This window comes from Pantoea sp. X-Soil-ISGK-259, from assembly GCF_059730705.1.
Window position 1 is genome coordinate 3,900,281 of sequence record NZ_AP035986.1, and the last position, 115,343, is coordinate 4,015,623.

Annotated in this window: 108 protein-coding genes, 1 tRNA gene and 3 rRNA genes (2 of these 112 running past the window's edge); 60 read left to right on the plus strand and 52 right to left on the minus strand. The window is 54.3% G+C overall.

All coding sequences use genetic code 11. From position 1 onward, the window contains the following. A protein-coding gene (gene ppc / locus AC6I77_RS18565; RefSeq protein ID WP_008926935.1) for a phosphoenolpyruvate carboxylase crosses the window boundary here: on the plus strand, positions 1-349 show its final stretch. Its footprint begins 2,303 nt before the window's first position; the window shows 349 of its 2,652 coding nt (coding positions 2,304-2,652); the start codon falls outside the window, past its left edge; the stop codon is at positions 347-349. A 94-nt stretch (positions 350-443) separates the two neighbouring features. Here the strand turns inward: ppc and metF are convergent, their stop codons facing one another. From metF to metB, 3 genes are all read right to left on the minus strand, one after another. Beyond that, on the minus strand, positions 444-1,340 hold the full coding sequence (metF, locus tag AC6I77_RS18570; protein WP_140916493.1) for a methylenetetrahydrofolate reductase: 897 nt from the start codon (positions 1,338-1,340) through the stop codon (positions 444-446). A gap of 202 nt (positions 1,341-1,542) precedes the next feature. Next, positions 1,543-3,978: a bifunctional aspartate kinase/homoserine dehydrogenase II gene (locus AC6I77_RS18575; protein ID WP_497817204.1), complete on the minus strand. Its 2,436-nt coding sequence runs from the start codon at positions 3,976-3,978 to the stop codon at positions 1,543-1,545. Between the two features lie 2 nt (positions 3,979-3,980). Further along, positions 3,981-5,141: a cystathionine gamma-synthase gene (metB, locus tag AC6I77_RS18580; RefSeq protein ID WP_003851223.1), complete on the minus strand. Its 1,161-nt coding sequence runs from the start codon at positions 5,139-5,141 to the stop codon at positions 3,981-3,983. A gap of 273 nt (positions 5,142-5,414) precedes the next feature. On the opposite strand from metB, the gene metJ reads away from it, so the two are divergent. Further along, positions 5,415-5,732, plus strand: a complete 318-nt coding sequence (gene metJ, locus AC6I77_RS18585; protein ID WP_003851225.1) for a met regulon transcriptional regulator MetJ — start codon at positions 5,415-5,417, stop codon at positions 5,730-5,732. Between the two features lie 80 nt (positions 5,733-5,812). On the opposite strand, the gene rpmE is transcribed toward metJ, so the two are convergent. Continuing rightward, a complete protein-coding gene (gene rpmE, locus AC6I77_RS18590; protein ID WP_003851227.1) occupies positions 5,813-6,028 on the minus strand; it encodes a 50S ribosomal protein L31 in 216 nt (71 codons plus the stop codon). Between the two features lie 225 nt (positions 6,029-6,253). On the opposite strand from rpmE, the gene priA reads away from it, so the two are divergent. From priA to rraA, 6 genes are all read left to right on the plus strand, one after another. Next, a complete protein-coding gene (priA, locus tag AC6I77_RS18595) occupies positions 6,254-8,449 on the plus strand; it encodes a primosomal protein N' (RefSeq protein WP_497817205.1) in 2,196 nt (731 codons plus the stop codon). A gap of 164 nt (positions 8,450-8,613) precedes the next feature. Further along, positions 8,614-9,651 (plus strand): DNA-binding transcriptional regulator CytR, encoded by a 1,038-nt coding sequence (gene cytR / locus AC6I77_RS18600; RefSeq protein WP_008926938.1) that lies wholly within the window; start codon positions 8,614-8,616, stop codon positions 9,649-9,651. A gap of 152 nt (positions 9,652-9,803) precedes the next feature. After that, the gene (ftsN, locus tag AC6I77_RS18605; RefSeq protein WP_110410916.1) at positions 9,804-10,817 is read left to right on the plus strand and encodes a cell division protein FtsN; all 1,014 of its coding nucleotides are present in this window, start codon (positions 9,804-9,806) and stop codon (positions 10,815-10,817) included. Between the two features lie 88 nt (positions 10,818-10,905). Continuing rightward, positions 10,906-11,436, plus strand: a complete 531-nt coding sequence (gene hslV, locus AC6I77_RS18610) for an ATP-dependent protease subunit HslV (protein ID WP_003851234.1) — start codon at positions 10,906-10,908, stop codon at positions 11,434-11,436. 10 nt (positions 11,437-11,446) lie between these two features. Continuing rightward, on the plus strand, positions 11,447-12,784 hold the full coding sequence (gene hslU / locus AC6I77_RS18615; RefSeq protein WP_003851236.1) for an ATP-dependent protease ATPase subunit HslU: 1,338 nt from the start codon (positions 11,447-11,449) through the stop codon (positions 12,782-12,784). Between the two features lie 158 nt (positions 12,785-12,942). After that, complete coding sequence (gene rraA, locus AC6I77_RS18620) at positions 12,943-13,428, plus strand: ribonuclease E activity regulator RraA (protein WP_003851240.1); 486 nt, start codon at positions 12,943-12,945, stop codon at positions 13,426-13,428. A 53-nt stretch (positions 13,429-13,481) separates the two neighbouring features. Here rraA and zapB read toward each other — a convergent pair whose 3' ends face one another. Next, the gene (zapB, locus tag AC6I77_RS18625) at positions 13,482-13,721 is read right to left on the minus strand and encodes a cell division protein ZapB (protein ID WP_003851242.1); all 240 of its coding nucleotides are present in this window, start codon (positions 13,719-13,721) and stop codon (positions 13,482-13,484) included. A 405-nt stretch (positions 13,722-14,126) separates the two neighbouring features. Between zapB and AC6I77_RS18630 the strand changes: the two genes are divergently transcribed. The 3 genes from AC6I77_RS18630 to glpX all read left to right on the plus strand — a co-directional run bounded on the left by AC6I77_RS18630 (position 14,127) and on the right by glpX (position 17,626). Then, the gene (locus AC6I77_RS18630; protein ID WP_003851244.1) at positions 14,127-14,978 is read left to right on the plus strand and encodes an MIP/aquaporin family protein; all 852 of its coding nucleotides are present in this window, start codon (positions 14,127-14,129) and stop codon (positions 14,976-14,978) included. 30 nt (positions 14,979-15,008) lie between these two features. Next, a complete protein-coding gene (gene glpK, locus AC6I77_RS18635) occupies positions 15,009-16,520 on the plus strand; it encodes a glycerol kinase GlpK (RefSeq protein ID WP_003851245.1) in 1,512 nt (503 codons plus the stop codon). A gap of 95 nt (positions 16,521-16,615) precedes the next feature. Next, complete coding sequence (gene glpX / locus AC6I77_RS18640; RefSeq protein ID WP_003851247.1) at positions 16,616-17,626, plus strand: class II fructose-bisphosphatase; 1,011 nt, start codon at positions 16,616-16,618, stop codon at positions 17,624-17,626. On the opposite strand, the gene emrD is transcribed toward glpX, so the two are convergent. After that, positions 17,616-18,809: a multidrug efflux MFS transporter EmrD gene (emrD, locus tag AC6I77_RS18645; RefSeq protein WP_003851249.1), complete on the minus strand. Its 1,194-nt coding sequence runs from the start codon at positions 18,807-18,809 to the stop codon at positions 17,616-17,618. The two genes, glpX and emrD, sit on opposite strands and share 11 nt — an antisense overlap. 273 nt (positions 18,810-19,082) lie before the next feature. Between emrD and fpr the strand changes: the two genes are divergently transcribed. Beyond that, positions 19,083-19,829 (plus strand): ferredoxin--NADP(+) reductase, encoded by a 747-nt coding sequence (fpr, locus tag AC6I77_RS18650; RefSeq protein ID WP_003851251.1) that lies wholly within the window; start codon positions 19,083-19,085, stop codon positions 19,827-19,829. On the opposite strand, the gene AC6I77_RS18655 is transcribed toward fpr, so the two are convergent. Further along, the gene (locus AC6I77_RS18655; protein WP_003851252.1) at positions 19,820-20,254 is read right to left on the minus strand and encodes a DUF805 domain-containing protein; all 435 of its coding nucleotides are present in this window, start codon (positions 20,252-20,254) and stop codon (positions 19,820-19,822) included. The genes fpr and AC6I77_RS18655 overlap by 10 nt on opposite strands. A 98-nt stretch (positions 20,255-20,352) precedes the next feature. On the opposite strand from AC6I77_RS18655, the gene AC6I77_RS18660 reads away from it, so the two are divergent. Continuing rightward, a complete protein-coding gene (locus tag AC6I77_RS18660; protein WP_003851254.1) occupies positions 20,353-20,943 on the plus strand; it encodes a DUF1454 family protein in 591 nt (196 codons plus the stop codon). 120 nt (positions 20,944-21,063) lie between these two features. Beyond that, the gene (gene tpiA, locus AC6I77_RS18665; protein WP_003851259.1) at positions 21,064-21,831 is read left to right on the plus strand and encodes a triose-phosphate isomerase; all 768 of its coding nucleotides are present in this window, start codon (positions 21,064-21,066) and stop codon (positions 21,829-21,831) included. A 28-nt stretch (positions 21,832-21,859) separates the two neighbouring features. Here the strand turns inward: tpiA and AC6I77_RS18670 are convergent, their stop codons facing one another. The 6 genes from AC6I77_RS18670 to cpxP all read right to left on the minus strand — a co-directional run bounded on the left by AC6I77_RS18670 (position 21,860) and on the right by cpxP (position 27,364). Then, positions 21,860-22,633, minus strand: a complete 774-nt coding sequence (locus tag AC6I77_RS18670) for a CDP-diacylglycerol diphosphatase (RefSeq protein ID WP_140916496.1) — start codon at positions 22,631-22,633, stop codon at positions 21,860-21,862. A 161-nt stretch (positions 22,634-22,794) separates the two neighbouring features. Beyond that, on the minus strand, positions 22,795-23,784 hold the full coding sequence (locus AC6I77_RS18675) for a sulfate ABC transporter substrate-binding protein (RefSeq protein WP_003851261.1): 990 nt from the start codon (positions 23,782-23,784) through the stop codon (positions 22,795-22,797). 144 nt (positions 23,785-23,928) lie between these two features. Next, a complete protein-coding gene (gene pfkA / locus AC6I77_RS18680) occupies positions 23,929-24,891 on the minus strand; it encodes a 6-phosphofructokinase (protein WP_003851263.1) in 963 nt (320 codons plus the stop codon). A 207-nt stretch (positions 24,892-25,098) separates the two neighbouring features. Next, on the minus strand, positions 25,099-26,001 hold the full coding sequence (gene fieF, locus AC6I77_RS18685; RefSeq protein WP_003851265.1) for a CDF family cation-efflux transporter FieF: 903 nt from the start codon (positions 25,999-26,001) through the stop codon (positions 25,099-25,101). Positions 26,002-26,244: 243 nt separating this feature from the next. After that, on the minus strand, positions 26,245-26,400 hold the full coding sequence (locus AC6I77_RS18690) for a con-10 family general stress protein (RefSeq protein ID WP_003851267.1): 156 nt from the start codon (positions 26,398-26,400) through the stop codon (positions 26,245-26,247). 454 nt (positions 26,401-26,854) lie between these two features. Then, positions 26,855-27,364 (minus strand): cell-envelope stress modulator CpxP, encoded by a 510-nt coding sequence (gene cpxP, locus AC6I77_RS18695; RefSeq protein ID WP_003851271.1) that lies wholly within the window; start codon positions 27,362-27,364, stop codon positions 26,855-26,857. 148 nt (positions 27,365-27,512) lie between these two features. On the opposite strand from cpxP, the gene cpxR reads away from it, so the two are divergent. From cpxR to trmL, 3 genes are read left to right on the plus strand one after another with little or no spacing between them, the layout of a single operon-like run. After that, positions 27,513-28,208, plus strand: a complete 696-nt coding sequence (gene cpxR / locus AC6I77_RS18700; RefSeq protein WP_003851274.1) for an envelope stress response regulator transcription factor CpxR — start codon at positions 27,513-27,515, stop codon at positions 28,206-28,208. Beyond that, a complete protein-coding gene (gene cpxA / locus AC6I77_RS18705; RefSeq protein WP_003851276.1) occupies positions 28,205-29,584 on the plus strand; it encodes an envelope stress sensor histidine kinase CpxA in 1,380 nt (459 codons plus the stop codon). Before cpxR ends, cpxA begins: the two co-directional genes overlap by 4 nt. Before the next feature lie 35 nt (positions 29,585-29,619). Next, positions 29,620-30,093: a tRNA (uridine(34)/cytosine(34)/5-carboxymethylaminomethyluridine(34)-2'-O)-methyltransferase TrmL gene (gene trmL / locus AC6I77_RS18710; protein WP_003851277.1), complete on the plus strand. Its 474-nt coding sequence runs from the start codon at positions 29,620-29,622 to the stop codon at positions 30,091-30,093. Here the strand turns inward: trmL and cysE are convergent. From cysE to AC6I77_RS18735, 5 genes are all read right to left on the minus strand, one after another. Beyond that, positions 30,090-30,911 carry a serine O-acetyltransferase gene (gene cysE / locus AC6I77_RS18715; protein ID WP_003851279.1) on the minus strand — a complete coding sequence of 274 codons (822 nt, stop codon included), beginning with the start codon at positions 30,909-30,911 and terminating at the stop codon, positions 30,090-30,092. The two genes, trmL and cysE, sit on opposite strands and share 4 nt — an antisense overlap. A 68-nt stretch (positions 30,912-30,979) precedes the next feature. Beyond that, positions 30,980-31,996, minus strand: a complete 1,017-nt coding sequence (gene gpsA / locus AC6I77_RS18720) for an NAD(P)H-dependent glycerol-3-phosphate dehydrogenase (RefSeq protein WP_003851280.1) — start codon at positions 31,994-31,996, stop codon at positions 30,980-30,982. Further along, positions 31,996-32,466 (minus strand): protein-export chaperone SecB, encoded by a 471-nt coding sequence (gene secB, locus AC6I77_RS18725; protein ID WP_003851281.1) that lies wholly within the window; start codon positions 32,464-32,466, stop codon positions 31,996-31,998. Before secB ends, gpsA begins: the two co-directional genes overlap by 1 nt. 38 nt (positions 32,467-32,504) lie before the next feature. Next, on the minus strand, positions 32,505-32,759 hold the full coding sequence (gene grxC / locus AC6I77_RS18730) for a glutaredoxin 3 (protein ID WP_008926942.1): 255 nt from the start codon (positions 32,757-32,759) through the stop codon (positions 32,505-32,507). 19 nt (positions 32,760-32,778) lie between these two features. Then, positions 32,779-33,210, minus strand: a complete 432-nt coding sequence (locus AC6I77_RS18735) for a rhodanese-like domain-containing protein (protein WP_003851285.1) — start codon at positions 33,208-33,210, stop codon at positions 32,779-32,781. A 252-nt stretch (positions 33,211-33,462) separates the two neighbouring features. Between AC6I77_RS18735 and envC the strand changes: the two genes are divergently transcribed. From envC to AC6I77_RS18755, 4 genes are all read left to right on the plus strand, one after another. After that, positions 33,463-34,764 carry a murein hydrolase activator EnvC gene (gene envC / locus AC6I77_RS18740; protein ID WP_003851287.1) on the plus strand — a complete coding sequence of 434 codons (1,302 nt, stop codon included), beginning with the start codon at positions 33,463-33,465 and terminating at the stop codon, positions 34,762-34,764. A 3-nt stretch (positions 34,765-34,767) separates the two neighbouring features. Next, a complete protein-coding gene (locus AC6I77_RS18745) occupies positions 34,768-35,670 on the plus strand; it encodes a divergent polysaccharide deacetylase family protein (protein WP_182630287.1) in 903 nt (300 codons plus the stop codon). A gap of 103 nt (positions 35,671-35,773) precedes the next feature. Then, complete coding sequence (locus AC6I77_RS18750) at positions 35,774-37,003, plus strand: glycosyltransferase (RefSeq protein WP_039660583.1); 1,230 nt, start codon at positions 35,774-35,776, stop codon at positions 37,001-37,003. Continuing rightward, the gene (locus AC6I77_RS18755; RefSeq protein ID WP_105100105.1) at positions 36,996-37,907 is read left to right on the plus strand and encodes a hypothetical protein; all 912 of its coding nucleotides are present in this window, start codon (positions 36,996-36,998) and stop codon (positions 37,905-37,907) included. The genes AC6I77_RS18750 and AC6I77_RS18755 overlap by 8 nt, the downstream gene beginning before the upstream one ends. Positions 37,908-37,935: 28 nt before the next feature. On the opposite strand, the gene tdh is transcribed toward AC6I77_RS18755, so the two are convergent. Both tdh and AC6I77_RS18765 read right to left on the minus strand, forming a co-directional pair. After that, a complete protein-coding gene (tdh, locus tag AC6I77_RS18760; protein ID WP_008926947.1) occupies positions 37,936-38,964 on the minus strand; it encodes an L-threonine 3-dehydrogenase in 1,029 nt (342 codons plus the stop codon). 10 nt (positions 38,965-38,974) lie between these two features. Further along, a complete protein-coding gene (locus AC6I77_RS18765) occupies positions 38,975-40,171 on the minus strand; it encodes a glycine C-acetyltransferase (protein WP_497817231.1) in 1,197 nt (398 codons plus the stop codon). Positions 40,172-40,401: 230 nt separating this feature from the next. Between AC6I77_RS18765 and rfaD the strand changes: the two genes are divergently transcribed. From rfaD to coaD, 11 genes are all read left to right on the plus strand, one after another. After that, the gene (gene rfaD / locus AC6I77_RS18770) at positions 40,402-41,334 is read left to right on the plus strand and encodes an ADP-glyceromanno-heptose 6-epimerase (RefSeq protein ID WP_010258257.1); all 933 of its coding nucleotides are present in this window, start codon (positions 40,402-40,404) and stop codon (positions 41,332-41,334) included. A gap of 17 nt (positions 41,335-41,351) precedes the next feature. Continuing rightward, a complete protein-coding gene (gene rfaF / locus AC6I77_RS18775; protein WP_003851300.1) occupies positions 41,352-42,407 on the plus strand; it encodes an ADP-heptose--LPS heptosyltransferase RfaF in 1,056 nt (351 codons plus the stop codon). After that, entirely contained in the window at positions 42,395-43,372 is a 978-nt protein-coding gene (rfaC, locus tag AC6I77_RS18780; protein WP_003851302.1) for a lipopolysaccharide heptosyltransferase RfaC, read from the plus strand. The genes rfaF and rfaC overlap by 13 nt, the downstream gene beginning before the upstream one ends. Next, positions 43,369-44,445 (plus strand): glycosyltransferase family 9 protein, encoded by a 1,077-nt coding sequence (locus tag AC6I77_RS18785; protein ID WP_497817206.1) that lies wholly within the window; start codon positions 43,369-43,371, stop codon positions 44,443-44,445. Before rfaC ends, AC6I77_RS18785 begins: the two co-directional genes overlap by 4 nt. A 9-nt stretch (positions 44,446-44,454) precedes the next feature. Continuing rightward, the gene (locus AC6I77_RS18790) at positions 44,455-45,459 is read left to right on the plus strand and encodes a glycosyltransferase family 8 protein (RefSeq protein ID WP_008926950.1); all 1,005 of its coding nucleotides are present in this window, start codon (positions 44,455-44,457) and stop codon (positions 45,457-45,459) included. A gap of 264 nt (positions 45,460-45,723) precedes the next feature. Continuing rightward, positions 45,724-46,770 carry a glycosyltransferase gene (locus tag AC6I77_RS18795; RefSeq protein ID WP_497817207.1) on the plus strand — a complete coding sequence of 349 codons (1,047 nt, stop codon included), beginning with the start codon at positions 45,724-45,726 and terminating at the stop codon, positions 46,768-46,770. 73 nt (positions 46,771-46,843) lie between these two features. Then, positions 46,844-47,920, plus strand: coding sequence for a putative lipopolysaccharide heptosyltransferase III (rfaQ, locus tag AC6I77_RS18800; RefSeq protein WP_497817208.1), 1,077 nt, complete (start codon positions 46,844-46,846; stop codon positions 47,918-47,920). Beyond that, entirely contained in the window at positions 47,913-49,046 is a 1,134-nt protein-coding gene (locus AC6I77_RS18805) for a glycosyltransferase family 4 protein (RefSeq protein ID WP_003851312.1), read from the plus strand. The genes rfaQ and AC6I77_RS18805 overlap by 8 nt, the downstream gene beginning before the upstream one ends. Positions 49,047-49,138: 92 nt before the next feature. Next, on the plus strand, positions 49,139-50,413 hold the full coding sequence (gene waaA / locus AC6I77_RS18810; RefSeq protein ID WP_003851314.1) for a lipid IV(A) 3-deoxy-D-manno-octulosonic acid transferase: 1,275 nt from the start codon (positions 49,139-49,141) through the stop codon (positions 50,411-50,413). Further along, positions 50,413-51,189 carry a glycosyltransferase family 2 protein gene (locus AC6I77_RS18815; RefSeq protein WP_008926954.1) on the plus strand — a complete coding sequence of 259 codons (777 nt, stop codon included), beginning with the start codon at positions 50,413-50,415 and terminating at the stop codon, positions 51,187-51,189. Before waaA ends, AC6I77_RS18815 begins: the two co-directional genes overlap by 1 nt. Continuing rightward, positions 51,186-51,665 (plus strand): pantetheine-phosphate adenylyltransferase, encoded by a 480-nt coding sequence (gene coaD / locus AC6I77_RS18820; protein WP_003851317.1) that lies wholly within the window; start codon positions 51,186-51,188, stop codon positions 51,663-51,665. The genes AC6I77_RS18815 and coaD overlap by 4 nt, the downstream gene beginning before the upstream one ends. Here the strand turns inward: coaD and mutM are convergent. The 4 genes from mutM to radC all read right to left on the minus strand — a co-directional run bounded on the left by mutM (position 51,662) and on the right by radC (position 53,862). Then, on the minus strand, positions 51,662-52,471 hold the full coding sequence (gene mutM / locus AC6I77_RS18825) for a bifunctional DNA-formamidopyrimidine glycosylase/DNA-(apurinic or apyrimidinic site) lyase (protein ID WP_003851319.1): 810 nt from the start codon (positions 52,469-52,471) through the stop codon (positions 51,662-51,664). The genes coaD and mutM overlap by 4 nt on opposite strands. A gap of 69 nt (positions 52,472-52,540) precedes the next feature. Continuing rightward, positions 52,541-52,708: a 50S ribosomal protein L33 gene (rpmG, locus tag AC6I77_RS18830; RefSeq protein WP_003024094.1), complete on the minus strand. Its 168-nt coding sequence runs from the start codon at positions 52,706-52,708 to the stop codon at positions 52,541-52,543. Positions 52,709-52,727: 19 nt separating this feature from the next. Continuing rightward, complete coding sequence (rpmB, locus tag AC6I77_RS18835; RefSeq protein WP_006121249.1) at positions 52,728-52,964, minus strand: 50S ribosomal protein L28; 237 nt, start codon at positions 52,962-52,964, stop codon at positions 52,728-52,730. Positions 52,965-53,205: 241 nt separating this feature from the next. Then, the gene (radC, locus tag AC6I77_RS18840) at positions 53,206-53,862 is read right to left on the minus strand and encodes a RadC family protein (protein WP_003851323.1); all 657 of its coding nucleotides are present in this window, start codon (positions 53,860-53,862) and stop codon (positions 53,206-53,208) included. A gap of 180 nt (positions 53,863-54,042) precedes the next feature. On the opposite strand from radC, the gene coaBC reads away from it, so the two are divergent. From coaBC to slmA, 3 genes are all read left to right on the plus strand, one after another. After that, positions 54,043-55,263 carry a bifunctional phosphopantothenoylcysteine decarboxylase/phosphopantothenate--cysteine ligase CoaBC gene (coaBC, locus tag AC6I77_RS18845; RefSeq protein WP_078805323.1) on the plus strand — a complete coding sequence of 407 codons (1,221 nt, stop codon included), beginning with the start codon at positions 54,043-54,045 and terminating at the stop codon, positions 55,261-55,263. Continuing rightward, the gene (dut, locus tag AC6I77_RS18850; RefSeq protein ID WP_442844240.1) at positions 55,241-55,699 is read left to right on the plus strand and encodes a dUTP diphosphatase; all 459 of its coding nucleotides are present in this window, start codon (positions 55,241-55,243) and stop codon (positions 55,697-55,699) included. The genes coaBC and dut overlap by 23 nt, the downstream gene beginning before the upstream one ends. 119 nt (positions 55,700-55,818) lie before the next feature. Next, positions 55,819-56,415 (plus strand): nucleoid occlusion factor SlmA, encoded by a 597-nt coding sequence (slmA, locus tag AC6I77_RS18855; RefSeq protein ID WP_039660564.1) that lies wholly within the window; start codon positions 55,819-55,821, stop codon positions 56,413-56,415. A 35-nt stretch (positions 56,416-56,450) separates the two neighbouring features. Here slmA and pyrE read toward each other — a convergent pair whose 3' ends face one another. Together pyrE and rph are read right to left on the minus strand one after the other, a co-directional pair. Further along, on the minus strand, positions 56,451-57,092 hold the full coding sequence (gene pyrE, locus AC6I77_RS18860) for an orotate phosphoribosyltransferase (RefSeq protein ID WP_003851333.1): 642 nt from the start codon (positions 57,090-57,092) through the stop codon (positions 56,451-56,453). 49 nt (positions 57,093-57,141) lie between these two features. Beyond that, positions 57,142-57,858, minus strand: a complete 717-nt coding sequence (rph, locus tag AC6I77_RS18865) for a ribonuclease PH (protein WP_003851334.1) — start codon at positions 57,856-57,858, stop codon at positions 57,142-57,144. Positions 57,859-58,008: 150 nt separating this feature from the next. Here rph and AC6I77_RS18870 point away from each other — a divergent pair, with 150 nt between their 5' ends. Next, the gene (locus AC6I77_RS18870; protein ID WP_003851335.1) at positions 58,009-59,193 is read left to right on the plus strand and encodes a NupC/NupG family nucleoside CNT transporter; all 1,185 of its coding nucleotides are present in this window, start codon (positions 58,009-58,011) and stop codon (positions 59,191-59,193) included. Positions 59,194-59,231: 38 nt separating this feature from the next. On the opposite strand, the gene AC6I77_RS18875 is transcribed toward AC6I77_RS18870, so the two are convergent. Then, complete coding sequence (locus tag AC6I77_RS18875; protein ID WP_078805324.1) at positions 59,232-59,657, minus strand: DUF3574 domain-containing protein; 426 nt, start codon at positions 59,655-59,657, stop codon at positions 59,232-59,234. A 156-nt stretch (positions 59,658-59,813) separates the two neighbouring features. On the opposite strand from AC6I77_RS18875, the gene AC6I77_RS18880 reads away from it, so the two are divergent. From AC6I77_RS18880 to AC6I77_RS18910, 7 genes are all read left to right on the plus strand, one after another. Further along, complete coding sequence (locus AC6I77_RS18880) at positions 59,814-60,677, plus strand: YicC/YloC family endoribonuclease (RefSeq protein ID WP_003851337.1); 864 nt, start codon at positions 59,814-59,816, stop codon at positions 60,675-60,677. Positions 60,678-61,103: 426 nt separating this feature from the next. Then, a complete protein-coding gene (lpxP, locus tag AC6I77_RS18885; RefSeq protein ID WP_003851339.1) occupies positions 61,104-62,027 on the plus strand; it encodes a kdo(2)-lipid IV(A) palmitoleoyltransferase in 924 nt (307 codons plus the stop codon). 234 nt (positions 62,028-62,261) lie between these two features. Further along, complete coding sequence (locus AC6I77_RS18890) at positions 62,262-63,404, plus strand: alanine racemase (RefSeq protein WP_039660562.1); 1,143 nt, start codon at positions 62,262-62,264, stop codon at positions 63,402-63,404. A 136-nt stretch (positions 63,405-63,540) separates the two neighbouring features. Continuing rightward, positions 63,541-63,936: a hypothetical protein gene (locus AC6I77_RS18895; RefSeq protein ID WP_039660561.1), complete on the plus strand. Its 396-nt coding sequence runs from the start codon at positions 63,541-63,543 to the stop codon at positions 63,934-63,936. Between the two features lie 433 nt (positions 63,937-64,369). Beyond that, positions 64,370-64,636, plus strand: a complete 267-nt coding sequence (locus tag AC6I77_RS18900) for a hypothetical protein (RefSeq protein WP_039660605.1) — start codon at positions 64,370-64,372, stop codon at positions 64,634-64,636. An 82-nt stretch (positions 64,637-64,718) separates the two neighbouring features. After that, positions 64,719-65,363 (plus strand): oligosaccharide flippase family protein, encoded by a 645-nt coding sequence (locus AC6I77_RS18905; protein WP_110411758.1) that lies wholly within the window; start codon positions 64,719-64,721, stop codon positions 65,361-65,363. Between the two features lie 432 nt (positions 65,364-65,795). After that, the gene (locus tag AC6I77_RS18910) at positions 65,796-66,413 is read left to right on the plus strand and encodes a trimeric intracellular cation channel family protein (RefSeq protein ID WP_008926964.1); all 618 of its coding nucleotides are present in this window, start codon (positions 65,796-65,798) and stop codon (positions 66,411-66,413) included. Here the strand turns inward: AC6I77_RS18910 and ligB are convergent. Next, complete coding sequence (ligB, locus tag AC6I77_RS18915; protein WP_078805328.1) at positions 66,351-68,102, minus strand: NAD-dependent DNA ligase LigB; 1,752 nt, start codon at positions 68,100-68,102, stop codon at positions 66,351-66,353. The two genes, AC6I77_RS18910 and ligB, sit on opposite strands and share 63 nt — an antisense overlap. Positions 68,103-68,342: 240 nt before the next feature. Between ligB and gmk the strand changes: the two genes are divergently transcribed. The 7 genes from gmk to AC6I77_RS18950 all read left to right on the plus strand — a co-directional run bounded on the left by gmk (position 68,343) and on the right by AC6I77_RS18950 (position 77,477). Next, entirely contained in the window at positions 68,343-68,966 is a 624-nt protein-coding gene (gene gmk / locus AC6I77_RS18920) for a guanylate kinase (RefSeq protein WP_033743562.1), read from the plus strand. 54 nt (positions 68,967-69,020) lie between these two features. Then, entirely contained in the window at positions 69,021-69,296 is a 276-nt protein-coding gene (gene rpoZ / locus AC6I77_RS18925; RefSeq protein ID WP_003851346.1) for a DNA-directed RNA polymerase subunit omega, read from the plus strand. Between the two features lie 20 nt (positions 69,297-69,316). Beyond that, entirely contained in the window at positions 69,317-71,425 is a 2,109-nt protein-coding gene (spoT, locus tag AC6I77_RS18930) for a bifunctional GTP diphosphokinase/guanosine-3',5'-bis pyrophosphate 3'-pyrophosphohydrolase (protein WP_003851347.1), read from the plus strand. Between the two features lie 2 nt (positions 71,426-71,427). Next, on the plus strand, positions 71,428-72,126 hold the full coding sequence (trmH, locus tag AC6I77_RS18935; protein WP_140916510.1) for a tRNA (guanosine(18)-2'-O)-methyltransferase TrmH: 699 nt from the start codon (positions 71,428-71,430) through the stop codon (positions 72,124-72,126). Next, entirely contained in the window at positions 72,123-74,201 is a 2,079-nt protein-coding gene (gene recG, locus AC6I77_RS18940; RefSeq protein WP_003851349.1) for an ATP-dependent DNA helicase RecG, read from the plus strand. The genes trmH and recG overlap by 4 nt, the downstream gene beginning before the upstream one ends. 104 nt (positions 74,202-74,305) lie before the next feature. Further along, the gene (locus AC6I77_RS18945; protein WP_003851350.1) at positions 74,306-75,679 is read left to right on the plus strand and encodes a nucleobase:cation symporter-2 family protein; all 1,374 of its coding nucleotides are present in this window, start codon (positions 74,306-74,308) and stop codon (positions 75,677-75,679) included. A gap of 118 nt (positions 75,680-75,797) precedes the next feature. Further along, the gene (locus AC6I77_RS18950) at positions 75,798-77,477 is read left to right on the plus strand and encodes an AsmA family protein (protein WP_003851351.1); all 1,680 of its coding nucleotides are present in this window, start codon (positions 75,798-75,800) and stop codon (positions 77,475-77,477) included. Between the two features lie 36 nt (positions 77,478-77,513). Here AC6I77_RS18950 and fabY read toward each other — a convergent pair whose 3' ends face one another. From fabY to typA, 5 genes are all read right to left on the minus strand, one after another. After that, on the minus strand, positions 77,514-78,461 hold the full coding sequence (fabY, locus tag AC6I77_RS18955; protein WP_003851352.1) for a fatty acid biosynthesis protein FabY: 948 nt from the start codon (positions 78,459-78,461) through the stop codon (positions 77,514-77,516). A 56-nt stretch (positions 78,462-78,517) separates the two neighbouring features. After that, positions 78,518-78,955 (minus strand): D-aminoacyl-tRNA deacylase, encoded by a 438-nt coding sequence (gene dtd / locus AC6I77_RS18960; protein WP_003851353.1) that lies wholly within the window; start codon positions 78,953-78,955, stop codon positions 78,518-78,520. Continuing rightward, on the minus strand, positions 78,952-79,824 hold the full coding sequence (locus AC6I77_RS18965; protein ID WP_003851355.1) for a virulence factor BrkB family protein: 873 nt from the start codon (positions 79,822-79,824) through the stop codon (positions 78,952-78,954). Before AC6I77_RS18965 ends, dtd begins: the two co-directional genes overlap by 4 nt. A 3-nt stretch (positions 79,825-79,827) precedes the next feature. Further along, on the minus strand, positions 79,828-80,424 hold the full coding sequence (gene yihX / locus AC6I77_RS18970; protein ID WP_003851357.1) for a glucose-1-phosphatase: 597 nt from the start codon (positions 80,422-80,424) through the stop codon (positions 79,828-79,830). A gap of 209 nt (positions 80,425-80,633) precedes the next feature. Next, positions 80,634-82,457 carry a ribosome-dependent GTPase TypA gene (gene typA / locus AC6I77_RS18975; protein WP_003850742.1) on the minus strand — a complete coding sequence of 608 codons (1,824 nt, stop codon included), beginning with the start codon at positions 82,455-82,457 and terminating at the stop codon, positions 80,634-80,636. 438 nt (positions 82,458-82,895) lie between these two features. Between typA and glnA the strand changes: the two genes are divergently transcribed. From glnA to glnG, 3 genes are all read left to right on the plus strand, one after another. Continuing rightward, entirely contained in the window at positions 82,896-84,305 is a 1,410-nt protein-coding gene (glnA, locus tag AC6I77_RS18980) for a glutamate--ammonia ligase (protein WP_003850740.1), read from the plus strand. Between the two features lie 138 nt (positions 84,306-84,443). Beyond that, complete coding sequence (gene glnL, locus AC6I77_RS18985) at positions 84,444-85,493, plus strand: nitrogen regulation protein NR(II) (protein WP_008926971.1); 1,050 nt, start codon at positions 84,444-84,446, stop codon at positions 85,491-85,493. Positions 85,494-85,500: 7 nt separating this feature from the next. Beyond that, complete coding sequence (gene glnG / locus AC6I77_RS18990) at positions 85,501-86,910, plus strand: nitrogen regulation protein NR(I) (protein WP_008926972.1); 1,410 nt, start codon at positions 85,501-85,503, stop codon at positions 86,908-86,910. A gap of 41 nt (positions 86,911-86,951) precedes the next feature. Here the strand turns inward: glnG and hemN are convergent, their stop codons facing one another. Both hemN and yihI read right to left on the minus strand, forming a co-directional pair. Then, positions 86,952-88,325, minus strand: coding sequence for an oxygen-independent coproporphyrinogen III oxidase (gene hemN / locus AC6I77_RS18995; RefSeq protein WP_154926960.1), 1,374 nt, complete (start codon positions 88,323-88,325; stop codon positions 86,952-86,954). Positions 88,326-88,558: 233 nt separating this feature from the next. Then, positions 88,559-89,083: a Der GTPase-activating protein YihI gene (gene yihI / locus AC6I77_RS19000; RefSeq protein WP_039660549.1), complete on the minus strand. Its 525-nt coding sequence runs from the start codon at positions 89,081-89,083 to the stop codon at positions 88,559-88,561. Between the two features lie 551 nt (positions 89,084-89,634). On the opposite strand from yihI, the gene yihA reads away from it, so the two are divergent. Further along, the gene (gene yihA, locus AC6I77_RS19005) at positions 89,635-90,270 is read left to right on the plus strand and encodes a ribosome biogenesis GTP-binding protein YihA/YsxC (protein WP_039660548.1); all 636 of its coding nucleotides are present in this window, start codon (positions 89,635-89,637) and stop codon (positions 90,268-90,270) included. Positions 90,271-90,355: 85 nt separating this feature from the next. On the opposite strand, the gene spfP is transcribed toward yihA, so the two are convergent. The 5 genes from spfP to AC6I77_RS19030 form a co-directional block, all read right to left on the minus strand. Further along, positions 90,356-90,403: a small protein SpfP gene (spfP, locus tag AC6I77_RS19010; RefSeq protein WP_071892919.1), complete on the minus strand. Its 48-nt coding sequence runs from the start codon at positions 90,401-90,403 to the stop codon at positions 90,356-90,358. Between the two features lie 284 nt (positions 90,404-90,687). After that, positions 90,688-93,474 (minus strand): DNA polymerase I, encoded by a 2,787-nt coding sequence (gene polA / locus AC6I77_RS19015; protein WP_105100096.1) that lies wholly within the window; start codon positions 93,472-93,474, stop codon positions 90,688-90,690. 377 nt (positions 93,475-93,851) lie between these two features. Then, positions 93,852-94,481, minus strand: a complete 630-nt coding sequence (dsbA, locus tag AC6I77_RS19020) for a thiol:disulfide interchange protein DsbA (protein WP_003850731.1) — start codon at positions 94,479-94,481, stop codon at positions 93,852-93,854. 26 nt (positions 94,482-94,507) lie between these two features. After that, positions 94,508-95,494 (minus strand): serine/threonine protein kinase, encoded by a 987-nt coding sequence (locus AC6I77_RS19025; RefSeq protein ID WP_003850729.1) that lies wholly within the window; start codon positions 95,492-95,494, stop codon positions 94,508-94,510. 45 nt (positions 95,495-95,539) lie between these two features. After that, positions 95,540-95,815, minus strand: a complete 276-nt coding sequence (locus AC6I77_RS19030; RefSeq protein WP_003850728.1) for a YihD family protein — start codon at positions 95,813-95,815, stop codon at positions 95,540-95,542. A gap of 47 nt (positions 95,816-95,862) precedes the next feature. On the opposite strand from AC6I77_RS19030, the gene mobA reads away from it, so the two are divergent. Continuing rightward, positions 95,863-96,429 (plus strand): molybdenum cofactor guanylyltransferase MobA, encoded by a 567-nt coding sequence (mobA, locus tag AC6I77_RS19035; protein ID WP_003850725.1) that lies wholly within the window; start codon positions 95,863-95,865, stop codon positions 96,427-96,429. A gap of 1 nt (position 96,430) precedes the next feature. Next, positions 96,431-96,937, plus strand: a complete 507-nt coding sequence (mobB, locus tag AC6I77_RS19040; protein ID WP_008926976.1) for a molybdopterin-guanine dinucleotide biosynthesis protein MobB — start codon at positions 96,431-96,433, stop codon at positions 96,935-96,937. A gap of 85 nt (positions 96,938-97,022) precedes the next feature. On the opposite strand, the gene rrf is transcribed toward mobB, so the two are convergent. The 4 genes from rrf to AC6I77_RS19060 form a co-directional block, all read right to left on the minus strand. After that, positions 97,023-97,138, minus strand: a 5S ribosomal RNA gene (rrf, locus tag AC6I77_RS19045). Between the two features lie 93 nt (positions 97,139-97,231). After that, positions 97,232-100,139 (minus strand): 23S ribosomal RNA (locus AC6I77_RS19050). A gap of 230 nt (positions 100,140-100,369) precedes the next feature. Then, positions 100,370-100,444 (minus strand) — tRNA-Glu (locus AC6I77_RS19055). A gap of 89 nt (positions 100,445-100,533) precedes the next feature. Further along, positions 100,534-102,074: ribosomal RNA gene (locus AC6I77_RS19060) — 16S ribosomal RNA — on the minus strand. Together the 16S, 23S and 5S rRNA genes with 1 tRNA gene alongside form the textbook arrangement of a ribosomal RNA operon. A 533-nt stretch (positions 102,075-102,607) precedes the next feature. Between AC6I77_RS19060 and mdtD the strand changes: the two genes are divergently transcribed. Continuing rightward, positions 102,608-104,008: a multidrug transporter subunit MdtD gene (mdtD, locus tag AC6I77_RS19065; protein ID WP_003849472.1), complete on the plus strand. Its 1,401-nt coding sequence runs from the start codon at positions 102,608-102,610 to the stop codon at positions 104,006-104,008. Here mdtD and rbsR read toward each other — a convergent pair. The 7 genes from rbsR to AC6I77_RS19100 all read right to left on the minus strand — a co-directional run bounded on the left by rbsR (position 104,005) and on the right by AC6I77_RS19100 (position 110,388). Next, a complete protein-coding gene (gene rbsR / locus AC6I77_RS19070; protein WP_003849474.1) occupies positions 104,005-104,988 on the minus strand; it encodes a ribose operon transcriptional repressor RbsR in 984 nt (327 codons plus the stop codon). The two genes, mdtD and rbsR, sit on opposite strands and share 4 nt — an antisense overlap. 13 nt (positions 104,989-105,001) lie before the next feature. Beyond that, complete coding sequence (gene rbsK / locus AC6I77_RS19075; protein WP_497817209.1) at positions 105,002-105,931, minus strand: ribokinase; 930 nt, start codon at positions 105,929-105,931, stop codon at positions 105,002-105,004. 62 nt (positions 105,932-105,993) lie between these two features. Next, on the minus strand, positions 105,994-106,869 hold the full coding sequence (gene rbsB, locus AC6I77_RS19080) for a ribose ABC transporter substrate-binding protein RbsB (protein ID WP_003849477.1): 876 nt from the start codon (positions 106,867-106,869) through the stop codon (positions 105,994-105,996). Positions 106,870-106,894: 25 nt separating this feature from the next. Then, positions 106,895-107,866, minus strand: coding sequence for a ribose ABC transporter permease (gene rbsC, locus AC6I77_RS19085; RefSeq protein ID WP_003849479.1), 972 nt, complete (start codon positions 107,864-107,866; stop codon positions 106,895-106,897). After that, a complete protein-coding gene (gene rbsA, locus AC6I77_RS19090; RefSeq protein ID WP_003849481.1) occupies positions 107,863-109,371 on the minus strand; it encodes a ribose ABC transporter ATP-binding protein RbsA in 1,509 nt (502 codons plus the stop codon). Before rbsA ends, rbsC begins: the two co-directional genes overlap by 4 nt. Positions 109,372-109,378: 7 nt before the next feature. Next, entirely contained in the window at positions 109,379-109,798 is a 420-nt protein-coding gene (gene rbsD, locus AC6I77_RS19095; protein ID WP_003849483.1) for a D-ribose pyranase, read from the minus strand. Between the two features lie 182 nt (positions 109,799-109,980). After that, positions 109,981-110,388 carry a YgiW/YdeI family stress tolerance OB fold protein gene (locus AC6I77_RS19100; RefSeq protein ID WP_003849484.1) on the minus strand — a complete coding sequence of 136 codons (408 nt, stop codon included), beginning with the start codon at positions 110,386-110,388 and terminating at the stop codon, positions 109,981-109,983. Positions 110,389-110,549: 161 nt separating this feature from the next. Between AC6I77_RS19100 and qseB the strand changes: the two genes are divergently transcribed. Beyond that, a complete protein-coding gene (gene qseB / locus AC6I77_RS19105) occupies positions 110,550-111,221 on the plus strand; it encodes a quorum sensing response regulator transcription factor QseB (RefSeq protein WP_003849485.1) in 672 nt (223 codons plus the stop codon). Beyond that, complete coding sequence (qseC, locus tag AC6I77_RS19110; protein ID WP_078805084.1) at positions 111,209-112,564, plus strand: quorum sensing histidine kinase QseC; 1,356 nt, start codon at positions 111,209-111,211, stop codon at positions 112,562-112,564. Before qseB ends, qseC begins: the two co-directional genes overlap by 13 nt. Before the next feature lie 15 nt (positions 112,565-112,579). On the opposite strand, the gene kup is transcribed toward qseC, so the two are convergent. After that, the gene (gene kup / locus AC6I77_RS19115; protein ID WP_003849489.1) at positions 112,580-114,448 is read right to left on the minus strand and encodes a low affinity potassium transporter Kup; all 1,869 of its coding nucleotides are present in this window, start codon (positions 114,446-114,448) and stop codon (positions 112,580-112,582) included. 291 nt (positions 114,449-114,739) lie between these two features. On the opposite strand from kup, the gene ravA reads away from it, so the two are divergent. Next, positions 114,740-115,343, plus strand: partial view of an ATPase RavA gene (gene ravA / locus AC6I77_RS19120; RefSeq protein WP_033743354.1) — the beginning only. Its footprint extends 893 nt past the window's final position; the window shows 604 of its 1,497 coding nt (coding positions 1-604); it begins with the start codon at positions 114,740-114,742; its stop codon lies beyond the right edge, outside the window.

A 115,343-nucleotide genomic window follows, 5' to 3' on the forward strand; every position in this document is an offset into this window, starting at 1 on the left:
GATGGTCTTCTCGAAAGCCGACCTGTGGCTGGCGGAATATTACGATCAGCGTCTGGTCGATAAATCACTCTGGCCGCTGGGTAAACAACTGCGCGAACAGCTTGCTGCGGATATCAAAGCGGTACTGACCATCGCCAATGACTCACACCTGATGGCTGACCAGCCGTGGATTGCCGAGTCGATTGCGCTGCGTAACGTCTATACCGATCCGCTCAACGTACTCCAGGCAGAACTGCTACATCGTTCACGTGCGCAGGAAGCCCGTGGTGAGGAGCCGGATGCCCGCGTAGAGCAGGCGCTGATGGTGACGATTGCAGGTGTGGCGGCAGGTATGCGCAATACCGGTTAATCGTGGTCAGGCGCTGACAACGGTCAGCGCTGCCCGCCAGAAAAACAAAAAAGTCGGGACGTTCCCGACTTTTTTATTGGCTGTAACAAGAGGCTTAAGCCGCAGCGGCAGGACGCACGCCTAACGTGTGACAGATGGCGTAACTCATTTCGGCACGGTTCAGCGTGTAAAAATGGAAATCTTTCACCCCTTCGCGTGACAGAATTTTTACCATGTCCATCGCGATATTGGCGCCCACCATTTTGCGCGTTTCCGGATCATCATCCAGACCGGCAAACATCGCATTCATCCAGCCCGGCACACGCACATTGGTCAGCGTGGCAAAGCGCTGGAGCTGTTTAAAGTTAGAGACCGGCAGAATGCCCGGCACAATTTCTACATCAATGCCGGTCGAAACACAGCGATCGCGAAAACGTAAATAGCTTTCAACGTCAAAGAAGAACTGGGTAATCGCGCGATTTGCGCCGGCATCAATTTTTCGCTTCAGGTTAATCAGATCGGCCTGGGCGCTTTTCGCTTCGGGATGGACTTCAGGATAGGCGGCGACGGAAATATCAAAATCGCCGACCTCTTTCAGCAGCGACACCAGATCGCTGCCGTACATCTCAGGCTTGCCGCTGCCGGGAGGCAGGTCACCGCGCAGCGCCACAATATGGCGAATGCCATTGTTCCAGTAATCCTGAGCAATGGTGCGCAGTTCATCCCGCGTGGCATCAACACAGGTCAGATGGGGTGCAGCCTCCAGCCCGGTTCTATCTTTAATGCCTTTGATAATGCTGTGGGTGCGGTCGCGTTCCCCTGAGTTCGCGCCGTAGGTAACGGAAACGAATTTTGGTTTCAGGCTGCTCAGACGATCGATGGAGCTCCACAGGGTCTCTTCCATTTGGCTGGTACGCGGCGGGAAGAACTCAAATGAAACATTAATTTGCCCGTTCAGCTCAGCCAGGCTCTGGTTTAGCGCTTCGCGCTGATTGGCATGAAAGAAACTCATCCTGCACCCTCATCGATTAACAATCGGCCTGCGAACATCTACACGTTTAGACGTCCAGATGTTCAAAATGACGTAATCTGCGGATGCCGTCAACTTAAAAATGATCAACAGCCGTGATCAATTTTCAATCAACTTGAAGAAGTTTCAACAGAGGAGAGATAACGCATTGAAAACAGGCGCCGAAGCGCCTGTTAAAGAGAAATTACAGCAACTGTGCGAGGCGATTAATATCTGACTGTATTGCACCTGCGGTAACATCACGGCCTGCACCGGGTCCGCGGATGACCAGCGGATTGTCGCGATACCAGCGACTTTCAATCGCAAAGACGTTGTCGCACGGCAGCAGCGAAGCCAGCGGATGTTCCGGACGCACCGCTTCGACCCCGACACGTGCTTTACCGTTGGCATCAAACCGGGCAACGTAACGCAGCACCAAGTCCATCTCCTGCGCGGCTTCCAGACGCTGCAACATCTGCTCATTCAGCTCTTCACCATTTTCAAAGAAGTGGTCTACTGAGCCCTGCTGACAGTTGTCTGGCACCAGCGATTCCACCCGTACCTGATCCGGCTCGATGTTGTAGCCTGCTTCACGCGCCAGGATCACCAGCTTACGCATCACATCCTGACCCGAGAGATCGGCGCGCGGATCCGGCTCGGTTAAGCCCTGCTGCCAGGCCTGATCCACCAGCTCGGTAAACGGCACCGTGCCATCAAACTGCAGGAACAGCCAGGACAACGTACCGGAGAAGATCCCGCTGATTGCCAGGATGGTATCGCCGCTGTCGCGCAGGTCGCGTACCGTGTAGTTGATCGGCAGGCCTGCGCCTACGGTGGCGTTATAGAGCCAGTGACGCCCGGTTTTGGTAAAGGCATCACGAATCTGCCGCCAGGTCTGACTGTCTGACGCACCCGCGACCTTATTGGCGCTGATCACGTGAAAGCCGTGGCTGGCAAAGTCGAGATACTGCTGTGCCAGCGGTGTGCTGGCTGTGACATCCAGCACTACCAGGTCATCAAACGGATGCGCGCACATCCACAGGAACAGCGACTCTTCATCGCGTTCCACCGCTTCATCATCAAAGAAGGCGAGTGCCCGACTGGCATCCAGCCCTTCATAGCTCAGCAGACTGCGACGGCTATCCGCGACACCCGCCAGCACAAATTCAAAGCCGGTCCGCGCTGACAGCGTTTCCTGATCGCGGGCAAACAGCTCCAGCCAGCGTGAACCGATATTGCCTTTGCCAAACAGCATCAGGCCGATGCGCTTTTCTGCACGGAACAGCGACTGATGGAGTCCCTGAATCAGATGCTGCGTCGGGCCGACGCGCAGCACCGCGACCACGCTGATGTGCTCTTCTGACTGCCAGATGAACTCAACCGGCTGATCTTTTAACTGCTGCCAGAAGCGATGGGTATGCAGCGGATTGCGGGTAACGCCTGCGCCAACCAGCGCCACCAGCGCAAGGCCATCGCGCAGCTGCAGATGGCCCGGTAAACCGGCATCCTGTAGCAGCGTAAAGGCACTGTTAACCACTTCGGAGGTATAACAGAGCTGCAGCAGTTGACGGTCAGGATGAACGCCAAACGCCAGCGGTCGCAGCTGCGCGCGCTTCAGCAACAGGTCGATCTCTTTGTGAAGGATGGCAAAGTCATGCTGCTCTGGCAGCTGAATCTCAATCAGGCAAACATCGTCATGGCTGGTGACAATGCGCGCGCCTGTTCCGGAGGCCAGCACGCGTTCAATTCGGGTTGAGCCCTGCTCCGGCTGATAACTGCAGCGCAATTGCAAATCGATATCACTGCCGGAAACCGGCTGCAGCGTACGGGTATGCAGCACCGGTGCCGCCAGACGCGCCAGCTCACTGGCCTCATCCAGCCTTAACAGCGGCAGCAGACAGGCATCAGAGACTTTGCGGGGATCGGCGCTATAAACGCCCGCCACATCGCTCCAGATAGTCACACGTCCGACACCTGCCAGCGCACCGATCTGCGTAGCGGAATAGTCGGAGCCGTTACGGCCAAGCAGGACGGTTTCACCGGCATCGTTACGGCTGATAAAGCCGGTGACCACGATGCGCTTATGGGGATGCTGCGCCAGCAAAGTCTGCAGCAGTGGCCAGGATTTACCCTCATCCACCTGTGGCTGAGCGGCACGTTCAGCACGCAAAAACTCACGCGCATCCAGCCAGCAGGCCTGCAGATCACGCTGGCTCAGGACCGCTGACATCAGGCGTGCTGACCAGACTTCACCGTGCCCGACCACTTCGGCATAGACCGCATCGGTAATCGGCGCATCCAGCAGGGCCGCCAGCTTTTCCAGATCGCGAATAAACGCAATAATTAAAGGTTCGGCGATCTCAGCAGGCAGCAGCGCACCGATCAGTTCGCTCTGGTAGCGACGCAAGGCCTGTTGCACCTGGTGCGCAGAGAGGCGATCGCTCTGGCTCAGCTTCAGCCAGCTAATCAGCTGGTTGGTGGTTGAACCTGCCGCAGAGACCACCATCAGGTCGCCCGGCTGGCTGTAATCCGCCATAATGCTGGCAACGCGCTGATAGCAACGCGCATCGGCCAGACTGCTGCCACCAAACTTATGCAACTGCCTGATAGTCGGCGTTCCCGCGCCTGCTGAAATCGTCATACTTAACCCTCGGCTGCGATCCGGAATGCATTATCCAGATCGGCAATTAAATCTTCGTGATCTTCAATACCAACAGAAACCCGTAGCAGCGTATCGGAAATGCCCGCTGCCGCGCGTGCTTCTGCTGACATACCCGCGTGCGTCATGGTGGCGGTATGGGAGATCAGACTTTCCACGCCACCCAGCGATTCCGCCAGCGTAAAGAGCCGCAACGCTTTCAGGAAGCGGCGCAGCAGTGCCTCATCACCGTCGATTTCAAAACTCAGCATGGCACCAAAGCCGCGCTGCTGACGTACGGCATGTTCGTGTCCGGCGTTTTCCGGCAGCGAAGGATGATACAACTTTTTCACCCGCTTCTGCTGCTTCAGATACTCAACAATCGCGAGTGCGTTGCGTTGTGCGGCCGCAATGCGCGGCGACAGGGTACGAATTCCGCGCAGCAGCAGATAGCTGTCAAATGCCGCGCCGGTTACACCAATATTATTCGCCCACCAGGCCAGGTCGGTTGCCAGTTGCGGATCTTTGGCAATCACTGCGCCCGCTACCACATCGGAGTGGCCATTGAGGTATTTGGTACAGGAATGGATCACCAGATCGGCACCCAACGCCAGAGGGTTCTGCAGCGCCGGACTCATAAAGGTGTTGTCCACCACGCTGATAGCACCTGCTGCGCGGGCAGCGGCGCAAATCGCGCTGATATCCACTACGCGCAGCAGCGGATTGCTGGGGCTTTCAATCAGCACCAGTTTAGGGTTTTCATCCAGTGCCGCCTGCAGCGCCACCGGGTCGCCCTGATCGACAAATTTAACCCGATACGCGCCGCGCTTGCTCAGGCTGTCAAACAGCCGATAGCTGCCGCCATAACAGTCGTGTGGCGCAACCAGCAGATCGCCAGGCTTCAGGAACACCGTCGTCACCAGGTGAATCGCCGACATCCCGGTATTAGTTAAAACCGCGCCCGCTCCTCCCTCCAGTTCGGCCAGGGTACGCTGTACGACATCACGCGTGGGGTTGCCACGACGGGAGTAGTCATGCGCACGAGGCTCATTAAAATCCAGGAAGTTGTAGGTCGTAGAGAGGTGGATTGGCGGGACAACGCAGCCATATTGCTCGTCATCATTCAAACCGCTGCGCACTGCGATGGTTGCCGGTTTACGCGTCATGAGCGAATTGTTCCTGAAGAGTGAATAAAATGTAGGCCACAGGATATCACCCTCTAATTAGACGTCAATACATCTGGACATCTAAATGTCTTTGCGTATAGATTGAGCAAAAACGCAATAACCGCTAAAATTATGCGTCATCGCCTGGCGTTCCCCTCTGTGATGCAGAGGCAGTGAGCGAAGAAAACCCGCCATATCAGGGGTCAGGCAGGAAAAAATCAGGCATAATTCGCTGATTTCCTCACATTTAACGTTTATTAATTAAGGTAACCCATGGCTGAATGGAACGGCGAATATATCAGCCCGTACGCTGAGCACGGTAAGAAGAGCGAGCAGGTCAAGAAGATTACAGTATCTATCCCATTGAGCGTGCTGAAGATTTTAACGGATGAGCGTACCCGTCGTCAGGTGAACAACCTGCGTCACGCCACCAACAGTGAGCTGCTTTGCGAAGCCTTTTTGCATGCCTTTACCGGGCAACCGTTGCCAGACGACGTGGACCTGCGTAAAGAACGCAGCGATGAAATTCCTGAAGAAGCGAAAAAGATCATGCGCGATATGGGCATCGATCCCGACACCTGGGAATATTAATTCGTCAGCGCATAAAAAAACCCAGCCGAAGCTGGGTTTTTTCTTGCCGCCGAACCCGCAGGTTCAGGTGCCTTTTAATCTTATTTTTTAGCGCCTGGCACGCTGAAACGCTTGTTAAAGCGGTCAACACGGCCACCAGTTGCCACTTCACGCTGCTTACCGGTATAGAACGGGTGGCATTTGCCACAAACGTCCAGGTTCAGTTCGTGAGTCAGTGTTGAACGGGTGTGGATCTCGTTGCCGCAGGTACATTTGATAGTAACTGCTTCGTATTTCGGGTGAATACCTTGTTTCATGGGAAACCTCATAGAAGGCCGTGTCGCTCTCCGTGCCAGGCTTTGACCTGCACAGCACCACACGCGGTTGAACATTATAGGGTGTACTCCGGCCAGATATTTCTCACCGAAGGCGGCATATTATACAGGTAAGTTTCGATTGCTGCAAATATCTGCTGAGATACCCGCCATCAGGGTCAGCGTGTACACTAGCTTCCCCGATGATGATGCCGGAAAGAGAGAGTTATGCCCGTAGTCCAGGTCGCCCTGCCCGTCCCCTTGCCCCGCCTGTTTGACTATCTGCCGCCACAGGGTGCGCAGCCGGTCATCGGCGGTCGCGTAAGTGTGCCCTTTGGCAATCGCAGGATGATCGGGATTGTGGTCGCCTTTCGTGACAGCAGCGATCTGCCGGAAGCACAACTCAGGCAAGTGATCGAGGTGCTGGATAGTGAGTCACTCTATCCGTCGTCGCTGTGGCGCATCCTTAACTGGGCCGCCAGCTACTATCATTCGCCGCAGGGAGAAGTGCTGAGCCATGCCATTCCAGTGCTGCTGCGCCAGGGCAAAGCGGCGCAGGATAATCCCTTATGGCGCTGGGAAATTACCGAGAAGGGCCGGGCAACGGCACCCGAAAGTTTAAAGCGGGCCCCGAAACAGCAGCAGGCACTGGCAGCACTGCGTCAGCAACCCCTCTATCGTCATCAGGTCAGTGAACATGACCTTACGGAAGCCACGCTGCAGGCTCTGCGGGCCAAAGGGTTGTGCGAACTGCATGAGCATCAGCCGCAGATGCACGACTGGCGTACTACCTATGCTGTGAAAGGCGAGCGTCTGCGACTGAATACGGATCAGGCGATGGCAGTAGGTGCGATTCGGGCAGATGATGAGCATTATGCTGCGTGGCTGCTGGCGGGCATTACCGGTTCCGGCAAAACCGAGGTTTACCTCAGCGTGCTGGAAAATGTGCTGGCACGCGGTAAACAGGCGCTGGTGCTGGTGCCGGAGATTGGCTTAACTCCGCAGACTATCGCCCGCTTTCGCGAACGTTTCGATGCGCCCATCGATGTGCTGCACTCCGCCTTAAATGACAGTGAGCGGCTGGCGGTGTGGTTACGTGCACGGCGCGGTGAAACGGCGATTGTGATTGGCACGCGATCGGCGCTGTTTACGCCGCTGGCCCGTCCTGGCGTCATCATCATTGATGAAGAGCATGACAGCTCTTATAAACAGCAGGAAGGTTGGCGTTATCAGGCGCGCGATCTGGCCGTTTTCCGCGCGCATGAAGAGGATATCCCGATTGTTATGGGATCGGCGACCCCCGCTCTGGAGACGCTGCACAATGTCCGCAGCGGCAAGTATCGCCAGCTCGACCTGACAAAGCGCGCCGGCAATGCCAGACCGGCGCTGCAACAGCTTATCGACTTAAAAGGTGTGCAGCTGATCGGCGGCCTGGCACCGGGCCTGATTGGTAAAATGCGCCAGCATCTGCAGGCCGATAATCAGGTGCTGCTGTTTCTTAACCGCCGCGGCTTTTCGCCCGCCCTGCTCTGTCACGACTGCGGCTGGATTGCCGAATGTACCCGCTGCGATCGCTATTACACGCTGCACCAGCATCATCGCCAGTTACGCTGCCACCATTGCGACAGCCAGCGTCCGCTGCCTAATCAATGCCCGCAGTGTGGTTCAACGCATCTGCTGCCGGTAGGTGTCGGAACCGAACAGCTGGAGCAGCAGCTCGGTACACTCTTCCCCGGCGTGCCGGTGTCGCGAATTGACCGTGATACCACCAGCCGCAAAGGGGCGCTGGAGCAGCATCTGGCTGACGTTCATCGCGGCGGCGCACGCATTCTGGTCGGCACCCAGATGCTGGCCAAGGGGCATCATTTCCCGGATGTCACCCTGGTGTCGCTGCTGGATGTTGATGGCGCACTTTTCTCAGCCGATTTTCGCGCGGCAGAACGCTTTGCGCAGCTCTATACTCAGGTCGCCGGTCGTGCTGGCCGCGCTGGCAAGCAGGGCGAGGTGTTATTACAGACGCATCATCCGGAACATCCTCTGCTTCAGACACTGCTGCACCAGGGATATTCGGCATTTGCGCAGCAGGCGCTGCTGGAGCGACAGGCAGTTCACCTGCCGCCCTGGAGCCGCCATGCGCTGTTCCGCGCGGAAGATATGGACAATCAGCAGGCGGCGGAATTTCTGCAACAACTCCGTAACTTGCTGGAGGCGAGCCCGCTCAATGACAAGGCGATGTGGTTTATGGGTCCATTGCCGGCTCTGCAGCCAAAACGCAGCGGACGCTGGCGCTGGCAACTGCTGCTGCAGCATCCTTCCCGACAGCGTTTGCAACAGCTGCTGAGCAGTTCATTGCCGCTGGTTTCCACGCTACCCGCCGCGCGCAAAGTGAAATGGACGCTGGATATTGACCCGACAGAGAGCTGATTTTTTCTGACACTGCGAGCCAGATCGAAAAATGTCGCATAAGTCACAATTTTTATGCAAATTAAGTAACAACCAGCCGGGCAATCGTTAACAATGTTGCCCGGTTTGCTTTCAGGTCAGGCAAAAACAAAATCGAACGCGCCATAACGCGTCAGGAGCATGTGTTGGAGCAGAATCAACAACCGCCCGCCGCCACGATGAAGGATGTCGCGGAACACGCGGGCGTCTCAACCGCCACCGTATCGCGTGCGCTGATGAATCCAGAGAAGGTTTCTGCGGCTACCCGCCATAAAGTCGAGAAGGCGGTTGCCGCCGTCGGCTATGCGGCCCATGGCCCCACACGCAACGCGCGTCGTAATGAGACGCGTACCATTCTGGTCATTGTCCCTGACATCTGCGATCCCTTCTTTAGTGAAATCATTCGCGGCGTCGAAGTCACAGCCGCCGAAGAGGGCTATCTGGTGCTGATCGGCGATTGCGCCCATCAGAATCAGCAGGAGAGAACCTTTCTTAACCTGATGGTCACACGACAGATCGATGGCATGGTGCTGCTTGGCTCACAACTGCCTTTTGATGCCAGCATTGATGAGCAACGCAACTTGCCACCCATGGTGATGGCGAATGAGTTTGCACCGGAAATGTCGCTGCCCACGGTTCACATTGATAACCTGACTGCCGCGTTTGAAGCGGTAAATCATCTGCTGCAGTTAGGTCATACGCAGATCGCCTGTATCGCCGGGCCGGAAGAGATGCCACTCTGTCAGTATCGTTTACAGGGTTATGTCCAGGCGATGCGTCGCAGCGGGCTGACGGTCGATCCCACCTATATTGTGCGCGGTGACTTCACCTTTGAAGCAGGCGTTGCCGCCATGAATCAGCTGATGACTCTGCCGCAACCGCCGCGCGCGTTGTTCTGTCACAGCGACATTATGGCGCTGGGCGCGATGAATCAGGCCAGACGCTGCGGGCTGCGGATACCGGAAGATCTCTCTGTGGTGGGATTTGATGACATTGAGTTATCACGTTACTGCGAGCCACCGCTGACGACGGTCACACAACCACGCTATCAGATAGGCCGGGAAGCGATGCTTCTGCTGCTGGATGAGTTAAATGGCAAACGGGTGATCAGCGGCTCGCGGCTGCTGGATGCCGGTTTAACGATTCGGGGCAGTACGGCACGCGCAAAAAAGCGTGAAAAATAAGCGTATTCGTCTGGTTTTTTCAGTAGATTCTTAAGGCGAACACAGCTGGTCAAAGTTCCGGCCCTTAAGTAACATGGCGGACTCCTTGCCGGGCGCGTAAAAATCATCATTTCGCCCAACTGGCACTATTTTTGAAGGGTATAAGAACGAGAGTGGCACAAAAAGATTATGTAGGCCGCGGGCGTTCAACAGGGACGCGTCGCAAAAAAAGCCCCAGCCGTGGCAAGAAGAGCAAAGGCGGTTCGGGAACTTCTAAATTGATGATTGTACTGGCGGTCGCTGTGTTGGTGACCTTTGCCGGTGGTTTATGGTTCCTGGCGCATCATAAGAAAGAAGACGTGCCGGTCATTACGGATCATAAAGCCAACGGCAATGGCTTACCGCCGAAGCCTGAAGAACGCTGGAAATACATTAAAGAGCTGGAAAACCGTCAGGTTACTGTGCCGACACCGATCGAACCCTCTTCGGGTGGCGAAGTGAAGTCACAGACCCAATTGACCGATGAACAGCGCCAGTTGCTGGAGCAGATGCAGGCTGATATGCGTCAGCAGCCAACACAGCTCAATGAAGTGCCGTGGAATGAACAGACGCCGGCGCAACGTCAGCAGACGCTGCAGCATCAGCAGCAATTGCAACAGCTGCAACGTCAACAGCAGCAGGTTCAGCAACAGCAGCAGGTTCAGCAGCAGCAACAGGTTCAGCAACAACGTCAGCAGTTGCAGGCTCAGCAACAACAGCAACGCCAGCTGCAGTTGCAGCAACAGCAACAGCGTCAACAACAGCAGCAGTTGCAACGTCAGCAGCAGCAGCAGCAGCAGCAGCAGCAGCAGCAGCAAAACGTACAGCGCCAGTCGCAACCTGCGCCAGTAACGCGGGAACCAGACGTGCAGACAAAGCCACAGGAGACCGCGAAGGCGAAACCGGCGGAGAAAGCCTCTTCGCAGCGCTGGATGGTGCAGTGTGGTTCGTTCAAAGGCACTGACCAGGCTGAGTCGGTACGTGCGGGCTTAGCCTTTGAAGGCTTTGAAAGCCGCATTACCACCGGTGGCGGCTGGAATCGTGTGGTGATTGGTCCGTATAAAGATCGCGCATCCGCTGACAGCACCCTGAAACGTCTTCGCAGTTCCGGACACTCCAGCTGTATTCCGCTCTCCGTTGGGGGTTGAAACCCGTCAAACCCGCCCCATATCTGTTGCATGATACTCCGCGCCCCGTGCGCGGAGTCCTTTTCCGACAGCAACAAGGGGTCTGCCCGTGACAACAATAGTAAGTGTACGACGCAACGGCCAGGTAGTGATTGGCGGTGATGGCCAGGCTACGCTCGGCAATACCGTGATGAAAGGCAACGTTAAAAAAGTGCGTCGTTTATACAACGATAAGGTGATTGCCGGATTTGCTGGCGGCACCGCAGACGCCTTCACCCTGTTTGAACTTTTCGAACGTAAACTGGAAATGCATCAGGGCCACCTGGTGAAAGCAGCGGTGGAGCTGGCCAAAGACTGGCGTACCGACCGTATGCTGCGCCGCCTTGAAGCTTTACTGGCCGTCGCGGATGAGTCAGCCTCACTGATCATCAGCGGTAACGGTGATGTCATCCAGCCTGAAAACGATCTGATCGCCATCGGCTCCGGTGGGCCTTTCGCCCAGGCAGCGGCACGTGCGCTGCTGGAGAATACCGAAATGGGCGCACGCGACATCGTCGAGAAGTCGCTGAATATCGCGGGTGATATCTGCATCTACACTAACCACAACGTTAATTTCGAAGAATTAACGTCTAAGGCGTAAGGGTATAAATATGTCTGAGATGACTCCACGCGAAATCGTTAGCGAACTGAACCGCTTTATCATCGGCCAGGACAGCGCCAAGCGCGCCGTGGCTATTGCACTGCGCAACCGCTGGCGCCGCATGCAGCTCGACGAAGAGCTGCGCCATGAAGTGACCCCAAAAAATATCCTGATGATCGGTCCGACCGGTGTCGGTAAAACCGAGATCGCACGTCGTCTGGCAAAGCTGGCGAATGCACCGTTCATCAAAGTCGAGGCGACCAAGTTTACCGAAGTCGGTTATGTCGGTAAGGAAGTGGACTCTATCATTCGTGATCTGACTGATTCCGCCATCAAGATGGTGCGCAGTCAGGCGATTGAAAAGAATAAATACCGTGCCGAAGAGATGGCAGAAGAGCGCATTCTTGATGTGCTGATTCCACCCGCGAAAAACAACTGGGGTCAGGCTGAGCAGAGTGCTGAACCCTCTGCAGCGCGTCAGTCATTCCGCAAGAAGCTGCGCGAAGGCCAGCTGGATGATAAAGAGATTGAAATCGATCTGGCGGCCAGCAGCCCAGGCGTCGAAATCATGGCGCCTCCGGGCATGGAAGAGATGACCAGCCAGCTGCAGTCGATGTTCCAGAACCTCGGCGGCCAGAAGCAGAAAGCCCGCAAGCTGAAGATCAAAGAAGCGATGAAGCTCCTGATCGAAGAAGAAGCGGCAAAACTGGTTAACCCGGAAGAGCTTAAGCAGGATGCGATTGAAGCGGTCGAGCAGCACGGTATCGTGTTCATCGATGAGATCGATAAAATCTGTAAGCGCGGCGGCCAGAATGCGGGCGGACCCGATGTCTCTCGCGAAGGCGTTCAGCGCGACCTGCTGCCGCTGGTTGAAGGCTGCACCGTCTCCACCAAGCACGGCATGGTCAAAACCGACCATATCCTGTTTATCGCCTCAGGCGCGTTTCAGGTTGCCAGCCCTTCCGATCTGATTCCGGAACTTCAGGGTCGTCTGCCGATTCGTGTTGAGCTACAGGCGCTGACAGTCAATGATTTCCAGCGCATCCTGACCGAACCGAATGCCTCGATTACCGTGCAGTACAAAGCACTGATGAATACCGAAGGCGTGAACATTGAGTTCACCGAAGAGGGTATTCGCCGGATCGCTGAAGCCGCATGGCAGGTTAACGAAACCACCGAGAACATCGGTGCGCGCCGCCTGCATACCGTGCTGGAGCGTCTGATGGAAGATATCTCGTATGACGCCAGCGATCGTCACGGTGAATCCTTTACCATTGATGCTGACTATGTGGCTAAACACCTGGATGAACTGGTGGCTGACGAAGACCTTAGCCGCTTCATTCTCTGATTCACTGATTCAGCGCTTTTCCGAAGCCCAGCCCACCCGGCTGGGCTTTTTTATGCATGTTCTTGATCGAACGATGCTTTTTTCATACTGATGATTTTGCCAACAATCTGCATATAGCGATATACTTACCCTTCCTGTGGCAAACAGACGAAACCCTTATGAAATACGATACATCTGAACTCTGCGATATCTACCATGAAGAAGTGAATGTTGTTGAACCGCTTTTTTCAAACTTTGGTGGGCGCACTTCATTCGGTGGTCAGATTACCACAGTGAAATGCTTTGAAGACAACGGCTTACTCTACGATCTGCTGGAAGAGAATGGCCGTGGTCGCGTACTGGTGATTGATGGCGGCGGCTCAGTGCGCCGTGCGCTGGTCGATGCCCAACTGGCACGCCTGGCGGCAACTAACGAATGGGAAGGCCTGGTGGTTTACGGTTCGGTACGTCAGGTTGATGAGCTGGAAGAGCTGGAGATTGGCATTCAGGCCATTGCCGCGATTCCGGCCGGCGCTGCGGGTGAAGGGATTGGCGAAAGCGATGTGCGCGTCAACTTCGGCGGCGTCACCTTCTTCTCTGGTGACCATCTCTATGCCGACAACACCGGTATCATTCTGTCAGAGGATGCGCTGGACCTCGAATAGGCCAGACATGAAAACGGGTGCCAGAGCACCCGTTTTTCACATCAGCTGAGGCTTCAAACCTCTTCCATTTTTCCCAGCAATGCACGCAGACGTTCCTGCCACACGTGTTGCTCTTCTTTCAGATGCTGATTTTCGCGCATCAGCGCATCGTGGTTACCCGCGACTTGTTGCGCATCGTTACGCAGTGAGTTGTTCTGCTCTTTCAGCTCTTCGATTTCCATCTGCAACAGCGTGATGGTATCAATCGCCTGCTGTACTTTCGCTTCAAGTTTCTCAAATACTTCAAATGACATCTTTCTGACCTCTCCTAAATTCCTGCAAGGCGTTGATGATGCCAGCTTAAGCCAGCAACGTTGTCCCGATTGTATGTAGCCTCACCCCTCAAGTCCAGCAACGCGGCCGCTGCGAGCGCAGTCTGTAACACTTTTCAGCCAATCCCTGAATTTACGCTGCGCTTACTGCGTCTGCTTTCCAGCACGTGTCCACCCTCTCTGTCATCAGGCGCGAATATGGGCTAAGGAAAGCCGGAATACGCGAAAACGCGCATTTTTATGACGCAGTACACAAAAAACGATTTCGCTATTTCTCGTTTATGTTCGTTAACGATAAATTCACATCTGCCCTACATTAAAGCTGGGTGCCTCATGGACTGAGAACAAAAACTGATAAAATTTAACCTCGCTTCAGGAACCACTATTATGAGTCAGACAACTAACACGCTCAAAGGTCAGTGTATTGCCGAATTTCTGGGGACAGGCTTGATTATTTTCTTTGGCGCAGGCTGTGTAGCTGCGCTGAAACTTGCCGGTGCCGCCTTCGGTCAGTGGGAAATCTGCATCATCTGGGGCTTAGCCGTCTCAATGGCTGTCTATCTTACCGCTGGGGTATCTGGCGCGCATCTGAACCCTGCCGTTACCGTTGCACTCTGCCTGTTCGCCAACTTTGAAGGCCGTAAAGTGGTGCCGTATATTCTGGCGCAAATCGCCGGGGCATTCTGCGCGGCCGCGCTGGTTTATGGTCTCTACTACAGCCTGTTTTTCGATTACGAACAGAGTCATCAGATGGTACGCGGTACGGTTCAGAGTCTGGACCTGGCGGGTATCTTCTCAACCTATCCTAATCCGCACATCAGCGTAGGCCAGGCGTTCCTGGTTGAAATGGTTATTACCGCAGTGCTTATGGCGGTGATTATGGCGCTGACCGACGATGGCAACGGTGTCCCACGTGGACCGATGGCGCCGCTGTTGATCGGTCTGCTGGTCGCAGTCATTGGTGGCTCAATGGGTCCGCTGACCGGCTTTGCGCTTAACCCGGCACGTGATTTCGGACCTAAGCTGTTCGCCTTCTTCGCTGGCTGGGGTAACGTTGCCTTCACGGGTGGTAAAGATATCCCTTACTTCCTGGTACCAATTTTTGGCCCGCTGGTGGGTGCCTGCCTGGGTGCAGTAGGTTACCGCACACTGATTGGCCGCTACCTGCCAGGTGCCGCACAGGAACCGAGTGTTCCAGCAGACAAACCGGTTGCACGCGCTCAGCAGCGTAAAGCGTAAGTTTCACTTTTTATCATCAGGAATGAATTTATGACTACCACAGATAAAAAATACATTGTCGCACTCGATCAGGGTACAACCAGTTCACGCGCCGTCATTCTCGACCACGACTCCAACATCGTCGCGGTATCGCAGCGCGAATTCACCCAGATCTACCCGAAAGCGGGCTGGGTTGAACATGACCCGATGGATATCTGGGCTTCACAAAGCTCTACGCTGGTTGAAGTGCTGGCACATGCCGATATCCGCTCTGATGAGATTGCGGCAATCGGTATCACCAACCAGCGCGAAACCGCTATCGTCTGGGAAAAAGAGACCGGTAAGCCGATCTACAACGCCATCGTCTGGCAGGATCCCCGCACCGCTGACTATTGTCACAAACTGAAGAAAGAGGGTCTGGAAGAGTACATCCAGCACACCACGGGTCTGGTGATTAACCCTTACTTCTCCGGTACGAAAGTGAAGTGGATTCTGGATCACGTTGAAGGTGCGCGTGAGCGTGCAAAACGTGGCGAGCTGCTGTTCGGTACCGTCGATACCTGGCTGGTCTGGAAAATGACTCAGGGACGCGTGCACATCACCGACTACACCAACGCCTCCCGTACTATGATGTTCAACATTCACAAGCTGGAGTGGGATCAGCGCATGCTGGATATCCTGGATATCCCGCGTGAAATGCTGCCAGAAGTGAAGTCCTCTTCTGAAGTTTACGGTCAGACCAACATTGGTGGTAAAGGCGGTACACGTATTCCTATCGCCGGTATCGCCGGTGACCAGCAGGCCGCGCTGTATGGCCAGTTGTGTGTACAGCCTGGCATGGCGAAAAATACCTACGGCACCGGCTGCTTCATGCTGATGAACACCGGTACTGAAGCGGTGACCTCAACCCACGGCCTGCTGACCACCATCGCCTGTGGCCCGCGCGGTGAAGTGAACTATGCGCTGGAAGGTGCCGTGTTTATCGGTGGTGCCTCTATTCAGTGGCTGCGTGATGAGATGAAGCTGATCAGTGAAGCGGCTGACTCTGAATACTTCGCGATGAAAGTGAAAGATACCAACGGCGTTTACATGGTGCCTGCTTTCACCGGCCTGGGCGCACCTTACTGGGACCCGTATGCCCGTGGCGCGATCTTCGGTCTGACCCGTGGCGCAAACTCTAACCACATCATCCGCGCGACGCTGGAGTCGATCGCTTATCAGACACGTGACGTTCTGGAAGCGATGCAGAATGATGCCAATACCCGCCTGCAGGCGCTGCGTGTAGACGGCGGTGCGGTGTCCAACAACTTCCTGATGCAGTTCCAGGCTGACATCCTCGGCACCCGTGTTGAGCGTCCGGAAGTGCGTGAAGTGACCGCGCTGGGTTCTGCGTATCTGGCGGGTCTGGCTGTTGGCTTCTGGCAGGATCTGGATGAAGTGCGCTCTAAAGCCGTTATTGAGCGTGAGTTCCGTCCAAGCCTGGAAACCACCGAGCGTAACTTCCGTTATGCTGGCTGGAAAAAAGCGGTTGCCCGCGCACAGGCGTGGGAAGAACAGGAGTAATATCAACGCCCGCGACATTGCCGTCGCGGGCCTTTTCCCCGCCCCACTCCCCCGCTGTGTTACACTGCCTGCCGGTTTTTTGTCAGGTAGATGCCATGAAACGAGAACTTGCCATTGAATTTTCCCGCGTAACCGAAGCTGCCGCCCTGGCAGGCTATCACTGGTTAGGACGCGGTGACAAAAATGCGGCTGACGGTGCGGCTGTCCATGCCATGCGTCATGTCCTGAACTCCATTGAAATTGACGGTCAGATTGTGATCGGTGAGGGTGAAATCGACGAAGCCCCGATGCTCTATATCGGTGAAAAAGTCGGTACCGGTCACGGCGATGCCGTTGATATTGCCGTCGATCCGATTGAGGGTACCCGCATGACGGCACTGGGCCAGGCGAATGCGCTGGCTGTGATGGCCGTGGGCGATAAAGGCAGCTTTCTGCACGCTCCAGACATGTATATGGAAAAACTGATTGTGGGTCCTGCAGCACAGGGCGCGATCGACCTCGACCTGCCGCTTGAAACTAACCTGCGTAATATCGCAATAGCGATGAACAAGCCGTTGTCACAGCTGACCGTATCCATCCTGGCTAAGCCACGTCATGATGTGGTGATTAGCGAGTTACAGCAGCTGGGCGTGCGGGTATTTACCTTCCCGGATGGTGACGTTGCCGCCTCAATTCTGACCTGCATGCCAGACAGCGAAGTCGATGTGATGTATGGCATCGGCGGCGCACCGGAAGGCGTCGTTTCAGCAGCGGTGATCCGTGCGCTGGACGGTGATATGCAGGGTCGGCTGCTGGCGCGTCATCACGTCAAAGGCGATAGTGCTGAAAACCGTCGCCTCGGCGAGCAGGAGCTGCAGCGCTGTGCGGAGATGGGGATTGAAGCGGGTAAGAAGCTGACGCTAGGTGAGATGGCGCGCAATGACAACGTAGTGTTTGCCGCCACCGGCATTACCAGTGGCGAACTACTGAAAGGCATTACGCGTCAGGGTAATGTCGCCACCAGCGAAACCCTGCTGATTCGCGGTAAATCTCGCACTATTCGCCGCATCCAGTCGATTCATTATCTTGACCGTAAGGATCCGGCGCTCCATCCGTTTATCCTGTAACCGGCTGGTTGCCGCGCTCCGGCTGACGTGAGAGTGGCAACCAGCAGAGCAGCATCACCAGTGCCGTAAAGAACATCAGCATGCCAAGGCTGAACTGATCGCGCTGCGGCATCATGGCTGAAAGCCACGCGACAAGACCCGATCCCAGGTTCTGCATTCCGCCAATCAGTGCACCCGCGCTGCCAGCCAGCCAGGCATACGGCTCCATTGCCCCTGAAGTCGCCAGCGGGAACAGCATGCCAGCCCCAAAGAAGAACAGCGCGGCCGGAACCAGCAGCGTCCAGATATTCATTACGCCAAACCATGCCGGGATCCACATCAGGATGCCCGCCAGCAGACAGCTATTCACGCCCCACCACATCAGACTGTGCCATGAACCCTGCTCGCGTCCCGCGAACCAGGCACCGAAGAACGCCGCCGGAATGGGCAGAATGAACAGGATACTGACGGTCAGGCTGTGCAGGCCGAGCACGCCGCCCAGCAGCACGCCACAGCTCGACTCAAATACCGCAATACCCGCCAGCGCACCAATCAGCAGGACAATGTAGCGAACGAAATTTGCGTCGCTGAGCAGCCGGGCATAGCGTTTGAAGAACGGGGTCACTTCAGCACTCTGTGGCCGGGTTTCCGGCAGCCAGCGCGCCATAGACAAAGTAACCGCCAGACAGAGCAGCAGCAGAAAGGCGAAACAGGCGTGCCAGCCAAAGAGCTGGGTCAATAGTGCACCAATCACCGGTGCCAGCAACGGGCTGACCAGAATGCCCATATTAAGCAGGCTGTTGGCACGGCGCAGTGCGTGCCCCTCATAGAGATCACGCGGCATGGTGCGGGCCATTACGCCAGCTACGCCGGTTCCCAGTCCCTGAATCGCGCTGCCGAGCACCAGCATATCGAGTGAGGTCGCCATCAATGCCGTGATTGCGCCGATCATAAAGATCATCATGCCTGCAAGGATCACCGGACGCCGACCGACACTGTCTGACAGCGGGCCGTAGATCAGCTGGGATCCGCCATAGGTCATCAGATAGGCCGCCATCACACGCTGCAGCGCGCCATCCCGCACATTCAGCGCGTCCGCCATCACCGACATCGCCGGGACGTAGATGGTCTGCGCCATCTGCCCGACAGCTACCAGCACAATGAGCATCACCAGCAGCGGGCGATTTTCCAGTTTACTAATCATGATTATGCAAAATTTCTTTCTGTGAAAGGAGGTTAAAACAGCGGTTCACCCGCCAGTCATCTTGTTATGGCGGGCAAAATATCAGGATTAGATGACAAAGCGAGAGGCAGGCCGAAAGGTCCCGGCTTGCGCCTGTCAAGTTTATGCACCAGCCTGTAAAGACAAAGCAACAGTTTGTCGATTAGAGCCTTTGCCCGGCCACAAGCTGGCAATCTCATCGGGCAGCCGCGAAAATAGAAACCTGCCGGAATAATCAACAACCAGGGAGTGATTATGGCTGAGTGGGTCAATGCTGAAGTAAAGGAAGTGAAAAACTGGACGGATGCGCTGTTCAGTCTGCGGGTAACAGCGCCCATCGATCCCTTTATCGCGGGGCAATTTGCCAAACTGGCTCTGGAAATTGACGGCGAGCGGGTGCAGCGCGCTTACTCTTTCGTCAATGCGCCAAAGGATGACCTGCTGGAGTTTTACCTGGTTACCGTGCCCGATGGCAAGCTGAGTCCGCATCTGCAGGCCCTTCAGCCTGGCGATCAGGTGATGGTCACGAAAGAAGCCGCAGGATTCTTTGTGCTTGATGAAGTTCCGGCGTGCAGAACATTATGGATGCTGGCAACCGGCACCGCTATTGGCCCTTACCTTTCTATGCTTCAGCAGGGCGAAGGACTGGATCGCTTTGAAAACATCGTGCTGGTCCATGCCGCACGCTATGCGGACGACCTGAGCTTTCTGCCACTGATGCAGCAGCTGCAACAGCGTTATCAGGGCAAGCTGCACATCCAGACGGTGGTGAGCCGCGAAACGATCCCCGGTTCGCTGACGGGCCGGGTTCCGGCGCTGATCGAAAATGGCGAGCTGGAGCGTGCCACCGGATTAACGCTGGATGCCGACAGCAGCCATGTGATGCTGTGCGGCAACCCGCAGATGGTGCGCGACACCCAGCAATTACTGAAAGAGACGCGCGAAATGCGTAAACACCTGAAGCGCAAGCCGGGCCATATCACCAGCGAACATTACTGGTGAGCCAGTTGCCGGTATCGCACCGGCTGCGTCGCGGTACCAAACCGGTTAGCGCCGGGGGTGCCGCGAAAAACGCCGAGTTCGAGCAGCAGGCCAGCGAATAACACAAAGGGAATGGCGCGACCCAGCAGCCAGGGCAGAATGCCGCCCAGCATGCTCCAGTTTCCCGCCACCAGCAGCCAGGCCACTATCACCAGAAATCCCCAGTAGCCGGGACGATTACGATCGTGCAGACGTTTTACAATGACCGCGCTGGCGGGCCACAGCAGGCAGACCACGCCGAAAGCCGCCATCTGGGTATCAACCCAGTCGTTTGCTGCCAGGGTAAATAACAGTGTCGTTGTCAGCAACCAGACTGCCTGCCAGATCCAGAAATCACGTCGTCCCAGCCTGCCACGCCAGGAAAAACACCATTGTTGTAACGTCATGCATTATCATCCAGAGAGAAAAGAACCGCCGCGCTTTTGACCTCGCGGATAAAAACCGTTTTAATTTGCGCCTGAGTTTACGGGTTAGGATCGACAAAATGAAGAATTTGCCTGGCGCACTGCTGTTATCGTTTGCGCTGACGGTTCCGGTCTTTGCCGCCGATCCGCCACCGCAGGAACGGCCCGATGCATTACCCACCGCGCCCTACCTGCTGGCGGGTGCTCCCACCTTTGATATGACTATCGGCCAGTTTCGCGAAAAGTATAATCTGGCTAATGCGACGCTGATGCTGCCGGAATATCGCGCCATTGATAATCGGGGCGACAAAAGTAACCTGACGCGTGCTGCCAGCAAAATTAACGAGACGCTCTATGCGTCTACCGCGCTGGAGCCCGGTACCGGCAAAATCAAGACGCTGCAGATCACCTGGCTGCCACTGCCTGGCCCGGATCAGAACGCCTCTGAGCAAAAAGCCATGGCCTACATGACCGCTATGCTGCGCTTCTTTGTACCGGGATTAGGTGCAGACGAGGGACGCAAAAAGCTGGAGAGCTTACTGAAGGAGGGCAAGGATTTGCCTTACTTTGCGCAGGTCGATGGCGCGCTTCGCTTTGTGGTCGCTGATAACGGCGACAAGGGGCTAACCTTCGCTGTCGAGCCGGTAAAACTTGCGCTCGCTCCCCCCTGAAGATGTCGCTGAAAATGACGAAAAGCAAAGCCATCGCTACATTTGATCTCTATACTGTTTCGCAGACAACGCTGCCAGCTGGCAGCGATTTTTCATGTATCGCGTTATGCGGAGGATAGAATGCGACATCCACTGGTTATGGGTAACTGGAAGTTGAATGGCAGCAAGCAACTCACTGCTGAACTGATCGCGGGTCTGCGCAAGGAACTCTCTGGCGTTGACGGTTGTGGCGTGGCCATTGCACCGCCAGCGCTCTATCTCGAGCAGGCAAAACATGCCATCTCCGGTAGCCACATCGCACTGGGTGCGCAGAACGTGGACGTTAACCTGTCTGGCGCGTTTACCGGTGAAGTTTCCGCAGAGATGCTGAAAGATATCGGCGCGAAATATATCATCATCGGTCACTCAGAACGCCGCACTTATCACAAAGAGAGCGACGAGTTCATCGCGAAGAAATATGCGGTGCTGAAGTCAGTGGGCCTGGTTCCTGTGCTGTGCATTGGTGAAACCGAAGCGGAAAACGAAGCGGGTAAAACTGAAGAAGTCTGCGCTCGTCAGCTGGATGCCGTTCTGGAAACGCAGGGCGCCGAAGCGTTTAAAGATGCGGTTATCGCGTATGAGCCCGTCTGGGCCATCGGTACCGGCAAATCTGCGACCCCTGCTCAGGCACAGGCCGTGCACAAATTCATTCGTGATCATATTGCGAAGAAAGATGCGGCTATCGCAGAACAGGTCATCATTCAGTATGGCGGCTCAGTGAACGACAAGAATGCTGCTGAGCTGTTCACCCAGCCTGATATCGATGGCGCGCTGGTTGGCGGTGCGTCACTGAAAGCAGATGCTTTCGCGGTAATCGTTAAAGCAGCGGCGGCGGCAAAAAGCGCCTAAGCATTAGCATTCCGGTCAAGGGCGGCGCTTAAGCCGCCTTTTTTATGGGCGCAATCAGCTCACAGGCGTGATCCTGCACTTCCTCCGCCGAACCCCTGTTCAGCAGCAGCCAGTTCCGCTCTATCGCCATCAGCACCAGTCGCCCATCGCTTAATTCCGCCAGTGCCAGACCATATTTCCCCATCTCTGTGCGCGCCTCTGGCCGCTCATCGGCCAGCCGGATAAAGGCACTCTGCTGAGTCAGTTCATCTGGCGTCAGAGCTCGCAGCCAGTAGCGGTGCTTACGCAGCGTAATGTCCTGCCACTGACCGCTAAGCTGCGGCGTCAGCCGATCCAGCTGCTGACGCACATCGGGTCGCAGACAGGAGAGATGAATATGGAGTTGATTCTGCGTACGGCCATACTGTGAATTGATCGCCAGTGAAAGAACCCGATCATCAATGGGAGAGCCGCGTCGCTCTGCAAGCAGAGAGCGTTCATGCCAGGCAAGGGCAAAGTAGTTGGGCGTAGCGGGTTGCAGTAACCGTGGGCTTTCGATGCCGGTGATTTTGTCGAGCGGGATCAGCAGATACTGCAATGGACCATGCATATCTTTCAGCATGGCATAGCGATGCTGCTGATCGACACGCTGACAGGGCGCCGGGTCTCCGCTGCTCTGCTGATGAGGCACACATTTCTCGCTGACAATCTGCCACAGCGCATCACTGTTCTTTTTGAAATGCATTGCGGCAACCAGTATCCCCGCAATGACCAGCACCAGCAGAACCGCAACCAGACTGGTTGCACGACGATGTGTCGGCATAACAACGCTTCCTGAATGGTTTAGCAGCCTGCATCCTCGCCTGGCGGGAAAAAAATGTCACGGGGAATTCGGGCAGATCAGTCAGCAGCCGGGCAGAGAAAAGAGAAAGGTGGGATTGTTGCGGGTGAGCGGTCAGCGCAGGGAGCGCTGACCGCAACGTATTACGGTTTCATGACCTGGTCATAGCTGCCGCCATCGGCGAAGTGCGCTTTCTGAGCCTCTGCCCAGCCACCAAATTTGTCCTTGATGGTAAACAGCTTCACCGGCGCAAACTGGCTGGCAAATTTCTTCGCGATTTCAGCATCACGCGGACGATAGTAGTTCTGCGCAGCGATAGTCTGACCTTCTGGCGAGTAGAGGTATTTCAGATAGGCGTCTGCGACTTTGCGCGTTCCCTTTTCATCTACCACTTTATCGACCACGGACACGGTGGGTTCAGCCAGAATCGATTCGCTCGGGGTGACAATCTCGAACTTGTCTTTACCCAATTTGTTAACCGCCAGATAAGCTTCGTTTTCCCAGGCAATCAGCACATCACCAATCCCGCGTTCAACGAAGGTGTTAGTTGCGCCGCGTGCACCGGAATCCTGCACCTCAACGTTTTTAAACAGCGCTCTGACGTACGCCAGCGCTTTGGCCTGATCGCCGTTGTTATGATCCAGCGCCCAGCCCCAGGCCGCCAGATAGTTCCAGCGTGCGCCGCCAGAGGTTTTCGGGTTAGGGGTAATCACAGACACACCGGGTTTAGTCAGGTCGCTCCAGTCGTGAATGCCCTTGGGATTATCTTTGCGGACCAGGAAGACAATGGTGGAGGTGTAAGGCGCGGAGTTGTCTGGCAGACGCTGAATCCAGTTCTTATCAATACGACCGCGTTCTGCAATAGCATCGACATCCGATTGCAACGCCAGCGTAACCACATCCGCACGGATGCCGTTAATCACTGAAGTTGCCTGCTTGCCGGAGCCACCGTGCGACTGACGGACCACGACATTATCGCCGGTTTCCTGTTTGTAGTGCGCACTAAACGCTTTGTTGTACTGTTCGTACAGCTCACGGGTTGGATCGTAGGAAACGTTTAACAGCTGAATGTCTTTCGCCAGAACGCTGGTTGAGGCCAGCAACAGGGTAACGCCGATACTCCACTTGTTCATTACGCACTCTCCCAATGTCGTTATGGGCTAAGCGTGACATAAACCATTACAGAGCTAAAAGAATTAAAAATAAGCTGTTATAACCGGGGGGAATATAGCGGGTATATGCCGGGGCATGCTGTGCAGCACACCCCCGCAGAAGAATCAGTAGAGTTTTTTCGCCGTGTCGAGCCAGTCGCGCTTGAACGGACGTTTCATGTTTTCAATCGCGTCGACGATGTCGTGATGCACCATCTTCTCATTCTGAATACCCACGCAACGGCCACCGTAACCCTGCATCAGCAGTTCAATGGAGTAAGCGCCCATGCGTGACGCCAGGATACGGTCATACGCACAAGGTGCACCGCCACGCTGAATATGGCCCAGAACGGTCGAACGGGTTTCACGTTTGGTTTCTGTTTCAATGAAACGCGCCAGGTCGTCGATATCGCAGATGTGCTCAGTAATCGCCACGATAGCGTGCTTTTTACCTTTGGCGATGCCTGCTTTGATTTCCGCTACCAGCTCTTCGCGGGTGTACGGGAATTCTGGCAGGACGATGAACTCGCAGCCACCGGCAATCGCCGCCGCCAGGGTCAGATCGCCACAGTAGCGGCCCATCACTTCAACAATCGAGATACGCTGATGCGAGGAAGAGGTGTCGCGAAGACGGTCAATCGCTTCAACCACGGTTTCCAGTGCAGTGAAATAACCGATGGTGTAATCCGTTCCGGCCACATCGTTATCGATGGTGCCTGGCAAACCAATGCAGGGGAAGCCCATTTCAGTCAGGCGCTTAGCACCCATGTAAGATCCGTCACCACCAATCACCACCAGTGCATCAATGCCGCGCTTTTTCATGTTCTCAATGGCAACCTGGCGCACATCTTCATTACGGAACTCGGGGAAACGCGCTGAGCCCAGGAAAGTGCCGCCGCGGTTAATCATGTCGGAGACGCTGTAGCGATCAAGATTGATCATGCGATCTTCGTACAATCCCAGATAGCCATCATAGATCCCAAAAACTTCCAGTCCTTCACTCAGCGCGGAACGTACCACTCCACGAATAGCTGCGTTCATGCCTGGGGCGTCACCGCCGCTGGTTAATACACCAATTTTTTTGATCATGACAACCTCTGGATTGTTCAAAACTAAGGGTTAATCCTGCCTGTCGATCGCTGCAGAAGATCATTTCACGATTAGCGCGACATGTGATGGCAGATAGTATATCAAAGGCTTGCTGCTGAATTGATTCAGGTCAGACAACTTTTCACTATTTTTTGCAGCAAAGTTAGCGCTACGTCATCCCTTCCGTATCGATTTGATTCATTTACGTTAAAAACCTAAAGAGTCCCTGGTCTCAGACGGTACCACAGAACAGGGATCCTGATGGATAATTACGTCAGACCCGGGAAATTCTTTGCGTAATGCTTTCTCAACCTGGTCGGCAACCCGATGCGCCTGAACCAGTGGCAGCTGATCTTCCAGTTCCAGATGAAGCTGAATAAATTTGGTCGGGCCGGACTGCCGGGTTCGCAGATCATGTACGCCCTGCACCTGCGGCCAGTTTGTCGCAAGCGTCAGGATTTGCTGCCGTTCATTTTCCGGCAATGCGCGATCCAGCAATGACTGTACGGCTTCGTAGCCCATCCGCAATGCGCTATAAAGAATGAAAACACCAATCCCCAGCGCAAACAGGGCATCCGCCCGTACAACGCCATAGCTGCTCAGCACCAGCGCAATCAGTATGGCGCCATTCATGATGACGTCGGATTGATAGTGCAGCATGTCAGCCCGAATGGCCTGACTGCGGGTTTTACGCACTACCCAGCGCTGAAAGGCAACCAGTACCAGCGTTGAGCTCAGTGCCACAATGGTTACTACAATACCAACACCCGGCGCCCGCATCTCGCTGGGGGAGGCAAGATGCTGCAGGCCGGTCAGAAACAGAAACAGTGCCGAGCCGGAGATAAACATACTTTGTGCCAGCGCCGCCAGCGACTCCGCTTTGCCGTGCCCGAACGTGTGATTTTCATCAGCAGGCTGCAGCGCATAGCGCACCACTAGCAGGTTGGTTAGCGATGCAGCGATATCCACCAGCGAGTCCACCAGTGAAGCCAGCAAACTCACTGAACCGGTGTACCACCAGGCAAAAATTTTCACGAGTAACAGCACAGACGCAAGAATGGTGGCAGCGAGCGCAGCACGCTTTACCAGTCGGCCATAAGAGTGTTGCATGCCAGATTCCCTATGCAGCATCAGTGAAGATGCACACTTAAATAGATGAATGGCTGAAGTTTAACACCGGGAGGCGGGCTGTGCTTAGGAGGTCATTCGATGAAGAAGGCTGTTTTGAAATCGCGACAGGAATAAGCAGGTACAAAAAACAAGCCCCGGCCTGGGAAGGTCGGGGCGAAGTGTTATACACATCATTGCCTGGCTACTTTCAGCCGCGGGCTAATTCCAGGAACGTGTCGGCGACTACTTTTTGCCGCCTTTTTTCCCGGCTTCAGATGCTTTTTCACGATCGTTTTTGAAATTTCCGCCGCCGCTGTTCTGTCCGCCTTTTTTGCCAGCTTCAGACGCTTTTTGCGGATTATCTGCGAAATTACCTGAACCACCACGATGCTCTGCCATAACTTACTCCGTTAATAGATTTATCAGGACTACATAATGTGGTTGTTGCTCCCTGAGACTTCGCAAAGACACTTAACTTCCCTGCAGTGACAGGATTTAGTGTAGAAGGTGTGACTGAACCAGCAAGCGTAACGCGGGGAATGTATCTCACTGAAAAGTATGATTAAAATGTTAATGACTTGTCTGCAATTCATTTAGTTTCAGTAAGTTATGATATTTTCGTGATGAAAAAATGCTCACCGGCTCGCTTAAATTTACAGCGTGTTCCAGATATTAAGAAATCAGCGATTCTTCCCAACAAATTCCCGACAAGCGCTAATAAAACGGGGGTTTTGTTGTGCGGTGATGATTCCTGTCAAAATAAAAAAAGTGAAAAAAAGATAAAAAAAACCCCCACCATCATGGTGGGGGAAGACAGGGATGTGTCTATGGCAAGGAAAACAGGGATACTATATTACTGGTTACTGCTGGTACTACTCACTGCCTGCAGCGATGAAGCTGACTGCAAATTCGAAAACTGTCGCAGCTCGTTAAGTCGCCGCTGGTAATTTTTCTGTAACGCGGACTGCTGGGCCGGCGTTAGCAGTTGAAACATTTGATTCTGTACGCGCGCCATCTCGACCTGTTGTTCAACCTGAACTCTGGCGATGACTTCCGCCTTTTGGCGAATGGCCGCTTCGTTAAACTGGTCTGCAGTCACTAATTCGTGTAATGCAGCGATATCGTCAATATGAACGACCGGGCGATCATGTCTTGCCTGTTGCATAAGGTCTCGCATCTGCTGACGCTGTTCTTCAGTCAGCTCGATGCCGTCGAACATGTGGCTTTGCGGATTTTGCGTCATACTGCCTGTCGGCAATCCGCCATGATGCATCTCGTCAATCGTCGTCGCATCTTTAGCATCTGCGCTGGCGACACTCAGAGCCATCGCTGAGGCAAGGACGACGGCGGTTAATTTGCGCATCGTATACTCCAGTTCGTTCCGTTTTGCGATTCAACGAGAGCCAGTGTACGGCGACAGCTGCAAACATCCGTCAGGGGGTGTAAAACTACGTAAAGCGATGGATAGGTGCGCCAGGAACACGGTATTTTGCCTGCGGAGGGCTACAAAAATGAATAAAATCCTGTTGGTAGATGACGACCGCGAATTAACTTCGCTTTTGAAAGAACTGTTAGAAATGGAAGGGTTTGAAGTGGTCGTCGCCAGTGATGGTGAACAAGCGCTGAACCTGATCGATAACTCGATTGATTTGCTTTTACTGGATGTCATGATGCCGAAGAAAAACGGTATCGACACTCTGAAAGAACTGCGTCAGCAACATCAAACCCCCGTCATCATGCTAACGGCGCGCGGCAGCGAGCTGGATCGTGTTCTGGGCCTCGAACTGGGCGCAGATGACTATCTGCCTAAGCCGTTTAACGATCGCGAGCTGGTGGCGCGTATCCGCGCTATTTTGCGGCGTTCTAACTGGAGTGAACAGCAGCAACACGACAACAGCTCGCCCACACTGGAAGTGGACTGTCTGAGACTCAATCCCGGCCGTCAGGAGGCCAGTTTTGATGACGTTACGCTGGATTTGACCGGCACAGAATTCACCCTGCTCTATCTGCTGGCGCAGCACCTGGGCCAGGTCGTGTCGCGTGAACATCTGAGCCAGGAAGTGCTGGGCAAACGCCTGACGCCTTTTGACCGTGCCATTGATATGCATATCTCGAATCTGCGTCGCAAGCTGCCTGAGCGCCGTGATGGTCATCCCTGGTTTAAAACCTTACGTGGCCGTGGCTACCTGATGGTTTCCGCATCATGATTGGAAGTCTGACCACCCGTATCTTCGCCATCTTCTGGTTGACGCTGGCGCTGGTGTTGATGCTGGTGTTGATGGTTCCCAAGCTCGATTCACGACAGATGACCTCGCTGCTGGAAAGTGAACAGCGGCAGGGCATCATGATTGAGCAACACGTTGAAGCAGAGCTGTCACAGGATCCCCCTAACGATCTGATGTGGTGGCGTCGTCTGTTTCGTGCCGTGGAAAAATGGGCACCGCCGGGTCAGCGGCTGCTGTTAGTAACCAGTGAAGGTCGGGTGATTGGCGCGCAACATAATGAAATGCAGGTTATCCGCAATTTTATCGGCCAGTCTGACAATGCCGATCATCCTCAGAAGAAGAAATATGGTCGCGTTGAGCTGGTAGGGCCTTTTGCCGTTCGCGATGGCGAAGATAACTACCAGCTTTACATGATCCGTCCCGCCAATAGCTCTCAGCTCGACTTCGTCAATCTGCTGTTTGACCGTCCGTTGCTGCTGCTTATCGTCACCATGCTCATCAGCTCACCGCTGCTGCTGTGGCTGGCCTGGAGCCTGGCACGTCCGGCACGTAAGCTGAAATATGCTGCTGACGAAGTCGCAAGCGGGAATCTACGTCAGCATCCGGAACTGGAGTCGGGTCCGCAGGAGTTTCTGGCTGCGGGTTCCAGCTTTAACCAGATGGTCAGTGCGCTGGAACGGATGATGACCGGTCAGCAACGTCTGTTATCGGATATCAGTCATGAACTTCGCACCCCACTGACCCGCCTGCAACTGGCTACCGCCCTGCTGCGTCGGCGTCAGGGTGAAGGTAAAGAGCTGGGCCGCATTGAGATGGAAGCACAGCGTCTCGATGGCATGATTAACGATCTGTTGGTGCTCTCCCGCACCCAGCATAAAAATGCGCTGGTCAGCGAAGCAATGAAGGCAAATCAATTGTGGAATGGGGTGCTGGAAGATGCCCGTTTCGAAGCTGAGCAGATGGGCAAGAAGATGGATATCCCCTATCCGCCAGGCCCGTGGCCGCTTTATGGGAACCCTCATGCGCTGGAGAGTGCGCTGGAAAATATTGTGCGCAATGCGCTGCGCTATTCACACACGCACATCAGCGTCAGCTTCTCCGTTGATATTTCCGGTATCACGGTCCACGTCGATGATGATGGTCCTGGCGTGAGTCCGGAAGATCGTGAACAGATTTTCCGTCCTTTCTATCGAACCGATGAAGCGCGCGATCGCGAATCAGGCGGCACCGGTCTTGGCCTGGCAATTGTCGAAACGGCCGTGCAGCAACATCGCGGCTGGGTTAAAGCCGATGACAGTCCATTAGGCGGTTTGCGTCTGACCCTCTGGTTGCCGCTCTACTCCTCCGGCCGTCAATAATTTGCTATGCTTCGGCCCCTGTCATCGGGGGCCTTATGCTTAACATTGTCTTGTTTGAACCAGAAATTCCGCCGAATACCGGCAATATCATCCGCCTTTGCGCCAATACGGGCTTCCAGCTTCATTTGATTCAGCCGCTCGGCTTTGCCTGGGATGACAAGCGCTTACGTCGCGCCGGGCTGGATTATCACGAATTCACCGCCATCAAATTCCATGCTGACTATCAGGCGTTTATCGCCACTGAGTCGCCTGAGCGTCTGTTTGCACTGACGACCAAAGGGACGCCTGCACACAGCGCCGTCGCCTATCAGGCGGGCGATTATCTGCTGTTTGGGCCGGAGAGCCGCGGATTGCCTGCCGAGATCCTGGCCGCGTTACCGGCGCAGCAAAAAATCCGCATCCCGATGAGAGCAGAAAGCCGGAGTATGAATTTGTCGAATGCTGTATCGGTTGTGGTTTATGAAGCGTGGCGCCAGCTTGATTACGCGGGCGCGCTGATCAAAGACTAGATGCCGTCGCCAAACTGAAAACCGGCCAGGCTGCCATTGAAGTGCTGATCCATATCCATCGACGGCTTCTCACTGCCTGGCTTACCGACGATACGCGCGGGAACGCCTGCGGCAGTGGTGTGCGGCGGCACGGGCTGTAACACCACGGAACCGGCACCGATTTTTGCTCCCTTGCCGACTTCAATATTGCCAAGGACTTTCGCGCCGGCACCAATCATCACCCCTTCCCGGATTTTCGGATGACGGTCGCCACTGGTTTTGCCGGTACCGCCCAGCGTCACCGATTGCAGAATCGAAACATCATTTTCCACCACGGCGGTTTCACCAATCACTATGCCTGTGGCATGGTCGAGCATAATGCCGTGGCCAATATGGGCGGCGGGGTGAATATCGACGGCAAAGGAGACAGAGATTTCGTTCTGCAGGTAAACCGCCAGTGCGCGTCGGCCTTCATTCCACAACCAGTGGCCAATGCGGTAGGCCTGTAAGGCGTGAAAACCTTTAAGGTAGAGCAGCGGCGTAGAGTATTTATCCACTGCCGGGTCGCGCTGACGCACAGCCTGAATATCGTAAGCCGCTGACATAATCATCGACGGATCTTCACGATAGGCTTCTTCAACGATTTCACGAATGGCGATGGCGGGCATAATCGGGTTAGCCAGCTTGTTGGCCAGCATATAACTCAGTGCGCTACCGAGATTTTCATGTTTTAGCAATGTCGCGTGGAAGAAGCTGGCAAGCATCGGCTCACAATCAGCCAGGGCACGCGCTTCTGCTTTGATATTGTTCCAGACCAGTTCTAACTCATCAGACGACATTGCTGCTTTCTCCCGATAAAAAAAGCGCCTGAATGGGCGCTGCAGGTAATGATGCTACGCGTCCTGCGTTAGCCAGTGCTGTTTTCGTCCTTCCTTGTGCGTCCCAGCAAGCTCAATGCTGCATCTCTCGCCGGTTTTTCGCAATACAGCACCTGATAAATCTGCTCGGTAATCGGCATTTCCACACCCAGCCGCGCAGCCAATGCCTTGACTTCTTTGGTGTTTCTATAGCCTTCTACAACTTGTCCGATAATGCGTTGTGCGCTATCTACATCCTCGCCCTGGCCCAGCATCATGCCAAAACGGCGGTTACGCGACTGATTATCAGTACAGGTCAGTACCAGATCGCCCAGACCGGCCATGCCCATAAACGTCGTGGGATCGGCACCCAGCGCTGCACCTAACCGGCTCATTTCAGTCAGACCGCGGGTGATGAGTGCGGTACGCGCATTCGCGCCAAAACCTATTCCGTCGGAGATTCCGGCTCCGATAGCAATCACGTTTTTTACTGCGCCGCCGAGCTGGACGCCAATAAAGTCAGGGTTGTTATAAACACGGAAGCTCTTACCGCAGTGCAGTTTCTGCTGCAGGTCGTCAGCAAACTGCGCATCCGTTGCGGCCAGCGCGATGGCGGTCGGTAATCCGGCTGCCAGTTCTTTCGCAAAAGTGGGTCCGGAGATGACGGCCAGCGGAATAGTATCGCCGACAATTTCACGCGCCACATCCTGCAGCAGACGACCCGTCTCTTTTTCCAGCCCTTTAGTCGCCCAGACAATGCGTGAGTCTGGTCGCAGATGAGGCTTGATCTGCTGCAGCACATCGCCAAAGACATGACTCGGCACCACGATCAATAAGTCGCGGCTGGCAGCAATAGCTTTGGTCAGATCAGATTCAAGGGAAAGATTGTCGGGAAACGGCACATCGGGCAGGAAAGCGGTGTTACAGCGGTCATTCTGAAGTTGAGCCAGATGCGTCGGGTTATGTCCCCACAACAGCACCGGATGGCCGTTACGGGCCAGCGTAATCGCCAAAGCGGTGCCGTAAGAACCGGCACCGATGACGCTAATCGAAGCGTGAGTTTCCATCAGGCATCCTGATGTGGTTCAGCACCTTCTTCACCTTGCTGCTGCTGCAGATAGTTCATGAACAGCGCATCAAAGTTAACCGGTGCCAGGTTCAGCTGCGGGAAGGTACCACGGGATACCAGGCTGGTAATGCATTCGCGAGCGTACGGGAACAGAATGTTCGGGCAGTATGCACCCAGGCAATGTGCCATCTGCGTTCCTTCGATACCGCTGATGGTGAAGATACCGGCCTGCTGAACTTCACACAGGAAAGCCGTCTCTTCGCCCACAGTCGCGGTTACAGTCACACGAAGTACCACTTCGTAAACTTCGTCAGCCAGCTGAGAAGATGCAGTGTCCAGATCCAGTTTAACGTCCGGTTCCCACTCTTTCTGGAAAACCTGCGGGGCATTAGGCGCTTCAAAAGAGATGTCTTTGGTGAAGACGCGCTGAATCTGGAATTGCATTTCGTTCGAGTTATGTTCTGACATGTGACCAAATCCTATGTATGAGATTGTCCGGCGTAAAATTACGCCTGCAGTAAGGGATCTAAACCTTCGCGATTATCGAGTGCGAATAAGTCATCGCAGCCGCCAATGTGCTGCGCATCAATAAAAATCTGAGGCACGGTGGTACGGCCGCTACGCTTGATCATCTCTTCGCGTTTCGCCATGTCCCCATCAATAGGGATCTCCTGAAACGATACGCCTTTTTGCGTTAACAGCGCCTTCGCCCGATGGCAGTAAGGACAGGTGGCCTTGGTATACATTTCAACATTTGCCATGATCAACACCTCTGTATGATTATTTACCGCGGACTAATGGCAGATTTTCACCACTCCAGCCACTGATACCATCTTTCAGCACTGAAACCTGCTCAAAGCCTGCAGCGCTAAGGTGCGCAGCAGAATCACCCGCGCTTTGTCCGGTTGCACATACCACAATTATGGGCTGTGCTTTGTGCTTTGCCAGTTCGTCGATGTTGCCTTTTTTAATCTCAGCGGCTGCCACATTTACAGCGCCTGAAATATGCCCTCTGCGGAAATCGTCGCGCGAACGCACGTCTACCACTACCGCGTCCTCTTTGTTAATCAGGCGGGTTGCTTCACCGCGGCTGATCGTTTTTACCTTAGAGAACATTCCTTTAACGGTAGTCACAATCACCAGAACGAGTAAAACGACCCATGCCAGACTCAGGATGGGGTGATTGCTTGCAAACTGCATAATTTCTTGCATGAGGGGTAACGACTCCAGACCGGGCTAATAAGCTAAAACAAGGGTTCTGAGTATACCTGCGCCACTTCGCATGTACAGATGCTATGCGGCCAGAGTATCGATTTGTGCGCCATTTTCCAAAAAAAGTGGCTGAATAGCAAAAATGGCGTAAGGCTTAATGTATGTCATTGCGAAAGTAGACATAACTGGAAAAGCAAATGCCAGTGGGGAGCACTGGTAAGCGGCGGTTCATCGTGGAATAATCATTGGCCTATGAAGGGAAAAACAACCGTTTCGCACACAAGGACCCGTCGCAACGGCGATAACCTGCCGTTGTTCATACACCTGTCCAGCCTCTCCCTTAGCCTGCTTTGTGCGGGGGCACTGTTATTGCCTGCCGCAGCCCAAAGTGCAGAAGACAGCAAATCTCAGCTGCAGTCCATTCAGCAAAACATTGCTGAGAAAGAGAAAAGCGTCAAAGCGCAGAAGGTGCAACGCAGCAAATTACTGGATCAGCTGCAAAGCCAGGAAAAAATCATCGCGCAGGCAAGCCGTCAGCTGCGTGACACCCGCAATAGCCTCAGCGCCCTGAATAGTGAGATCAAACAGCTCACCACCTCCATCGCCCGTCTTGAAAAACAGCAAACCCAACAGGAAAGCCTGTTATCCGAGCAGCTTGATGCGGCGTTTCGTCAGGGTAAGCACAACGGAGTACAGCTTTTGATGGGCGGTGAAGAGAGCCAGCGCAGTGAGCGTATTCTGGCCTATTTTGGTTATATGAATGCTGCCCGCCAGAAAAGCATTGAATCGCTGCAAAAGACGCGTCAGGACTTAAATCAGCAACGCGTCACACTTGAGCAAAAGCAACAGCAGCAGAAAGACTTACTGGCACAGCAGCAGGGCCAGCAGCAGAAGCTGCAACAGGCGAGCGAAGCACGTAAAAAAACCCTGACGTCGCTGGAAAGCGCGCTGGAAAAAGATCAGGCCGATCTGGTCGAGATGCGCCAGAATGAAAGCCGTCTGCAGGATAAAATCGCCCGGGCGGAACGTGAGGCGCGCGAGCGTGCAGCCCGCGAAGCGCGTGAGGCTGAAAAAGTGCGTCAGCGTCAGGCGCAGGCGAAAGCCAAAGGCTCCAGCTATCAGCCGACCCAGAGCGAACGCGAACTGGTGGCGCGTACTGGTGGGCTCGGTCGTGCGGGCGGTCAGGCGTTGTGGCCGGTTCGCGGACGCATTGAACATCGCTTTGGTGAACAACTACAGGGTGAACTTCGCTGGAAAGGCCTGGTAATTGATGCGCGGGAAGGTACCGAGGTGAAAGCTATCGCCGATGGCCGTGTGCTGATGGCCGACTGGTTACAGGGCTACGGTCTGGTGGTGGTGCTGGAACACGGTAAAGGTGATATGAGTCTGTATGGCTACAACCAAAGTGCGCTGGTGAGCGTGGGTACGCAGGTGAAGGCAGGACAGCCTATTGCACTGGTGGGCACCAGTGGTGGCCGCGGTACCCCATCGCTCTATTTTGAAATCCGACGTCAGGGACAGGCCGTCAATCCACTCCCGTGGTTAGGAAAATAAGTTTTGCTGCAACGTCGAAAACTCCCCGTTCTGATGAGCGCCCTGCTGTTCTGCTCCGCTGCGCAGGCGGGCAAACTGTCCATTGTCATTGATGATGTTGGCTATCGCCCTGCAGAAGAGAACAAGGTCCTGCAGATGCCCCAGGCTATTTCAGTAGCGGTATTACCCAACGCACCCCATGCCCGTGAAATGGCAATTAAAGCGCATCAGGGGGGTCACGAAGTGTTGATCCATCTGCCCATGGCGCCGCTGAGTAAACAGCCGCTGGAAAAAGATACCTTAACGCCGGAGATGAGCAGCGAAGAGGTCGCCCGCATCATGCGCAATGCGGTTAACAACGTGCCTTATGCCGTGGGTCTGAACAATCATATGGGCAGCAGGATGACCTCAAGCCTGCCCGGTATGCAGAAGGTGATGCAGGCGCTGAACCACTATAATCTCTACTTTCTTGATAGCATGACCATCGCCAATAGTCAGGCTATTCCTGCCGCTCAGGGTACCCAGGTCAAAGTGTTAAAACGCCGGGTCTTCCTTGATGACAGCCAGGATATCAACGCCATCCGCCAGCAGTTCAGTCGGGCGGTAAAGCTGGCGCAGCGCGATGGGTACGCCATTGCCATTGGGCATCCTCACCCTAACACCGTACGGGTGCTGCAGCAGATGTTACCCACGCTGCCAGCCGACATTACGCTGGTTCGCCCCAGCGAGCTATTGAACGAATCTCTTCACAACAACGCACGGATGCCTGTGGCACCGACAAAACCGGTGACGCCACGCTTCCGGCCTGCCGACATATGTAAACCGAAGCAGCCGCTGACGCCGGTTCCGGCGACCAGAGCCTTGACGGTCATTGCCGAAAGTGTGAATAACAGTCCGCTGTTTAAGACGCTGAAAAATCTGTTCTGAATTTGCCATGAATGCTAAGTGCTGAGCTTAGCGTTCATTTATGCACAGAAATTACTATAATCCTGGGTCGGGCAATAACGGGCTTTGCGGGAACAGTGTAGGGATGACGATTAATAAACAAAAAATCCTGCTGCTGGACAACGGCAGAGAGTGGGGCGGCGGCACCAACAGCATGCTGGAGCTGTTGAAACGTATCGATCGTCAAAAGTTCGATATTACCTGCTGCTTCTATCACAACTACAGCCGTGGCAACGACGAAACCATCGAAGCCACGCTGAATGCGCTGGCTATTCCGGTCTTTTTTATTCCGCAAATCAGGCAACCACGCTGGGCCAAATTTATAAAAGAAGCCGCACGGGCGCTGCTGTTTTTCAATAAAAAACTCAGGAAACGCACCATTGATAAAGTTGATACACACTGGCGCATTATGCCTAATGCCATCAAAATCAATTCATTGCTGCAACTGGGGAAATTTGACACGCTCTACATGAATAACCAGCCCAGCACCAATGTGGAAGGTTATCTGGCGGCGCGCAGCCTGCCGGTAGCGGTGGTTCAGCACTGCCGTATCGATCCGGTTCTGGAACCGCGGCTGGTTAACATGGTTAATCAGGATTGTCAGGCGGTCATTGCCGTGTCACAGGGTGTTAGTGACACCTTACGCCGCCATGGCGTGGAAGCGGAGCGCTGTTTTACCGTCAGTAATGCTATCGATATCCACCAGCCTCTGCCCAGCCGTCTTGACGTACGCCAGCGTTTTAAACTCTCTCCGTCGACCTTTGTGTTTGGCACGATCGGCTCCCTGATATTACGTAAATCTAATCACCACATTCTGCAGGCTCTGGGCCGTTTTAAACGCGCCAATCCCGATGCAGACTGGCGAATGATGATTGTCGGAGCGGGCCCGGAGCTTCAGCATCTGTTGCAACTGGCTACCGCAGAGAACATCCAGCATCACGTGGTCTTTACGGGCTTCCAGAACAATGCGATGGATTACCTTACAGCCTTTGATACCTTTATTCTTGCCTCACGCAGTGAAGGCTTGCCACGGGTTGTGCTGGAGGCGATGCTGGTAAATACCACCGTCGTGGGCTCCCGCGTAGTCGGCACTGCCGAATTGATCAGTCATGATGAAACCGGGTTGCTGTTTGATTATGGCAACGTGGTGCAACTGACACAGCATCTGACTGCGCTGTGGCAGGATGCGGAGTTACGTCAGCGCCTGACCAATGCGGCAGCGAAACGCGTACGTGAACAGTACGCTATAGAAACCTATATCAGCGGCGTCGAGAATATTTTGCAAAGCGTCGCCAAAAAGAAACCTCATGCTTAATTTTTTGAATCCCCGTTACCGTCATATCAGAGCGCGCCATAACCTGCCTTATTCGAATAGAGCGGTTCAGGGCACTGTGCCGGTCACGTCTGTCGTGATTCCCTGCACTGGCGCGGACTATATTGAAGAAGCCCTGCTCAGTGCTGATTTTGCGGCGCGCTTTGCGACAGAAGCAGAAGAGATTGTGATAGTCAGCGATCAGCCCACTCACGCCTTTGGCAGCCTGCCCGTAAAAACCCGCGTGGCAACGCTGGATGTCCCACACCGGGAAGAGAGCTACCGTTACAAACAGATCTATCGCAGCCGTTTAATCAAATTGCAGGCGCCCCTGCAGGCAAAAGGCGACGGCATTCTGATGATCGATTCCGACCTCAATCTGCTTAAGATGCCTGAAATCATGATGGGTCCAGGCCATCTTTACTCCAGTTTTCGTCAGGGGAAAATGATTGCCAAGCTGGAGGGAGCGCCGGATGAAGCGATTCCCGCCTATTATCCGCACAGTATCAGGCCCTATCTGACAGACCACGTTAACGGCGCTTATCTGGCTGCTACGCGAGAAGTCTGGCAGCGTATTTCACCGCTGTGGCTGACGCTGTTTAATGATACCTGGAATTTAATGAACGACAGCCAGCCGCCTACCGATCAGCTCCCGCTGGCGGTGTTACTGGACATGCTGGATATTAAAACCGTCAATCTGGGGGAATGGGCTAACTGGCCAGTCTCGAAGAAAATTGGCGGACAGTCGGCGGTAATCCCACCTGAAGTGGTTGGCGCTCACGGCGGATTCCCGTTGTCGGAATGGCAAAAATACCTGACCGATCCGCAACAGCCGCTGAACTTTAAAGGCCAGGACTATACGCGTAAAGTCCGCTACCTGACCGATGAAGAGAAAAAGCAAGGCTAATCAGGCGGCCGCCCCGGCGGCCGTTGTTTTAATTCCAGTTCAGTATCACCTTTCCCGAACGTCCTGAACGCATCTCATCAAAGCCCTGCTGGAAATCGTCAATGCCAAAACGATGGGTAATCACTGGCGTTAAATCAAGACCGGACTGGATCAGTGCTGCCATCTTGTACCAGGTTTCAAACATTTCGCGGCCATAAATTCCCTTGATAAAAAGCCCTTTGAAGATCACCTGATTCCAGTCGATCGCCATTTCACCCGGCGGAATGCCCAACAGTGCGATGCGCCCGCCGTGGTTCATCACCTCCAGCAGGCTACGAAACGCAGGCGGTGCACCGGACATTTCGAGACCGACATCAAACCCTTCCGTCATACCCAGTGAATGCATCACATCCCGCAAGTTCTCATTCGCCACATTGACCGCACGCGTGACACCCATTTTCCGCGCCAGCTCCAGGCGGTACTCATTGATGTCCGTGATCACAACGTTACGTGCGCCGACATGGCGACAGACCGCTGCAGCCATAATGCCAATTGGGCCTGCGCCGGAGATCAGCACATCCTCGCCGACCAGATCAAACGACAGTGCGGTATGTACGGCGTTGCCGAAGGGGTCGAAGATTGCCGCCAGCTCATCAGAAATATTGTCGGGTATTTTGAACGCATTGAAGGCCGGAATGACCAGATATTCCGCGAAGCACCCCTGGCGGTTAACGCCCACGCCCATCGTATTCCGGCATAGATGCGTGCGTCCAGCGCGGCAGTTGCGGCAGTGCCCACAGGTGATATGCCCCTCACCTGAGACCCGATCGCCAATCGTAAAGCCTTTCACTTCCTGTCCTATCGCAACCACCTCACCCACATATTCATGACCGACAATCATCGGTACCGGGATGGTTTTGCGTGACCAGTCATCCCAGTTATAGATATGGACATCGGTGCCGCAGATGGCGGTTTTACGAATTTTAATCAGCAGATCATTATGACCGGGCTCAGGAACCGGCGCATCGGTCACCATCCAGATGCCCTCTTCCTTCTTCAGTTTGGCGAGTGCTTTCATGACGGACTCCTCAGGCGATGACGCCCAGTTGTTTGCCGATGCGGGTAAAGGCCGCCACCGCACGCTCCAGTTGTTGCTGGGTGTGCGCCGCAGAGATTTGGGTGCGAATGCGTGCCTGACCGTTTGGCACCACCGGATAGAAGAAACCGGTCACGTAGATACCTTCCTGCTGCAGCAGGTGGGCAAACTGCTGGGCGACGCTGGCTTCTCCCAGCATCACCGGAATAATGGCGTGGTCGGCACCGGCCAGCGTAAAGCCCGCGGCCGTCATCTGCTCCCGGAAGTAACGGGCGTTATCCCACAGACGCTGACGCAGCCCATCGCCTTCGCTGAGCAGATCCAGCACCCGCAGCGAGGCAGCTACAATAGCCGGGGCAAGTGAGTTGGAGAACAGATAAGGACGGGAGCGCTGACGCAGCCACTCCACTACTTCAGCTTTTGCTGCAGTGTTGCCTCCGGACGCGCCGCCCAGCGCTTTACCCAGCGTGCCGGTAATGATGTCGACCCGACCCATGACGTCGCAATATTCATGGGTTCCGCGTCCGGCATTCCCGACAAAGCCCACCGCATGGGAGTCATCCACCATCACCAGCGCGGAGAACTCATCTGCCAGATCGCAGATGGCGGGCAAATTCGCAATCACCCCATCCATAGAGAAGACGCCATCAGTTGCGATCAAAATATGACGGGCACCTTTATCGCGCGCTTCCTGCAGACAGGCGCGCAACTGCACCATGTCATTATTGGCATAGCGATATCGCTGCGCTTTGCACAGCCGGACGCCATCAATAATGGAGGCGTGATTCAACGCGTCGGAAATTATTGCATCCTGGGCATCAAGCAGGGTTTCAAACAGGCCACCGTTGGCATCGAAACAGGAGGAGTAAAGAATGGCATCCTCCATGCCCAGAAAATCTGCCAGCCGCTTTTCCAGCTGCTTATGACTATCCTGGGTGCCGCAGATAAAGCGCACCGACGCCATGCCAAAACCATGCGAATCCATCCCCGCTTTCGCCGCCTGAATCAGCGCCGGATGGTTCGCCAGACCTAAATAGTTATTGGCGCAGAAGTTAATCACTGCCGGATCGCTGCCCACTGCGATCTCCGTCTGCTGGGCAGAGGTGATGATCCGCTCCTGTTTAAACAGTCCTTCCTGACGTGCATCATCAAGTTGCTGACGAAGTTGTTGATAAAATTGCGCAGGCATCATTGCTCTCCTCAGATGGCAAAAATCTGGCATATCTTACTGAACAGGCCGCTTCTTCACGATAAATCGCCCAACAGAATGTCATTTTTGCAGCATAGTTCACGCCGCGCGGATGTACACACAAAGCGTTACAGAGTCATCTGGCTGTCTGCACCCTGATGAAATGTTATGATGTGAGGTATTCGTGTGTGAAACCTCCTGTTTCACCCCACAACGTTGAAGGTAACAACATGATTATCGTAACTGGCGGCGCAGGAATGATTGGCAGCAACATCGTCAAAGCGCTGAACGATCGCGGTCACACCGACATTCTGGTGGTGGATAATCTGAAGGATGGCACCAAGTTTGCCAATTTAGTCGACCTGGATATCGTCGATTACATGGACAAAGAAGAGTTCCTGATGAGCGTAATGGCGGGCGATGATTTAGGCCCGATCGAAGCGGTATTCCATCAGGGTGCCTGCTCCTCCACCACTGAGTGGGATGGCAAGTACATGATGGAAAACAACTATCAGTACTCCAAAGAGTTGCTTCACTTCTGTCTTGAGCGCGAGATCCCGTTCCTCTACGCCTCTTCTGCTGCGACCTACGGCGGACGCAACGAGAATTTCATTGAAGAGCGCCAGTATGAGCAGCCACTGAATGTCTATGGCTACTCCAAAATGCTGTTCGACCACTATGTCCGCCAGATGCTGCCGGAAGCGAATTCGCCGGTGTGCGGCTTCCGCTATTTCAACGTCTACGGACCGCGTGAAGGCCATAAAGGCAGCATGGCAAGTGTGGCTTTCCATCTGAACACGCAGATCAGCAACGATGAAAATCCAAAACTGTTTGAAGGCAGTGACGGCTTTAAACGTGACTTCATTCACGTTGATGATGTGGCGGAAGTGAACCTGTGGTGCTGGGAAAATGGCGTCTCCGGAATTTACAACTGTGGCACAGGCCGCGCCGAATCCTTCCAGGAAGTGGCTGATGCGGTCCTGAAATTCCATCAGAAAGGCCAGATCGAGTACATTCCGTTCCCGGAAAAACTCAAAGGACGTTATCAGGCTTATACCCAGGCCGATCTCACTAAGCTACGCGCCGCGGGTTACGACAAGCCATTTAAAACAGTGGCCCAGGGCGTTGCTGACTATATGGTCTGGCTGAACCGCAACGCATAAAGGAAGCTGCTCCGGCGATGAAAATTCTGGTAATCGGCCCGTCATGGGTCGGCGATATGATGATGTCGCAAAGTCTCTATCGCACACTCAAGGCCGAACATCCGGATGCAGTGATCGACGTGATGGCACCTGCGTGGTGCCGTCCGTTGCTTTCACGCATGCCGGAGGTGAATCAGGCGCTGGCGATGCCGCTAGGGCATGGCGCACTGGAAATTGGTGAGCGTCGCCGTCTGGGAAAAGTGCTGCGCGCCAGTCACTACGACCGTGCTTATGTGCTGCCTAACTCCTTTAAGTCGGCGCTGGTCCCCTTCTTCGCCGGAATAAAACGCCGCGTCGGCTGGCGCGGTGAAATGCGTTATGGCCTGCTGAACGATTTGCGGGTGCTGGATAAAGCCGCCTTTCCGCTGATGGTTGAGCGCTACGTTGCGCTGGGCTACGACACGCCTGTTGCCTCGGCGGCGCAACTGCCACAGCCGCTGTTATGGCCGAAATTGCAGGTTGAAGAGCAGGAAAAGATTGAAACGGCTGCACAGTTTCAGCTTGCGGCGACCCGTCCGATTATCGGTTTTTGTCCGGGCGCTGAATTTGGTCCGGCCAAACGCTGGCCACACTATCATTACGCCACGCTGGCGAGCCAGTTGATTGCTGACGGCTTCCAGATCGTGCTGTTCGGCTCTGCTAAAGATCGCCCGACAGGTGAAGAGATTATCGCTGCGCTGCCTGAAGCGGCGCGCGGCCATTGCCGTAATCTGGCAGGCGAAACCCAGCTGGAACAGGCGGTCATTCTGCTGGCGCAATGCCGTGCTGTGGTCAGCAACGACTCCGGACTGATGCATATTGCCGCGGCGCTGGATCGTCCACTCGTCGCGCTCTATGGCCCCAGCAGCCCTGACTTCACGCCGCCGCTGGCACGTCAGGCGCGCATTATTCGCCTGATTACTGGCTATCACAAAGTGCGCAAAGGCGATGCCGAACAGGGTTATCACCAGAGCCTGATCGATATCCAGCCTGAGCGCGTACATCAGACGCTGAGCGAACTGCTCGTGCCACAGGAGGTGCCATGCACGTCCTGATTGTTAAAACCTCTTCCATGGGCGATGTTCTGCATTCGCTCCCTGCTCTGACCGATGCAATGCATGCTATTCCCGGCATCCGTTTCGACTGGGTGGTGGAAGAGAATTTTGCGCAGATCCCTGGCTGGCATCCCGCCGTCGATAAGGTGTTACCGGTCGCGATTCGCCGCTGGCGCAAACACTGGTTTGGCAGTCAGCAGCGTGAAGAGCGCGTGCAGTTTAAGCGCGAGTTACAGTCACGTGAGTATGATGTCGTGATTGATGCGCAGGGGCTGATCAAGAGTGCCGCACTGGTCACCCGTTTATCGAAAGGGGTGAAGCATGGACAGGACAGCCGCAGCGCGCGTGAGCCGTTTGCCAGCTGGTGGTATGACGTCCGCCATGAGGTGAGTAAACGGCAGCACGCGGTTGAGCGAACGCGCGAACTCTTCGCCAAAAGCCTGGGCTATGAAAAGCCGCAACACCAGGGTGACTACGCAATTGCCGGGCACTTCCTGCATCATCTGCCCGCTGACGCACAGCATTACCTGGTCTTTCTGCATGCTACAACCCGTGACAACAAGCACTGGCCGGAATCACACTGGCGACAGCTGATTGAACTGATGCAGCCGAGCGGTCTGCGGGTGAAACTGCCCTGGGGTGCTGAGCATGAGCATCAACGTGCACTGCGACTTGCAGAAGGATTCGGACATGTCGATGTGCTGCCTAAGCTGACGCTGGACGCGATAGCCCAGCAGCTGGCAGGCGCGCGGGCGGTGGTCTCGGTAGATACCGGATTGAGCCATCTGACGGCGGCACTGGATCGTCCCAATCTGACGCTGTATGGCCCGACCGATCCCGGCCTGATTGGCGGTTACGGGCAGAACCAACAGGCTCTGAGCGCCCCGAATCATCGTCTGGCGGAGCTGACCGCTGACTCGGTGGCAGAAAAACTGCAGGCCGTTATTACGGAAAACACGCCATGAACTATGTGTTGATCTACCTGCTGCTGCTGCCTTTCCGGGCGATTATGCGGCTGTTCTACCGGCCAACGGGTCGCAGCTTAATCATCCAGACGGCGAAGATCGGTGATTTTATCAATATCACCCCGATGCTGCGCGCGCTGGGTCAGTCTGAGCTGTTGATCAGCAAAGCGGTGGAGCCGCTGGCGCGTCACGATGACACAGTCAGCCGCTATTTTCTGATTGAAGACGCAAAACGCAGCTTTTTTGCCAAACTGAAGCTCGCGTTCACCCTGATGAACCGCTATGACAGCGTTTATCTGGTGCAGCCAAATAGCGTAAACCTGTTCTTTGCCGCGTTATGCAACGCACCGAACAAGCAGTTTCTGCGCACCTATGTGCGTAAGTCCTACCATAAAACCTTCTATCGCAGCGCCAGCGGCATTGTCGACCACGCGAAGACAGATTTAACGCTCGACAGTTACCTGAAGCTGATTAACCGCGACTTTCGCTATACCGATTTTCCCAAACATGCGACCTCGCCACTCTGGCAGCCGCCTGCGCCGCCCGCTGCGCTGCTGAATCCACGCAGCGGCATTAAAATAGGCATCAGTATTTCTGCCGGTAACAAGGCCAAGACGATTCCTGCCAGCATCTGGCAGCAGCTGATGACGTCGCTGTCTGACCTGCCCTGCACCTTTTATGTGTTTGGCCCGCCAGCCGAGCAGCCATGGCTGGATGAGTTACTGAGCCTGACCGGCCCAAAAGAGAATATTGTCAGTCTGATTGGTGAGCTAAAGCTGGAAGAGGTTCCCTGGGCCATTTCTCAAATGGATTTCTACATCTGCTCTGACTCTGGCAATGCCTATATTGCGGATGCGCAGCAGATCCCGGTGATCATGCTTTACGGACCGTGTGAAGTCAGGGAACAGCGTCCGGTCAATAACGTGTTGTTCATCGGACCGGATAATATTGCTGCATCAACGTTCGTTTTTTCCACACGTTTTAAGTTTGATCAGCCGGCTGAAAAATTATTCGGGCTGGATGATGATAAACTGACTAGAATACAAACGTTTATTACTCATAATCTGGAATAGTGAAGCGTAATGGCAATTACCCCTCTTGCTGATGCCGTTCAGCAAAGTCAGCTGCTGGTTAACACGCTTGCTGACACGGATGACAATCCGGTTCACGTTGCGTTTGGCATTAACCATGCCTACGCGCGCGGCCTGGGCATTACGTTGTTTTCACTTCTCAGCCATCATCCCGATACGGCTTTCCACGCCCATATTTTTTCAGACTCACTACGCGACGAGGATGTGGAAAAACTGCGTTCGCTGGCCTCAGGCCATCGTCTGTCCATCACGCTACATATCTTTAATAGTGACTGGGTTGATCAGTTGCCCGCAGTCGGACGCTACCCTAAAAGCATCCACTACCGTTTCCTGATCCCTGAAACCGTGGCGAGCTACAGCGATCGGGTGATCTATATTGATGCAGATACCCTGGTGGTGGGCGATTACTCTCCCCTGTTCACCCTGGATCTCACGGATTACACGCTGGCGGCCTGTAACGACACGCCGCGAGCGCGACAGAATCAGTGCGCAAAGCTCGGCCTGAAGCATCATCACTATTTCAACTCCGGCTTCATGCTGATCAATATTCCGCGCTGGCTCGAAAGGCAGACCACCGCGCGTATTACCGACGTGCTGGTAAAACGGGGCGCAGAGTTTGGTTTTCCCGATCAGGATGCACTGAATATCGTGCTGGAGGATGAAATTCTGATCCTGCCGGACCGCTATAATCAGATTTACGACATCATCGCCAATAAAGTCTGGGACCACTCTACTGTGCCCACTGACACGGTAATGATTCACTACACCGGTAAATGCAAACCCTGGCATGCCTGGGCAGGCAGCGACCTTGCCCGGCGCTACCACGGCTATTACCAGCGCTCACCCTGGGCTGTACAACCGCTTGATACGCCAAAACATTACAAAGAGATGAAGCGATTCGCCCGCATTAAGTGGCATCAGAAACAGTATGCTGAAAGCATCAGCTGGATGATGAAGTATGTCAGTCTCAAGTTCTTTAAGCAGAGCGAACAGTAGCGCACTCAGGTTTATCAGATTGATTCGGGCGCTGTTATTTCAGCGCCTGACTTTCCCGTCATTTATCCCACCTGCTGTTTGCCACGACCATTTATAAAAAGCCAAATGAACACCGGCATAATAATCTGTTTACCTTTAAGGCCTCATTGCGTAAAAAAAGCGCATATAGCGCATTATTGTTGTCGGGCGTGGTTTTTCGTAAAGCAGGGAAGCCACACCGTTTTATAATCATGCATTCCCTGATTTCATTCTGCTGATTTGGAAATGATTTATGACGAGGCAACGCCCTTTCGCAGTGAATACAACGCCGGTGCAGATATTGTCATGAGTACGTCTCCTCTGCTGAGTATCATTACCCCGATGTATAACGCGGGCAGCATGTTTGATGAGTTCATGCAGGCGCTACTGGCGCAGACGCTGACTGCGCTGGAAATCATAATTGTCGATGACGGTTCCACCGATGGCTCTGGCGAGCGTGCCGACCAGTATGCACAGCAGCATGCTCATATTCGTGTGATTCATCAGGAAAATGGCGGTGTATCGCGTGCCCGCAACGCCGGGCTGGCGATAGCCCGCGGGAAATATGTCACTTTTCCTGATGCGGATGACACCATGAAGCCCGATATGTATCAGACGCTGGTGACGCTGGCGGAAGCGGATGATCTGGATGCGGCACAGTGCAACGCCGAGTGGTTTTTCAAACATAGCCAGCGAGTAAAACCGCTGATTCCGCTGGATCGTTTGCGCAGCACACCGGTGCTGAGTGGGGCCGACTGGCTCAATACCGCGCTGAAAACCCATCGGTATATGCATGTGGTCTGGCTGGGGATCTATCGCCGGGAACTGATTGAGCAGCATCAGTTGCAGTTCGAACCGGGTTTGCATCATCAGGATATTCCCTGGACCACCGAGTTTATGTTGCTGGCAAAACGCGTGCGGTATACCGAAGCCGTACTCTATCGCTACTATATGCATGACGCCTCCATCAGCAATCGCAAACGCACTGGCGAGCGCAACGTTGAATATCAGCGTCACTACCTGAAGATTGCGCGCCTGCTGGAAGAGCTTAACCATCGTTATCGTGACCGCGTGAAAATCTACCCGTCATTTCACTATCAGGTGACCCATGAAGCGCTCAGCGTTTGTCACAGTGTAAGACGCGAGCCTGACCCCCGCGCACGCCAGGCGATCATTGCCGACCTGTTCACAACCCGGACACACCTGCGCATGTTACGAAATGCCAGAGGCATTAAGCAGTGGTATCAGTTGCTGTTATGGCTGGCACGACTCTATCGCTGGCGTAATAAATAACCTTTGAGGCTGGCTTTATCCTAAAAAGGGTTTGCCCTACAATCGGCTCACTGAATTCTGAGAACTCTTGTTTATGGCCAGCCTGATTCCAGCAAACTTCTCTCCAAAAAATATATTACTGATTAAGCTGCGCCATCATGGTGACATGCTGCTCACAACGCCCGTCATCAATGCGCTTCATGAGCGTTATCCGCAGGCCAGCATTGACGTGTTGCTCTATAAAGAGACGCGTCCGATGCTGGAAGCGCATCCGGCTATCCGCCATTTGCACGTCATCGATCGCAAATGGAAGCAGGAGGGCACCTGGCGTAAGCTGGGCCATGAGCGTGCATTAATTCGCGCCGTGCGTGCCGCTCATTATGATCTGGTGATAAATCTGGCCGATCAGTGGCGCACTGCTCAGATGACGCGGCTCTCTGCGGCACCCGTTCGCATCGGTTTCGCCTATAAAAAACGTGATAACGTGCTGTGGCGATGGTGTCATAACCGGCTGGTCCCGACACATAATCACAGCAAACTGCATACGGTTGAGCAGAATATGTCTGCACTGGCACCTCTCGGCATTAGCAGTGATAACGCACGCGTCTCAATGCACTACAGCGACGCTGACCAGCAAATTGTGCAGGCCAGACTGGCGGAACATCATGTCACCGCACCCTATATTGTGGTGCAGCCGACCTCACGCTGGGGCTTCAAATGCTGGGAAGAGGAGAGCGTTGCCGCCACGCTTGATCAACTGGCGCAGCCGGGCCGCAAAGTGGTGCTTACTGCCGGGCCGGATAAGCAGGAGCTGGCGATGATTAACCGTATCAGGGCGCTCTGTGTATCGCAGGATGTGGTTTCGCTGGCGGGTCAGTTCACGCTGCCGCAACTGGCGGCGCTAATCGATCACGCCCGGCTGTTTATTGGTGTCGACTCCGCACCGATGCACATGGCTGCCGCACTTGAAACCCCCTGTATTGCGCTGTTTGGTCCGACCAAGCTGCAGCACTGGCGGCCATGGGGCGACAACAATCATGTTATCTGGGCGGGCGATTATGGCCCGCTGCCCTCGCCCGATTCTATCGACACCAAAACTGACAAGCGTTATCTCTCGGCCATTCCGGTAAAGGATGTGGTCGCGGCAGCGAGGAGCTACCTGAATGAGTAAGTTACGGCTGGCGATTGTCCGGCAGAAATATCGCCCGGATGGCGGTGCTGAGCGCTTTATCTCACGCGCGCTGGAAGCGCTGGGCAGCGAACAGCTCGATCTCAATATCATTACCCGCAGCTGGCAAGGCACGCCCAATCCTGACTGGCATCTGCATATCTGTAATCCTTCAAAGTTGGGACGGGTATCCCGTGAGCGCGGTTTTGCCCGTGCAGCCCGCGCCTGCTGGGAGCGGGAAAAGTTCGATATTGTGCAAAGCCATGAGCGTATCGCAGGCTGTGACATTTTCCGCGCGGGTGATGGTGTGCATCGCGTCTGGCTGGAACAGCGCGCCCGCATCGTCTCATCATGGCAACGGCTGAGCGCAACGCTTAGTCCCTATCATCGCTATGTGCTGCAGGCGGAAGCCGAAATGTTTACCTCTCCGACGCTAAAAGCGGTGATCTGTAATTCAGAAATGGTAAAGCGCGATATTCTGCGCTGTTTCCCGCTCGACGCCGGAAAAATCCACGTTATTCATAACGCTATCGACGCCAGCCGTTTCCAGCCCGCCACGGAAACAGCTCGTCGCGCGATCCGTCAGCAACTGGGGCTGCCCGATGCCGCTACCGTACTGATTTATGTCGGCTCCGGCTTTGAGCGTAAAGGGCTGAAAGCGGCCATACAGGCGCTGGCCGCCAGCGATCGCTATCTGATTGTGGTGGGTCAGGATAAGCAGCTGCAACGTTATCAGCAGTTGGCAAATCAGCTTAACTGTCTGGACCGACTGCGCTTTGTCGGCGTACAGCAGGATGTACAACCCTATTATCACGCGGCGGATGGCCTTCTGCTGCCTACGCTCTACGACCCGTTCCCGAATGTGGTGCTCGAGGCGATGGCCTGCGGCTTGCCCGTGATTACCAGCACCGGCTGTGGTGGCGCAGAATTTATTACCGCTGGTCAGGAAGGCTTCGTCTGCGATGCATTGGATATCAGGGGGTTAAATCAGGCTGTTAATACAATACCGCCACTTTCCCTGGATTCACGAATGGGTGAGGCAGCACGGCGTAAAATTGAACCTTATGGCCCACAACGACTGGCGCAGTCACTGACTTCGCTTTATCAGCAGGTACTGGGTAGCAACTGACAATGTGGGATGAGTGCATGCGGGGTTTCTGATAACATGCCGTCATCTGATTTTAATCTGTTTTTAGACGCGAACCTGCTGTAACGGTAACTATGACGACCATTTACACCGCCTTGCTCTACTTAATTCAGCCACTCATTTGGCTGCGCCTGTGGCTGCGCGGTCGTAAAGCGCCTGCCTATCGCAAACGTTGGGCAGAACGCTATGGCTATTGTGTCGGCAAAGTGAAGCCTGACGGCATTGTGCTGCACTCGGTCTCTGTGGGGGAAACCCTTGCCGCGATCCCGCTGGTGCGCGCACTTCGTCATCGTTACCCGACTCTGCCGATTACCGTTACCACGATGACGCCGACCGGCTCTGAACGTGCGCAATCTGCTTTCGGTAAAGATGTACATCACGTCTATCTGCCTTATGATCTGCCGGGTTCAATTAATCGTTTTCTTGATACGGTCAATCCACGGCTGGTGATCATCATGGAAACCGAGCTATGGCCGAACATTATCCGCATTCTGCACCAGCGTAATATTCCGCTGGTGATTGCCAATGCCCGCCTCTCGGCCCGATCCGCCAAAGGCTACCGCAAGCTGGGTAAGTTTATGCGACGCCTGTTGCAGAGCATTACGCTAATCGCCGCGCAGAACACTGAAGATGGTGACCGCTTCTTGAGCCTGGGCCTGAAACGTTCACAACTGGCCATTACCGGCAGTCTGAAGTTTGATATTTCCGTCACGCCAGAACTGGCCGCCAGAGCGGTGACGCTTCGTCGTCAGTGGGCGCCGCGCAGACCGGTGTGGATAGCCACCAGCACACACGAAGGCGAAGAGGCCATTGTGCTGGATGCTCATCGCCGCCTGCTGCAGACCTTTCCGGATCTGCTACTGATTCTGGTTCCCCGCCATCCCGAGCGCTTCAACGATGCCCGCGAACTGACGCAGGAACGCGGCTTTAGTTTTATCCTGCGCAGCAGCGGCGAGATCCCTTCCGGCTCAACGCAGGTGGTCATCGGCGACTCCATGGGCGAACTGATGCTGCTCTACGGCATTGCCGATCTGGCTCTGGTCGGTGGCAGCCTGGTTGAACGGGGCGGACACAATCCGCTCGAACCTGCTGCCCATGCACTTCCGGTTCTGATGGGGCCCCATATCTGGAACTTCAAAGATATCTGCAGCAAGCTGCAGGAAGGCCAGGGATTGATTACGGTCACCGACGTGATTTCGCTGGAAAAAGAAGTCACTAATCTTTTGCAGGATGATGATTACCGCCGTTATTACGGACGCCATGCGGTAGACGTGTTGCACCAGAATCAGGGTGCGCTCCAGCGTTTGCTACAGTTACTCGAACCGCATCTGCCACCCCGGACTCACTAATGTCAGTACGCCAACGTCTTTCCGTAGTGATGATCGCCAAAAATGAAGCGGAACTGCTGCCTGACTGCCTGGCCTCGGTCAGCTGGGCCGATGAAATTATCGTGCTGGACTCTGGCAGCAGGGATGACACCGTCAACATCGCCACCCGGGCCGGGGCGCAGGTCTATCACAGTGATAACTGGCAGGGTTATGGTATCCAGCGCCAGCGCGCGCAGGGCTATGCTACCGGCGACATGATTTTGATGATCGATGCAGATGAGCGCGTTTCACCCGAACTGCGTGCTGCAATTGAGCAGGTGCTGGTTGCCCCACCCAGCCGCACGGTTTATAGCCTGGGCCGCAGCAACCTGTTTCTCGGTCGCTTTATGCGCCACAGTGGCTGGTATCCCGATCGCGTGATGCGCCTCTATCCCCGCACCTTCCGCTACAATGACAATCTGGTGCATGAATCCCTGCAGAGTGACGGCGCGCCGGTAGTGGCATTGCCTGGCGATCTGGAACATCTGACCTGCCGCGATTTAATCGCCTTTCAGCGCAAGCAACTGGCCTATGCTGAAGCCTGGGCCACAGAACGCCATCAGCGCGGTAAGCGCTGCGGCCTCTTTTCTGTATTCAGCCACACGCTGGGCGCATTTGTAAAAACGCTGCTGCTGCGTGCCGGTTTTCTCGACGGCAGGCAGGGCTGGATTCTGGCGGTGGTCAACGCGCAATATACCTTCAATAAATATTCAGCCCTCTGGGCGCTGAATCACGCTTCGGCAAAAGGGCGAGTATGACCACGAAAGCCATCTATCCCGGTACATTTGATCCTGTGACGCTTGGCCATGTCGACATCGTGACGCGGGCAGCACAGATGTTTGACGAGGTTATTCTGGCTGTTGCCGCTAGCCCCAGCAAAAAACCGATGTTTAGTCTGGATGAACGCGTGGCGCTGGCCGGTGAAGTGGTGGCCCATCTGCCTAACGTTGAGGTGGTCGGGTTCAGCGACCTGATGGCGAATTTCGCCCGTGACCAGCAGGCGAACGTGCTGGTTCGTGGATTGCGAGCAGTGTCAGATTTTGAATATGAAATGCAGCTGGCGCAGATGAATCGTCACCTGCTGCCAACACTGGAGAGCGTTTTCCTCATGCCGTCTGAAGGCTTCTCGTTTATCTCATCTTCACTGGTCAAAGAGGTGGCGCGTCACAAAGGCGATGTCAGCGCCTTCCTGCCCGCGCCAGTGCATCAGGCATTGCTGGCTAAACTGGCTTAATGCTGACAGTTCGGGCACCAGTAAGTGCTGCGTTGCCCATGCCTGCCGCTGACAATCGGCGTACCGCATGCCCGACAGGGTTCACCCGCCCGGCCATAGACCTGCAACTGCTGTGCAAAGTAGCCCGGCTTACCGTCTGTCTGTAAGAAGTCACGCAGCGTGGTTCCGCCCTGCTCAATCGAACGAAGCAGCACCGCTTTGATGGTATTCACCAGCAGTTCTGATTCGGCCTGAGACAGGCTTCCGGCAGCACGATCGGGAACGATCCCGGCGGTAAACAGTGACTCACTGGCATAAATGTTGCCCACGCCCACCACCACTTTGTTATCCATCAGCCACTGCTTAATGAGCGTCCGCTTGCCGCGTGACTTATCAAACAGGTAAGCCCCATCAAACTGCTCGCTGAGTGGCTCCGGCCCGAGATGGGCCAGCACACTACTGCCCGCCAGATCGCTGCTCCAGAGCCAGGCACCAAAGCGGCGCGGGTCGGTGTAGCGCAGCACTTTGCCGTTGCTCATCACTAAATCAACATGATCATGCTTCGCTGCTGGCAACTCTTCTGACAGCACGCGCAGACTGCCGGACATGCCAAGGTGGATAATAATCCAGCCATGCGGCAGCTCCAGCAGCAGATATTTCGCCCGGCGCTGCACGCTGAGAACCGGCTGATCGCTCAGCGCCAGGATCTCCTGCGAAACGGGCCAGCGCAAACGTGAATTACGCACCACGGCGTGAAGGATGGTTTCACCGACCAAATGCGGTTCGATACCGCGGCGGCTGGTTTCAACCTCTGGCAACTCTGGCATAGCCTCTCCTCAGCGTTTTACACAAACAAAAAACCCGGCCGGAGCCGGGTTTTTAGCAGAACACTAAAATTACTTAATTTTAGCTTCTTTGTAGAGCACATGCTGACGTACAACCGGATCGAACTTTTTCAGTTCCAGCTTCTCTGGTTTAGTACGTTTGTTCTTCGTGGTGGTATAGAAGTGACCTGTACCAGCAGAGGAAACCAGCTTGATCTTCTCACGAATACCTTTAGCCATGATTCAGTTCCTTAGTACCTTAGTACTTCTCACCACGGGCACGCATATCGGCTAACACCGTATCAATGCCCTTTTTATCAATAATACGCATACCTTTAACAGATACACGCAGAGTAACGAAGCGCTTCTCGCTCTCAACCCAAAAACGGTGTGAGTGCAGGTTCGGAAGGAAACGGCGTTTCGTCGCGTTCATTGCGTGGGAACGGTTGTTACCCGTCACCGGACGCTTTCCAGTTACCTGGCAGACTCGTGACATGTCAATATCTCCAAAAATCAAATCAGCTCGAGCTTTAAAAATTAGGTTTGGGCCGCCTCGTCAGGCTTGCAGCCCGCCAGGCGAATTCCATGGAACCCGCTAAGCTGGCCTAACCGCCAAACCCGAGATTCTCAAAGGTGGCGTAGTATACGCCGCTCAGCCCAAGTGCTCAAGTCCCGAACAGATAAAGATCCCGAATGATCGGGCAAAAAGCCGCCACCTGGCGCGAAATTTCCCGCTATCAGAGCCATCCCCGCTCGGCAAAGGAGACATATTCGCCATGCCCAATCACCAGATGATCGAGCAAGCGTATATCGAATAGCTGGCAGGCCTCACTGACTTTGTGGGTCACTTCGCGGTCTGCGCGACTCGGTTCGGCCATGCCCGACGGGTGATTATGCGCCAGTATCAGAGCAGCTGCGTTGAGTTTCAGCGCCTCCCGAACGATCTCACGAGGATGAACTTCCACACTATTAATAGAACCCGAGAACATATTTTGTGCCCGTAGCACCCGATGCTGGTTATCCAGAAACAGGGCCATAAAGATCTCACGCTCCTGATGAGCCAGCAAACTTTGCAGATACTGGCGCGTGATTTGTGGGTTCTCCATGGCGCTTTCGCGAACCAGTTTGCTGGCGAAAAATCGCTTCGCCAGTTCGGCAACCGCGTGAAGTTGCGCCAGCTTGGCATCGCCGATACCTTTGACTTCACCGAATGCCGCTTTGTCTGATGTCATGAGCAGATAAAGCGAGCCAAACCCCTCCAGCATCTCTCCGGCCAGTTCAAGGACGTTCTGCCCTGGCGATCCGGTGCGGAGAAAAATGGCCAGCAATTCGGTATCGGTGAGCGAGTTTGCGCCCAGTTTCTGGAGTTTTTCCCGTGGTCCCTTGATTTTCATTTTCGCTCTCCCTGAGATGAGCCTCAGAATGGCTCATCCTGCAGAGTGCGGCTATCAATGGAACGGCAATCTACGAGACGGCTCGCAAACGCAGTCGGTGAAAAGGCGCATCCACGCTTTTGTGATAAAGTCCGTGCATTCGCCGCCGCGAGCGGCAGAGAGCTTAGTGAGGCCAACATCATGATGGGATTAGCCGGTAAAAAAATTCTTCTTGGCGTGAGCGGCGGTATCGCAGCGTATAAAGCACCTGAGCTGGTGCGGCGCCTGCGCGATCGCGGCGCTGATGTGCGCGTGATGATGACGGAAGGTGCCAAAGCGTTTATCACTCCGCTCAGCCTGCAGGCCGTCTCCGGCTATCCGGTGTTTGACGATCTGCTTGATCCCGCTGCAGAAGCGGCGATGGGTCATATTGAACTGGCAAAATGGGCCGACCTGATTGTGCTGGCTCCGGCCACTGCCGATCTGATTGCCCGTGTGACTGCTGGCATGGCAAACGATCTGGTGACCACTGCCGTGTTGGCCACGGCCTCACCCGTGGCGGTCGTGCCAGCCATGAATCAGCAGATGTATCGCGCAGCGGTGACCCAGCAAAACCTTCAGACGCTCCACGCGCGGGGGGTGCTGATTTGGGGGCCGGACAGCGGCAGCCAGGCCTGTGGCGACGTCGGGCCGGGCCGGATGCTGGACCCGCTGGCGATTGTTGACCATGCGCTTCAGTGGGCCACGCCCGTCAACGATCTGCAACATCTCAACATTATGATTACCGCCGGCCCGACCCGAGAGGCGCTGGATCCGGTGCGCTACATCACGAATCACAGCTCCGGTAAAATGGGCTTTTCGATTGCCGCTGCGGCTGCCCGACGTGGTGCTCAGGTCACGCTGGTCAGCGGCCCGGTCAGCCTGCCTGCACCTGCGGGTGTGCGACGCGTTGATGTTACCAGCGCGCTGGAGATGCAGGCCGCTGTGATGAGTGAGATAGATAAACAACATATTTTCATTGCAAGCGCAGCCGTGGCAGACTACCGGGCAGCCGATATTGCGGCCGATAAAATCAAGAAACAGGGCGGCGATGATAACGTCACGCTGAACCTGGTAAAGAATCCCGATATTGTTGCCGGCGTCGCCGCACTTCAGGAAAACCGGCCATTCGTCGTTGGATTTGCTGCTGAAACACAGAATGTGGAAGAATACGCCCGGCAAAAACGGGTGCGCAAGAATCTGGATCTGATCTGCGCTAACGATGTCGCTAAAGCCGGACAGGGGTTTAATAGCGACACCAATGCTCTTCACCTTTTTTGGCAGGATGGAGAAAAACGCTTACCGCTCAGCGATAAGTCTCTCCTTGGCCAACAATTAATAGACGAGATTGTCAGCCGTTATGATGAAAAAAATAGACGTTAAAATTCTGGATGCGCGCGTCGGCAAAGCGTTTCCGCTGCCGACCTATGCCACTTCAGGTTCCGCTGGGTTAGATTTACGCGCCTGCATTGATGATGTTCTCGACATCGCACCAGGCACCACGACGCTGGTTCCGACCGGCCTGGCGATTCATATTGCTGACCCCGATATGGCCGCTGTAATCCTGCCGCGCTCGGGCCTTGGCCATAAGCATGGCATCGTGCTGGGCAACCTGGTGGGTCTGATTGATTCGGACTATCAGGGACAGCTGATGGTATCGGTGTGGAATCGTGGTCAGGAAAGTTTCTCGCTGCAGCCCGGCGATCGCATGGCACAACTGGTGTTTGTACCGGTAGTCCAGGCTGAATTTAATCTGGTTGAAGATTTCGACGCCAGCCAGCGCGGCGAAGGCGGCTTCGGCCACTCCGGTCGCCAGTAACCCGCATTACCGACTTTCACTTACGCCCGTTATTTTTCCTCATCGCTGCAGGACGCGTTCCTGTGGCAGATGCGTAGGTGTTGCCTGTATTTAGGTGAATTTCAGGGGTCTTTAAGGTCATGGCAGAAAAAAAAGTCGCGAAGCGGAATCGTCGCGAAGAGATTTTGCAGGCGCTGGCGCAGATGCTGGAGTCGGGCGATGGCAGTCAGCGTATCACCACAGCCAAACTGGCAGCCACGGTGGGTGTTTCCGAAGCGGCGCTGTATCGTCACTTCCCCAGCAAGACTCGCATGTTCGATAGTCTGATTGAGTTTATCGAAGACAGTCTGATTACCCGCATCAATCTGATCCTCAAGGATGAAAAAGAGACCATGACGCGTCTGCGTCTGATCGTGCAATTGATTCTGGGATTTGGTGAGCGTAATCCGGGACTGACGCGCATACTGACCGGCCATGCTCTGATGTTTGAGCAGGACCGACTGCAGGGACGTATCAATCAACTGTTTGAGCGGATTGAAGTGCAACTGCGACAGGTCATGCGTGAGCGGAAAATGCGTGAGGGCGAGGCTTTTCAGGCTGATGAAGCATTGCTGGCAAGTCAGTTGCTGGCTTTCTGTGAAGGTTTGCTGTCGCGGTATGTCCGTTCTGAGTTTCGTTTCAGTCCTACCGCAGACTTTGAGGCCCGCTGGCCACTCATGGCTGCTCAGCTAACGTAAAGCGTCAAAGAAGGCGGGCATTGCGCCCGCCTCTGTTAAATCCCGTACGCTTTCTGATAAGCACGGACCTGAGCCAGGTGATCGGCCATCTCAGGCTTCTCCTCCAGCCAGGAAATCAGGTCTGCCAGGGTAATAATCGCGGTCACTTTACAGCCGTAATCACGTTCCACTTCCTGGATTGCCGACATCTCTCCGCGTCCACGCTCCTGACGATCTAGCGAAACCAGCACACCTGCCAGGGTGGCGTTGTGCGCGCCGATAATATCCATCGACTCACGAATCGCCGTGCCCGCTGTGATCACGTCGTCCACCAGCATCACTTTGCCCTGCAGCGGACTGCCTACCAGCAGGCCACCTTCACCGTGATCTTTGGCTTCTTTACGGTTAAAGCAGTAAGGCACATCGCGGTCATGATGATCAGCCAGCGCCACTGCCGTGGTGGTAGCAATCGGAATGCCTTTATAGGCCGGACCAAACAGCAGATCGAAATCAACAGCGCCATCCACCAGCGCCTGCGCGTAGAAGCGTCCCAGCAGCGCTAAATCCCGTCCGCTGTTAAACAGACCGGCATTAAAGAAATAGGGGCTTTTACGCCCGGACTTCAAAGTGAACTCACCGAACTTCAGCACCTGCTTGTTCAGGGCGAATTCAATAAACTGACGCTGCCAGGCTTTCATCTCTCACTCCTCAAATAAAGAAAAGGCGACTCTGAGGTCGCCTGTTACATCAATTTTCCAGCGCTGCTTTCTGCGCCTGAATCAGTTCCTCAATTCCGCCGCGCGCCAGCGCCAGTAGCGTCAGCAGCTCTTCATGGCTGAAGGGTTCGCCCTCGGCGGTGCCCTGCACCTCAATCATGCGGCCATCTTCCATCATCACGACATTCATGTCAGTTTCTGCGGCTGAGTCTTCAACATACTCCAGATCGCACAGGGCTTCGCCTTTGACGATGCCCACTGAAATCGCGGCGACCATACCCTTCATCGGGTTTGCTTTCAGTTTGCCGCTGGCTACCAGCTTGTTCAGCGCATCAGCCAGAGCCACACAGGCGCCAGTGATTGATGCGGTGCGGGTGCCGCCATCGGCCTGGATTACGTCACAATCGAGCGTAATGGTAAATTCACCCAGCGCTTTAAGATCAACCGCGGCGCGCAGTGAACGGGCAATCAGACGCTGAATCTCCAGCGTACGGCCACCCTGTTTACCTTTTGCGGCTTCACGCGCCATACGGCTGTGGGTCGAACGCGGCAGCATGCCATATTCGGCTGTGACCCAACCCTGGCCCTGGCCTTTAAGGAAACGCGGAACCCCTTCGTCTACGGAGGCAGTGCAAAGCACTTTCGTTTCGCCGAATTCCACCAGAACGGAACCCTCTGCGTGTTTGGTGTAATTGCGGGTCAATGTGACTGGACGCACCTGTTGTGCGCTACGGCCTGCTGGACGCATGGGTATTCTCCGGCTTGCTAATGATTGGCTGCGCATTATACGGACTTCCTTGCCCGCTGTCTCTTGCGCCTGCCTGAAGCAGGCATCAGATGAAATTTCCGGCCAGCTGTGGCTAAATGCGCTTTCCTTTCTCTCTGATAAAAAAGACATATGGCCGCCATTCTTCATTTCCTGCTGGCGCTGGTGGTGATTTTCGCCCTTGCGCTGCTGGTCAGTCATGACCGTAAACAGATTCGTCTGCGCTTTATTATTCAACTGATTGTGGTGGAAGCCGCGCTGGGTTGGTTCTTCCTTCACTCCGCCGGAGGGCTGGCACTGGTCGGATCGTTTGCCGGTTTCTTTGAGACGTTGCTGGGGTTTGCGGCGCAGGGCACGGAGTTCGTTTTTGGCGGAATGAGCAAACAGGGGCTGGCGTTTATCTTCCTTGGTGTGCTCTGTCCGATTGTCTTTATTTCGGCACTCATCGGCATATTGCAGCACTGGCGCATCCTGCCGCTACTGATTCGTGTTTTCGGAACGCTGCTGTCGAAGATTAACGGCATGGGCAAGCTGGAGTCATTCAACGCCGTCAGCACACTGATCCTCGGTCAGTCAGAAAACTTTATCGCCTATAAAGGGATTCTGGGTGATATCCCACCGCGCCGGCTCTACACCATGGCAGCGACCGCGATGTCCACCGTTTCGCTGTCGATTGTCGGTGCTTATATGTCGATGATTGAACCGAAGTATGTGGTTGCTGCACTGCTGCTTAACATGTTCAGCACCTTTATTATCCTGTCGATCATCAACCCGATGGAAAGCCGGGATGAGCAGCCTATCGCGCTGGAAAAGCTGCATGAAGAGCAGAGCTTCTTCGAGATGCTGGGTGAGTACATCCTGGCAGGCTTCAAAGTGGCGATGATTATTCTGGCGATGCTGATTGGCTTTATTGCTCTGATTGCTGCCGTTAACGCGCTGTTTGCGGCGGTGTTTGGCTACAGCTTCCAGCAGCTGCTCGGCTATCTGTTCTATCCTCTGGCCTGGCTGATTGGGATTCCGAAAGCCGATGCCCTGCAGGCGGCAGGCATCATGGCGACTAAGCTGGTCGCGAATGAGTTTGTGGCGATGATTGAACTGCAGAAAGTCGCGGCGGGCATGAGTGCGCGCGGGCTGGGTATTCTGTCGGTGTTCCTGGTCTCTTTTGCTAACTTTGCCTCGATCGGCATTGTGGCGGGCGCAATAAAAGGCCTGAACGAGAAACAGGGAAATGTGGTTTCCCGCTTTGGCTGGAAGCTGGTCTATGGCTCCACACTGGTCAGCCTGCTCTCTGCGGCCTTTGCCGGTCTGTTTATCTGACTATTTAGCGGGCGGCAGCTTCGCCGCCCGCTTTCGCCCTAGAACCCGACACAGACGGGTGCATCTACCCGCATAACCGACTCCTGACCAAACCGTTTTTTATAGAGGGTACGTAACGCCTCAATATCCTGATTGGTCGCGGGATCGATACCGTGGATCAGCATCAACGCTTTACTGTTCTCTCTTGCCAGTTGACCGTTCTCGCCCAGCCATTGACCTTTAGCGTCATAGACCGACAATCCCGCTTTGAAACGTGGCGTGACTTCATTATCCACGAAGTTCATCCAGTCGAGTGAACTCACACTGCCGCCATCTGGCTTGCTGAGTCCGAACCACAACGTGGTCTGCATCATCATGTCGCCACCGGCACAGATGGGGTGCGGTTTAGTCGGCGGCGCGTGGCGCGTCTGGCAACCCACCAGCAGCAGAGCCATTACAACAGGGAATGCAATAACGCGGGACATAAATCAGTTATCCTCATAGGTGACCAGTGGTCATCATATGTGGCTGCCGCTGAAAGCGGAAATAGTTCGTTATTTTCCTGTAAGACGCTTATGCCTGTTATGGCGTGGCTCGCCTCGCTATACTTCACCCATCTTTCCGTAAATTGAGTACCGCTTATGATCCGCAGTATGACCGCTTATGCCCGCAGCGAAGCCAAAGGCGAATGGGGCAGCGCAGCCTGGGAGCTGCGTTCTGTTAACCAGCGTTATCTGGAAACTTACATCCGTTTGCCTGAACAGTTTCGTGGGCTGGAGCCGGTTATCCGCGAGCGCATTCGCCAGCGTCTGACGCGCGGTAAAATTGAGTGCAACCTGCGTTATGATGCCGATCCCAGCGCTCAGGGCGAACTGATGCTGAATGAAACGCTGGCGAAACAGCTGGTGCAGGCTGCTAACTGGGTAAAAATGCAGAGCGACGAAGGCGCGATTAATCCGCTGGATATTCTTCGCTGGCCGGGCGTGATGTCTGCGCAGGAGCAGGATCTGGATGCCATCAACACACAATTGTTACAGGCACTGGATGGCGCGCTGGACGATTTCATTGCGGCGCGCGAAAGCGAAGGCACCGCGCTGAAAGCGATGATTGAACAGCGTCTGGAAGGCGTTTCGCAGGAAGTCAGCAAAGTGCGCGCGCAGATGCCTGACGTGATCAAATGGCAGCGTGAACGCCTGGTCGCCAAACTGGAAGATGCTGAAGTCCAGCTGGAAAACAATCGCCTTGAGCAGGAGCTGGTGATGATGGCGCAGCGTGTTGATGTGTCCGAAGAGCTGGATCGTCTGGATGCACACGTTAAAGAGACCTACAACATCCTGAAAAAGAAAGAGGCTGTAGGCCGCCGTCTCGATTTCATGATGCAGGAGTTCAATCGGGAATCGAATACGCTGGCATCAAAGTCGATCAACGCCGAGATCACCACTTCCGCGATCGAACTGAAAGTGCTGATTGAACAGATGCGCGAGCAGATTCAGAACATCGAGTAATTTCCCGCCCGGCAGGTCAGTTATAAAGCGTCAGCAATGGCGCTTTGTTCATTTTTCAGGCATTATCTTTCGGGTTTCACCTCCCTATGTGGCTTTTGACTCCCACCTGCGGCTTCATTATCACGTAAAGATTGATAAACGTTCATTTCCAGACACTTCCGGAACACACTTTAATCATGCTTTGCATTTAGGATGATTTCTTTTTAAGTTTCTGATTTTAAAATAATTTTTCTGAATTTAACTCTTTTTACGTTCCCGACGCACTGTCTCCATGAAACAGATCAATCCTGTGAATCACGGAGTTTCCCTTTTTTTGAAGGCACTTTTTGATAAAGTATCGGTCGAATTCAATACAGCCGTACCGCTTTAAGACTCATGGAAGTGCTCTTTATGCGATACCCCCCTCAACTTCCATGAAGGTTGTTAATGAAAAACACCGGAAAATTTAGCAGTTCGCTGCTGCATCCGCGTTATTGGTTTACCTGGTTTGGCCTTGGCGTACTCTGGCTGCTGGTCCAGCTTCCTTATCCTGTTCTCATGCGTCTCGGTGCCGGTGCCGGCAAAATCTCTCGCCATTTCCTGCAGCGCCGCGAGCGTATTACCCGTCGTAACATCGAACTCTGCTTCCCGGGTATCAGTGAAGAAAAAATCGAACACATGATCGCTGGTAACTTCGCATCGCTAGGCATGGCCCTGGCTGAAACCGGTATTGCCTGGTTCTGGTCTGACCGGGCAGTTAAACGCCTGTTTAACGTTTCAGGTATGGATAATCTTCACGCTGCGCAGAACGAAAAGCGCGGTGTGATGCTGATTGGCGTACATTTCATGTCGCTGGAGCTGGGCGGACGCATCAGTGGACTCTGTCAGCCGATGATGGCGATGTATCGCCCGCACAATAATCAGGCGATGGAGTATGTGCAGACCAAAGGCCGCATGCGTTCTAATAAAGCGATGATTGACCGTCGTGATCTGCGCGGTATGGTTCATGCTCTGAAACAGGGTGAATCGGTCTGGTTTGCACCAGACCAGGATTACGGCCCTAAAGGCAGCACCTTTGCGCCACTGTTTGCGGTGGAAAAAGCTGCCACTACCAACGGGACTTTTGTTCTGTCGCGTCTGGCGAAGCCAGCGATGGTACCGATTATGCTGATTCGTAATCCAGGAAATGATGGCTACCATTTAATCATCGAACCGATGCTGGAAAATTATCCTCATACCGATGAGGCTGCTGCTGCCGCTTACATGAATAAAGTGATCGAAAATCAGATCCTGCGTGCACCCGAACAGTACCTCTGGCTACATCGCCGATTCAAAACCCGTCCGCCGGGTGAACAGTCACTCTATATCTGAGTAAACTGATAAAGCAGGCCGCGTGCCTGCTTTTTTGTTTTAATCTCCGGGTTCACTCCTTTTGTTCCTCCCTTTCCTCTTTCCCGATCCCCCTCTCCTCATCATGCCTCTCGCGTTATAGCAATGGCTCTTGTTTCTGCTGCTCAACATGCCTGTTCTGCGGTAAGCAGGCTGGTATCAGAGAGATTATTAGGGAATGATGAATCTTCTTATCTCGTTATTAACGGACACCTTATGGATATCAATGACACACAGCAGTGGCAGCGTCCGCTGATTGACGATCGCCTCACACCTTACATTGAAGTGGATGCAGCACGCCTGGAATGCAACCTGCAGCATATGCAGCGCAAAGCCCGTGCGGCTGGCGTCGCGTTGCGTCCGCATATCAAAACGCATAAAAGCGTCTGGATTGCCCGGCGACAGATTGAGTCTGGCGCGCAGGGGATCACCGTCTCAAAACCCAGCGAAGGCATCAGTTTTATTCAGGGTGGTATACGCGATCTGTTGTTAGCCTATCCGGTTGTACATCCGCAAAGCGTGGCTGAATTACTGCGCCTCGCCGTGCTTCATCAGGTCAGACTCACCCTGATTGCGGACAGCCTGCAGGGCGTGGCGGCGATCGCTGAGGCCTGCCAGCATCAGCCAGGGTGCGAACTGGCGGTGGCGATTAAAGTGGATGTTGGGTTACATCGCATTGGCGTCAATCCCGATACAGATGACGCCGTGCTGATTGCCCGGGCATTACAGGACAAGGGATTACGCTTTGCCGGATTAGTGTCACATGCCGGTCACGCTTATGGTGCGGGTCATGCCGCAGCCATTGCGGAGGTCGCCCGCCAGGAAACGGCATTGATGCAGCGCGTTCAGGCAAAACTGCAGGCTGCGGGTTTTACCGACTGCCCTCTCTCAGTGGGGTCAACCCCAACTGCGCTGGCAGCAGAGATTGCGCCCTGCATTAATGAAATCCGGCCCGGTAACTATGCACTGTTGGATCTTACTGCCTGCCGCCTTGGGTTAAGCCACGTCGATCAACTGGCAATGAGCGTCATTACCCGCGTTGTGGCGGTAAACGATCATTTCGCCATTGTTGACGCCGGATCAAAAATGCTGAGTTCGGATAAAGGGCCGCACGGCACCAATGCCAGCGGCTTTGGTGTTGCAGCAGACGAAGCGGGCAATACCTATGAAGTGACGAAGTTATCCGAGGAGCACGGTTTTCTGCTGTTTCAGGATCGCCGCCCTGAAGTCGGCACGCTGCTGCGTATCTTCCCGAATCACAGTTGCGCAGTGATGGCGCAGTCGGATGGCTTTGTTCTGCGTCACGCCAGTGGTCATAGCGAAGATCATGCCGTTTCTGCGCGTGGCAACTTCATCTGATTCTGCGGCAGACAGCCTCATCCGTTGTCTGCCTTTAGTACGAAACCCTGTCAACACCACACTTCTACTGTTACACCGTTTTAACAAGTCTGGCCCCATGCTTTAATGCCTTTTTCGCTTATCCATTGGAGGTTACATGCTCTCCTCTCGCACGCTGAGCCTGACGATCCCACGTCACTGGTTAGATCTTTATGAAACTATCTGGAAGCCGGAATTTTTCGCAAAGTGGGCATCCGGGTTAACGCACAGTGCATTAGAACCCGATGGACATCGCTGGCGTGCTAAAGGGCCCCTGGGCAATGTGAAGCTCAGGTTCTCACCACACAATCCGTTTGGCGTAATGGATCACTGGATTGATAACGGCTCAGGAAAGGAGATCTATGTGCCGATGCGCGTGATCGCTAATGAACAGGGTGCCGAGGTAATGGTTACGGTTTATCGCCAGCCATTTACTTCAGATGAGAGATTTAAGCAGGATATTGAATGGGTTAGCAATGATCTGGAGAAACTCAATCAGCTTCTGACACAGTAAATCAAGGACTTAGAGTCCGTTTTTCTCTGTACTTATTGCTGGTCGCTAACGAAAAAAAATAGAAAAACTTCTGACATTAAAGCATAAAGCGCTTATCTGATTACTCATCCCCGATACACATTTACCACCAACCCTGCTTAAGCATCTCCGCCAGGAAAATTCCTGGCTTAACCCGCTATCAGATAGCTGATCTTCCCGGATTTCAGGCTTCTCTGTCTCCCCTGATAACGTTCTGCCTTAGAGACATACATTAATCATCAACAGTTGTTTATCACTGCTCTCCTGAAGATTTAATATTTATCATGCATAAAGTGAAACCATTTATTTCTGCGGTCGTGTAATCAGACTTTTCTTATGGTGTTAAATTAAATAAAACAATGTATAAATCATTCCACACACAGCAATACCCATAATGATAAAGCAGGAAAAAGTCATGGACCGCTCAACCTATCCTTTGTTATCAGAAAAAGAATTCGTTGAGATTGCCGCAAGGATGCTGGCAGGAGAATATAAAAATACAAAAGGATTTATTCGTGATCTGGCGGAATTTCTGTTAGCTGCAGGGGATTCCGCCATGACACGAAACAGGGAATTTACCAGGGATATCTATTTTTTATCTGAGCATCATTTGATTGAATCAATAATAACATGGCAAGCCTGGAGAGGTATTTCAGGACTTCGGCCGGAAAAATTGCACTAACTAACGGTGTCACAGCAACCTCTTCTTGCCGTTACACAATTATTTAATTCTCACAGAGTTGATGAACTCTAACGAGTATATTATGGCAATACGTGAAAGCAGTCTTAATAGCGCAAAATGGTCTCTGCTCTCTTCAATCAAAATTATTGGCATTGGCGTGTTGCAACTCTCGTTGCTGGCGCAGATTCTGCAGGCGAATGAGCTTAACCTGCTGGCGATTGCCATAATTGCCTTACTGTTTATTGATACTCTGGCCGATCGCGGCTTCTCAAATACACTGATCCGTCGCTGTATGCTCTCAATCAATGACCTCTCAACCATTTACTGGGGTAATATGTTGATGGGTGTCGCGGTGTTTGGTCTTTTATTTACGGGCAGTCACCTGCTGAACAGCCTGTTTAATCAGCCCGAACTGGCTCTCATGCTGCAGATGGTCTCAGTGGTGTTTATTATCATCCCTCAGGGTCAGCATTACCGTGCGGTATTACAGCGTGAAAAGCAATATACACGCATTGCTTTTGCTGAAACGTCCTCAGTATTAGCCGGACTTGCAGTCACCTTATTTACCGTCTGGCTGACACCTTCTGTATTATGTGCGATCTGGGGTTACCTTGCGATGGCTTCCATTCGCATGCTGATTTACTGCTACTATGGTCGTTCATGGTTCCAGCCGGAATATCACTTTAATCTGAATGCTTTTGCTAAAATTCGCGCAAGAAACAAATAATAAAATAAGTCTGTATGGTGGGCTCTGAGCATCCGAAACGATGCGTTGGCGTGCTGTTAACCAGCACGCCTTTCTTTTTATTAATCCTGTCGATATATTTTTACTCCTTTCTTTAGCTGCAGCATCCCATTCTTTCTATCTCCTTTACAGACCAATGTCTGACCTGCAAATTTCTGGCCGTCATGGGCTGTAAATCTCCCCCTGGTTCTGAGTCAGTTAACACCAGCCAGGCCCGCGCGACTCCTCTGCACATCGTCTCATCTTAACCTTCACCAGCATTCATCATCGGTTTTGCACTGAAAAGTCTTTCTATGCTGATGCCGGGCCGGACTGGTATACACTGCGCAAATCCCGGACGCCGACCACCTGAAATCTCTGTCGCCGCCTGTTAAGCAATGCTGTAGCCTTGCCGCCGTCTTACTGGAGTCTGCTATGTTACTGACCGTTCTCTACATTATTGGTATTACTGCTGAAGCCATGACAGGTGCGCTGGCGGCGGGTCGCCGCAAAATGGATCTGTTCGGGGTCATTATTATTGCGTCAGTGACCGCAATCGGTGGTGGCTCGGTGCGCGATATCCTGTTGGGTCACTATCCGCTGGGTTGGGTGAAAAATCCCGAATACATCATGATTGTGGCGGCTGCGGCGGTTGTCACCACATTCCTGGCGCCCCTGATGACCCACCTGCGCAAAGTTTTTCTGGTGCTGGATGCATTAGGTCTGGTGGTCTTTTCGATTATCGGCGCGCAGGTTGCACTTGATTCCGGACACGCCATGATTATTGCCGCGATAAGCGCAGTGATTACAGGTGTCTTTGGCGGCGTACTGCGTGACATGTTCTGTAATCGCATTCCGCTGGTGTTTCAGAAAGAGCTGTACGCCGGTATCGCTTTCGCCTCGGGCTGGATGTATATCCTGCTGCTGAAAACCACGCTGGCGCATGAAGCGGTGATTATCATTACCCTGCTGTTCGGCTTTTTTGCCCGTTTACTGGCGCTGCGCTTCCGTCTCGGTTTGCCGATTTTCAACTATCCCCACCCCGAGCATTGAGGACGCAGGAATACCCTGCTGTTGCAGGAACGCGATGAGGGCCTGCAGACGGGCATCCTGAAACTGCTCAGCCAGGCGCGTTGCCAGCCCCGCACCAACGCCCTGCAGAGTTTGCCAGGCCATAACATCCCGCCGCATTACGCTCTCCCACTGCTGATCGGGCAGCGCATTCAGGGCTTTTTGCGGCAATGAAACGCCAAGGGCCTTCACCCATCGACGAAACGGTTGCTGACGAGTGAGATTAAAACGGTGCCAGAGCTGATCTGCACGTTCAGGAGAAAGACCCGTCGCGGCGGCAATCTGTTCCGGTGTTAACGTCAGCCAGCCGAACAGATGTGTCATACTGCCGCTTTCCAGTAAGCGCAGCCAGGTGCTGCGCTCAACCCCAGGAATATTCAGCACCGTTTTCTGGCTGAGCCAGCGTAATTTCGCCAGTAACTGCTTCTGGCACTCAGCGCTGAAGGTATAACAACTCAACGGCGTATAACGCGACGCCTCGGGAGGCTGAGGATAATGTCGCTCTGCCACGCGCCAGATGACCCGCTCCAGCCGGGGAATGCCCTGACCCGCCAGACTCAGCGTGACCACATCGCCCGCTACGATATCGCTCTCCTGCCAGCGACGTAGCGATCCGACATTAACCCGCCTGACCGTTTTATCATCCAGTTGCACTGGCTGAAGATTAAGTACCGCCGCTATTTTTCCGGTTCGGCCAATGGGGAAATCGACGGAGAGCACTTCAGCACTGACTTCAGGAGGCTGATATTTCCAGGCAACCGCCCATATACCCTCGCCTGGCAGCCAGTTTTTGCCTGCAGGCCGCAGACTCTGATGAACCACCACGCCGTCTGTGACAAAAGGCAGCGCAGCATGAAACCAGCGCTCACGCCAGATGGCTACGTCCTCTTCATCTTTAACGTTGTGGCTCCATTCTGCTGCAATGCCCAGCCCCCAGCGGCTGAGTTGCTCATGGCGCTCCGTCATTGTGGCGGGACCATCTGGCCATGCCCAGATGAAAACACCGAGCGAATCCAGCAGCGGAGTCCGCTGCCTGCTCATCATCGCGCCGGCCACCAGTGAGCGCGCATTTTTGCCGCCATCAATCGCCTGCTGATGACCGTTCATCAACAAAAACAGCTCGCCCTGCAGTACAACCTCGTCGAGAGGGGTCTCGATATGCAGCGGAATTGCCGGGATCCAGGCGGCTTTAGCCAGCCACTCTTCACCGCGCAATCCATCGCCACGACTTAACAACGAGACCAGCCTGCCATGGCGATACACCAGTGAAACGGCGATGCCATCAACTTTTGGCTGCACCCAGAGATCGCGTCGCCCCTGCATCCAGTAAGCCAGTGCCAGCTTGTCGCGCATCTTTTTTACGCCAGTATGGGCGATTGGATGCAGGTGCTCACCCTTGCCAGGCAGTTGCGGGGAATAAGTGGGCTGAGAAGCGCTAAAGCAGTGTTGCCAGGTAACAAGCCGCTGCTGCAGCGCATCGTAATCCGTGTCAGCCACCGGACTCTGCCCCTGGCGATAGTAAGCGTCATCCCAGTGTTGCAGTTGCTGTTGCAAACGGCCAATCTCTTCAGTCGCCCGTACGGGTGTCCAGACCGGACAAACGGCACTGTGCGCAGGCCATAGGGCGAACCACAGAATAATCGCAGATAGCGGCCAGCCGAATCCTTTCATACTCTTTCCTCTGACGTTTTGTGGCATTCAACAGCAATGCATTAGCGTCAGCCAGAGGCGAGGTTTCGTTCCGGAAGAGATGCCAGGGTAATCCGTGAACCATTACAGCTGCCCGACAGAGATTTGCGCGCAGAGGCGCAAAAGATTGAGTGTTGTCGCTGCGCAAACGCTGCGTGGCAACGGGAAGCTGTGTATACTGTGCAGGAAATCGACTCCGCTTTTAATCAATTCAAGAAAACCATGGCTCAAGGCACGCTCTATATTGTTTCTGCTCCCAGCGGTGCAGGGAAATCCAGCCTGATTCAGGCACTGTTAAAGACCCAGCCGTTGTATGACACGCAGGTCTCTGTTTCGCACACGACGCGCGGTATGCGTCCGGGTGAAACCCATGGCGAACATTACTTTTTTGTTGAGAAACATGAATTTGAGCAGATGATCGCGGAAGATGCTTTCCTCGAACATGCCCGGGTTTTTGACAACTACTACGGTACGTCACGCCATGCCATTGAGCAGGTGCTGGCAACCGGCGTTGACGTGTTCCTCGACATCGACTGGCAGGGCGCGCAGCAAATCCGCGCTAAAATGCCTGGCGCACGCAGCATCTTTGTTTTGCCGCCTTCGAAAGAAGAGCTCGATCGCCGTCTGCGCGGTCGTGGTCAGGACAGCGAAGAGGTGATCACACGTCGCATGGCTCAGGCAGTAGCGGAAATGAGCCACTACGCCGAGTATGACTATTTAATTGTGAATGATGATTTTGATCTGGCGCTGTCCGATCTGAAAACCATTATTCGCGCAGAACGTCTGCGTATGGCGCGTCAGAAGGCGCGTCACGATGCTTTAATCAGCAAACTGTTGGCAGTCTGAATACAGTTTCAGTATGATGCGCAGTCATTTCTTCATCTGTGGAGTAGCACACCTATGGCACGCGTAACCGTTCAGGACGCAGTAGAAAAAGTTGGTAATCGTTTTGACCTGGTGTTGGTCGCTGCACGTCGTGCACGTCAGATGCAGGTTGGCGGCAAAGATCCGCTGGTTCCGGAAGAGAACGATAAACCTACCGTTATCGCCCTGCGCGAAATCGAAGAAGGTTTGGTCACCAATCAGATTTTAGATGTGCGTGATCGTCAGGAACAGCAAGAGCAGGAAGCCGCTGAGTTACAGGCCGTTACCGCTATCGCTGAAGGTCGTCGTTAACAGCCACCTGCAGGTCGCCCTTGTATCTGTTTGAAAGTCTCAATCAACTGATTGAAAAATACTTGCCAGAGGAGCAGATCAAGCGCCTCCAGCAAGCCTACCTTGTCGCACGTGATGCCCACGAGGGACAGACACGCTCCAGTGGTGAGCCTTATATCACCCATCCGGTTGCCGTGGCCTGTATTCTGGCGGAAATGAAGCTCGACCATGAAACGCTCATGGCCGCGCTGCTGCATGACGTGATCGAAGATACGCCCGCCACTTACCAGGATATGGAACAGCTGTTCGGTAAAAGCGTGGCGGAGCTGGTCGAAGGCGTTTCAAAGCTGGATAAGCTGAAATTCCGCGATAAGAAAGAAGCGCAGGCTGAGAACTTCCGCAAGATGATTATGGCGATGGTGCAGGATATCCGCGTCATTCTCATCAAGCTGGCTGACCGCACCCATAATATGCGCACCCTTGGGTCTTTACGCCCGGACAAACGTCGCCGCATCGCGCTGGAAACGTTAGAGATTTATAGTCCGCTGGCACACCGCCTGGGTATTCATCACCTTAAAACAGAGCTGGAAGAGCTCGGTTTTGAAGCACTTTACCCGAACCGTTATCGGGTGATTAAAGAGGTGGTGAAAGCTGCGCGTGGTAATCGTAAAGAGATGATCCAGAAGATTCTTTCTGAGATTGATGGCCGTTTACAGGAAGCGGGCATTCCCTGCCGCGTCAGCGGTCGCGAAAAGCATCTTTACTCGATTTACCGCAAAATGACACTGAAAGAGCAGCGTTTTCACTCGATCATGGATATCTATGCCTTTCGCGTCATCGTGAAAGATCTGGATACCTGCTATCGCGTTCTGGGCCAGATGCACAGCTTATATAAGCCGCGTCCGGGCCGCGTTAAAGATTATATCGCCATCCCCAAAGCCAACGGCTATCAGTCGCTCCATACCTCCATGATCGGCCCGCACGGCGTGCCGGTTGAAGTGCAGATTCGCACCGAGGATATGGATCAGATGGCAGAAATGGGGGTCGCTGCGCACTGGGCTTATAAACAGGCGGGCGAAAGTGGCACCACTGCACAGATTCGCGCGCAGCGCTGGTTGCAAAGCCTGCTCGAGCTGCAGCAGAGTGCGGGCAGTTCATTTGAATTTATTGAAAGCGTGAAGTCCGATCTTTTCCCTGATGAGATCTACGTCTTTACGCCTGAAGGCCGCATTGTTGAGTTGCCAACCGGCGCGACGCCGGTAGATTTCGCCTATGCGGTGCACACCGATATCGGCCACGCCTGCGTCGGCGCACGCGTTGACCGCCAGCCTTATCCGCTGTCGCAAACCCTGACCAGCGGTCAGACGATTGAGATCATCACCGCGCCAGGCGCTCGTCCAAACGCCGCCTGGCTCAATTTTGTCGTCAGTTCCAAAGCCCGCGCCAAAATTCGTCAGCTCCTGAAGAACCTCAAGCGCGAAGACTCGGTTAATCTGGGTCGCCGCCTGCTCAGCCATGCGCTGGGCGGTAGCCGTAAACTGGCTGAAATCCCGGCTGAGAATATCAGACAGGAACTGGACCGCATGAAGCTGACTTCCCTTGATGATCTGCTGGCGGAAATTGGCCTCGGTAATGCGATGAGCGTGGTGGTGGCGAAGAACCTGCTGCAGGCTGACAGCAAGGCCATCACCAGCACCAGCAAGCGCGGTAAACTGCCGATTAAAGGCGCAGATGGCGTGTTGATTACCTTCGCCAAATGCTGCCGACCGATTCCTGGTGACCCGATTGTTGCCCATGTCAGTCCTGGCAAAGGGCTGGTGGTGCATCATGAATCCTGCCGGAACATTCGTGGCTACCAGAAAGAGCCAGAAAAATTCATGCCGGTCGAGTGGGATAAAGTCACCGAGCAGGAGTTCGTAGCAGAAATCAAAGTCGACATGTTTAACCATCAGGGCGCGCTGGCTAATCTGACGGCGGCCATCAACACGGCGGGTTCGAATATTCAGAGCCTGAATACCGAAGAGCGTGATGGTCGCGTCTATAGCGCCTTTATCCGCCTCACCGCACGTGACCGCGTTCATCTGGCGAATATCATGCGTAAAATTCGCGTGATGCCGGATGTGATCAAAGTCCACCGTAACCGTAATTAGGCATGAACGATCAACGTTTTGCCCGGATTCAGGCGATGCTGGCACTGCGCCAGCACGACCTGACGGTCTGCATGGAGCAGGTGCATAAACCACACAATGTTTCAGCGGTGATCCGCACGGCCGACGCCGTTGGCATCCACGAAGTGCATGCCGTCTGGCCGAGCCAGCGGATGCGCACGCAGGCTTCCGCGTCTGCCGGCAGCAACAGCTGGGTGAAAGTGGTCACCCATCCCACCATCGGCGATGCCGTAAAACAGCTCAAACAGCAGAAGATGCAGGTTTTAGCGACCCATCTCTCCGCCGATGCGGTGGATTTTCGTGAGATCGATTATACCCTTCCCACCTGCATTCTGATGGGGCAGGAAAAAACCGGCATCACCGAAGAAGCGCTGGCGCTGGCTGATCGTCAGATCGTGATCCCCATGGTGGGTATGGTGCAGTCGCTGAATGTCTCGGTCGCCTGCGCGCTTATCCTCTATGAAGCCCAGCGACAGCGGCAGAACGCCGGTCTTTACCTGCGCGATTACAGCCTGCTGGACGAGGATGAGCAGCAACGCCTGCTGTTCGAAGGCGGATTCCCGGTGCTCGCGCGGGTCGCAAAGCAGAAAGGTCTACCCTATCCGCGCATCAATGCGCAGGGCGAAGTCGACGCCGATCCCAGCTGGTGGGCAACCATGCAGACGACCGGTAAAAGACGATGAAAGGCCGTCTGCTGGATGCCATTCCGCTCAGTACACTGACCGGCGTCGGTGCCAGCCAGGCAGCAAAACTGGCCAAAATTGACCTGCACACCGTTCAGGATCTCCTGCTTCATCTTCCGCTGCGCTACGAAGACCGCACCCAACTCTATGCTATCAATGATCTGCTTCCCGGTATCTGGGCCACAGTCGAAGGCGAAGTGCTGCACACAGATATCACTTTTGGTCGTCGCCGGATGATGGTGTGTCAGATCAGCGATGGCAGTGGCGTGCTGACAATGCGCTTCTTCAATTTTAATGCCGGGATGAAGAACAATCTGTCGCCGGGACGGCGTGTTACCGCTTATGGTGAAATTAAGCGCGGTCAGCGCGGCGCTGAGATTATTCATCCCGAGTACCGCATCCAGGGCGAGCAGAGCAATGTGACGCTGGAAGAGACCTTAACACCGGTTTATCCCACGACCGAAGGCATTCGACAGGCCACGCTGCGTAATCTCACTGACCAGGCACTGACGCTGCTGGAAAGCTGCCCGATTGCCGAGCTGTTGCCGAAAGAGTTAAGCGGCGGCTTAATCAGCCTGCCAGATGCGCTGCGCACACTGCATCGTCCGCCGCCCGATCTCCGGCTCAGCGAGCTGGAAAGTGGCCGTCATCCGGCACAACGCAGATTAATTCTTGAAGAGCTGCTGGCGCATAATCTCAGCATGCTGGCAGTGCGCGCAGGCGCTCAGCGCTATTACGCGTTACCGATGCCGCCGCGACACAATCTCAGTGACCAGCTGCTGGCCGCGCTGCCTTTCTCGCCGACCAATGCGCAAAAGCGCGTGGTGGCGGAGATAGAGAAAGATCTGGCCAATGATTTCCCGATGATGCGGCTGGTGCAGGGCGACGTCGGCTCGGGTAAGACACTGGTGGCTGCGCTCTCTGCGCTGAACGTTATCGCCCATGGCAAGCAGGTTGCGCTGATGGCACCGACCGAACTGCTGGCTGAACAGCACGCCAGTAACTTCCGCCAGTGGTTTGCGCCGCTGGGGATTGAAGTCGGCTGGCTGGCCGGAAAACAGAAAGGCAAAGCCCGCCAGGCACAGCAGGAGGCGATAGCCAGCGGTCAGGTGGCAATGGTCGTGGGCACACACGCTCTGTTTCAGGAGCAGGTGCAGTTCAATGGTCTGGCGCTGGTCATTATTGATGAGCAGCACCGCTTCGGCGTTCACCAGCGACTGGCCTTGTGGGAAAAAGGTGAGGAGCAGGGTTTCCATCCGCATCAGCTGATCATGACCGCCACACCGATACCGCGCACCCTGGCGATGACCGCGTATGCCGATCTCGATACCTCAACCATCGACGAACTGCCGCCGGGACGTACTCCGGTGACCACCGTGGCCATCCCCGATACGCGACGCGAGGAGATTGTGGCGCGGGTTGAGCATGCCTGCCGGGAGGGACGTCAGGCCTACTGGGTCTGCACGCTGGTTGAAGAGTCAGAGCTGCTGGAAGCACAGGCGGCAGAAGCCAGCTGGGAATCCCTGAAAACCGCGCTGCCCGACTTAAATATCGGACTGGTGCATGGCCGCATGAAACCCGCTGAAAAACAGGCGGTCATGCAGGCGTTTAAAGCGAATGAACTCCAGCTGCTGGTAGCGACGACCGTCATTGAGGTCGGCGTGGACGTGCCGAATGCCAGCCTGATGATTATCGAAAACCCTGAGCGGTTAGGGCTGGCACAGCTGCATCAGTTGCGAGGCCGTGTGGGTCGTGGTGCCGTGGCATCACACTGCGTACTGCTCTATAAAGCGCCGCTGAGCAAGACGGCGCAGAAGCGTTTACAGGTACTACGCGACAGTAATGACGGCTTTGTTATTGCCCAGTTCGATCTGGAGATTCGCGGACCGGGTGAACTGCTGGGCACACGTCAGACCGGCAACGCCGAATTTAAAGTGGCCGACCTGCTGCGCGATGCAGCGATGGTGCCCGAAGTTCAGCGTGTGGCGCGCCACATCCACCAGCACTATCCCGAGCAGGCCAGCGCCCTGATTGAACGCTGGCTGCCAGAGAACACCCGTTTTACCAACGTCTGAATGAGACCCCTTCAAGTCGGCTTTTATATCCACGCAGGGCAAACGATTGCTTTTGCCCGGCGGATGATTACAATCGCCACATTATTTTTTGGGAAGAACAGAAGATGTCCACCAATCCTCAGCCAGACCAGCCTTCCGCCACGCAAAGCGAACTGATTTATCGTCTTGAAGATCGTCCACCTCTGCCGCAAACGCTGTTTGCCGCTGGTCAGCATCTGCTGGCGATGTTTGTCGCGGTCATCACGCCCGCCATACTGATCTGTCAGGCGCTGGGCCTGCCCGCAGAAGATACCCGGCACGTTATCAGCATGTCGTTGTTTGCTTCAGGTGTGGCATCGCTGCTGCAAATCAAAACCTGGGGACCGGTGGGTTCGGGTCTGCTGTCGATTCAGGGAACCAGCTTTAACTTTGTGACGCCTTTGATCATGGGCGGGATGGCGCTTAAGAATGGCGGCGCTGACGTGCCCACCATGATGGCGGCGCTATTTGGCACGCTGATGGTGGCCTCCTGTACCGAAATGGTGCTGTCACGCGTATTGCATCTGGCTCGCCGGATTATCACGCCGCTGGTTTCCGGTATCGTGGTGATGATTATTGGGCTGTCGCTGATTCAGGTAGGACTGACTTCGATTGGCGGTGGTTTTAGCGCGATGAGTGACCATACCTTTGGCGCACCAAAGAATCTGATGCTGGCCGGTGCCGTGCTACTGGTGATCGTGCTGCTTAACCGGCAGAAAAACCCCTATTTGCGCGTCGCCTCCCTGGTGATTGCGATGGCCGTGGGCTATCTGCTGGCCTGGGCGATGGGCATGCTGCCGGCAGCGGGCATCCCTGCTGATCAGCCGCTGATCGTGGTGCCGACCCCGCTCTATTACGGGCTGGGCTTCGACTGGAATCTGCTCATCCCGCTGATGCTGGTGTTTATGGTGACCTCCCTGGAGACCATCGGCGATATCACAGCCACCTCGGATGTGTCGGAACAGCCGGTCAGCGGCCCGCTCTATATGAAGCGCCTGAAAGGCGGTGTGCTGGCGAATGGCCTCAACTCCTTTGTCTCCGCGCTGTTTAACACTTTCCCTAACTCCTGCTTCGGTCAGAACAACGGTGTGATTCAGTTGACCGGCGTGGCCAGCCGCTACGTGGGCTTTGTTGTCGCACTGATGCTGATCGTGCTGGGGCTGTTCCCGGCGGTCAGCGGTCTGGTGCAGATGATCCCTGAGCCGGTACTCGGCGGCGCAACCATTGTGATGTTCGGCACCATTGCCGCCTCAGGTGTTCGCATCGTGTCACGCGAGCCGCTTAATCGTCGCGCCATCATGATTATCGCGCTGTCGCTGGCGGTGGGTCTGGGCGTGTCTCAGCAGCCACTGATCCTGCAGTTTGCCCCCGACTGGCTGAAAACGCTGCTCTCTTCCGGCATTGCCGCAGGCGGTATTACCGCAATCGTGCTCAACCTGATTTTTCCGCCAGAGAAGTAAGGCCACAGGCAGGCTTCGGCCTGCCTGCTAATTATTCGGATTTACATCCAGGCTGTTGAGCTGTAACGGTAATTCAGGCATAACAACCTCTCACCGGATTTAACTCGGGAAGGATGCTATGAAATTTATTGGAAAGTTTTTCCTCACCTTACTTTTACTGCTGCTTTTTACCCTGGTCGTGATCTATGTACTGCTGCAGACACAGTGGGGTGCAGGCTGGTTTAGCCGTTGGGTGAGCGACAAAACCGAATGGCATCTCTCCCTGAGTAAAATTGAACACAATTTCTCTTCTCCCTCTCATATCATTCTGGATGACTTCAGCTTTGGTCACGATGGTCAGCCTGCGGTGCTGGTCGCGAAACGGGTTGATCTCGGCCTGGCGCTGATTCAGTTCAGCGATCCGCTGCATTTCAGCAGCCTTGAGCTGCGCGATGGGGAAGTGAATCTGGCTAATCTGGCGCAGGGCAGCACGCTGCCGATTCAGGCCGATCGCCTGCAACTCAATAATATGCGTATCGACAGTCCCAAGAGCGCATTACCGCTGTTTGCTCAGCAGGTTAATGGCGGCATCCTGCCGTGGAAGCCCACGGGGCTGGATATGCTGGGTCGCGATGCCCGCTTCCAGATGAGCGCAGGCAGCATGACGCTGAATAATGTGCCGGGTGAAAACGTCCTGATTCAGGGCAGTGTTTCCCAGGGTCGGATGCGCTTTGACAATATTGGTGCCGACCTGGCGCGTGGCTCCATGACCGGTAACGGTGAGCGCGATGCCCAGGGCAACTGGAAAATTAATCAGCTGCGACTGAACGACATCCGTCTGCAGACTACCAGCAGCCTGAAAGATTTCCTGCATACCCTGCAGGTTGTTCCGTCAATTGCCATTACCCGCCTCGACATGACCGATGCCCGTCTGCAGGGGCCTGACTGGGCGGTGACAGATCTGGATCTGACGCTGAGAAACGTTAACTGGCAGGGAGATGACTGGCAGAGTAACGACGGTTCACTGGCGCTGAATGCCAGCAATTTTATCGACGGTGGATTCGAGCTTAATGACCCTATCCTTAACCTGGATTTCTCACCGCAGGGTGTGGCGCTGACACAATTCAGTTCACGCTGGGCGAACGGGGTGATTCGGGCTGACGGTGACTGGTCGCGCAGCAATAAGCGCCTGACGCTGAAAAATCTGGCCGTTGCCGGACTGGAATACACGCTGCCGCAGGACTGGCGTGACCGCTGGCAGGCGACACTGCCCGCGTGGCTGGAGAGTGTAGAGGTAACGCGTTTCACCTCTAACCGTAACCTGATTATCGATATTAATCCGGCGTTTCCCTTCCAGCTGACTTCACTGGATGGCGCTGGCGAAAACCTGCTGCTGGCTCAGCAGCATCAGTGGGGGATCTGGTCGGGTAAGCTCAGCCTGAACGCGGCAGAATCGACCTTTAACCGCACCGATCTGCGTCATCCGTCGATTGCGCTAAGTGCTGACCCGCAGCAGATTCAGGTTACTGAACTGAGTGCGTTCAGTAACAAGGGCCTGCTCGAAGGAACCGCCACCGTAGGTCAGCAGCCAGCCCGTCCGCTGACGCTGCAACTGACGGGTCGGGCAGTGCCGGTGAATGTGTTGCAGAACTGGGGATGGCCCGTATTGCCGTTAACCGGTGACAGTAATATGCAGCTGCAACTAAGCGGTGCATTACCCGCAGGCCAGCCACTGCGCCCGACCGTGAATGGCACTCTGTCGGTGACGACGGACAGTCAACAGTTACAGCAGACAATGCAGGCCGGTCAGGTGCGTTAACAGGATCAATAAGGGCCGCGGAGGCGGCCCTTATGATTAGTTGATACGTGCGCCGGAACCGCCCTCTTCCAGCGGCCCGTCAGGATCGGCAGGCAGAACAATATAGACCCCCTCAAACACAGCGCCACACTCATCGTCGCCAAAAAGCTCAACTTCAAGCTGCACACGTGCTTTACGTCCGCGCGCCAGACGGTCGAGATCGCCGCTTAATGAGCCGAGGTCAGCAATCGCGCCAGGCCGGCCACTAATCGGGTGGCTGTAGCGAATGTGCGCATCCGCCAGAATAATGGTGCCGCCCAGATGGCGCTCGCGCAGCAGTAACCAGATCAATCCCCAGCCGGTCAGCGTGGCCAGCGAGAACAGACTGCCAGCAAACAACGTCTGATGTGGATTCTGATTGCCCGCTTCCGGCATGGTGGTGATAAATTTCTGCCCGGTAAACTGCAGAATACGGACACCCATCTTCTCGCTGAGCGGAATATGATCATACCAGGCCTGCTGCAGCTGTCCGCACCAGTCGGCACGATGCAGGATATCATCGAGCGTAACGACAGGCTTGATCATCAGAAAGTGGCGAACCGGCGTCGTCTGGGGCGCGGTAATCTCGCCCTGGTTGACGTAGCCGAGCTTAGCGAAGAATGCGACAGCATCTTCGCGGGCACTACAGGTTACCCGTTTAGCTCCTTCCTGACGCGCTACCGACTCCAGCGTCATCGCCATTAGCGTTCCCAGCCCTTTACCCTGCACCGAAGGATGAACGGCCATGAAGCGGATAGCGGCCTCATTGTCGGCATTAATGTAGAGACGGCCGATAGCGACCGGATTTCCCTGTTCATCAACCACCATCTGATGATGTGCCAGGGCATCCCAGGCGTCACGTTCTGACCCCTGCGGTTGACGCAGAGGTTTACGTAACATCTCCCAGCGGAACTGATAATAGATATCCAGCTCTTCCGCCGTCTGTGGCACGCGAAGGTGATACATGTAATGTTTCTCCCGCTCGGATGTATGGCCTGTTCCCTGCCGCTCAGCTGACGATCTCACACCTGCAACCAGAACGTCACAGGACCATCATTCACCAGCGAGACCTGCATATCTGCAGCAAAACGGCCATTCGCCGTAGTAATCCCCTGCTGGCGACAGCAGTCGCTGAAGTATTCATACAGACGTTCGGCTTCAGCAGGTTCAGCGCCACCCGAAAACGAGGGGCGCATCCCTTTTTGCGTATCCGCGGCCAGCGTAAACTGCGACACCACCAGCACACTTCCGCCCGCCTGGCGGACACTCAGGTTCATCTTGCCCTGCTCATCGCTAAAGATGCGATAGCCCAGTACACGTTCTGCGAGACGTTCCGCTCGCGCGTTGTCATCGCCTTTTTCTACGCCCAGCAGAACCAGTAAACCCGCGCCAATTTCACCGGTCACTTCCTGATCGACGCTGACGCTGGCGCGCTGCACGCGCTGAATCAATGCAATCATGTTTCCTCGCGTTGCTCTTCTTGTTGGTGTTGCTGCTTCAACTGCCGATAGTCAGCTAACGCGACGGTTATTTCAGCGCCCAGCAACACAATACACCAGGTCCAGTAGACCCAGAGAAACAGAATGGGGATCACGGCCAGTACGCCGTAGATCAACTGATATGAAGGGAACATAGTAACATAGAGCGCAAAGCCCTTTTTACCCAGCTCAAACAACGCCCCGGCAACCAGCGCGCCAATCAGCGCATCACGCGGTGGCACCCGTTGGGTGGGAACAATGCTGTAGAGTAACCAGAAGGCGAACCACGACAGCAGAAGCGGGAAAATGCGCAGCATCTGATCGACCAGACTGGTTACGCCAGTGGCATTAATCCAGCGCAGGGAAAGCAGATAAGAGCTGATTGCCAGGCTGGCACCGGCCAGCAGCGGACCGAGCGTCAGGATCATCCAGTAGACGGCAAAGGAGTAAACCATCGGTCGCTTTTTGTTGCTGCGCCAGATGGTGTTTAACGCCGTATCGACCGAATGCATCAGCAGTAAGGCGGTCACGATAAGACCGACTGCCCCGACCGCCGTCATCCTGTTTACGTTAGCAACAAACTGTTCAAGATAGCGTTGCAACGTGTTACCTGCAGCAGGCATCAGATTGTTGAAGACAAACTGTTTTAACTGCACGCTGATGTCAGAGAAAACCGGAAACGCCGCAAACAGGGCAAAGACCACTGCAATAAGCGGCACTAACGCCAGTAATGAGACATAAGCCAGATTACCGGCCTGGGTCGTCATGCCATCCTCATCAATGCGTTTCCATAACAGCCTGAGCCACAACCAGAACGCATGCAGCCTGGGGCGAAATTTACGTGACATCATGAGTTACTGTAGACCCGCAAACCAGTTGGGTACCGTTTTACTGTCAGTAACCAGTACACTTTCAATACCCAGGGCACGGGCCGCCTCAATGTTCTCTGGATTATCATCAAAGAACACCGCCTGATCGGCAGTCACACCTTCTGCATCCAGCACATGCTGATAAATCCGCGCTTCCGGTTTGCGCATACCTATCTCCTGTGACAGGTAGATTTTATCCGCTGCCTGCTGCACGTCCGGATACTGCGTTGGCCAGAATTCGCAATGCAGCTTGTTCGTGTTAGAGAGGATTACCACCCGATGACCTTCCAGCCGCAGCCGGTTCATTAGCGCCAGGGTTTCCGGACGCACGTCAACGAAGACCGCCTGCCAGCCAGCCGCAAACTGCTCATAGCTCAGTGCGATCTCCAGCTTTTCGCACAGCGCCAGTGCGAAATCTTCATCACTGATCTCGCCACGTTCGTGTTGCTCAAACGCTTCGTCCATCTGGAAATGGCCTTGTAGCGAAGCCAGCGGTACACGACTAAAGTCACTCCAGACACCCAGCACGCGGTTGAAGTCGATATCAATAATCACATTGCCCAAATCAAAGATATACAGCATGGTGTGTCTCCTTCTGTTCCCTGGAGTATTCACTCTAGCGGCAAAAGTGCAGGCTGAACAGGCACGGGCTGAGAGAAAAGCGTAAACGCCAGAAGGTGAGTAAAGCGCGACATCATTCGCACAAATATTCGCTGGTCCGGCTGAGTAAATCCGAATTTCAGGCAAAAAAAAGCCCCGCATGCGGGGCTTTTTATTCTTTAAAGGCGCAATTATGCGTCTTTAGGACCACGTGAAGCACGTTTACGGTCGTTTTCAGTCAGGTGACGCTTACGGATACGCACTGACAGTGGAGTCACTTCGACCAGTTCGTCATCATCGATGAACTCGATCGCCTGTTCCAGCGTCATTTTCTGCGGTGGTACCAGTGTCGTTGCTTCATCAGTACCTGAAGCACGCATGTTGGTCAGCTTCTTACCGGTCAGACAGTTTACGGTCAGGTCGTTAGAACGGCTGTGAATACCGATGATCTGGCCTTCATAGACTTCTGCACCATGACCCAGGAACAGCTTACCGCGATCCTGCAGACCGAACAGAGCGAACGCTACAGCTTTGCCCTGACCGTTAGAGATCAGAACGCCGTTCTGACGCTGGCCCACTTCGCCTGGACGGATATCGTCGTAGTGGCTGAAGGTAGAGTAGAGCAGACCGGTACCGGAAGTCATCGTCATGAATTCGTTACGGAAGCCAATCAGGCCACGGCTAGGAATCACGTAGTCGAGACGTACGCGGCCTTTGCCATCCGGATCCATGTTTTTCAGATCGCCTTTACGCTCACCCATGGCTTGCATAACGGAACCCTGATGCGTCTCTTCGATATCCAGCGTAACGTTCTCGAATGGCTCTTGTTTACGGCCATCGATCTCGCGGAAGATAACTTTCGGACGGGATACCGCCAGTTCGAAACCTTCACGACGCATGTTTTCGATCAGAACTGACAGGTGAAGCTCACCACGACCTGACACGCGGAACGCATCAGAATCTTCGGTTTCTTCAACGCGCAGAGCCACGTTGTGAACCAGTTCTTTGTTCAGACGCTCAAGGATCTGACGTGAAGTCACGTACTTACCTTCTTTACCGCAGAACGGTGAGGTGTTGACGTTAAAGAACATGGTTACGGTTGGCTCATCAACGCTCAGTGCTGGCAGCGCCTGCACATTCTGTGGATCACAGATGGTGTCAGAGATGTTCAGCTCGCCCAGACCGGTGATAGCAATGATATCGCCCGCTTCAGCCAGATCGCTGTCGATACGCTCAAGACCCAGGTGAGTCAGGACTTTACCGACTTTACCGTTACGGGTTTTGCCTTCGCTATCAACGATAGTGACTTGCTGGTTCGGCTTAACTTTACCGCGCTTGATGCGGCCAATGCCGATCACGCCCAGGTAGTTGTTGTAGTCCAGCTGAGAGATCTGCATCTGCAGTGGCGCATCAGCCTCAACCTGCGGAGGCGCAACGTGGTCAACGATTGCCTGATACAGCGGGGTCATATCGTCAGCCATGTCGGTGTGCTCAAGACCCGCGATACCATTCAGCGCAGAGGCGAAAATGATAGGGAAGTCGAGCTGCTCGTCAGTCGCATCCAGGTTAACGAACAGGTCAAATACCTGATCCACAACCCAATCCGGACGCGCACCAGGGCGATCTACTTTGTTGATAACCACAATCGGCTTCAGACCATGCGCGAACGCTTTTTTGGTCACGAAGCGGGTTTGCGGCATAGGGCCATCCATCGCATCTACAACCAGCAGCACCGAGTCCACCATGGACATGACGCGCTCAACTTCACCACCGAAGTCGGCGTGTCCTGGGGTATCAACGATGTTGATACGGTAGTCATTCCACTTAATGGCGGTGTTTTTTGCGAGGATGGTAATCCCACGCTCTTTCTCCAAATCATTGGAGTCCATCACGCGCTCTGTTGCTTCGGTACGGGCATCAAAAGTACCGGATTGTTGCAGCAGTTTGTCAACCAGGGTGGTCTTTCCATGGTCAACGTGCGCGATGATGGCGATGTTACGCAAATTTTCGATCACAGCTTTGCCTCAGGCATTAGAAATAGCGCGTTATTGTACACTGATTAAGCGGAAGACTGAACACCATCACACTTTTCACTGAAAGTTTATTAGATAGGTGCAAATTTGCCCTGTTCCCGGTGCAGAAAATGCACTAAGTTGGTCTTATGCACCAAAATAGTGCTAATAAATCGTCACAAAGCACCACTTTAGTGCACAAGGACCATCCTGGTGCAGGTGCTTTATGACAAAAAGGTGCATCACAAGGCGATTTAAGCAGCATCAGAAAAGTTGGCACAGAATTCGCTTTATCTAAATCAAGCGTAATCGCCAGTCAGATGTCGGTTGAAGAGCGTGCCGGAAGCGGGTAGTCAGGGAGTTGTTTTCCCGCTGCGAATTCCGGAAAAGACGTTTCCTCGCCATGTAGATAATGAAAGACCATTTCCAGGAGAGTTGAGTATGTCCGCTGAACACGTTCTCTCGATGATGAACGAGCATGAAGTTAAGTTTGTTGACCTGCGTTTTACCGATACCAAAGGTAAAGAACAGCACGTTACTATCCCTGCTCACCAGGTTAACGCTGACTTCTTCGAAGAAGGCAAAATGTTCGATGGTTCGTCTATTGGCGGCTGGAAAGGCATTAACGAATCAGACATGGTGCTGATGCCTGACGCTACCACGGCAGTCATGGATCCTTTCTTCGAAGATTCTACGCTCATTATCCGTTGTGACATCCTTGAGCCAGGCACTATGCAGGGCTACGACCGCGATCCACGTTCTATCGCAAAACGCGCTGAAGATTACCTGCGCTCTTCCGGCATCGCGGATACCGTGCTGTTTGGACCAGAACCAGAATTCTTCCTGTTCGATGACATCCGTTTCGGTTCATCGACTTCCGGTTCACATGTGGCTATCGACGATATCGAAGCGGCATGGAACACCGGTAAAGAGTACGAAGGCGGTAACAAAGGTCACCGTCCAGGTCTGAAAGGCGGCTACTTCCCGGTTCCACCAGTCGACTCATCACAGGACATCCGTTCTGCCATGTGTCTGACCATGGAGCAGATGGGCCTGGTTGTTGAAGCGCATCACCACGAAGTGGCGACTGCGGGTCAGAACGAAGTGGCTACCCGCTTCAATACCATGACCAAAAAAGCTGACGAAATTCAGATCTACAAATATGTCGTCCATAACGTTGCTCATGCTTACGGCAAAACCGCGACCTTTATGCCGAAGCCAATGTTTGGCGACAACGGTTCAGGCATGCACTGCCATATGTCACTCTCTAAAGGTGGCCAGAACCTGTTTGCCGGCGATAAGTACGGCGGCCTGTCTGAAATGGCGCTGTTCTACATCGGGGGCATCATCAAGCACGCTAAAGCAATTAACGCACTGGCGAACCCGACCACGAACTCTTACAAGCGTCTGGTTCCGGGTTATGAAGCACCGGTTATGCTGGCTTACTCTGCCCGTAACCGTTCAGCGTCAATCCGTATTCCGGTGGTTGCCAGCCCGAAAGCCCGTCGTATCGAAGCGCGCTTCCCGGACCCAGCGGCTAACCCATACCTGGCGTTCACCGCACTGCTGATGGCTGGCCTGGATGGCATCATCAACAAAATCCATCCTGGTGATGCGATGGACAAGAACCTGTATGACCTGCCACCGGAAGAAGAAGCTGAGATTCCAAAAGTTGCGGGCTCTCTGGAAGAAGCGCTGAATTCACTGAACGAAGATCGCGAGTTCCTGACCCGCGGCGGTGTATTCACTGACGAATCGATCGATGCTTACATCGAACTGCGTAAAGCTGAGATGGATCGCGTTCGCATGACGCCACACCCGGTTGAGTTCGAGCTTTACTACAGCGTTTAACTGGTCAAACGATTTTGTTGCCGTGGAAACTTTTAGCCCATCTTCGGATGGGCTTTTTTCTCCGCGAATTTACCGTTCATTCGCCCTCCTTACGGCTTTAAGACTAAAATGCACCTGATTGGTGCAGAGGTACGTTTTATGGCAACTGGCTCTCTGCCCGATGCAGGGCAGATTCTCAATGCTTTAATCAACAGTATTTTGTTGGTGGATAACGATCTGGTTATCCATTACGCCAACCCGGCGGCGCAGCAATTACTGGCGCAAAGCTCACGCAAGCTGTTCGGCACGCCGTTACCGGAATTAACCGGCTACTTTTCGCTGAATATTGAGGTGATGCGCGAGAGTCTTGAGGCTGGCCAGGGATTCACTGACAGTGAGGTTACGCTGGTCGTTGATGGTCGTGCACACATTATGTCGCTGACCGCCCAGCGATTACCCGATGGCTTAATTCTGATGGAAATGGCGCCGATGGATAATCAGCGTCGGCTCAGTCAGGAGCAGTTACAGCACGCTCAGCAGGTGGCCGCTCGCGATCTGGTTCGTGGTCTGGCTCATGAGATTAAAAATCCGCTGGGAGGGTTGCGCGGCGCGGCACAGCTTTTATCACGTGCCCTGCCCGATCCCTCGCTGAACGAATACACCAAAGTCATTATTGAACAGGCCGACCGGTTGCGGAATCTGGTGGATCGTCTGTTAGGGCCGCAGCAGCCGGGTATGCACATCACGCAGAGCATTCATCAGGTGGCTGAACGCGTAGTTAATCTGGTCTCGATGGAGCTGCCGGAGAATGTCTCGCTGGTACGGGATTATGACCCCAGCCTGCCGGAACTGCCGCACGACCCCGATCAGATTGAACAGGTACTGCTTAACGTGGTGCGCAATGCGCTTCAGGCGCTGGGAGACGATGGCGGCACCATCATTATCCGCACCCGCACCGCTTTCCAGCTCACGCTGCACGGCACGCGTTATCGCCTGGTAGCACGTATTGATATTGAAGATGATGGCCCCGGCATTCCGGCCCAGCTGCAGGATACGCTGTTTTATCCGATGGTCAGCGGACGTGAAGGCGGAACCGGTTTAGGCCTCTCCATCGCCCGTAGCCTGATTGATCAACATTCAGGAAAAATAGAATTTAACAGTTGGCCGGGACACACCGAATTTTCGGTTTACCTGCCTATTCGCCAGTGAGGTTTCTATGCAACGAGGGATAGTCTGGATCGTCGATGACGATAGCTCCATCCGCTGGGTGCTTGAACGCGCGCTCACTGGAGCCGGTTTGAGCTGCGCGACTTTTGACAGCGCAAGCGAGGTGCTGGATGCCCTCTCAACCAAGACCCCGGACGTTTTACTGTCAGACATTCGCATGCCCGGTATGGATGGCCTGGCGCTACTGAAGCAGATTAAACAGCGTCATCCCATGCTTCCGGTCATCATAATGACGGCGCATTCGGATCTGGATGCTGCCGTCAGCGCCTATCAGCAGGGCGCATTTGATTACCTGCCTAAGCCGTTTGATATTGACGAAGCCGTTGCACTGGTAGAGCGAGCGATCAGCCACTATCAGGAACAGCAGCAGCCACGTAATCAGCCGGTCAGCGGACCAACTACCGATATTATTGGTGAAGCGCCTGCGATGCAGGATGTATTTCGTATCATCGGGCGCTTATCGCGCTCTTCGATAAGCGTGCTGATTAACGGTGAGTCCGGAACCGGTAAAGAGCTGGTGGCCCATGCGCTACATCGCCACAGCCCACGCACCAAAGCGCCCTTTATCGCACTGAACATGGCTGCAATACCCAAAGATTTGATTGAGTCAGAGCTGTTTGGTCACGAGAAAGGGGCCTTTACCGGCGCGAACCAGATCCGTCAGGGCCGTTTTGAGCAGGCGGATGGCGGCACGCTGTTTCTGGATGAGATCGGTGATATGCCGCTGGATGTGCAGACCCGACTGCTGCGCGTGCTGGCCGATGGTCAGTTCTATCGCGTCGGTGGTTATGCACCCGTCAAAGTGGATGTGCGTATTATTGCGGCAACCCACCAGAACCTGGAATTGCGTGTGCAGGAAGGCAAGTTCCGTGAGGACCTGTTCCACCGCCTGAATGTGATTCGTGTGCATCTGCCGCCGCTGCGTGAGCGTCGTGAGGATATCCCACGTCTGGCGCGTTATTTCCTGCAGGTGGCGGCTCGTGAGCTGGGTGTGGAAGCGAAGATTCTGCACCCGGAAACCGAAACAGCCTTAACCCGGCTGCACTGGTCCGGTAACGTACGTCAGCTGGAAAACACCTGTCGCTGGCTGACGGTCATGGCTGCGGGTCAGGAAGTGCTGATTCAGGATCTGCCCAGCGAACTGTTTGAGTCCAGCACCCCGGAAAATCCGGTGCAGTCGCTGCCTGACAGTTGGGCAACGCTGCTGGCACAGTGGGCCGACCGCGCACTGCGTTCCGGTCATCAGAATCTGCTGTCGGAAGCACAACCGGAGATGGAGCGAACGCTGCTCACCACTGCGCTGCGTCATACGCAAGGCCACAAACAGGAAGCCGCTCGTTTGCTGGGCTGGGGACGAAACACGCTGACACGCAAGCTGAAAGAGCTTGGCATGGAATAAGCGTTTCGGTGCGGGCTGGCATGTCATGCCAGCCCGTTTCGTCAGATAACGCGGGAGAATTGCTGCTGACGCACTTTCTGACGCAGATAGCGATCAAAGCACATGCAGATATTGCGGATCAGTAACCGGCCAATGCCGGTCACCTCAAGCCCTTTAGCAGTTTGTACCACCAGCCCGTCAGCAATTAACGGTTTCAGCAGCGCCATGTCCTCAGCAAAATAGTCCCTAAAGCGAATGCCCCATCGCGCTTCAGTCGCGGCAAAATCCAGCGAGAAGTTACAAATCAGCGTTTTAATCACGTCACGCCGCAGGCAATCATCGTCGGTTAAGGCGATGCCGCGCCACAGGCCATTTCCCTGCTGTTCCACACATGCATACCAGGTGTTGAGGTCTTTCTGATTCTGCGCATAACTGTCGCCAGTCATGCTGATGGCTGAGACGCCAAGCCCCAGTAAGTCACTGTCGCCCTGCGTCGTGTATCCCTGGAAATTGCGATGCAACTGCCCTTCACGCTGCGCGATGGCCAGCTCATCCTGCGGCTTTGCAAAGTGATCCATCCCGATAAACTGGTAGCCCTGCTGAGTCAGCGTCACAATGGTCTGTTGCAGGATATCCAGCTTTTGCTGCGCGGAGGGCAGTTCATCCTCTTTAATTTTACGCTGAGCCGCGAACATTGACGGCAGATGCGCATAGTTAAATACACTAAGCCGGTCCGGGCTCAGTGCCAGTACCCGCTCCAGCGTCCAGGCAAAGCTGGCGGGCGTTTGCAGGGGTAAGCCATAGATCAGATCGATGCTGACAGAGCTGAAGCCCTGCTCACGGGCGCGCGCCATCAGGCCGAAAATCACCTCTTCATCCTGCACCCGATTAACCCGTTCCTGCACCGATTTATTAAAATCCTGTACGCCCATGCTCAGACGATTGAACCCCAGCGATCGCAGGTGATCAATCACATCCAGCTCAATTTCCCGCGGATCAACCTCGATCGACATTTCGGCGTCCTCAGCCACGCTGAAGTGCTGCTTCAGTAAACCCACCAGCCGTGAAATCTGCGTATTATCGAGAAAGGTTGGCGTGCCGCCGCCCCAGTGAAGCTGCGTGACTTTACGCTCGCGAAACAGCGGCGCGCGCTGAATGATTTCCTGCTCAAGCACGTCCAGATAGCGGTCCGCTTTGTGGCGCTGACGCGTCACGATCTTGTTGCAGCCGCAGAAGTAGCAGAGACGATGGCAGAAGGGAATATGAACATAGAGCGACAGCGGACGATCAGGATAACGCGCGACGGCACGCTGGAAATCAGTTTCCGCGTACTGCTCGCTGAACTCCAGCGCGGTGGGATAAGAGGTATAACGCGGGCCAGCGTAATTGTACTTTTCAATTAACGCCTGATCCCACTCAATCTGCTGCGATGGCATGCTCACTCCTTCCGGTGACGGTGTCTGAGAGAAGGTCGCGAAGAAGAGGAGATGAAAGGTGAGCGGGTTGAGACCCGACGTAAACGTTGCTTCAGCCGCGACAGGCGTCGTAGTTTAAACAATAACCACAGCAGATAACATGTCGCCAGCAGCGCGAAAATTGATCCAGGCCAAAACATTGTCGTTTACCTGATAAGCGCGGCATGCGCAGACCGCATGCCGATCAAATTTGCTTAGTTGCCCTTCAGCAGACGGTACATATCTTCTTCAGCCTGCTCATCTTCAGCATCATCCATCACAATGCCTAACTGCTCCATCAGTTCGTCAATACGGTCCAGCGAGGCATCCAGCCAGCCCTGATCTTCAGCCGACAGGGTTTCGCCATTTTCCAGTCGATCCAGCAGCGCATCAAGACGCTCATCATTTTCCAGCTTTGCCAGCTCTTCTTCTGGCGTCAGGCGTGCTTTTTTCTCAGCTGCAGGTTTTTCCACGCTTTTCTTTGGCTTAACGGCTGCGGTTTTTCCGTCAGCGATCAGGGCCACCGGCTTTTTACTGCCGATGCGCGGATCTTTCACGTTATTAGCCTGACTCCCGCCATTGCTTTCGGACGCCGCTGGATTAGCACGGCTGCCAGAAGCATGTCCACGATGCTTTTTATCACGTTTGCGATCGCGTGCTTCGTTGTTGATATCATCACGCGATTTGCGTTTGGCTTTGGCGGCAGGTTTGCCGTGAACAGCTCGTGCAGGTTGCTTCATAGTATTCGGTCCCGGCTTTTTTTATTCAGTATACAATTGCGGCGAAATCTAGCAGAAACCAGACAAAGAAAAAAGGCGACAGCTCAAGCTGTCGCCTTATTTCATACCTTCATAAGAAGGAATCATGTTTTAAATCCTTTTCGGCTCGTAACATCCCGGTCAATCCCGCGCCTGCTCAGCTCCTGAGCTTTTCCTTATCCCTGTCTGAGCGTATCCCTGACTCATTTCCATTCCATCGCTCTCTACCCTCCTGGTATCCCTGAGCGCATCATCCTGATGGGTGCTGCCGTGCACTGCACAATAATGTAGACCATCTGGTAAAAGCCTCAAGTCAGCGCCACAAATAGTTAGTTCAAAAAAAGAACCATTCTAGATAAGATATTAAATAATAAGATTTTTTATTTTTAGTAATTAAAGTAAAAAGCGAAATAACTCGCAGTGGTAATGGCAAATCTCTTACAAATCTGACTAATCAGACGCGGTTGAGCACTTTCGCGCCATAACGCGTATAATCGGCCGCATTGCCTTAATGCGTTTTCTGGAGTGTCACCTTGTCTGAATTGAATTATCACGTTACCCACTTTGTCATGAGCGCGCCGGATATCCGCCATCTGCCTGCCGATACCGGAATTGAAGTGGCTTTTGCTGGCCGCTCGAACGCGGGAAAATCGAGTGCGCTGAATACGTTAACCAATCAGAAGGGTCTGGCGCGTACCAGTAAAACGCCGGGACGTACGCAGCTGATTAACCTGTTTGAAGTGAAAGAAGGTAAGCGTCTGGTCGACCTGCCCGGTTACGGTTATGCCGAAGTCCCGGAAGAGATGAAGCTGAAGTGGCAGCGTGCGTTAGGTGAATACCTGCAAAAACGTCAGGCGCTGAAAGGCCTGGTGATCCTGATGGATATCCGTCATCCGCTGAAAGATCTCGATCGACAGATGATTAACTGGTCCGTTGAAAGCGGCATTCCGGTGCTGTTGCTCCTCACCAAGGCAGACAAGCTCGCCTCAGGTGCGCGTAAAGCACAGCTTAATGTTGTGCGTGAAGCTGCACTCGAATTTGTGGGTGATGTGCAGGTAGAACTTTTCTCATCGCTAAAGAAAATCGGCGTAGATAAGGTTCGTCAGAAACTGGACAGCTGGTTCACAACGTTTGAACCGGCAGAGGTGGATCAGGACGCGGAAGAGTGAGTGGCAGCCCTGTGCCGCTGAAACCGGCGGTGCAAAAAGCCCAATAAAAAACGCCCCAGTCACAGAATGACTGGGGCGGCTAAATTCAGCCAAATCCGATTACGTGAAGTAAAAGGTCTGAAAGATAGAACATCTTACCTCTGTACCCTACGCGACGAACTTTACCTGATTTTCTGTGCGTGACAAAGGCTTTTTTGTTGCTTACTTACATCAAACAAGGCTTTTTTTACCACGTGTGTCACAAAAACAACGTTGCAATGTAGTTAAATGACGGAAAAAGTGTTTAGCCGATAAGCAGTTAGAAAAACGCTTTATCTCAGTACCAGCATTGACCGCGCTGAGCCCGTTAACTAAACGATTTACTTATGCCTGATGACAGGCCAATTCCATTTTACGGAACCGGCCTCAGACGCTGAATCAGTGGGCTTCATCCCAGTTATTACCCACTCCGACTTCAACCAGTAAAGGCACGTCGAGCTGCACGCTACCTTCCATTAGCGCACGGATTTTCTGGCTGGCCTCTTCAACGGCCTCCGCTTTCACTTCGAATACCAGTTCATCGTGAACCTGCATGATCATTCTGACGGCATTGTCGTTTTGCTGTTCAAGCCATTCATCCACCGCAATCATTGCCCGCTTGATAATATCCGCTGCGGTTCCCTGCATTGGCGCATTGATCGCGGCGCGTTCTGCGGCTTTCCGGCGAATGGCGTTGCTGGATTTAATATCTGGCAGCCACAGCCGACGACCTTCCAGCGTTTCAACATAGCCGTTACTCGCCGCCAGCTGACGGGTGTTCTCCATATAGCGCAGTACGCCCGGATAACGTTCAAAGTAGAGATCCATATACTTTTTCGCTTCGCCCGCACCGATATTCAGCTGACGCGACAGGCCAAAGGCGCTCATACCATAAATCAGACCAAAGTTGATCGCTTTAGCACTGCGACGCTGTTCGCCGCTGACCTTATCCAGCGCCACACCAAACACTTCGGATGCCGTGGCACGGTGAATATCTTCGCCCTGGGCAAACGCGTCCAGCAATCCTTTATCCTGAGAGAGATGCGCCATGATACGCAGTTCAATTTGTGAATAGTCTGCCGCCACAATGCGATGGCCTTTGGCCGCGACAAATGCCTGGCGGATCCGGCGTCCTTCGTCATTACGCACCGGGATGTTTTGCAGATTCGGATCGGCAGAAGATAAGCGTCCGGTAGCGGTAACAGCCTGATGATAAGAGGTATGCACGCGCCCGCTTATCGGATTAATCATCAGCGGTAATTTATCCGTATAAGTCGACTTAAGTTTGGATAAACCGCGATGCTCCAGGATCACTTTTGGAAGTGGATAGTCGAGTGCCAGCTCAGCTAACACCTCTTCGCTGGTTGACGGCGCACCGCCTGGTGTTTTCTTTGTAGGTTTAATGCCCTGTTTTTCAAACAGGATCACCTGAAGCTGCTTAGTGGATGAGAGGTTAAAAGGCTCTCCCGCCAGCTCATGCGCTTTCAACTCAAGCTCAGCCAGTCGGGCAGTCAGCTCTTTGGAGTGTTGCGCCAGGATCGATTGATCGATTAGCACGCCATTGCGTTCTATCCGGGAGATGACGGTCAGTAACGGCATCTCAATCTGTTCGAACACTTTTTTCGGGCCCGCTTCTTTCTCCAGCTCTGGCCACATCTTCAGATGCAACTGCAGAGTCACATCGGCATCTTCGGCAGCATAATGAGCGGCCTGCTCTAACGCGATTTGATTGAACGTCAGCTGATTTTTGCCTTTACCGGCGATCTCCTGGAAGGTGACCGTTTTATGGTTAAGCCAGCGAGCGGCCAGGCTATCCATGTCATGTTTACCCACCACGCTGTTGAGAATATAGGACTCAAGCATGGTGTCGAATTTGATACCGGCCAGTTCAATATCGTAGTTCTTCAGTACGCCACGATCGTATTTCAGGTTCTGGCCCACTTTCCAGGCGTTTTCATCCTCAAGCAGAGGCTTGAGCTGTGCCAGAACGGCTGCACGATCCAGTTGATCAGGCGCATCAAGATAGTCATGAGCAACCGGCAGATAGGCGGCTTCACCGGGCGCTACTGCGAAGCTGATACCCACGATGTTAGCGCTCAGGGTATCCAGCGCGTCGGTCTCCAGATCAAAGGCAAACACTTCGCTGTTTTTCAGCTTCTCCAGCCAGCTATCAAAGTGTTCCTGATCCAGGATTGTGACATAACCTTCGCTCGGCAATACGCTGCTGGTTTCAACGACCACAGCTGGCTCATCAGCCAACGCTTTTTGCGCCTGAGTATTGTTCTTCTTGCCCTGCAGCCATTTACCGTCCTGCAGGTCACTCAGCCAGCGTTTGAACTCATAGCGACTGAACAGGGTCTGCAGTGCCTCGACATCAGGTTCAGTAACGTTGAGCTCTTCACAGGGCAGCGCCAGCTCAACGTCCGTCTTGATGGTCGCCAGCTGATAGGAAAGAAACGCTACATCACGATTCTGCTCAAGTTTGGTCGCCATGGTTTTGGCACCCCGAAAGCCGAGATCGGCCACCTTGTCCAGATTGTCATAGATCGTCTGCATGCTGCCCAGTCCCTGCAGCAGAGCCTGCGCGGTTTTTTCACCCACACCCGGCACGCCTGGGATGTTATCTGAGCTGTCGCCCATCATGGCCAGAAAATCGATGATTAAGGCGGGCGGCACACCATATTTTTGCTCAACCTCTTCGGGGCCCAGAATGGTGTTGCTCATGGTATTTATCAGCGTGATAGCTGGGGTGACCAGTTGCGCCATATCTTTGTCGCCGGTGCTAATCAGCACTGAGAGGCCTTTTTTCTCTGCTTCCAGCGCCAGCGTACCGATGACATCATCAGCTTCAACGCCGCTCACCGCCAGTAACGGCAGCCCCATCGCCCGTACCATCTCATGCAGCGGCTCGATTTGCGCACGTAAGTCATCAGGCATCGGTGGACGATGAGACTTGTAGTGTTCAAACAGCTCGTCCCGGAACGTTTTGCCTTTGGCATCAAACACCACAGCAACATGACTCGGATTGTATTGCGCCAGCAGGCTTTTCAGCATGTTGAGCACACCGTACATGGCACCAGTGGGTTCACCTGCACTATTGGTCAGCGGCGGAAACGCGTGATACGCGCGATAAAGATAGGATGAGCCATCAACCAGAATGAGGGGATTTTCTGCTATTTGCGCCATAAGTCTGTGTTGTCTTCGTTGCTATGGGTTGGTCTATAAGGATGCCACAACCTGGCAGAAAGGGTGAACTAAGGCGTAGGATATGTCGCGTTTTTGACGGTTCTGGAGATAAGATCGCAACGATCATTCTGTGGATAACTTTGTGCGTAAAAATTATAACGCGCTGTTTTTCAGGATCTTAAATGATTAGACCTCAAATAAAAACCATCTATTTCATAGACTTATTTAATTTCCGTGACCCAATCGGCAATTTTAATTACACGATCCCTTGTGTGGATATTAAATTTATGCCCTGGAGATGGACAAAATTTATGTCTCTGTTCAATAGCATAAAAAAACGCCAGCTGAGCTGGCGTTGAATGAGATGACAAAGCCTGTTACTTCTGGCTTACAAGGAATTTAACCACGTTCGCGTAGTCAGCAACGAAATTGTCCATAGAGCTGGTATCAAGGCCGCCATTGTTCACCATATATTTGCCATTGACGAACATCGCTGGTACACCGCGCAGATCAACATCCGCAGCCGCTTTCTGCTGTTGTGCAACCAGCGCTTTTACGGCGAAGCTGTTCCATGCAGCATCATAGTCAGCAGCGGAGATACCGGCCGCTTTGACAAACGTCTCTTTCAGACTGGCAGGATCGGTGATGGTCTGTGTTTTCTGGATGCCATCAAAGATCGGTACTGTCACCTTATCTTCAACGCCCAGCGCCATCGCCACAGCCCAGGCCTGGGTCACAACCGGTCCCAGATCGCCACCAAGGAAATCGACGTGGTATTTCACCAGTTTAGTGTCAGCAGGCAGATTCTTTTTCACCGCGTCATTGACGTGATAAATACGTTCAAACTGATAGCAGTGCGGGCAGAAGAAGGAGAAGAACTCCATCACCTGAGGTTCGCCGGCCACGGGTTTCGGCAGACTGACATATTGTTTACCTTCAGTGAACTGGGCAGCGGACGCGCTGAATGCCAGCACTAAACCCATCAGAGCAAACCAAATTTTTTTCATTGTGAAAAATTCTCCTGACTACGTCATTAATATTGCGGTGTCAGCTGCAGAGGAGGTTCCTGCAACAGCTTCTCCTGCTCGGTAAAGAGTGAAATTTGCCTGCGCCAGAAATCTTCATCTGTCATCCAGGGGAAAGCGCGAGGAAAAGCGGGATCCTGCCAGCGTCGGACAACCCAGGCCAGATAATAAACCATGCGCATAGCGCGTAAAGGCTCAATCAGTGACAATTCATTAATATCAAAATCACTGAATTCACTGTAAGCCTCCAGCAGAATATCCCACTGAATACGCTGTTCCTGTCGATCGCCGCTAATCAGCATCCACAGATCCTGTACTGCCGGGCCATTACGGGCATCATCCAGATCGACAAACAGCGGTCCGTCACGCCACAGAATATTACCCGGATGGCAGTCGCCATGTAATCGTAGCGGCTGCCACGTAGTGTGCCACCGTTGCTGCAGCGTATTGCCCAGCTTATCAAGCGCCTGCAGCAGTGCGGCCTTAAGTGATGCAGGCACTAAGAGTGATTGTTCCAGAACCTGACGGGGTTCATGCAGATATTCATCCAGGCCTATGGTCGGTCGATTGCCGAATAACGTTTTGCGCCCGGTCTGATGAATGCGCCCCAGGAAGCGGCCTACCCATTCCATCTGGTCTTCATTGTCTGTCTCATATTGTCGTCCGCCCAGGCTGGGAAAGACGGCAAAGAAGAAGCCAGCGTGGCTGTGCAGTGTTTCACCCTTTAACCGCAGTGGTGCTGCGATGGGCACCTCGTCAGCCAGCAGATCGAGTGCATACTGATGCTCTTCAGCAATCTGTTCGGCACGCCAGCGCTGTGGACGATAAAACTTCGCTACATAGCGTCGTTTTTCATCATCGCTGAACTGATAAACCCGGTTCTCATAGCTGTTCAGGGCTGTCAGACCCGACTCGACGCGAATTCCTGTCTCCCAAAGCGCATCAAGCAGCACATCGGGATTCAAGGTCTGGAAGTTAAAAGCAGCGTCGCTCATCATGTTACCTGTAGTCACCCTTACATTTAACTGCCAAGGATAACACTACTCGTCCTGTTTAATGACACCCCGTGCGCGGAGCAGTGCTGTTTTGAAATCAACTTCATAGTCTTTTTTAAGGCCGGGAATTTCATCATCGCTGGCAGAGTCACGCATTTTAAGATGGTAAATTAATACATCGTCGGTTAATTCACTTAACGGGCCACGGAATCCAGATTCCTGAGCCAGTTTCTGCAAAAATGTGACCAGATTAAGGTCAGGTTCTTTTTGCCAGGCGGGTTGCAGCAACGCGATCAGCTCGTTTAAACGATGGCATTTCATTCAGGATTCTCCCGTATTCACAGTGCGTCATTAGCGAGGACACTCTCATGACAATATTAACCGGCGTCATTCTGGCCGGTGGTCAGGGCCGCCGCATGGGTGGTCAGGACAAAGGATTAGTGCACCTGAATGGCAGGCCACTTTATCAGCATGTGCTTGAACGGCTCAGGCCACAAGTGGACATTGTCATGATTAATGCCAATCGCAATATTGATCGCTATCAGTTAAGCGGGTGTCGGGTTGTTCAGGATGTTTTTGATGATTATCCGGGTCCACTGGCCGGTATCTACAGTGCGTTGATCGCCATTGACGGTGAATGGGCCGCTTTTTGCTCCTGTGATACACCTGCAGTGCCGCTTAACGTCGTGGAAAAACTGGTTGAGCAACGTGGAGACGCGCCAGCCGTCTGGGTTCGCTCACAGTCGCGCGATCACCCCACACTGGCTCTGATTCATCGTGATATGGCTGCACCTCTTTATGCCTATCTGCAGGCTGGTGAACGACGTCTTATGCACTTCCTGCGCGATCACGGTGGTCATGCAGTACTTCTGACTGACGATGAGTCTGCCTTTCGCAATATTAATACTCCCGATGATCTCAATGAGAGAGGTTGATATGTCCTTACCCTTACTTGCGATTGCGGGCTGGAGTGGAACCGGTAAAACGACGCTGTTACAGCAGGTGATACCGATTCTCAGCAGTAAAGGGATTCGTGCCGGGCTGATTAAGCACACACATCATCAGATGGATGTGGATACGCCAGGTAAAGATAGCTATCTGCTCAGAAAAGCGGGTGCCCATCAGGTGATGGTGGCCAGTTCAGAGCGATGGGCATTGATGTGTGAAACACCGGAAAAGCCGTCGATTGATCTGCCTTATCTGCTCAGCCGTATGGATCACTCTGCGCTGGAGATCGTGCTGGTTGAGGGCTTTAAAGAGGAATCCGTACCTAAAATTATTTTATGGCGTGCAGGGATCAAGGGCGGAATTGATGAACTGCTTGATGAGCATGTGATCGCTGTCGCCAGCGACCAGAAACTGGCCCTGCACGTGCCGGTTCTGGATATAAATTGCCCAAATAGTGTTGCAGATTTCATTGTGGATTGGATGGGAAAGTGCTGAAGCCGGTAAATTCAGCGTGTTTTTCACGATCTGCATACGTAAAAAAGCCCCGCACTCTCGTGCGGGGCTTCTTCACTTATATAATGCCTGGCAGTTCCCTACTCTCGCATGGGGAGACCCCACACTACCATCGGCGCTACGGCGTTTCACTTCTGAGTTCGGCATGGGGTCAGGTGGGACCACCGCGCTAAAGCCGCCAGGCAGATTCTGTTCTCCGCGCCGCCCCTTAAGGCCGCGCAGATATATCCGGTACAGGCTGAAAATCGTGTCTCTCAAAAACGCCTCTGGCGTTGTAAGGTTAAGCCTCACGGGTCATTAGTACCGGTTAGCTCAACGCATCGCTGCGCTTACACACCCGGCCTATCAACGTCGTAGTCTTCAACGTCCCTTCAGGACTCTCAAGGAGTCAGGGAGAACTCATCTCGGGGCAAGTTTCGTGCTTAGATGCTTTCAGCACTTATCTTTTCCGCACTTAGCTACCGGGCAATGCCATTGGCATGACAACCCGAACACCAGTGGTGCGTTCACTCCGGTCCTCTCGTACTAGGAGCAACCCCCCTCAATTCTCCAGCGCCCACGGCAGATAGGGACCGAACTGTCTCACGACGTTCTAAACCCAGCTCGCGTACCACTTTAAACGGCGAACAGCCGTACCCTTGGGACCTACTTCAGCCCCAGGATGTGATGAGCCGACATCGAGGTGCCAAACACCGCCGTCGATATGAACTCTTGGGCGGTATCAGCCTGTTATCCCCGGAGTACCTTTTATCCGTTGAGCGATGGCCCTTCCATTCAGAACCACCGGATCACTATGACCTGCTTTCGCACCTGCTCGAGCCGTCACTCTCGCAGTCAAGCCAGCTTATGCCATTGCACTAACCTCACGATGTCCGACCGTGATTAGCTGACCTTCGTGCTCCTCCGTTACTCTTTAGGAGGAGACCGCCCCAGTCAAACTACCCACCAGACACTGTCCGCAGCCCGGATCACGGGCCTACGTTAGAACATCAAACATTAAAGGGTGGTATTTCAAGGTTGGCTCCACGCGAACTGGCGTCCGCGCTTCAAAGCCTCCCACCTATCCTACACATCAAGGCTCAATGTTCAGTGTCAAGCTGTAGTAAAGGTTCACGGGGTCTTTCCGTCTTGCCGCGGGTACACTGCATCTTCACAGCGAGTTCAATTTCACTGAGTCTCGGGTGGAGACAGCCTGGCCATCATTACGCCATTCGTGCAGGTCGGAACTTACCCGACAAGGAATTTCGCTACCTTAGGACCGTTATAGTTACGGCCGCCGTTTACCGGGGCTTCGATCAAGAGCTTCTCCTTACGGATAACCCCATCAATTAACCTTCCGGCACCGGGCAGGCGTCACACCGTATACGTCCACTTTCGTGTTTGCACAGTGCTGTGTTTTTAATAAACAGTTGCAGCCAGCTGGTATCTTCGACTGGCTTCGGCTCGGGGAGCAAGTCCCTCCACCTACGCGCCAGCGTGCCTTCTCCCGAAGTTACGGCACCATTTTGCCTAGTTCCTTCACCCGAGTTCTCTCAAGCGCCTTGGTATTCTCTACCTGACCACCTGTGTCGGTTTGGGGTACGATTCTGTGTTACCTGATGCTTAGAGGCTTTTCCTGGAAGCTGGGCATTTATCACTTCAGCACCGTAGTGCCTCGTCGTCACGCCTCAGCGTTAATAAGGGACCGGATTTACCTGGACCCTCCGCCTACACGCTTAAACCGGGACAACCGTCGCCCGGCTGATATAGCCTTCTCCGTCCCCCCTTCGCAGTAACACCGAGTACAGGAATATTAACCTGTTTCCCATCGACTACGCCTTTCGGCCTCGCCTTAGGGGTCGACTCACCCTGCTCCGATTAACGTTGAACAGGAACCCTTGGTCTTCCGGCGAGCGGGCTTTTCACCCGCTTTATCGTTACTTATGTCAGCATTCGCACTTCTGATACCTCCAGCATGCCTCACAGCACACCTTCGACGGCTTACAGAACGCTCCCCTACCCAACAACACATAGTGTCGCTGCCGCAGCTTCGGTGCATGGTTTAGCCCCGTTACATCTTCCGCGCAGGCCGACTCGACCAGTGAGCTATTACGCTTTCTTTAAATGATGGCTGCTTCTAAGCCAACATCCTGGCTGTCTGTGCCTTCCCACATCGTTTCCCACTTAACCATGACTTTGGGACCTTAGCTGGCGGTCTGGGTTGTTTCCCTCTTCACGACGGACGTTAGCACCCGCCGTGTGTCTCCCGTGATAACATTCTCCGGTATTCGCAGTTTGCATCGGGTTGGTAAGCCGGGATGGCCCCCTAGCCGAAACAGTGCTCTACCCCCGGAGATGAGTTCACGAGGCGCTACCTAAATAGCTTTCGGGGAGAACCAGCTATCTCCCGGTTTGATTGGCCTTTCACCCCCAGCCACAGGTCATCCGCTAATTTTTCAACATTAGTCGGTTCGGTCCTCCAGTTAGTGTTACCCAACCTTCAACCTGCCCATGGCTAGATCACCGGGTTTCGGGTCTATACCCTGCAACTTAACGCCCAGTTAAGACTCGGTTTCCCTGCGGCTCCCCTATACGGTTAACCTTGCTACAGAATATAAGTCGCTGACCCATTATACAAAAGGTACGCAGTCACCCCCATAAAGAGGGCTCCCACTGCTTGTACGTACACGGTTTCAGGTTCTGTTTCACTCCCCTCGCCGGGGTTCTTTTCGCCTTTCCCTCACGGTACTGGTTCACTATCGGTCAGTCAGGAGTATTTAGCCTTGGAGGATGGTCCCCCCATATTCAGACAGGATACCACGTGTCCCGCCTTACTCATCGAGCTCACAGCATATGTGCTTTTGTGTACGGGAGTATCACCCTGTACCCTGCGACTTTCCAGACGCTTCCACTAACACACATGCTGATTCAGGCTCTGGGCTGCTCCCCGTTCGCTCGCCGCTACTGGGGGAATCTCGGTTGATTTCTTTTCCTCGGGGTACTTAGATGTTTCAGTTCCCCCGGTTCGCCTTGCAGCACTATGTATTCATGCTGCAATGATGCACAGAGTGCACCGGGTTTCCCCATTCGGACATCGACGGCTGTAGCGGTTCATATCACCTTACCGTCGCTTTACGCAGATTAGCACGTCCTTCATCGCCTCTGACTGCCTGGGCATCCACCGTGTACGCTTAGTCGCTTAACCTCACAACCCACAGGCGTTTTACAACGCTGCGAGCTGCAAGCATTTGAGAGACTCGAACGTGTCGCGTTTTTCATTCTTATTACGGAGAATGAAAACGACACGTCGTTTCAATTTTCAGCTTGTTCCGGATTGTTAAAGAGCAAATATCTCAAACGCGCCACGGCTGCTTACGCAACCAGAACGGTTTTGAGATACTGTATGGAGACACCTTTCACCTGTCACCAAGCAGGTGGCGTCCCCTAGGGGATTCGAACCCCTGTTGCCGCCGTGAAAGGGCGGAGTCCTAACCGCTAGACGAAGGGGACACGATAGTGTCACGACTTCGCAGCCGTCCTGCTCATTACTTTTTATCAGACAATCTGTTGTGGACACTGCGCGGGAAGGTATCTTCAGGTAAGGAGGTGATCCAACCGCAGGTTCCCCTACGGTTACCTTGTTACGACTTCACCCCAGTCATGAATCACAAAGTGGTAAGCGCCCTCCCGAAGGTTAAGCTACCTACTTCTTTTGCAACCCACTCCCATGGTGTGACGGGCGGTGTGTACAAGGCCCGGGAACGTATTCACCGTGGCATTCTGATCCACGATTACTAGCGATTCCGACTTCACGGAGTCGAGTTGCAGACTCCGATCCGGACTACGACGCACTTTGTGAGGTCCGCTTGCTCTCGCGAGGTCGCTTCTCTTTGTATGCGCCATTGTAGCACGTGTGTAGCCCTACTCGTAAGGGCCATGATGACTTGACGTCATCCCCACCTTCCTCCGGTTTATCACCGGCAGTCTCCTTTGAGTTCCCGACATGACTCGCTGGCAACAAAGGATAAGGGTTGCGCTCGTTGCGGGACTTAACCCAACATTTCACAACACGAGCTGACGACAGCCATGCAGCACCTGTCTCACGGTTCCCGAAGGCACTAAGGCATCTCTGCCGAATTCCGTGGATGTCAAGAGTAGGTAAGGTTCTTCGCGTTGCATCGAATTAAACCACATGCTCCACCGCTTGTGCGGGCCCCCGTCAATTCATTTGAGTTTTAACCTTGCGGCCGTACTCCCCAGGCGGTCGACTTAACGCGTTAGCTCCGGAAGCCACTCCTCAAGGGAACAACCTCCAAGTCGACATCGTTTACGGCGTGGACTACCAGGGTATCTAATCCTGTTTGCTCCCCACGCTTTCGCACCTGAGCGTCAGTCTTTGTCCAGGGGGCCGCCTTCGCCACCGGTATTCCTCCAGATCTCTACGCATTTCACCGCTACACCTGGAATTCTACCCCCCTCTACAAGACTCAAGCCTGCCAGTTTCAAATGCAGTTCCCAGGTTAAGCCCGGGGATTTCACATCTGACTTAACAGACCGCCTGCGTGCGCTTTACGCCCAGTAATTCCGATTAACGCTTGCACCCTCCGTATTACCGCGGCTGCTGGCACGGAGTTAGCCGGTGCTTCTTCTGCGGGTAACGTCAATCGGTAAGGTTATTAACCTCACCGCCTTCCTCCCCGCTGAAAGTACTTTACAACCCGAAGGCCTTCTTCATACACGCGGCATGGCTGCATCAGGCTTGCGCCCATTGTGCAATATTCCCCACTGCTGCCTCCCGTAGGAGTCTGGACCGTGTCTCAGTTCCAGTGTGGCTGGTCATCCTCTCAGACCAGCTAGGGATCGTCGCCTAGGTGGGCCATTACCCCGCCTACTAGCTAATCCCATCTGGGTTCATCCGATAGTGAGAGGCCCGAAGGTCCCCCTCTTTGGTCTTGCGACGTTATGCGGTATTAGCCACCGTTTCCAGTGGTTATCCCCCTCTATCGGGCAGATCCCCAGACATTACTCACCCGTCCGCCACTCGTCACCCAAGAGCAAGCTCTCTGTGCTACCGTCCGACTTGCATGTGTTAGGCCTGCCGCCAGCGTTCAATCTGAGCCATGATCAAACTCTTCAATTTAAGTTTGATTTGCTTAAACAAGTTAAGCGGTGCTCATCTGTAAAACGTCATAATGAATTTCATTATGTGTTCACTCGTGAGGCTTGATATTTTTTTACGTCCGGAGACGCTGATATCAATCCTGCGAGTGCCCACACAGATTGTCTGATAAATTGTTAAAGAGCAGTGCGAACAGTGCGTTAGCGTCCTGTCGCGAGGTGGCGTATATTACGCTTTCCTCCTGCAGAGTCAACCTCTATTTCAGAAGTTTTTCTCCGGCGGCGCAGTCCCCTGTGCCTCTCAACCCGCTTCCCGTTGCCGGTGTTCCGTGTCGATGGAGGCGCATTATAGGGAGTTTCCTCAGGCTGACAAGTGTTTCTTCGAATTAATTTACTGAGCGCCTCTTTTTTAAACGAACGGCTTAAAAAGAGACGTTTCATGGCCGAATAACGCACAAAAGTGGCAACGAAACGTTGTAAAGAGACCTGCCGTTGCCGATTGCGGGTGCTATTATTTTGCTTCTTCTCGCAGGATAACCCCAGGAAGGACACTCAATGATAAAATCCGCGCGCAGCATGGCTGGTTTGCCATGGATAGCTGCTATGGCCTTTTTCATGCAGTCACTCGACGCCACCATACTGAACACTGCCCTGCCCGCTATCGCCACCAGCCTCGACCGTTCTCCCCTTGCCATGCAATCCGCCGTCATCAGTTACACCCTGACTGTCGCTATGCTGATTCCGGTCAGCGGCTGGCTCGCCGATCGCTTCGGCACGCGCAAAGTGTTTATTGTGGCGGTATCGCTGTTCACCCTTGGCTCACTGGCTTGTGCACTCTCACCGACGCTTTCGGTGCTGGTCATGTCGCGCATCGTACAGGGCGTCGGTGGCGCAATGATGATGCCGGTCGCGCGACTGGCACTGTTACGTGCCTATCCACGCAGTGAACTGCTGCCGGTACTCAACTTTGTGACCATGCCAGGTTTAGTCGGGCCGATACTGGGCCCGATGCTGGGTGGCGTACTCGTCACTTACGCAACCTGGCACTGGATCTTCCTGATTAATATCCCGATTGGCATTCTCGGCATTATCTACGCACGCAAATATATGCCGGACTTCACCACACCTAAGCGCCGCTTCGACTTTTTCGGCTTCATATTATTCGGGGCTGGACTCGTGATGATCTCGATTGGGATTGAGCTGTTCGGTGAGCGGATTGTTTCTGCCTGGCTGGCCGGCGGGATATTACTCAGCGGGATCGTGCTTTTACTCCTCTATATAGTGCATGCCCGAAATCACCCTTCACCGCTGATCAACCTGCCGATGTTTAAAACCCGGACCTTCTCAGTCGGCATCGTCGGCAACATTGCCTCTCGTCTCGGCACCGGCTGTGTGCCCTTTCTGATGCCGCTTATGTTACAGGTTGGATTTGGCTTTTCCGCGATCATTGCAGGCTGCATGATGGCGCCAACCGCCCTGGGTTCGATTCTGGCGAAGTCGACGGTGACACAACTCCTGCGCTGGCTGGGCTACCGCCGTCTGCTGGTCGGCATTACCGCCATTATTGGCATCCTGATCGCCAGCTTCTCCCTGCAGTCACCCGCTGAAAGTATCTTCGTACTATTGCTTCCACTGTTTATTCTCGGCATGGCGATGTCTACGCAATTCACCGCCATGAACACCATTACGCTGGCCGACCTGAATGATGATAACGCCAGCGGCGGAAATAGCGTGCTGGCAGTAACGCAGCAATTAGCGATCAGTTTTGGTGTGGCCGTCAGCGCTGCGGTGCTGCGCTTTTATCAGGAGTTTGAAACCAGCACCATTTCACAGTTCCATGCCACGTTTCTGACTATGGGTATCGTTACCGTACTTTCGGCGCTGACCTTTATGCTGCTGAAAAACGGGGATGGACGTAATCTGATCAGCAATCGTGACAAGAAGAAAAAGCGCTAAACCGACCCCCGCACCACCAGTTCCGGCGTCAGCACCAGCGTTTGCTGACTGGCGTCGGGATCGCTGAGACGATGAATTAAGGTGTCTATCGCCAGTTCACCCAGCGCATCTTTCGGCTGATGGATGGTACTCAGTGGTGGAGTGAGATAACGCGCCAGTTCAATATCGTCATATCCCATCACCGCCATCTGCTGCGGAATCCGCATCCCGGCCTGATAGAGCGCGTGATAAACGCCGACCGCCATTGCATCGTTACTGGTGAAGACGGCTTCTGGCGGCGTTTCCAGCGCCAGCAGTTCGACCATCCCGTTGTAGCCCCCCTGAAATTCAAAATCACCATTCACCACATAGCCAGGCAGAATCTCCAGGCCACTCTTTGTCATGGCGTTACGATAACCTTCCAGGCGCATACGCGCAGGCGTTTTATCCTGCGGACCGGCGATACAGGCTATACGGGTATAACCGCAGTCGATGAGATGCTGAGTAGCCAGTTCGCCGCCCAGCAGCGCGTTATCCTGAATAATGTCACCGCGGCCTTCAAAGGGTGCCCAGTCCATCATCACCGTAGGTATAGAAGGATAACGGTTCAGAATATCTGCCGAGGGCAGGTGACTTTCAGTGCACATCATCAGCAAACCATCGACACGCTTCTGCATCAGCGTTTCCAGGCTGCGATTCATTCGTTCTTCGTCACCCGCCGTGTTACAGAGAATCAGGCTATAGCCACGCTGATAGCAGCTCTCCTCCACACCGCGCACCACTTCGGCATAAAAGGGGTTACTACTGGTGGTCAGCAGCATACCGATGGTGTGGGTCTGATTAATTTTCAGACTGCGTGCCAGCGCAGAAGGGGCATAGTTGAGATGACGTATCGCCTGCTCAACTTTTTCGCGCACGCCATCACTGACAAAGCGATTGTTATTGATCACGTGCGAGACAGTTGAGGTAGAGACGCCCGCCAGGCGAGCAACATCTTTCATGGTGCTCAAATGATTAGCCCTGCTGCTGCAAAAAATCATCGATCTCCGTGCGCCACGGCACGGAGGGCTGTGCACCCGGTCGCGTAACGGCAATAGCGGCGGCGGCATGGGCAAATCGCACCGCGTCGTACATTGGCTTCTGCTCCAGTCGCGCGGTAATAAAGGCACCGTTAAAGGTGTCACCCGCCGCGATGGTGTCGATAGCTTTAACACTGAAGCCTGCAATACGCTGACCTTCTCCCCGCTCGCTCAGCCAGACGCCGCGGCGACCAAGCGTAATCAGTACCGTGCCGATGCCTTTGGCATGCAGCACTTCCGCAGCGCGTGCCGCATCTTCATCGCTGTTGACTGCAATGCCGGTCAGGCTCTCGGCTTCGGTCTCATTCGGCGTAATAATATCGACTAATGCCAGCAGTTCATCTGAAAGAGAGGTAGCGGGAGCCGGATTGAGGATAACCTGCGTCTGATGCTGCCGGGCAAGCGTCGCAGCGGCCAGTACGCTTTCCAGTGGTGATTCCAGCTGCATTAATAGTGCATCAGCATCGGCGATGACATGCTGATGACGCGCCACGCAATCGGGTGTTAACGCCGCATTGGCACCAGAGTAAATGCCAATGTTGTTCTCACCGTCACCGTTGACGAAAATCATTGCCACACCGGTCGACTCGCCCTCGACCACCTCGACTGGCGTGGTATCAATATTGTCCTGCGTAAGCTGCTCACGAATACGTTTACCCATGTCGTCAGCGCCCACACAGGCGATAAATGCGATATCGGCACCGGCACGACCAGCGGCTACCGCCTGATTTGCACCTTTACCGCCAAACGCAATCTGATAATTCTGCCCGATCACCGTTTCACCGGGACGAGGAAAGTGCGCCAGATTAAGGATGTGGTCAGCGTTGATGCTGCCAAGAACGGCCAGTTTTGCGTTTTTGCTCATTAGGGGAGTCCGGAATAAGTGCGCCACCGGGAGGGTGGCGCGGTGCCCTGCTTTTCTTTGAGTTATTGAGTGACCAGCTTCAGGTCGACCGGATTGACCGCCTGCACTTTTTCACCCTTCAGCACTTTATCAGCGGTATCCACGCCGATCATGCCAATTTTTTCTGGCATCTGTGCCACAGTCGCAGACAGTTTGCCAGCTTCTACCGCTTTAACGCCATCAGCCGTGCCGTCAAAGCCCACCACGATCACACCCGTTTTTCCGGCGGTCTGCAGTGCACGCAGTGCACCCAGTGCCATTTCGTCGTTCTGCGCGAATACCGCCTGAACATCCGGGTGTGCCTGCAGCAGGTTCTGCATCACGTTCAGACCTTTAGTACGGTCAAAGTCAGCAGGCTGGCTGGCGAGGATCTGGAATTTATGCGCATCAGCGGCCTGTTTGAAGCCTTCGCCACGTTCACGGGCAGCAGATGTGCCGGCAATGCCCTGCAGTTCGATAATTTTGGCGTTTTCGCCCACTTTTTTGGCGATAAAGTCACCGGCCATTTTGCCGCCGAAGCGGTTGTCAGAAGCGACATGGCTGACAACGGTGCCCTGAGCTGCAACACGATCCAGGGTGATAACCGGAATCTTCGCCTGGTTAGCCATCTTCACGGCGTTACCCACGGCATCAGAGTCGGTCGGGTTGATCAGCAGCAGCTTCGTGCCGCGAACGGTCAGATCCTGCACGTTCGCCAGCTCTTTCGCCGGGTTATTCTGTGAATCCAGCACCACCAGGTTGTAGCCCAGTTTATCGGCTTCTTTCTGTGCACCCTCTTTCAGCGAAACAAAGAACGGGTTGTTCAGGGTTGAGACCACCAGCGCGATGGTATCTTTTGCCATAGCGCTGGTACTGAGCGTTGCGCCGAGGATCATGGCCAGTGCGGTTAACTTTTTCATCTTGTTATCCTGTGTAAGGTCAGAGTTATTTACTGCTTTTATTATCCACCAGCACCGCCAGCAGGATGACTACCGCTTTAACGATCATCTGGTAGTAGGAAGAGACGCCCATCAGGTTCAGGCCATTGTTCAGGAAGCCAAGGATCAGCGCGCCAATCAGGGTGCCGAAAATACGGCCTTTACCGCCGGCCAGGCTGGTTCCACCCAGCACGACCGCAGCAATTGCATCCAGTTCATAGCCGGTGCCCGCTGTTGGCTGTGCCGAAGAGAGACGCGCCACTTCAATGGTGCCCGCCAGCGCAGCCAGCATGCCACTCAGTGAATAGACGATAATTTTGACGCGATTCACATTGATGCCAGAGAGACGCGTTGCCGCTTCATTACCACCCAGTGCATAGATATAGCGGCCCAGGCGGGTGTGTTGCAGCATGTACCATGCGGCAATAAAGACCAGCGCCATCAGCCAGACCGGCGCAGGGATACCCAGTGGGCGACCAATACCAAACCAGCCCAGCAGATCGGCATTGGCACTGAAGCCGGTGTTAATCGGGCTGCCGTCGGTGTAGACCATGGTCACACCGCGCAGCAATAACATCATGACCAGCGTGGCGATAAAGGCCTGTACCTTGCCGCGTGCCACAATGGTGCCGGTCAGGCCACCGATTGCCGCGCCCAGTGCCAGCGAAGCCGCCACCGCGACCAGCGCATTGACTTCCATGCCCACCAGCGATGCACCCACTGCGCCCGTCAGGGCCAGCAAAGAACCCACAGAGAGGTCAATGCCTGAGGTCAGGATCACCAGCGTCATCCCGACGGCCATAATGGCGTTAACCGAGGTCTGCTGCAGAATGTTGAACAGGTTCGCCACGGTAAAGAAGTTCGGACTCTGGCTGGCCACCACGGCGATCAGCACCATCAGCGCAATCAGTGACTTCTGTTCCAGCAGCCAGCTTTTGCTAAACCAGCGACGGCTGGCCGGTAAAGTTTGGGTCGTCATACCACTAAATCCTCGCTGTGTTGCTTGCCTACGGCGGCTGCCATCAGGCTTTCCTGAGTGGCCTCTTCTCGGGTAAATTCGCCGCTGATACGGCCTTCATGCATCACCAGAATCCGATCGCTCATGCCCAGCACTTCCGGCATTTCCGAGGAGACCAGGATGATGCTCAGCCCTTCGGCTTTAAACTGGTTAATCAGTTGGTAGATCTCTTTCTTCGCACCGACATCCACACCGCGTGTCGGTTCATCCAGAATCAGCACGTTGGGCCGGGTCATCAGACCGCGGGCAATCGCCACTTTCTGCTGGTTGCCGCCCGAAAGCAGGCCAATCGGCTGCTCCATAGACGGCGTTTTAACATTGAACAGACGGATAAAATCGCCCACCGCCAGCTGCTCTGCTGCATGTTTCAGCGTGCCGCTGCCGTGACTGAAATAGCGCAAGGCCGTCAGAGACATGTTCTCTTTTACTGACATGCCCAACACCAGGCCATCACGCTTACGATCTTCGGAGATATAGACGATGCCATTCGCCAGTCCATCCTGCGGAGAACGCGTCACGACTTCCCGGCCATTGAGCCACAGATTGCCTTCGCGACGCGGCAATGCGCCGTACAGCACCTTCATCAGTTCGGTACGCCCCGCACCCATCAGGCCAGAAACGCCGAGGATTTCACCTTTGCGCAGGCTGAAGCTGACGTTCTCTACACCTGGTCCGCTCACGTTCTCCACTTTCAGTCGCACATCGCCTGGCGCCTGATCGATATGAGGATATTGATCTTCCAGCTTACGTCCGACCATCATCTCGATGAGGCTCTCTTCGGTCAGCTCGCTGACCGGACGTTCAGCAATAAACTGGCCGTCGCGGAACACCGTGACGTCATCGCAGATCTCAAAGATCTCTTTCATGCGATGCGAGATATAGACGATGCCGCAGCCCTGCGCTTTCAGTTCGTTGATCACGCGGAATAGAGACAGCGTCTCGGTATCGGTCAGCGCATCGGTCGGTTCATCCATAATGATGACCTGTGATTCGAAGCTCAGGACTTTGGCGATTTCGACCATTTGCTGATCGCCAATCGACAGATCCCCGACCAGCTTGTGGCTGTTGAAGCGCAGATTAAGACGTTTAAGCAGCGCATCCGCTTCGGCATACATACGCGGCCACTGAATACGGCCAAAACGACCTACATATTCGCGACCGAGAAAGATATTCTCCGCCACGGTTAACTGAGGGATCAGGTTCAGTTCCTGATGGATGATGCCAATGCCCGCTTCCTGAGACGCTTTCGGTCCACTGAAACGGGTCTCTTTGCCGAGCCAGCGCAGCGTACCGGCATCATATTGATAGATCCCGGTCAGCACTTTCATCATGGTGGACTTGCCTGCGCCATTCTCGCCCACCAGCGCCATCACGCGTCCTGCCCGAACATTCAGCGATGCACCCTTGAGGGCTTTCACACCCGGAAAGGATTTTTCAATGCCGTCGAGTTGCAGTAAAGGTTGCATAGCGGCCTCAGAAGGTCACACCGGCGCTGAGGATGACATTCGCAAACGGAGAACACTCTCCGCTGCGAATGACCGCCTGACTACGCTGCGTTTGTTGTTTGAATTGTTCATGACTGGTGTAGCTGATGGTGATGATATTCCCCTGGTGCTGTTGCAAGGCTTCGAGCACAGCGACAAGCGCACTATGAAGTTGCGGATTATGCTGCTTAATCTCTTCCGCGATCAGGGCGCTCTCTACCTGCATCTCCAGTGCGACAGCATTCACCACCTGCATAAAATCGGGCGTACCCGGCGTGAGCGCTAAGTCGATACGCTGCGGTCCTGCCGGAATCGGCAAGCCTGCATCGGCAATCGTCAGCGTATCCGTGTGTCCCAGGCGGGCAATCACATGAGAGAGTTCAGCGTTTAACAAGCGACCTTTTTTCATCTTTTCACTCCACAGCGAAACGTTTCGCTGATGGGAGTGTATGAAAAGCCGCCATCAACTCAACGGGCAAAGAAGAAATCTGTGATCGCCATCGAAACGTTTCGCTCACGCGAGGGGAAATTTGCATTAAGGCGGGGAACGGGCAGAAAAAAGGGCCGCAAATGCGACCCTGAAGCAAAAGATTAAGGCAGCTTTTTAACCTGCTTAACGTCCATCTCAATGCTGTTGAAATCTTTATCCAGTTCACCCGTGAGCTCTACGTTATCTTTGGGCGTGATTGTCTGGCCGTTCCAGTGCTTGTGGTCGATTTCGACTTTCATTGTGCCGGTCTGGTCGCGGAACAGATAATCTTCTTTGCCGGTCTGTTTCTCCAGCTTGCCGCGCACGGTGATCCAGCTGTCATCTTTCATCTCTTCAGCCTGCTTCACGGTCACCACACTGGTGTGGTCTGCACTAAAGCCACCCTGTCCGGCTGCTGACTGTGTCTGTGTGGCTGGCGCGCTGGGATCAACAAATCCGCCCTGCTGCGCAGCGAAAACCGGGGCGGAAGCCAGCATAACGACGGCCAGAATTGCAGCATGCTTTTTCATGGTGTACCTCTTTTCAGTGGTGTTTTCGGTTTGAATACGCCCAGTTGACCACAGAGTTCTTAACAGCTTCTTAAGCGTTAAAAATAAGCGATTTTCGCCGAAATCAGCTGTACACCAGGGAAGTTGCTTCGTATAAAGCGCTATCGGAACAGGGAGACGTGATGCGTATTTTACTGATTGAAGACGATCGCTTAATTGGCGACGGTATCAAAGCGGGGCTAAGTAAGCTGGGCTTTAGCGTTGACTGGTTTATGTCTGGTGAGTCCGGCTTTAACGCGCTGGAGGCCGCACCCTGGGATGCGGTGATTCTGGATCTTTCACTGCCCGAGCGGGATGGACTCGATATCCTGCGGGAGTGGCGACAGCAGGGCAACGATGTGCCGGTACTGATACTGACCGCCCGCGATGCGCTCGATCAGCGGGTCAAAGGCCTGCAGCTGGGCGCTGATGACTATCTATGCAAGCCTTTTGCCTTAACCGAAGTGGCCGCTCGCTTACAGGCGCTGATCCGCCGCCGTCACGGCCAGCTGCAGCCCGAACTCCGTCACGGTAACGTGGTGCTGATCCCCGGCAGCCACAGTGTGATGCGCGAGGGTGAGACGATTGCGTTGAAAAGTCGTGAACTGGCGCTGCTGGAACTCTTTATGCGCAATCCAGGCCGGGTGCTGACGCGTAGCCAGCTGGAAGAGAAGCTCTACAGCTGGGACGCCGACGTCTCCAGCAATGCGGTGGAAGTGCATATCCATCATCTGCGTAAAAAGCTGGGCAGCACATTTATCCGCACGCTGCATGGCGTCGGTTATACGCTGGGGGCCGCCGAATGCGATCAATGAGTCTGTTTCTGCGGCTGGGCATCGGTTTTGTGCTGCTGCTCGGCCTCTGCTGGGCCAGTGCCAGCCTGAGTGCCTGGCATCAGACGCGTGAAACCCTGGATGAGCTCTTTGATACCCAGCAGATGCTGCTGGCTAAGCGTCTGCTGACGCTGGATTTCTCCTCGCTGGACAATACCACACTGCCCAGAACCAAAGAGATGCTGCGCCACCATCGTGGCGAACAGGATGATGATGCACTGGCCTTTGCTGTCTTCACGCGTGACGGCAGGCAGGTGATGAATGATGGCGACAACGGCCGTTATCTGCCGTTTGAGGCGGAGCATCAGGGATTTCATGAAGGGCAGCTCACCAATGACGACGATAGCTGGCGATTTGTCTGGCTGACCACGCCTGATAAGCAGTTCCGGGTGGTGGTGGGCCAGGAGTCGGAATACCGCGATGACATGACGCGGGATCTGATGAAGGCCAGCATGTTGCCCTGGCTAATCGCGCTGCCTTTAATGTTGCTTCTGCTTATCGGTCTGGTCTGGTCTGAACTGCGGCCGCTGAAGACGCTGGCAAAACAACTGGCGCAGCGTTCGGCCGATGATGATACGCCGCTACAGGCAGACCGCGTGCCAAAAGAGGTGCAACCGCTGATGGTCGCGCTCAATGGTCTGTTCAGCCGCATTAGCGCCATGATGCAGCGTGAACGCCGCTTTACCTCCGATGCCGCGCATGAACTGCGCAGTCCGCTGGCCGCGCTGCAGGTGCAAAGCGAAGTGATCCAGCTGACTGCAGATGACGAAGTCATGCGAACCCATGCGCTGCAGCAGCTGGATGCCGGGATTGTCCGCGCAACGCGGCTGGTGGATCAGCTGCTGACGCTCTCGCGGGTTGAAGCCGATGATGTGCGCAGCGCCTTCGAACCTGTGTCGCTGAAACGCACGGTGCAGGAGACGCTCGCCGCACAGCTGCCTCTGGCGGACAAAAACGGTGTGACGCTGCGCCTTCTCGCAGAGGCCGATCCGCTGATTCAGGGGCATCCGCTGTTACTGTCACTGCTGGTGCGGAATCTGCTGGATAACGCCATTCGCTACACGCCTGCGGGCAGTGAGGTTGATGTGCGGTTGCAGGCAAACAGCCTGTCGGTGGAGGATAATGGCGAGGGTCTGAGTGCAGCGGATCTGCAACGGCTCGGAGAACGTTTCTGGCGACCGCCGGGCCAGGAGAAGAGTGGTAGCGGGCTGGGATTGTCGATAGTCCGCAACATTGCCCAGTTGCACGGAATGCAGGTCACCTTCAGCCAGCGATCCGGCGGCGGATTATGCGTCACGCTGCGCTGGTCAGCGCCCGCCCCGTAAGGCGGACGCTGCAGATCAAATCTCGACCTGAGTGCCCAGCTCGATCACCCGGTTTGGGGGGATCTCAAACTGGTCTGGCGCACGGAGCGCATTGCGCTGCAGCGCCAGGAAGAGTTTGCCGCGCAGGCGCAGATACCACGGACGTTTGCCGATAATCAGCGATTCATGTGACATGAAGAACGACGTCTCCATCATGCGGCAGTTAAGACCTTCCAGACCGCAGCGGTGGAAAATCTCCTCGACGTTTGGCGTTTCGCGCCAGCCGTAGCTCGCCACCACGCGCCAGAAAGTCGGCGACAGCTGCTCAATAGTGACGCGACGCACGTTGTGCACGTAAGGCGCATCTTCAGTTCGCAACGTCAGCAGCACCACCCGCTCATGCAACACTTTGTTATGCTTGAGGTTATGCAGCATGGCAAATGGAATCACATTCAGTGCACGTGACATATAGACCGCCGTGCCCGGTACGCGAACCGGCGGCGATTTCTCCAGTGACGCGATCATTGCCTCCAGGGAGTTGCCATGTTCGTGCATACGGCGCAGCAGGCGGAAACGCTCGCTTTTCCACGTCGTCATAATGATAAACATCACCAGGCCGAGACAGAGCGGCAACCAGCCACCGGAGAAGATTTTCACCAGGTTGGCGGTAAACAGCGGCACGTCAATGCAGAGCATTAATACCAGGATGACGGCAACCGCCAGCTTGTTCCAGTGCCAGTTTTTAACCGCCACGGTGCAGGAGAGCATCGCCGTCAGCACCATGGTGCCAGTCACCGCAATACCGTAGGCGGCAGCCAGATTACTTGAATGCTCAAAGCTGATAATCACAATCAGCACCGCGAAATAGAGCACCCAGTTGATTACCGGAATATAAATCTGACCCGATTCACGCTCAGAGGTGTGGATGATGCGCATACCTGGTAGATAGCCCAGTCGCACCGCCTGACGCGTCAGCGAGAAGACACCAGAGATCACCGCCTGCGAGGCGATAACGGTGGCCAGGGTCGCCAGAATCAGCATTGGGATCAGCGCCCATTCCGGCGCCAGCAGGAAGAAGGGGTTTTTAATCGCTTTAGGGTCGCTGAGTAACAGCGCACCCTGACCAAAATAGTTCAGTGCCAGCGACGGCAGTACCACCGAGAACCAGGCCAGTCGAATCGGCACTTTACCGAAGTGCCCCATATCGGCATAGAGCGCTTCAACCCCGGTAATCGCCAGCACCACCGCGCCAAGCGCGAAGAATGAGACAGATTTATAGTGCACGAAGAATTCGACCGCATAAGCGGGATTCAGCGCATGCAGCACTTCCGGATTTTTCATGATGCCGCTGACCCCAAGGATCGCCAGCACAAGGAACCAGACCAGCATCACCGGCGCGAAGAGTTTGCCCACCATGCCGGTGCCATGTTTCTGAATCGCAAACAGCAGCGTCAGCACCGCAATCGACATCGGCACGATAAAAGGATCCAGCGACGGCGCGGCAATCTCCAGGCCTTCAATAGCGGACATCACCGAAATGGCTGGCGTGATCACCACTTCCCCATAGAAGAAGCTGCCCCCAATCAGGCCCATGATCACCAGTACTGCCGTGGCCCGCGCACCGGTATGGCGTCCAGCCAGCGACATCAGTGTCAGTATCCCGCCTTCACCGGCGTTGTCGGCACGCATCACATAGCTGATGTATTTCAGTGAGACCACCAGCACCAGAAGCCAGAAAATCAGCGACAGAAAGCCAAACACCGCTTCCCGCTCAACGCCGAAGCCAAACTGTCCGGAGAGACATTCACGCAAGGTATACAGCGGACTGGTGCCGATATCCCCGTAAACAACACCAATGGCGGCCAGCGTTAATCCGCGAAGTGACTGCTTATTATCCGAGCTCATAGAGTTATCTTTTGTTGGAGTCTAAGAGGCGCGAAAACCCCTCGCTCAGGCCATCAAAAAGCGCACAGTATGCACGGTTTAGCGAAAATTCCTATACCCGCTTCGCCTCGCTGGCAGGGTAACGGGGTCACTTCTGGCGATAAAGCGTTAATTAGCGTTGCTTTTAATCCAGGCAAACCTTCTGAAACAAAAAAGCTGACAGCTATCAACGCTTTCACGCATGATGATCTATAGAGTAAAGCGCTTGCTTAAGCGCGGCGGCCCGACGATCGTAAGGACAGTGAAGTGATTATGGCTCAACCCCATCTTTTGGCAGAAAGAATTTCTCGCCTCAGCAATGCGTTAGAAAAAGGATTGTATGAGCGGCATCATGCCATACGCCTTTGCCTGCTCGCGGCGCTGAGTGGTGAAAGTGTGTTCCTGCTGGGACCGCCAGGCATCGCCAAGAGCCTGATTGCCCGTCGCCTCAAATATGCCTTTCAGCACGCCCGCGCTTTTGAATATCTGATGACCCGTTTCTCCACACCGGAAGAGGTGTTTGGTCCGCTCTCCATTCAGGCGCTGAAAGATGAAGGGCGCTATCAGCGTCTGACCAAAGGGTATCTGCCCGACGCCGAGATTGTTTTTCTGGATGAGATCTGGAAAGCGGGGCCGGCGATTCTCAATACGCTGCTGACAGCTATTAATGAGCGCCGCTTCCGCAATGGCGACAGCGAAGAGACCATCCCGATGCGGCTGCTGGTCACCGCCTCCAATGAACTGCCGGAAGCGGATAGCGGTCTTGAAGCGCTCTATGATCGGATGCTGATCCGCCTGTGGCTGGATAATGTGCATGAGAAACAGAACTTCCGCAGCATGCTGACGCACCAGCAGGATGAGCACACCAATCCGGTCG

Bases quoted from the DNA above. Each gene is read 5' to 3' on its own strand.
- metF (WP_140916493.1), bottom strand. From the start codon at position 1,340: ATGAGTTTCTTTCATGCCAATCAGCGCGAAGCGCTAAACCAGAGCCTG.
- AC6I77_RS18575 (WP_497817204.1), bottom strand. From the start codon at position 3,978: ATGACGATTTCAGCAGGCGCGGGAACGCCGACTATCAGGCAGTTGCAT.
- metB (WP_003851223.1), bottom strand. From the start codon at position 5,141: ATGACGCGTAAACCGGCAACCATCGCAGTGCGCAGCGGTTTGAATGAT.
- metJ (WP_003851225.1), top strand. From the start codon at position 5,415: ATGGCTGAATGGAACGGCGAATATATCAGCCCGTACGCTGAGCACGGT.
- rpmE (WP_003851227.1), bottom strand. From the start codon at position 6,028: ATGAAACAAGGTATTCACCCGAAATACGAAGCAGTTACTATCAAATGT.
- priA (WP_497817205.1), top strand. From the start codon at position 6,254: ATGCCCGTAGTCCAGGTCGCCCTGCCCGTCCCCTTGCCCCGCCTGTTT.
- hslU (WP_003851236.1), top strand. From the start codon at position 11,447: ATGTCTGAGATGACTCCACGCGAAATCGTTAGCGAACTGAACCGCTTT.
- rraA (WP_003851240.1), top strand. From the start codon at position 12,943: ATGAAATACGATACATCTGAACTCTGCGATATCTACCATGAAGAAGTG.
- zapB (WP_003851242.1), bottom strand. From the start codon at position 13,721: ATGTCATTTGAAGTATTTGAGAAACTTGAAGCGAAAGTACAGCAGGCG.
- AC6I77_RS18630 (WP_003851244.1), top strand. From the start codon at position 14,127: ATGAGTCAGACAACTAACACGCTCAAAGGTCAGTGTATTGCCGAATTT.
- glpK (WP_003851245.1), top strand. From the start codon at position 15,009: ATGACTACCACAGATAAAAAATACATTGTCGCACTCGATCAGGGTACA.
- glpX (WP_003851247.1), top strand. From the start codon at position 16,616: ATGAAACGAGAACTTGCCATTGAATTTTCCCGCGTAACCGAAGCTGCC.
- emrD (WP_003851249.1), bottom strand. From the start codon at position 18,809: ATGATTAGTAAACTGGAAAATCGCCCGCTGCTGGTGATGCTCATTGTG.
- fpr (WP_003851251.1), top strand. From the start codon at position 19,083: ATGGCTGAGTGGGTCAATGCTGAAGTAAAGGAAGTGAAAAACTGGACG.
- AC6I77_RS18655 (WP_003851252.1), bottom strand. From the start codon at position 20,254: ATGACGTTACAACAATGGTGTTTTTCCTGGCGTGGCAGGCTGGGACGA.
- AC6I77_RS18660 (WP_003851254.1), top strand. From the start codon at position 20,353: ATGAAGAATTTGCCTGGCGCACTGCTGTTATCGTTTGCGCTGACGGTT.
- tpiA (WP_003851259.1), top strand. From the start codon at position 21,064: ATGCGACATCCACTGGTTATGGGTAACTGGAAGTTGAATGGCAGCAAG.
- AC6I77_RS18670 (WP_140916496.1), bottom strand. From the start codon at position 22,633: ATGCCGACACATCGTCGTGCAACCAGTCTGGTTGCGGTTCTGCTGGTG.
- AC6I77_RS18675 (WP_003851261.1), bottom strand. From the start codon at position 23,784: ATGAACAAGTGGAGTATCGGCGTTACCCTGTTGCTGGCCTCAACCAGC.
- pfkA (WP_003851263.1), bottom strand. From the start codon at position 24,891: ATGATCAAAAAAATTGGTGTATTAACCAGCGGCGGTGACGCCCCAGGC.
- fieF (WP_003851265.1), bottom strand. From the start codon at position 26,001: ATGCAACACTCTTATGGCCGACTGGTAAAGCGTGCTGCGCTCGCTGCC.
- AC6I77_RS18690 (WP_003851267.1), bottom strand. From the start codon at position 26,400: ATGGCAGAGCATCGTGGTGGTTCAGGTAATTTCGCAGATAATCCGCAA.
- cpxP (WP_003851271.1), bottom strand. From the start codon at position 27,364: ATGCGCAAATTAACCGCCGTCGTCCTTGCCTCAGCGATGGCTCTGAGT.
- cpxR (WP_003851274.1), top strand. From the start codon at position 27,513: ATGAATAAAATCCTGTTGGTAGATGACGACCGCGAATTAACTTCGCTT.
- cpxA (WP_003851276.1), top strand. From the start codon at position 28,205: ATGATTGGAAGTCTGACCACCCGTATCTTCGCCATCTTCTGGTTGACG.
- trmL (WP_003851277.1), top strand. From the start codon at position 29,620: ATGCTTAACATTGTCTTGTTTGAACCAGAAATTCCGCCGAATACCGGC.
- cysE (WP_003851279.1), bottom strand. From the start codon at position 30,911: ATGTCGTCTGATGAGTTAGAACTGGTCTGGAACAATATCAAAGCAGAA.
- gpsA (WP_003851280.1), bottom strand. From the start codon at position 31,996: ATGGAAACTCACGCTTCGATTAGCGTCATCGGTGCCGGTTCTTACGGC.
- secB (WP_003851281.1), bottom strand. From the start codon at position 32,466: ATGTCAGAACATAACTCGAACGAAATGCAATTCCAGATTCAGCGCGTC.
- grxC (WP_008926942.1), bottom strand. From the start codon at position 32,759: ATGGCAAATGTTGAAATGTATACCAAGGCCACCTGTCCTTACTGCCAT.
- AC6I77_RS18735 (WP_003851285.1), bottom strand. From the start codon at position 33,210: ATGCAAGAAATTATGCAGTTTGCAAGCAATCACCCCATCCTGAGTCTG.
- envC (WP_003851287.1), top strand. From the start codon at position 33,463: ATGAAGGGAAAAACAACCGTTTCGCACACAAGGACCCGTCGCAACGGC.
- AC6I77_RS18750 (WP_039660583.1), top strand. From the start codon at position 35,774: ATGACGATTAATAAACAAAAAATCCTGCTGCTGGACAACGGCAGAGAG.
- AC6I77_RS18755 (WP_105100105.1), top strand. From the start codon at position 36,996: ATGCTTAATTTTTTGAATCCCCGTTACCGTCATATCAGAGCGCGCCAT.
- tdh (WP_008926947.1), bottom strand. From the start codon at position 38,964: ATGAAAGCACTCGCCAAACTGAAGAAGGAAGAGGGCATCTGGATGGTG.
- AC6I77_RS18765 (WP_497817231.1), bottom strand. From the start codon at position 40,171: ATGCCTGCGCAATTTTATCAACAACTTCGTCAGCAACTTGATGATGCA.
- rfaD (WP_010258257.1), top strand. From the start codon at position 40,402: ATGATTATCGTAACTGGCGGCGCAGGAATGATTGGCAGCAACATCGTC.
- rfaF (WP_003851300.1), top strand. From the start codon at position 41,352: ATGAAAATTCTGGTAATCGGCCCGTCATGGGTCGGCGATATGATGATG.
- rfaC (WP_003851302.1), top strand. From the start codon at position 42,395: ATGCACGTCCTGATTGTTAAAACCTCTTCCATGGGCGATGTTCTGCAT.
- AC6I77_RS18785 (WP_497817206.1), top strand. From the start codon at position 43,369: ATGAACTATGTGTTGATCTACCTGCTGCTGCTGCCTTTCCGGGCGATT.
- AC6I77_RS18790 (WP_008926950.1), top strand. From the start codon at position 44,455: ATGGCAATTACCCCTCTTGCTGATGCCGTTCAGCAAAGTCAGCTGCTG.
- AC6I77_RS18795 (WP_497817207.1), top strand. From the start codon at position 45,724: ATGATTTATGACGAGGCAACGCCCTTTCGCAGTGAATACAACGCCGGT.
- rfaQ (WP_497817208.1), top strand. From the start codon at position 46,844: ATGGCCAGCCTGATTCCAGCAAACTTCTCTCCAAAAAATATATTACTG.
- AC6I77_RS18805 (WP_003851312.1), top strand. From the start codon at position 47,913: ATGAGTAAGTTACGGCTGGCGATTGTCCGGCAGAAATATCGCCCGGAT.
- waaA (WP_003851314.1), top strand. From the start codon at position 49,139: ATGACGACCATTTACACCGCCTTGCTCTACTTAATTCAGCCACTCATT.
- AC6I77_RS18815 (WP_008926954.1), top strand. From the start codon at position 50,413: ATGTCAGTACGCCAACGTCTTTCCGTAGTGATGATCGCCAAAAATGAA.
- coaD (WP_003851317.1), top strand. From the start codon at position 51,186: ATGACCACGAAAGCCATCTATCCCGGTACATTTGATCCTGTGACGCTT.
- mutM (WP_003851319.1), bottom strand. From the start codon at position 52,471: ATGCCAGAGTTGCCAGAGGTTGAAACCAGCCGCCGCGGTATCGAACCG.
- rpmG (WP_003024094.1), bottom strand. From the start codon at position 52,708: ATGGCTAAAGGTATTCGTGAGAAGATCAAGCTGGTTTCCTCTGCTGGT.
- rpmB (WP_006121249.1), bottom strand. From the start codon at position 52,964: ATGTCACGAGTCTGCCAGGTAACTGGAAAGCGTCCGGTGACGGGTAAC.
- radC (WP_003851323.1), bottom strand. From the start codon at position 53,862: ATGAAAATCAAGGGACCACGGGAAAAACTCCAGAAACTGGGCGCAAAC.
- coaBC (WP_078805323.1), top strand. From the start codon at position 54,043: ATGATGGGATTAGCCGGTAAAAAAATTCTTCTTGGCGTGAGCGGCGGT.
- dut (WP_442844240.1), top strand. From the start codon at position 55,241: ATGATGAAAAAAATAGACGTTAAAATTCTGGATGCGCGCGTCGGCAAA.
- slmA (WP_039660564.1), top strand. From the start codon at position 55,819: ATGGCAGAAAAAAAAGTCGCGAAGCGGAATCGTCGCGAAGAGATTTTG.
- pyrE (WP_003851333.1), bottom strand. From the start codon at position 57,092: ATGAAAGCCTGGCAGCGTCAGTTTATTGAATTCGCCCTGAACAAGCAG.
- rph (WP_003851334.1), bottom strand. From the start codon at position 57,858: ATGCGTCCAGCAGGCCGTAGCGCACAACAGGTGCGTCCAGTCACATTG.
- AC6I77_RS18870 (WP_003851335.1), top strand. From the start codon at position 58,009: ATGGCCGCCATTCTTCATTTCCTGCTGGCGCTGGTGGTGATTTTCGCC.
- AC6I77_RS18875 (WP_078805324.1), bottom strand. From the start codon at position 59,657: ATGTCCCGCGTTATTGCATTCCCTGTTGTAATGGCTCTGCTGCTGGTG.
- AC6I77_RS18880 (WP_003851337.1), top strand. From the start codon at position 59,814: ATGATCCGCAGTATGACCGCTTATGCCCGCAGCGAAGCCAAAGGCGAA.
- lpxP (WP_003851339.1), top strand. From the start codon at position 61,104: ATGAAAAACACCGGAAAATTTAGCAGTTCGCTGCTGCATCCGCGTTAT.
- AC6I77_RS18890 (WP_039660562.1), top strand. From the start codon at position 62,262: ATGGATATCAATGACACACAGCAGTGGCAGCGTCCGCTGATTGACGAT.
- AC6I77_RS18895 (WP_039660561.1), top strand. From the start codon at position 63,541: ATGCTCTCCTCTCGCACGCTGAGCCTGACGATCCCACGTCACTGGTTA.
- AC6I77_RS18900 (WP_039660605.1), top strand. From the start codon at position 64,370: ATGGACCGCTCAACCTATCCTTTGTTATCAGAAAAAGAATTCGTTGAG.
- AC6I77_RS18905 (WP_110411758.1), top strand. From the start codon at position 64,719: ATGGCAATACGTGAAAGCAGTCTTAATAGCGCAAAATGGTCTCTGCTC.
- AC6I77_RS18910 (WP_008926964.1), top strand. From the start codon at position 65,796: ATGTTACTGACCGTTCTCTACATTATTGGTATTACTGCTGAAGCCATG.
- ligB (WP_078805328.1), bottom strand. From the start codon at position 68,102: ATGAAAGGATTCGGCTGGCCGCTATCTGCGATTATTCTGTGGTTCGCC.
- gmk (WP_033743562.1), top strand. From the start codon at position 68,343: ATGGCTCAAGGCACGCTCTATATTGTTTCTGCTCCCAGCGGTGCAGGG.
- rpoZ (WP_003851346.1), top strand. From the start codon at position 69,021: ATGGCACGCGTAACCGTTCAGGACGCAGTAGAAAAAGTTGGTAATCGT.
- trmH (WP_140916510.1), top strand. From the start codon at position 71,428: ATGAACGATCAACGTTTTGCCCGGATTCAGGCGATGCTGGCACTGCGC.
- recG (WP_003851349.1), top strand. From the start codon at position 72,123: ATGAAAGGCCGTCTGCTGGATGCCATTCCGCTCAGTACACTGACCGGC.
- AC6I77_RS18945 (WP_003851350.1), top strand. From the start codon at position 74,306: ATGTCCACCAATCCTCAGCCAGACCAGCCTTCCGCCACGCAAAGCGAA.
- AC6I77_RS18950 (WP_003851351.1), top strand. From the start codon at position 75,798: ATGAAATTTATTGGAAAGTTTTTCCTCACCTTACTTTTACTGCTGCTT.
- fabY (WP_003851352.1), bottom strand. From the start codon at position 78,461: ATGTATCACCTTCGCGTGCCACAGACGGCGGAAGAGCTGGATATCTAT.
- dtd (WP_003851353.1), bottom strand. From the start codon at position 78,955: ATGATTGCATTGATTCAGCGCGTGCAGCGCGCCAGCGTCAGCGTCGAT.
- AC6I77_RS18965 (WP_003851355.1), bottom strand. From the start codon at position 79,824: ATGATGTCACGTAAATTTCGCCCCAGGCTGCATGCGTTCTGGTTGTGG.
- yihX (WP_003851357.1), bottom strand. From the start codon at position 80,424: ATGCTGTATATCTTTGATTTGGGCAATGTGATTATTGATATCGACTTC.
- glnA (WP_003850740.1), top strand. From the start codon at position 82,896: ATGTCCGCTGAACACGTTCTCTCGATGATGAACGAGCATGAAGTTAAG.
- glnL (WP_008926971.1), top strand. From the start codon at position 84,444: ATGGCAACTGGCTCTCTGCCCGATGCAGGGCAGATTCTCAATGCTTTA.
- glnG (WP_008926972.1), top strand. From the start codon at position 85,501: ATGCAACGAGGGATAGTCTGGATCGTCGATGACGATAGCTCCATCCGC.
- hemN (WP_154926960.1), bottom strand. From the start codon at position 88,325: ATGCCATCGCAGCAGATTGAGTGGGATCAGGCGTTAATTGAAAAGTAC.
- yihI (WP_039660549.1), bottom strand. From the start codon at position 89,083: ATGAAGCAACCTGCACGAGCTGTTCACGGCAAACCTGCCGCCAAAGCC.
- polA (WP_105100096.1), bottom strand. From the start codon at position 93,474: ATGGCGCAAATAGCAGAAAATCCCCTCATTCTGGTTGATGGCTCATCC.
- dsbA (WP_003850731.1), bottom strand. From the start codon at position 94,481: ATGAAAAAAATTTGGTTTGCTCTGATGGGTTTAGTGCTGGCATTCAGC.
- AC6I77_RS19025 (WP_003850729.1), bottom strand. From the start codon at position 95,494: ATGAGCGACGCTGCTTTTAACTTCCAGACCTTGAATCCCGATGTGCTG.
- AC6I77_RS19030 (WP_003850728.1), bottom strand. From the start codon at position 95,815: ATGAAATGCCATCGTTTAAACGAGCTGATCGCGTTGCTGCAACCCGCC.
- mobA (WP_003850725.1), top strand. From the start codon at position 95,863: ATGACAATATTAACCGGCGTCATTCTGGCCGGTGGTCAGGGCCGCCGC.
- mobB (WP_008926976.1), top strand. From the start codon at position 96,431: ATGTCCTTACCCTTACTTGCGATTGCGGGCTGGAGTGGAACCGGTAAA.
- mdtD (WP_003849472.1), top strand. From the start codon at position 102,608: ATGATAAAATCCGCGCGCAGCATGGCTGGTTTGCCATGGATAGCTGCT.
- rbsR (WP_003849474.1), bottom strand. From the start codon at position 104,988: ATGAAAGATGTTGCTCGCCTGGCGGGCGTCTCTACCTCAACTGTCTCG.
- rbsK (WP_497817209.1), bottom strand. From the start codon at position 105,931: ATGAGCAAAAACGCAAAACTGGCCGTTCTTGGCAGCATCAACGCTGAC.
- rbsB (WP_003849477.1), bottom strand. From the start codon at position 106,869: ATGAAAAAGTTAACCGCACTGGCCATGATCCTCGGCGCAACGCTCAGT.
- rbsC (WP_003849479.1), bottom strand. From the start codon at position 107,866: ATGACGACCCAAACTTTACCGGCCAGCCGTCGCTGGTTTAGCAAAAGC.
- rbsA (WP_003849481.1), bottom strand. From the start codon at position 109,371: ATGCAACCTTTACTGCAACTCGACGGCATTGAAAAATCCTTTCCGGGT.
- rbsD (WP_003849483.1), bottom strand. From the start codon at position 109,798: ATGAAAAAAGGTCGCTTGTTAAACGCTGAACTCTCTCATGTGATTGCC.
- AC6I77_RS19100 (WP_003849484.1), bottom strand. From the start codon at position 110,388: ATGAAAAAGCATGCTGCAATTCTGGCCGTCGTTATGCTGGCTTCCGCC.
- qseB (WP_003849485.1), top strand. From the start codon at position 110,550: ATGCGTATTTTACTGATTGAAGACGATCGCTTAATTGGCGACGGTATC.
- qseC (WP_078805084.1), top strand. From the start codon at position 111,209: ATGCGATCAATGAGTCTGTTTCTGCGGCTGGGCATCGGTTTTGTGCTG.
- kup (WP_003849489.1), bottom strand. From the start codon at position 114,448: ATGAGCTCGGATAATAAGCAGTCACTTCGCGGATTAACGCTGGCCGCC.